Annotated in this window: 102 protein-coding genes, 1 tRNA gene and 1 pseudogene (1 of these 104 cut by a window edge); 63 read left to right on the top strand and 41 right to left on the bottom strand. The window is 64.9% G+C overall.

From position 1 onward, the window contains the following. The first annotated feature begins 87 nt into the window (after positions 1 to 87). From J1N60_RS19455 to rad50, 3 genes are all read left to right on the top strand, one after another. Positions 88 to 357: a MarR family transcriptional regulator gene (locus tag J1N60_RS19455; RefSeq protein WP_312909666.1), complete on the top strand. Its 270-nt coding sequence runs from the start codon at positions 88 to 90 to the stop codon at positions 355 to 357. 139 nt (positions 358 to 496) lie between these two features. After that, positions 497 to 1,921 carry a DNA double-strand break repair protein Mre11 gene (gene mre11 / locus J1N60_RS19450; RefSeq protein WP_312909664.1) on the top strand — a complete coding sequence of 475 codons (1,425 nt, stop codon included), beginning with the start codon at positions 497 to 499 and terminating at the stop codon, positions 1,919 to 1,921. Then, positions 1,918 to 4,662, top strand: a complete 2,745-nt coding sequence (gene rad50, locus J1N60_RS19445; protein ID WP_312909662.1) for a DNA double-strand break repair ATPase Rad50 — start codon at positions 1,918 to 1,920, stop codon at positions 4,660 to 4,662. Before mre11 ends, rad50 begins: the two co-directional genes overlap by 4 nt. Before the next feature lie 40 nt (positions 4,663 to 4,702). Here rad50 and J1N60_RS19440 read toward each other — a convergent pair whose 3' ends face one another. From J1N60_RS19440 to J1N60_RS19430, 3 genes are all read right to left on the bottom strand, one after another. Next, positions 4,703 to 5,137 (bottom strand): DUF7346 family protein, encoded by a 435-nt coding sequence (locus tag J1N60_RS19440; RefSeq protein ID WP_312909660.1) that lies wholly within the window; start codon positions 5,135 to 5,137, stop codon positions 4,703 to 4,705. Then, on the bottom strand, positions 5,134 to 5,592 hold the full coding sequence (locus J1N60_RS19435; protein WP_312909658.1) for a DUF7322 domain-containing protein: 459 nt from the start codon (positions 5,590 to 5,592) through the stop codon (positions 5,134 to 5,136). Before J1N60_RS19435 ends, J1N60_RS19440 begins: the two co-directional genes overlap by 4 nt. 105 nt (positions 5,593 to 5,697) lie before the next feature. Then, positions 5,698 to 5,862 (bottom strand): DUF7331 family protein, encoded by a 165-nt coding sequence (locus J1N60_RS19430; protein ID WP_312909656.1) that lies wholly within the window; start codon positions 5,860 to 5,862, stop codon positions 5,698 to 5,700. Positions 5,863 to 6,032: 170 nt separating this feature from the next. Between J1N60_RS19430 and J1N60_RS19425 the strand changes: the two genes are divergently transcribed. From J1N60_RS19425 to J1N60_RS19405, 5 genes are all read left to right on the top strand, one after another. Then, positions 6,033 to 10,007 carry a DNA polymerase domain-containing protein gene (locus J1N60_RS19425; RefSeq protein ID WP_312909655.1) on the top strand — a complete coding sequence of 1,325 codons (3,975 nt, stop codon included), beginning with the start codon at positions 6,033 to 6,035 and terminating at the stop codon, positions 10,005 to 10,007. Positions 10,008 to 10,299: 292 nt separating this feature from the next. Next, complete coding sequence (locus tag J1N60_RS19420; protein ID WP_312909654.1) at positions 10,300 to 11,211, top strand: ABC transporter ATP-binding protein; 912 nt, start codon at positions 10,300 to 10,302, stop codon at positions 11,209 to 11,211. A gap of 61 nt (positions 11,212 to 11,272) precedes the next feature. Then, complete coding sequence (gene sufB / locus J1N60_RS19415; protein WP_253430038.1) at positions 11,273 to 12,703, top strand: Fe-S cluster assembly protein SufB; 1,431 nt, start codon at positions 11,273 to 11,275, stop codon at positions 12,701 to 12,703. A gap of 1 nt (position 12,704) precedes the next feature. Further along, complete coding sequence (sufD, locus tag J1N60_RS19410) at positions 12,705 to 13,913, top strand: Fe-S cluster assembly protein SufD (protein WP_312909651.1); 1,209 nt, start codon at positions 12,705 to 12,707, stop codon at positions 13,911 to 13,913. A 358-nt stretch (positions 13,914 to 14,271) separates the two neighbouring features. Further along, positions 14,272 to 14,958: a hypothetical protein gene (locus tag J1N60_RS19405; RefSeq protein ID WP_312909649.1), complete on the top strand. Its 687-nt coding sequence runs from the start codon at positions 14,272 to 14,274 to the stop codon at positions 14,956 to 14,958. A gap of 80 nt (positions 14,959 to 15,038) precedes the next feature. Here the strand turns inward: J1N60_RS19405 and J1N60_RS19400 are convergent, their stop codons facing one another. Next, positions 15,039 to 15,674 (bottom strand): hypothetical protein, encoded by a 636-nt coding sequence (locus J1N60_RS19400; protein ID WP_312909647.1) that lies wholly within the window; start codon positions 15,672 to 15,674, stop codon positions 15,039 to 15,041. Positions 15,675 to 15,972: 298 nt separating this feature from the next. Here J1N60_RS19400 and J1N60_RS19395 point away from each other — a divergent pair, with 298 nt between their 5' ends. Beyond that, the gene (locus J1N60_RS19395) at positions 15,973 to 17,820 is read left to right on the top strand and encodes an ATP-binding protein (protein ID WP_312909645.1); all 1,848 of its coding nucleotides are present in this window, start codon (positions 15,973 to 15,975) and stop codon (positions 17,818 to 17,820) included. 160 nt (positions 17,821 to 17,980) lie between these two features. Beyond that, positions 17,981 to 19,378, top strand: coding sequence for an FAD-dependent oxidoreductase (locus tag J1N60_RS19390; RefSeq protein WP_312909643.1), 1,398 nt, complete (start codon positions 17,981 to 17,983; stop codon positions 19,376 to 19,378). A 75-nt stretch (positions 19,379 to 19,453) separates the two neighbouring features. On the opposite strand, the gene J1N60_RS19385 is transcribed toward J1N60_RS19390, so the two are convergent. The 3 genes from J1N60_RS19385 to hemB form a co-directional block, all read right to left on the bottom strand. After that, on the bottom strand, positions 19,454 to 20,917 hold the full coding sequence (locus tag J1N60_RS19385) for a hypothetical protein (RefSeq protein WP_312909641.1): 1,464 nt from the start codon (positions 20,915 to 20,917) through the stop codon (positions 19,454 to 19,456). 211 nt (positions 20,918 to 21,128) lie between these two features. Further along, positions 21,129 to 22,784, bottom strand: a complete 1,656-nt coding sequence (locus J1N60_RS19380) for an ammonium transporter (protein WP_425499310.1) — start codon at positions 22,782 to 22,784, stop codon at positions 21,129 to 21,131. Positions 22,785 to 23,296: 512 nt separating this feature from the next. Then, a complete protein-coding gene (gene hemB, locus J1N60_RS19375; protein WP_312909639.1) occupies positions 23,297 to 24,313 on the bottom strand; it encodes a porphobilinogen synthase in 1,017 nt (338 codons plus the stop codon). Between the two features lie 133 nt (positions 24,314 to 24,446). On the opposite strand from hemB, the gene J1N60_RS19370 reads away from it, so the two are divergent. Beyond that, positions 24,447 to 25,967: a hypothetical protein gene (locus tag J1N60_RS19370; RefSeq protein WP_312909637.1), complete on the top strand. Its 1,521-nt coding sequence runs from the start codon at positions 24,447 to 24,449 to the stop codon at positions 25,965 to 25,967. Between the two features lie 87 nt (positions 25,968 to 26,054). Here J1N60_RS19370 and J1N60_RS19365 read toward each other — a convergent pair whose 3' ends face one another. Then, a complete protein-coding gene (locus tag J1N60_RS19365) occupies positions 26,055 to 27,158 on the bottom strand; it encodes an SDR family oxidoreductase (RefSeq protein WP_312909635.1) in 1,104 nt (367 codons plus the stop codon). Next, positions 27,155 to 28,738 carry a succinic semialdehyde dehydrogenase gene (locus tag J1N60_RS19360; protein WP_312909633.1) on the bottom strand — a complete coding sequence of 528 codons (1,584 nt, stop codon included), beginning with the start codon at positions 28,736 to 28,738 and terminating at the stop codon, positions 27,155 to 27,157. The genes J1N60_RS19365 and J1N60_RS19360 overlap by 4 nt, the downstream gene beginning before the upstream one ends. A 121-nt stretch (positions 28,739 to 28,859) precedes the next feature. Here J1N60_RS19360 and J1N60_RS19355 point away from each other — a divergent pair, with 121 nt between their 5' ends. The 7 genes from J1N60_RS19355 to J1N60_RS19325 all read left to right on the top strand — a co-directional run bounded on the left by J1N60_RS19355 (position 28,860) and on the right by J1N60_RS19325 (position 37,707). Further along, complete coding sequence (locus J1N60_RS19355) at positions 28,860 to 30,035, top strand: acyl-CoA dehydrogenase family protein (RefSeq protein ID WP_312909631.1); 1,176 nt, start codon at positions 28,860 to 28,862, stop codon at positions 30,033 to 30,035. Between the two features lie 141 nt (positions 30,036 to 30,176). After that, on the top strand, positions 30,177 to 31,331 hold the full coding sequence (aroC, locus tag J1N60_RS19350; RefSeq protein ID WP_312909629.1) for a chorismate synthase: 1,155 nt from the start codon (positions 30,177 to 30,179) through the stop codon (positions 31,329 to 31,331). Positions 31,332 to 31,456: 125 nt separating this feature from the next. Next, positions 31,457 to 31,999, top strand: a complete 543-nt coding sequence (locus tag J1N60_RS19345) for an NUDIX domain-containing protein (protein WP_312909627.1) — start codon at positions 31,457 to 31,459, stop codon at positions 31,997 to 31,999. 221 nt (positions 32,000 to 32,220) lie between these two features. Further along, the gene (locus J1N60_RS19340; protein WP_312909625.1) at positions 32,221 to 34,122 is read left to right on the top strand and encodes a 2-oxoacid:acceptor oxidoreductase subunit alpha; all 1,902 of its coding nucleotides are present in this window, start codon (positions 32,221 to 32,223) and stop codon (positions 34,120 to 34,122) included. Positions 34,123 to 34,124: 2 nt separating this feature from the next. Continuing rightward, positions 34,125 to 35,057, top strand: coding sequence for a thiamine pyrophosphate-dependent enzyme (locus tag J1N60_RS19335; RefSeq protein WP_312909623.1), 933 nt, complete (start codon positions 34,125 to 34,127; stop codon positions 35,055 to 35,057). Between the two features lie 208 nt (positions 35,058 to 35,265). Next, a complete protein-coding gene (locus J1N60_RS19330) occupies positions 35,266 to 37,092 on the top strand; it encodes a Rieske (2Fe-2S) protein (protein ID WP_312909621.1) in 1,827 nt (608 codons plus the stop codon). 108 nt (positions 37,093 to 37,200) lie between these two features. Then, the gene (locus tag J1N60_RS19325; protein WP_312909619.1) at positions 37,201 to 37,707 is read left to right on the top strand and encodes a DUF367 family protein; all 507 of its coding nucleotides are present in this window, start codon (positions 37,201 to 37,203) and stop codon (positions 37,705 to 37,707) included. A 22-nt stretch (positions 37,708 to 37,729) separates the two neighbouring features. Here J1N60_RS19325 and J1N60_RS19320 read toward each other — a convergent pair whose 3' ends face one another. Continuing rightward, positions 37,730 to 37,951, bottom strand: a complete 222-nt coding sequence (locus J1N60_RS19320) for a hypothetical protein (protein ID WP_312909618.1) — start codon at positions 37,949 to 37,951, stop codon at positions 37,730 to 37,732. A gap of 138 nt (positions 37,952 to 38,089) precedes the next feature. On the opposite strand from J1N60_RS19320, the gene J1N60_RS19315 reads away from it, so the two are divergent. Next, on the top strand, positions 38,090 to 38,239 hold the full coding sequence (locus J1N60_RS19315; protein WP_253429994.1) for a 50S ribosomal protein L40e: 150 nt from the start codon (positions 38,090 to 38,092) through the stop codon (positions 38,237 to 38,239). Between the two features lie 245 nt (positions 38,240 to 38,484). Here J1N60_RS19315 and J1N60_RS19310 read toward each other — a convergent pair. Further along, a pseudogene (locus J1N60_RS19310) lies at positions 38,485 to 39,100 on the bottom strand (MBL fold metallo-hydrolase). A gap of 207 nt (positions 39,101 to 39,307) precedes the next feature. Between J1N60_RS19310 and J1N60_RS19305 the strand changes: the two are divergent. The 4 genes from J1N60_RS19305 to J1N60_RS19290 all read left to right on the top strand — a co-directional run bounded on the left by J1N60_RS19305 (position 39,308) and on the right by J1N60_RS19290 (position 41,722). Beyond that, complete coding sequence (locus tag J1N60_RS19305; protein WP_312909615.1) at positions 39,308 to 39,709, top strand: hypothetical protein; 402 nt, start codon at positions 39,308 to 39,310, stop codon at positions 39,707 to 39,709. A gap of 73 nt (positions 39,710 to 39,782) precedes the next feature. Then, the gene (locus J1N60_RS19300; RefSeq protein ID WP_312909614.1) at positions 39,783 to 39,956 is read left to right on the top strand and encodes a DUF5786 family protein; all 174 of its coding nucleotides are present in this window, start codon (positions 39,783 to 39,785) and stop codon (positions 39,954 to 39,956) included. Between the two features lie 33 nt (positions 39,957 to 39,989). Next, positions 39,990 to 40,616 (top strand): endonuclease dU, encoded by a 627-nt coding sequence (locus J1N60_RS19295; protein ID WP_312912622.1) that lies wholly within the window; start codon positions 39,990 to 39,992, stop codon positions 40,614 to 40,616. A 101-nt stretch (positions 40,617 to 40,717) separates the two neighbouring features. Beyond that, complete coding sequence (locus J1N60_RS19290) at positions 40,718 to 41,722, top strand: LLM class flavin-dependent oxidoreductase (RefSeq protein ID WP_312909611.1); 1,005 nt, start codon at positions 40,718 to 40,720, stop codon at positions 41,720 to 41,722. A 106-nt stretch (positions 41,723 to 41,828) separates the two neighbouring features. On the opposite strand, the gene J1N60_RS19285 is transcribed toward J1N60_RS19290, so the two are convergent. Next, positions 41,829 to 42,293 carry a DUF7992 family protein gene (locus tag J1N60_RS19285; protein ID WP_312909610.1) on the bottom strand — a complete coding sequence of 155 codons (465 nt, stop codon included), beginning with the start codon at positions 42,291 to 42,293 and terminating at the stop codon, positions 41,829 to 41,831. A 107-nt stretch (positions 42,294 to 42,400) separates the two neighbouring features. On the opposite strand from J1N60_RS19285, the gene J1N60_RS19280 reads away from it, so the two are divergent. Together J1N60_RS19280 and J1N60_RS19275 are read left to right on the top strand one after the other, a co-directional pair. After that, complete coding sequence (locus tag J1N60_RS19280; RefSeq protein WP_312909609.1) at positions 42,401 to 43,189, top strand: HAD-IIA family hydrolase; 789 nt, start codon at positions 42,401 to 42,403, stop codon at positions 43,187 to 43,189. 66 nt (positions 43,190 to 43,255) lie between these two features. Continuing rightward, positions 43,256 to 44,314, top strand: a complete 1,059-nt coding sequence (locus tag J1N60_RS19275; RefSeq protein ID WP_312909607.1) for a S66 family peptidase — start codon at positions 43,256 to 43,258, stop codon at positions 44,312 to 44,314. A gap of 68 nt (positions 44,315 to 44,382) precedes the next feature. On the opposite strand, the gene J1N60_RS19270 is transcribed toward J1N60_RS19275, so the two are convergent. Beyond that, positions 44,383 to 45,330 (bottom strand): NAD-dependent epimerase/dehydratase family protein, encoded by a 948-nt coding sequence (locus J1N60_RS19270; protein ID WP_312909605.1) that lies wholly within the window; start codon positions 45,328 to 45,330, stop codon positions 44,383 to 44,385. A 115-nt stretch (positions 45,331 to 45,445) separates the two neighbouring features. Beyond that, entirely contained in the window at positions 45,446 to 45,892 is a 447-nt protein-coding gene (locus J1N60_RS19265) for an acyl-CoA thioesterase (protein WP_312909603.1), read from the bottom strand. Positions 45,893 to 46,015: 123 nt separating this feature from the next. Between J1N60_RS19265 and J1N60_RS19260 the strand changes: the two genes are divergently transcribed. From J1N60_RS19260 to purM, 7 genes are all read left to right on the top strand, one after another. Further along, complete coding sequence (locus J1N60_RS19260) at positions 46,016 to 46,261, top strand: hypothetical protein (protein WP_312909601.1); 246 nt, start codon at positions 46,016 to 46,018, stop codon at positions 46,259 to 46,261. Positions 46,262 to 46,367: 106 nt separating this feature from the next. Continuing rightward, on the top strand, positions 46,368 to 48,143 hold the full coding sequence (locus J1N60_RS19255; protein ID WP_312909599.1) for a TraB/GumN family protein: 1,776 nt from the start codon (positions 46,368 to 46,370) through the stop codon (positions 48,141 to 48,143). Continuing rightward, positions 48,140 to 48,781, top strand: coding sequence for a zinc metalloprotease (locus J1N60_RS19250; protein WP_312909598.1), 642 nt, complete (start codon positions 48,140 to 48,142; stop codon positions 48,779 to 48,781). The genes J1N60_RS19255 and J1N60_RS19250 overlap by 4 nt, the downstream gene beginning before the upstream one ends. 76 nt (positions 48,782 to 48,857) lie before the next feature. Continuing rightward, positions 48,858 to 49,556, top strand: coding sequence for a hypothetical protein (locus J1N60_RS19245; protein ID WP_312909596.1), 699 nt, complete (start codon positions 48,858 to 48,860; stop codon positions 49,554 to 49,556). A 95-nt stretch (positions 49,557 to 49,651) separates the two neighbouring features. Next, the gene (locus tag J1N60_RS19240; RefSeq protein ID WP_312909595.1) at positions 49,652 to 50,569 is read left to right on the top strand and encodes an acetamidase/formamidase family protein; all 918 of its coding nucleotides are present in this window, start codon (positions 49,652 to 49,654) and stop codon (positions 50,567 to 50,569) included. Between the two features lie 155 nt (positions 50,570 to 50,724). After that, positions 50,725 to 51,069 carry a DUF7344 domain-containing protein gene (locus tag J1N60_RS19235; RefSeq protein ID WP_312909593.1) on the top strand — a complete coding sequence of 115 codons (345 nt, stop codon included), beginning with the start codon at positions 50,725 to 50,727 and terminating at the stop codon, positions 51,067 to 51,069. A gap of 166 nt (positions 51,070 to 51,235) precedes the next feature. Continuing rightward, positions 51,236 to 52,285 carry a phosphoribosylformylglycinamidine cyclo-ligase gene (gene purM / locus J1N60_RS19230; RefSeq protein ID WP_312909592.1) on the top strand — a complete coding sequence of 350 codons (1,050 nt, stop codon included), beginning with the start codon at positions 51,236 to 51,238 and terminating at the stop codon, positions 52,283 to 52,285. 51 nt (positions 52,286 to 52,336) lie between these two features. Here purM and J1N60_RS19225 read toward each other — a convergent pair whose 3' ends face one another. The 4 genes from J1N60_RS19225 to J1N60_RS19210 form a co-directional block, all read right to left on the bottom strand. Further along, positions 52,337 to 53,116, bottom strand: a complete 780-nt coding sequence (locus tag J1N60_RS19225) for a DUF5803 family protein (RefSeq protein ID WP_312909591.1) — start codon at positions 53,114 to 53,116, stop codon at positions 52,337 to 52,339. Position 53,117: 1 nt separating this feature from the next. Then, complete coding sequence (locus J1N60_RS19220) at positions 53,118 to 53,801, bottom strand: DUF2110 family protein (RefSeq protein WP_312909590.1); 684 nt, start codon at positions 53,799 to 53,801, stop codon at positions 53,118 to 53,120. Continuing rightward, entirely contained in the window at positions 53,801 to 54,325 is a 525-nt protein-coding gene (locus tag J1N60_RS19215) for a transcription factor (protein WP_254158196.1), read from the bottom strand. The genes J1N60_RS19220 and J1N60_RS19215 overlap by 1 nt, the downstream gene beginning before the upstream one ends. Positions 54,326 to 54,482: 157 nt before the next feature. Continuing rightward, entirely contained in the window at positions 54,483 to 55,037 is a 555-nt protein-coding gene (locus tag J1N60_RS19210) for a tRNA (cytidine(56)-2'-O)-methyltransferase (protein ID WP_312909589.1), read from the bottom strand. 171 nt (positions 55,038 to 55,208) lie between these two features. On the opposite strand from J1N60_RS19210, the gene J1N60_RS19205 reads away from it, so the two are divergent. Continuing rightward, complete coding sequence (locus tag J1N60_RS19205; protein ID WP_312909588.1) at positions 55,209 to 55,439, top strand: DUF8119 family protein; 231 nt, start codon at positions 55,209 to 55,211, stop codon at positions 55,437 to 55,439. A gap of 133 nt (positions 55,440 to 55,572) precedes the next feature. On the opposite strand, the gene J1N60_RS19200 is transcribed toward J1N60_RS19205, so the two are convergent. The 7 genes from J1N60_RS19200 to J1N60_RS19170 form a co-directional block, all read right to left on the bottom strand. Next, positions 55,573 to 56,040 (bottom strand): universal stress protein, encoded by a 468-nt coding sequence (locus tag J1N60_RS19200; RefSeq protein WP_312909587.1) that lies wholly within the window; start codon positions 56,038 to 56,040, stop codon positions 55,573 to 55,575. Positions 56,041 to 56,042: 2 nt separating this feature from the next. After that, entirely contained in the window at positions 56,043 to 57,761 is a 1,719-nt protein-coding gene (locus tag J1N60_RS19195) for a VC_2705 family sodium/solute symporter (protein ID WP_312909586.1), read from the bottom strand. Next, positions 57,758 to 58,210 carry a DUF4212 domain-containing protein gene (locus tag J1N60_RS19190; protein ID WP_312909584.1) on the bottom strand — a complete coding sequence of 151 codons (453 nt, stop codon included), beginning with the start codon at positions 58,208 to 58,210 and terminating at the stop codon, positions 57,758 to 57,760. Before J1N60_RS19190 ends, J1N60_RS19195 begins: the two co-directional genes overlap by 4 nt. A gap of 74 nt (positions 58,211 to 58,284) precedes the next feature. Then, positions 58,285 to 60,258: an acetate--CoA ligase gene (gene acs / locus J1N60_RS19185; RefSeq protein ID WP_312909583.1), complete on the bottom strand. Its 1,974-nt coding sequence runs from the start codon at positions 60,256 to 60,258 to the stop codon at positions 58,285 to 58,287. 228 nt (positions 60,259 to 60,486) lie between these two features. Then, entirely contained in the window at positions 60,487 to 62,640 is a 2,154-nt protein-coding gene (locus J1N60_RS19180; protein ID WP_312909582.1) for a bacterio-opsin activator domain-containing protein, read from the bottom strand. A 170-nt stretch (positions 62,641 to 62,810) separates the two neighbouring features. Beyond that, positions 62,811 to 64,775 carry an acetate--CoA ligase gene (gene acs, locus J1N60_RS19175; protein ID WP_312909581.1) on the bottom strand — a complete coding sequence of 655 codons (1,965 nt, stop codon included), beginning with the start codon at positions 64,773 to 64,775 and terminating at the stop codon, positions 62,811 to 62,813. Positions 64,776 to 64,911: 136 nt separating this feature from the next. Then, entirely contained in the window at positions 64,912 to 65,988 is a 1,077-nt protein-coding gene (locus tag J1N60_RS19170; RefSeq protein WP_312909580.1) for a KaiC domain-containing protein, read from the bottom strand. Between the two features lie 213 nt (positions 65,989 to 66,201). On the opposite strand from J1N60_RS19170, the gene J1N60_RS19165 reads away from it, so the two are divergent. Then, positions 66,202 to 67,032, top strand: a complete 831-nt coding sequence (locus J1N60_RS19165; protein WP_312909579.1) for an NAD(+)/NADH kinase — start codon at positions 66,202 to 66,204, stop codon at positions 67,030 to 67,032. Between the two features lie 7 nt (positions 67,033 to 67,039). Here the strand turns inward: J1N60_RS19165 and J1N60_RS19160 are convergent, their stop codons facing one another. The 3 genes from J1N60_RS19160 to aroA form a co-directional block, all read right to left on the bottom strand. Next, positions 67,040 to 67,777: a DsbA family oxidoreductase gene (locus tag J1N60_RS19160; protein WP_312909578.1), complete on the bottom strand. Its 738-nt coding sequence runs from the start codon at positions 67,775 to 67,777 to the stop codon at positions 67,040 to 67,042. A gap of 59 nt (positions 67,778 to 67,836) precedes the next feature. After that, entirely contained in the window at positions 67,837 to 68,667 is an 831-nt protein-coding gene (locus tag J1N60_RS19155; protein WP_312909577.1) for a DNA-directed RNA polymerase subunit epsilon, read from the bottom strand. Between the two features lie 272 nt (positions 68,668 to 68,939). Continuing rightward, positions 68,940 to 70,232 (bottom strand): 3-phosphoshikimate 1-carboxyvinyltransferase, encoded by a 1,293-nt coding sequence (gene aroA, locus J1N60_RS19150; RefSeq protein ID WP_312909576.1) that lies wholly within the window; start codon positions 70,230 to 70,232, stop codon positions 68,940 to 68,942. A 102-nt stretch (positions 70,233 to 70,334) separates the two neighbouring features. Between aroA and trpC the strand changes: the two genes are divergently transcribed. The 7 genes from trpC to J1N60_RS19115 all read left to right on the top strand — a co-directional run bounded on the left by trpC (position 70,335) and on the right by J1N60_RS19115 (position 75,796). Beyond that, a complete protein-coding gene (gene trpC / locus J1N60_RS19145; RefSeq protein ID WP_312909575.1) occupies positions 70,335 to 71,120 on the top strand; it encodes an indole-3-glycerol phosphate synthase in 786 nt (261 codons plus the stop codon). Next, complete coding sequence (gene trpB, locus J1N60_RS19140) at positions 71,117 to 72,469, top strand: tryptophan synthase subunit beta (RefSeq protein WP_312909574.1); 1,353 nt, start codon at positions 71,117 to 71,119, stop codon at positions 72,467 to 72,469. Before trpC ends, trpB begins: the two co-directional genes overlap by 4 nt. Further along, positions 72,466 to 73,308 carry a tryptophan synthase subunit alpha gene (gene trpA / locus J1N60_RS19135; RefSeq protein ID WP_312909573.1) on the top strand — a complete coding sequence of 281 codons (843 nt, stop codon included), beginning with the start codon at positions 72,466 to 72,468 and terminating at the stop codon, positions 73,306 to 73,308. The genes trpB and trpA overlap by 4 nt, the downstream gene beginning before the upstream one ends. Before the next feature lie 26 nt (positions 73,309 to 73,334). Next, positions 73,335 to 74,135: a 2-amino-3,7-dideoxy-D-threo-hept-6-ulosonate synthase gene (locus J1N60_RS19130; RefSeq protein WP_312909572.1), complete on the top strand. Its 801-nt coding sequence runs from the start codon at positions 73,335 to 73,337 to the stop codon at positions 74,133 to 74,135. Between the two features lie 142 nt (positions 74,136 to 74,277). Further along, positions 74,278 to 74,655: a helix-turn-helix domain-containing protein gene (locus tag J1N60_RS19125; RefSeq protein WP_312909571.1), complete on the top strand. Its 378-nt coding sequence runs from the start codon at positions 74,278 to 74,280 to the stop codon at positions 74,653 to 74,655. Beyond that, the gene (locus J1N60_RS19120) at positions 74,652 to 74,948 is read left to right on the top strand and encodes a DUF7521 family protein (RefSeq protein ID WP_312909570.1); all 297 of its coding nucleotides are present in this window, start codon (positions 74,652 to 74,654) and stop codon (positions 74,946 to 74,948) included. The genes J1N60_RS19125 and J1N60_RS19120 overlap by 4 nt, the downstream gene beginning before the upstream one ends. A gap of 125 nt (positions 74,949 to 75,073) precedes the next feature. Continuing rightward, a complete protein-coding gene (locus J1N60_RS19115) occupies positions 75,074 to 75,796 on the top strand; it encodes a hypothetical protein (RefSeq protein WP_312909569.1) in 723 nt (240 codons plus the stop codon). Positions 75,797 to 75,926: 130 nt separating this feature from the next. On the opposite strand, the gene J1N60_RS19110 is transcribed toward J1N60_RS19115, so the two are convergent. Further along, complete coding sequence (locus tag J1N60_RS19110; protein ID WP_312909567.1) at positions 75,927 to 76,187, bottom strand: DUF8006 family protein; 261 nt, start codon at positions 76,185 to 76,187, stop codon at positions 75,927 to 75,929. A gap of 30 nt (positions 76,188 to 76,217) precedes the next feature. Then, on the bottom strand, positions 76,218 to 79,301 hold the full coding sequence (locus tag J1N60_RS19105) for an FAD-binding and (Fe-S)-binding domain-containing protein (protein WP_312909565.1): 3,084 nt from the start codon (positions 79,299 to 79,301) through the stop codon (positions 76,218 to 76,220). 172 nt (positions 79,302 to 79,473) lie between these two features. Here J1N60_RS19105 and J1N60_RS19100 point away from each other — a divergent pair, with 172 nt between their 5' ends. The 4 genes from J1N60_RS19100 (at position 79,474) to hpt (ending at position 82,871) form a co-directional block, all read left to right on the top strand. Next, a complete protein-coding gene (locus J1N60_RS19100) occupies positions 79,474 to 80,211 on the top strand; it encodes an NAD(P)/FAD-dependent oxidoreductase (RefSeq protein ID WP_312909563.1) in 738 nt (245 codons plus the stop codon). A 90-nt stretch (positions 80,212 to 80,301) separates the two neighbouring features. Further along, complete coding sequence (coaBC, locus tag J1N60_RS19095) at positions 80,302 to 81,459, top strand: bifunctional phosphopantothenoylcysteine decarboxylase/phosphopantothenate--cysteine ligase CoaBC (protein ID WP_312909561.1); 1,158 nt, start codon at positions 80,302 to 80,304, stop codon at positions 81,457 to 81,459. A 157-nt stretch (positions 81,460 to 81,616) separates the two neighbouring features. Continuing rightward, entirely contained in the window at positions 81,617 to 82,186 is a 570-nt protein-coding gene (locus J1N60_RS19090; RefSeq protein ID WP_312909559.1) for a DUF7344 domain-containing protein, read from the top strand. 115 nt (positions 82,187 to 82,301) lie between these two features. After that, positions 82,302 to 82,871, top strand: a complete 570-nt coding sequence (hpt, locus tag J1N60_RS19085; protein ID WP_312909557.1) for a hypoxanthine/guanine phosphoribosyltransferase — start codon at positions 82,302 to 82,304, stop codon at positions 82,869 to 82,871. 295 nt (positions 82,872 to 83,166) lie between these two features. Here the strand turns inward: hpt and J1N60_RS19080 are convergent, their stop codons facing one another. From J1N60_RS19080 to J1N60_RS19050, 7 genes are all read right to left on the bottom strand, one after another. Continuing rightward, positions 83,167 to 84,489: an ABC transporter ATP-binding protein gene (locus J1N60_RS19080; RefSeq protein ID WP_312909555.1), complete on the bottom strand. Its 1,323-nt coding sequence runs from the start codon at positions 84,487 to 84,489 to the stop codon at positions 83,167 to 83,169. Then, on the bottom strand, positions 84,486 to 85,553 hold the full coding sequence (locus J1N60_RS19075) for an ABC transporter ATP-binding protein (RefSeq protein WP_312909553.1): 1,068 nt from the start codon (positions 85,551 to 85,553) through the stop codon (positions 84,486 to 84,488). Before J1N60_RS19075 ends, J1N60_RS19080 begins: the two co-directional genes overlap by 4 nt. Then, the gene (locus tag J1N60_RS19070; RefSeq protein ID WP_312909551.1) at positions 85,550 to 86,695 is read right to left on the bottom strand and encodes an ABC transporter permease; all 1,146 of its coding nucleotides are present in this window, start codon (positions 86,693 to 86,695) and stop codon (positions 85,550 to 85,552) included. Before J1N60_RS19070 ends, J1N60_RS19075 begins: the two co-directional genes overlap by 4 nt. Beyond that, a complete protein-coding gene (locus J1N60_RS19065) occupies positions 86,695 to 87,672 on the bottom strand; it encodes an ABC transporter permease (RefSeq protein WP_312909549.1) in 978 nt (325 codons plus the stop codon). The genes J1N60_RS19070 and J1N60_RS19065 overlap by 1 nt, the downstream gene beginning before the upstream one ends. 225 nt (positions 87,673 to 87,897) lie before the next feature. Beyond that, positions 87,898 to 89,790: an ABC transporter substrate-binding protein gene (locus J1N60_RS19060; protein ID WP_312909547.1), complete on the bottom strand. Its 1,893-nt coding sequence runs from the start codon at positions 89,788 to 89,790 to the stop codon at positions 87,898 to 87,900. A 551-nt stretch (positions 89,791 to 90,341) separates the two neighbouring features. After that, positions 90,342 to 90,416: transfer RNA gene (locus J1N60_RS19055), tRNA-Met, on the bottom strand. A 321-nt stretch (positions 90,417 to 90,737) separates the two neighbouring features. Continuing rightward, complete coding sequence (locus J1N60_RS19050) at positions 90,738 to 91,004, bottom strand: HAH_0734 family protein (protein ID WP_312909545.1); 267 nt, start codon at positions 91,002 to 91,004, stop codon at positions 90,738 to 90,740. Positions 91,005 to 91,178: 174 nt separating this feature from the next. Between J1N60_RS19050 and J1N60_RS19045 the strand changes: the two genes are divergently transcribed. The 6 genes from J1N60_RS19045 (at position 91,179) to J1N60_RS19020 (ending at position 94,148) form a co-directional block, all read left to right on the top strand. Further along, on the top strand, positions 91,179 to 91,463 hold the full coding sequence (locus J1N60_RS19045) for a 50S ribosomal protein L44e (RefSeq protein ID WP_312909543.1): 285 nt from the start codon (positions 91,179 to 91,181) through the stop codon (positions 91,461 to 91,463). A gap of 5 nt (positions 91,464 to 91,468) precedes the next feature. Then, complete coding sequence (locus J1N60_RS19040; protein ID WP_312909541.1) at positions 91,469 to 91,642, top strand: 30S ribosomal protein S27e; 174 nt, start codon at positions 91,469 to 91,471, stop codon at positions 91,640 to 91,642. Further along, positions 91,639 to 92,439, top strand: a complete 801-nt coding sequence (locus J1N60_RS19035; protein WP_312909540.1) for a translation initiation factor IF-2 subunit alpha — start codon at positions 91,639 to 91,641, stop codon at positions 92,437 to 92,439. Before J1N60_RS19040 ends, J1N60_RS19035 begins: the two co-directional genes overlap by 4 nt. Before the next feature lie 23 nt (positions 92,440 to 92,462). After that, a complete protein-coding gene (locus J1N60_RS19030) occupies positions 92,463 to 92,642 on the top strand; it encodes an RNA-protein complex protein Nop10 (RefSeq protein WP_312909538.1) in 180 nt (59 codons plus the stop codon). Between the two features lie 6 nt (positions 92,643 to 92,648). Further along, a complete protein-coding gene (locus J1N60_RS19025; protein WP_312909536.1) occupies positions 92,649 to 93,419 on the top strand; it encodes a proteasome assembly chaperone family protein in 771 nt (256 codons plus the stop codon). 105 nt (positions 93,420 to 93,524) lie between these two features. Beyond that, positions 93,525 to 94,148, top strand: coding sequence for a J domain-containing protein (locus J1N60_RS19020; RefSeq protein WP_312909535.1), 624 nt, complete (start codon positions 93,525 to 93,527; stop codon positions 94,146 to 94,148). A 35-nt stretch (positions 94,149 to 94,183) separates the two neighbouring features. Here the strand turns inward: J1N60_RS19020 and J1N60_RS19015 are convergent, their stop codons facing one another. Next, entirely contained in the window at positions 94,184 to 94,963 is a 780-nt protein-coding gene (locus J1N60_RS19015; protein WP_312909533.1) for a DUF7839 domain-containing protein, read from the bottom strand. Between the two features lie 146 nt (positions 94,964 to 95,109). Here J1N60_RS19015 and artA point away from each other — a divergent pair, with 146 nt between their 5' ends. Both artA and J1N60_RS19005 read left to right on the top strand, forming a co-directional pair. Next, the gene (artA, locus tag J1N60_RS19010) at positions 95,110 to 96,081 is read left to right on the top strand and encodes an archaeosortase A (RefSeq protein ID WP_312909531.1); all 972 of its coding nucleotides are present in this window, start codon (positions 95,110 to 95,112) and stop codon (positions 96,079 to 96,081) included. Positions 96,082 to 96,085: 4 nt separating this feature from the next. After that, complete coding sequence (locus J1N60_RS19005; RefSeq protein ID WP_312909529.1) at positions 96,086 to 96,868, top strand: metallophosphoesterase; 783 nt, start codon at positions 96,086 to 96,088, stop codon at positions 96,866 to 96,868. A gap of 28 nt (positions 96,869 to 96,896) precedes the next feature. Here J1N60_RS19005 and J1N60_RS19000 read toward each other — a convergent pair whose 3' ends face one another. Continuing rightward, on the bottom strand, positions 96,897 to 98,201 hold the full coding sequence (locus J1N60_RS19000; RefSeq protein ID WP_312909527.1) for an NAD(P)/FAD-dependent oxidoreductase: 1,305 nt from the start codon (positions 98,199 to 98,201) through the stop codon (positions 96,897 to 96,899). Positions 98,202 to 98,334: 133 nt separating this feature from the next. Here J1N60_RS19000 and J1N60_RS18995 point away from each other — a divergent pair, with 133 nt between their 5' ends. Continuing rightward, a complete protein-coding gene (locus tag J1N60_RS18995) occupies positions 98,335 to 99,528 on the top strand; it encodes a threonine synthase (protein WP_312909526.1) in 1,194 nt (397 codons plus the stop codon). Between the two features lie 530 nt (positions 99,529 to 100,058). On the opposite strand, the gene ahbB is transcribed toward J1N60_RS18995, so the two are convergent. Both ahbB and J1N60_RS18985 read right to left on the bottom strand, forming a co-directional pair. After that, positions 100,059 to 101,129, bottom strand: a complete 1,071-nt coding sequence (ahbB, locus tag J1N60_RS18990) for a siroheme decarboxylase subunit beta (RefSeq protein ID WP_312909524.1) — start codon at positions 101,127 to 101,129, stop codon at positions 100,059 to 100,061. Between the two features lie 25 nt (positions 101,130 to 101,154). Continuing rightward, positions 101,155 to 102,006, bottom strand: a complete 852-nt coding sequence (locus tag J1N60_RS18985; protein WP_312909522.1) for a DUF5694 domain-containing protein — start codon at positions 102,004 to 102,006, stop codon at positions 101,155 to 101,157. A gap of 109 nt (positions 102,007 to 102,115) precedes the next feature. On the opposite strand from J1N60_RS18985, the gene J1N60_RS18980 reads away from it, so the two are divergent. The 9 genes from J1N60_RS18980 to J1N60_RS18940 all read left to right on the top strand — a co-directional run. Beyond that, positions 102,116 to 102,562, top strand: coding sequence for a pyridoxamine 5'-phosphate oxidase family protein (locus J1N60_RS18980; RefSeq protein WP_312909521.1), 447 nt, complete (start codon positions 102,116 to 102,118; stop codon positions 102,560 to 102,562). Between the two features lie 103 nt (positions 102,563 to 102,665). Continuing rightward, entirely contained in the window at positions 102,666 to 103,730 is a 1,065-nt protein-coding gene (locus J1N60_RS18975; protein WP_312909520.1) for an anthranilate phosphoribosyltransferase, read from the top strand. Between the two features lie 60 nt (positions 103,731 to 103,790). Further along, on the top strand, positions 103,791 to 104,306 hold the full coding sequence (locus tag J1N60_RS18970; protein ID WP_312909518.1) for a peptidylprolyl isomerase: 516 nt from the start codon (positions 103,791 to 103,793) through the stop codon (positions 104,304 to 104,306). Positions 104,307 to 104,380: 74 nt separating this feature from the next. Continuing rightward, complete coding sequence (locus tag J1N60_RS18965) at positions 104,381 to 104,761, top strand: ferredoxin (protein WP_312909517.1); 381 nt, start codon at positions 104,381 to 104,383, stop codon at positions 104,759 to 104,761. 63 nt (positions 104,762 to 104,824) lie between these two features. Beyond that, a complete protein-coding gene (locus J1N60_RS18960) occupies positions 104,825 to 105,961 on the top strand; it encodes a ComEC/Rec2 family competence protein (RefSeq protein WP_312909515.1) in 1,137 nt (378 codons plus the stop codon). Then, complete coding sequence (locus J1N60_RS18955; RefSeq protein WP_312909513.1) at positions 105,958 to 106,359, top strand: DUF3006 family protein; 402 nt, start codon at positions 105,958 to 105,960, stop codon at positions 106,357 to 106,359. Before J1N60_RS18960 ends, J1N60_RS18955 begins: the two co-directional genes overlap by 4 nt. Positions 106,360 to 106,561: 202 nt before the next feature. Then, positions 106,562 to 107,158, top strand: coding sequence for a rod-determining factor RdfA (rdfA, locus tag J1N60_RS18950; RefSeq protein WP_312909512.1), 597 nt, complete (start codon positions 106,562 to 106,564; stop codon positions 107,156 to 107,158). A gap of 142 nt (positions 107,159 to 107,300) precedes the next feature. Further along, positions 107,301 to 109,247 carry an archaea-specific SMC-related protein gene (locus tag J1N60_RS18945; protein ID WP_312909511.1) on the top strand — a complete coding sequence of 649 codons (1,947 nt, stop codon included), beginning with the start codon at positions 107,301 to 107,303 and terminating at the stop codon, positions 109,245 to 109,247. Positions 109,248 to 109,533: 286 nt separating this feature from the next. Continuing rightward, a protein-coding gene (locus J1N60_RS18940) for a DNA double-strand break repair nuclease NurA (protein ID WP_312909509.1) crosses the window boundary here: on the top strand, positions 109,534 to 110,115 show its beginning. The gene runs 693 nt beyond the window's last position; the window shows 582 of its 1,275 coding nt (coding positions 1-582); its start codon is at positions 109,534 to 109,536; its stop codon lies off the right edge, out of view.

Below are 110,115 nucleotides of genomic sequence, written 5' to 3'. Positions count from 1 at the left end.
GTAGATACACCCCCTCCGATGAATAACTACTGGGAATATTTCGAAACAGAAAATATTATCACCCTGTATGCGGAAGGTGGTCGTGTAATGAGTATCTCAGAATCGTTTCAGGGAGAGGAGCCGGAGCGAGGGTCGTGGGACGACGTCCGCGACCTGCCGCCCAGTGCGAAGCTCGTCGCGAAGGTTCTCGAGTACAACGACACGATGACTCAGCAACAGATCGCCCAGGAGAGCCTGTTGCCGCCGCGAACCGTCCGCTACGCCCTCAGCCGACTCGAGGAGCAGAACGTCATCGCGTCTCGATTTTCCTTCTCGGACGCCCGCAAGCGACTCTACTCGCTCGAACTCGAGCACTGACCACTCGTTCGGATCTGACCTCGAGCACTGATCGCTCACACGAACTCGAACACGAATTCGAACTCGAACGCAAACCGATCCTTCACTTTCGGTCCGGTCGCGGAACCCCTTTAGTCGCCGACGCACAATGTCGTCGTAGATGACGCGGGTGATACACACGGGCGACACCCACATCGGGTACCAGCAGTACAACGCGCCCGAGCGACGACGGGACTTTCTCGAGGCGTTCGACAGCGTCGCGACGGACGCCATCGAGGACGAGGTAGACGCCGTAATCCACGCCGGCGACCTCTTTCACGACCGGCGGCCCGGTCTGGTCGACCTTCAGGGAACCGTCGAGGTGCTCCGCCGCCTGGCCGACGCCGAGGTTCCGTTCCTGGCGGTCGTCGGCAACCACGAGGGCAAACGCGACGCCCAGTGGCTCGACCTCTTCGCCGACCTGGGACTGGCGACCCGACTCGGCCCTGACCCGGTCGTGATCGACGACGTAGCCTTCTACGGCCTCGACTTCGTCCCCCGCTCACGGCGCGAAGACCTCGCCTACGACTTCGACCCGATTCCCGGCGACGCCGACCACGCCGCCCTCGTGAGCCACGGCCTGTTCGAACCGTTCGCCCACGCCGACTGGGACACCGAAACCGTCCTCGAGGCGGCGTCGGTCGACTTCGACGCGATGTTCCTCGGGGACAACCACGCGGCCGACACCGCGGAAGTGGCCGACACCTGGGTCACCTACTGTGGATCCACTGAGCGCGCGAGCGCGAGCGAGCGCGAGGATCGGGGGTACAACCTCGTTACGTTCGACTCCGACGCCGACGTGGCGATCAGCCGACGCTCGATCCCCGGCACCCGCGAGTTCGTCTTCGTCGACGTCGACCTCGCGGAGGGGGAGGGCGTCGACCGGGTCCAGGAACGGGTGCGGGAGTACGACCTCGAGGACGCGGTCGTGATCGTCACCGTCGAGGGGGAGGGCCGACCGGTCGCTCCCGCAGCCGTCGAGGAACTCGCCCTCGAGCGCGGCGCGCTCGTCGCGCGGGTGAACGACCGCCGGGAACTCGCAGACGAGGACGCCGAGATTTCGGTGAGTTTCGCGGACCCCGATGCGGCCGTCCGCGAACGCGTGCGCGAACTCGGGCTCAGCGACGCGGCCCTCGAAATCGACCAGACGGTCCGAGACGACGACGTGGTCGACGCGAACGTTCGCGAATCGACGAGGCGGCGGGTCGAGGACCTCCTCGAGTCAGACGACTCGGCGTTTGCCCCAGCCCCGGAACGGGACCCGGAGGACGTCCAGACCGTCGCCGACGCGCTCTCGGGTGGGGACGATGCGACGGCGGAGGCACTCGAGGAGGACGGCGCGGTGGAGGTTCCCGAAGGCGGCGACGCAACAGCGGCGCTCGAGACCGACGAATCGGACGAAACGGTGGATGTCGCGGAGGCCGCGGAAACCGCGACCGAGGCCGTCGATGAGGGCGGCGAAACCGAAGCCGAGGGTACCGACGAGGGGAGCGCAACCGAGCCGGACGATCAGGCCGACACCACCTCCCTGGGTGATTTCGCGTGAGAGTCGATTCGCTCTCCCTGCGGAACTTCAAGTGCTACGCCGAGGCCGACCTCGGGCTCGAGCACGGCGTCACCGTCGTCCACGGCGTCAACGGCAGCGGCAAGTCGACCCTGCTCGAGGCCGTCTTCTTCGCGCTCTACGGCTCGAAAGCCCTCGACGACCGGACGCTCGACGACGTGATCACCATCGGCGAGGACGAGAGCGAGGTCGACCTCGCGTTCACCCACGACGGGACGAGCTACCGCATCCGCCGGGAACTCAAACTCCGCGGCGACCGGGCGACCACAACGAAATGCGTCCTCGAGACGCCCGACGACACGGTCGAGGGCGCCCGGGACGTCCGCCGTGAGGTGACGAAGCTCCTGCGGATGGACGCCGACGCGTTCGTCAACTGCGCGTACGTTCGCCAGGGCGAGGTGAACAAGCTCATCCACGCCTCCCCGCGCGAGCGCCAGGACATGATCGACGACCTCCTCCAGCTCGGCGCGCTCGAGGAGTACCGCGAACGAGCGAGCGAGGCCCGCCTGGGTGTCAAGGACGTCCTCGACCGCCAGGAGGGCGCCCTCGAGAAATTGCGCGAGCAGATCGAGACGAAAGAGGAGAAGGATCTCCCAGAGCGACTCAACGCCCTCGAGACCCGGCGGGACGACGTGGTCGCGGAAATCGACAACTTCGAGTCCCAGCGCGAGGCTGCCCGGGAGACCCTCGACGAGGCGACGGAGGTCCTCGAGCGCCACGAGGAGACCCGCGAGGAGATCACGGCGCTCGAGCACGACGTCGAGGAGCTTCGGGAGACGATTTCGGCGACCGAGTCCGAGCGCGAATCCCTCCTCGAGACGATTCAGGACCTCGAGTCCGAGCGCGAGAGTGTACTGGAGGAACGAGCGTCGCTGCTCGAGGACCTCGAGGAACCGATCTCGCTCTCGTCGGGAGCCGGCGCGGACGTCGACGACCCTGAGGACGTACCCGCCACAGACGAGGACGAGGACGCCCCGACCGTCGATTCCCGCATCGACACTCTCGAGTCCCGAGACGACGAGCTTCGTGACCAGCTCGAGGAGATTCGCGTCGAGATCACCGAGACGACCGGCGAGGTCGACCGCCTCCGAACGCGTGCGGACGAACTCGAGGCGGAGGCCGACGAGAAGCAGGCGACGATGGACGACCTCGCCGAGACGCTCGAGGCGGAGGCCGAGACGATCGAGCAACGCGAGGCGACGCTCTCGGAACTCAAGGACGAGATCGAGGCGCAGCGAAATCGCTTCGACGACGCGCCGATCGCATTCGGCGACGCGGACGACCACCGCGACGAACTGGCGACCCAGCGAGACGAGTACAAATCAGACCTCGCCACCGTGACGGCGCGAATCGAAGCCGTCGAGGCGTCGATCGAGGAGGGCGAGGCTCTGCTCGAGGAGGGGAAGTGTCCCGAGTGTGGCCAGCCCGTCGAGGACTCGCCCCACGTCGACGTGCTCGACGAACGGCGGGAAGAACTGGCCGACCTCGAGGCCGAGCGGGACGAGATCGAAGCCGACCTCGAGGACGCCGAATCCCGACTCGAGCGCGCCGAGGAGCTGGTCGAGGTCGAGAGCGAGGTCGCAGAGCTCGAGGGGAATCGCGAGAACGTCGCCCAGTTGCTCGACGAAAAGCGCGAGACGATCGCGGAGCGACGTGAGCGCCGCGAAGAACTCGACGGGCGCGTCGAGGATCTCCGAGAGTTGGCGACCGAGAAACGCGACGAGGCGGACGACCTCGAGGACGGTCTCGAGGAAACCCGGAAACGCCTGGGCGAGCTCAACGGTGAGCGCGCCGAGATCAAGGCCGAACTCGAGACCCTCGAATCGGTGGATTCTCTCACTGATCGGCTCGAGGAGCTCGCGGGCGACCTCGAGCGTTCCCGCACGGAACGGGCGAACAAGGCCGAGCTCAACGAGGAACGTCGGGCTCGTCTCTCGGATAAGCGGGAGCGAAAGCGGACCCTCGAGGACGAGTTCGACGAGGGCCGAATCGAGGACGCCCGCGAGAAGAAACGCAACGCAGAGAGCTACCTCGAGCAGGTCGAGCCAAAGCTCGAAGAGCTTGAGGAGAAGCGCGAGGGCGTCCAGAACGCGATCGGCGCCGTCGAACAGGAACTCGAGGACCTCGAGGCTCTCCGAACGGACCTCGAGCGCGTCGAGGATCGGGTGGCAGACCTCCAGTCGTTGTACGACGAGGCCGAGACGCTGCAGGCGACCTACGGCGACCTCCGGGCCGAACTGCGCCAGCGAAACGTCGAGACGCTCGAGCGTCTGCTCAATGAGACGTTCGACCTGGTCTACCAGAACGACTCCTACGCGGCGATCGACCTGGACGGCGACTATCGGCTGACGGTCTACCAGAAGGACGGGGAGGCGCTCGAGCCCGAACAGCTATCCGGGGGCGAGCGGGCCCTGTTCAACCTGAGCCTCCGCTGTGCGATCTACCGGCTGCTGGCGGAGGGCGTCGAGGGCTCGGCGCCGATGCCGCCGCTGATCCTCGACGAGCCGACCGTGTTCCTGGACTCGGGCCACGTCACCCAGCTCGTGTCGCTCATCGAGTCGATGCGCGACCTGGGCGTCGAACAGATCGTGGTCGTGAGCCACGACGAGGAACTCGTGGGCGCGGCCGACGACCTCGTGCGCGTCGAGAAGGACGCCACGTCGAATCGGTCGCGCCTCGAGCGCGGTGAACCCCCGGAGGCAGCGCTGCTGGCGTCCGACTAGCGACGGCGGTAGCTCGTCACCACGTCAAACGCCGTCGTTTTCACGACCCCGTCCCCCCGGTGAGCAACTCGAGCCCACGGCTCGCCGACTCGCTGATGGCGTACCCGCGCTCGCCGCCGACCTCGGTCTCCTCCAGGACGCCGCCTGCCGTGAGGACAGTTAGTCGGCCGTGGAGGTCGCTCTCGCAGAAGTCGCTGTACTCGAGAATCTCTCGAACGCCGAGGGGGCCGCGTCCGGCGATTTCGAGGACGAGTCCGAGCGTTCGTTCGTCGTGAATCGACAGGAGGAGAGGACGGACGTCGTCGTCGACCGCCTGGGCGGCCAGCTCGAGCGCGGATTCCTCGGGGAGGGCTTCGAGCCGATCGTTTGCGACGTAGCGCTCCTCGCCGGTGGTTGGATCGCGAACGAGACTCGAGTCCGACGAGCGTTTGACGAGCAGGTAGCGGGTGCCGTCGTCGCCGCGGACGGGTTTCACGGCTGATCCTCCGCGACAGACCCTGTCGAGTGTTCGACGGTCGGATCCTCGGTGGTTCCCTCGACGTCGGTGTCGCTAACCGGGTCTTCCGAGCTGTCGTCATCGCCATCACCGTCGCCATAGTCCTCGACATCGTCGTCGCTCGAGACGGCCGACGGATCGAACGTCCGATACCGGTAGACGGCGAATCCGGCGAGCACGAGTCCGGCGGCGAGTGCCGCGAGGCCGAACTGCGGCATGACGTCGAACGCGAGCAACAGGATCCCGAGAGCAGTCGCGAGGATGGACGCCTTGACGACGAGCACGAGCGCCCAGAACATCGTGACCAGTTTCGGGTCGGCGTCACTGGCGTCAGTTTCGACCCGCGGGATCGTCAGCGAGTCGGAGTCCGGATCGTAGAGGTCGCTCTCGGGGTCGAACTCCTCGGGTTCGTGGTCGCTCGGCTCGAGATCCACGACTGTTCTCAGGGGAGTACCGCAAAAAAGCGTTCGCGTTGGGGTTCGAAGGGGTGTGCACCGCGCACCCCGGAACCGTGCACCTGGGGGCTCGAGGCCGCCAGATCAGGCGACTTCCTCGAGCGAGAACGTCCGGGTCGTCTCCATCCAGGCGAGGGGGTTTTCGGCGTCGTAAAAGACGGTTCCGTCGTCGGTTTCGTAGCTCTCGATCGTCGCAGTGCCCGCTGGTTCGCCACGCGGTTCGCCACCATCCGTCGTATCGTCGTTCATATGGATAGACACGGCATGTACCTCGTTATGTGCTATGTGTTACCACGTTAAATGTCTTGTTGCCCCCTGTCAGAACACTACCACGTCCGGATTGTGAGCAGACAACGTGAGTTAGAGCCCGAAAGCCAATTCGCGTGGGTTTTTATCCGGTGACTGCCAAAGCCGACACCATGACTGACGCGGGCCAGGCAGGGCTGGATGCGTTCTCGGCGTCGGACGACGAGGCCGACGAACGCCCCGACGAGGAAGCCGTACACGTCGCCGGCAACGGCGGCGCGCTCGGCAGCGAGGTGATCGACGTGCAAACGGAGACGCTCCCGGAACCCGACGGGACGCTCGAACTCGCCGTGATGCAGGTCGACTACACCGTGTCGGGCTACGGCGACGACGAGTTCCCGATCGTGCACGTTTTCGGACGCACGCGCGAGAACGACCTCGAGCACGTGAAGGTACTCGGCTTTCGGCCGTACTTCTACGCGCCGACCGAGACGCTCGAGGAGGATGCCCTCGAGCGCCACGACCGGATCACCGGCTGGGAAGAGACGGGAGCAGATGGGGAACCATACGAGAGTATTCGCGGCGAGCGACTGACCAAGATCTTCGGCCAGACGCCCCGCGACGTCGGCCAGATGCGCGACGAGTTCGACCATTACGAGGCTGACATCCTGTTTCCCAACCGATTGTTGATCGATAAGGACATCCGCAGCGGGATTCGCCTGCCCAAGCGACGAGCGGACGACGGGAGTCTCGTCGTCCCCCACGACGAACTCGAGGCCTGCGAGGTCGACGCCGACCAGCGCGTCCAGACGTTCGACATCGAGGTCGACGACCGGAACGGCTTCCCCGAGGACGGCGAGGAGCCGATCATCTGTCTGGCCAGCCACGACTCCTATCGCGACGAGTACATCCTCTGGATCTTCGAGGCGGACGACGGCGACGGCGAGCCGCCGGCGGCCCTCGAGAACTACGAGCCAATCGAAGGCGACATCGACCACGAGGTCCGTGCGTTCGAGGACGAGGAGGCGATGCTCGAGGCGTTTCTCGATTACATCGATGAAACTGATCCAGACGTCCTGACTGGGTGGAACTTCGACGACTTCGACGCTCCCTACTTCCTCGACCGACTTGAGGTGCTGGAGGGACCGCATCACGACTACGACCTGGACCCGGACCGGCTCTCTCGCGTGAACGAGGTCTGGCGGAGCAACTGGGGTGGCCCGGACATCAAGGGCCGGGTCGTCTTCGACCTGCTCTACGGCTACCAGCGAATGGTCTTCTCGGAACTCGATTCTTACCGCCTCGACGCGGTGGGCGAGGCCGAGTTGGGTGTGGGTAAAGAGCGCTACGCCGGGTCGATCGGGGACCTCTGGGAGGACGATCCCACCCGCCTGCTCGAGTACAACCTCCGGGACGTGGAGCTCTGCGTCGAACTCGACCGCCAGCAGGAGATCGTCGCCTTCTGGGACGAGGTGCGTACCTTCGTCGGTTGTAAGCTCGAGGACGCGCCCACTCCCGGTGATACCGTGGACATGTACGTCCTCCACGAGGCTCACGGGCGATTCGCCCTTCCCTCGAAGGGGCAGCAAGAGGCGGGCGAGGAGTACGAGGGAGGGGCCGTCTTCGAGCCAATTACGGGCGTCAAGGAGAACGTAACCGTGCTCGACCTGAAGAGCCTGTACCCGATGTGCATGACGACGATCAACGCCTCCCCGGAGACGAGAGTCGACCCCGACGAGTACGACGGGGAGACGTTCGTGGCGCCCACGACTCCGGAGCCGACCCACTTCCGGCAGGAACCCGACGGCGTCATGCGCGAGATGATCACCGAGTTGCTGGCCGAGCGCGAGGAGAAGAAGTCGCTCCGGAACGAGCACGAACCGGGTAGCCTCGAGTACGAACAGTACGACCGCCAGCAGGGGGCGGTGAAGGTTATCATGAACTGTTTCACGCCGGATACGGAGGTGCTCACGCCAAACGGTGTTCGAAACATCAGGGAACTTGAGGTCGGTGACGACGTGTATTCGCTCGACCCAGAGACGATGCAGATGGAACGCAAGCCGGTCGTCGAGACACACGCGTATCCGGATTACGAGGACGAACTTGTCGACATCCAGACGAGCAAAATCGACTTCAGCGTCACGCCGAATCATCGAATGCTCGTTCGGAAGAACGAGTGTAATGGAATCACTGAAGATGCCTATCACTTCGTGGAAGCTGGCGATCTCGACCGTGCAACGAACTACGAACTCCCGCACGACTGGGAGGGTCCGGACGGCGAGGACCTCGAGGACGTCGACCTCACTCGCCTGATCGACGGCGAGTACGAAGTCTGGGTCCGACCATTGGTACACGGCCACACGTTCACCGCGGAACTCGGCTGGACGCCGCGGCGCGTACCCAAGGCCGACGTCGGTCAGACAGGCTACGTCTTTACTGCCGACGAATTCGAGGACCACCGCGAGTACATCGAGAGCGTGTGTGAGACGAGTTTCGTCCACCGAGAATCGGGTCGCAAGTGGATTCCTCGAACCTACGATGGGGACGATTTCCTCGACTTACTCGCGTGGTTCGTCACCGAAGGAAACGTCTACTCTTCCACCGAAAAACAGTTTAGCGAGAATTTCCGTGGCTCCTCGACGACGGTTAAACTCGCTCAGAACGAGCTTCCAGTGGCCGATGGTGGGGTCGACCACCATGCCACTATCGGTGAGCTACTCGACGCGATGGGGTTCGACCACTACGTCGATGACCAATCGTACACGTTTACCTCCAAACTCCTCGGTGACCTGTTCACCGACCTGTGTGGATCCGGGAGCTTCGAAAAACGAATCCCCGAGTTCGTCTTCGACCTGAGCCGCCGACAGAAACGACGATTCCTCGAGACCCTCGTCGACGGCGACGGGGATCGACAGATCGACTCGTGGCGGTACACGACCTCGAGCGACCGACTCCGTGACGACGTACTCCGGCTGTGTGCCCATCTCGGCATAACGGCGAGTTACAACCAGGACAGCGGCTCCTGGCGCGTCTACGCCACCGAGAGGTCGAAGAACACTCTTCGGATGCACCGGAGTTCCTCCCGGAGTACGGCTACCAACGGCGTCTACTGCGTCACCGTTGCGGACAATCACACGCTTCTCGCCGGTCGGAACGGCAAGTTTCAGTTCGTCGGCCAATCGCTGTACGGCGTCTCGGGCTGGGAACGGTTCCGGCTCTACGACAAGGAAGCAGCATCCGCAATCACGGCGACAGGGCGCGAGGTCATCGAGTTTACCGAGACCGCCGCTAACGAACTCGAGTACGAGGTCTCCTACGGCGATACTGACAGCGTCATGCTCGAGCTCGGCCCCGAAGTCACTAAGGAAGAGGCCATCGAGCAGTCGTTCGAAATCGAGGAGTACGTCAACGGTCGGTACGACGACTTCGCGCGCGAAGAACTCAACGCCGAGTTCCACCGCTTCCAGATTGAGTTCGAGAAACTGTACCGGCGATTCTTCCAGGCCGGAACCAAGAAGCGCTACGCCGGCCACATCGTCTGGAAGGAGGGCAAAGACGTCGACGACATCGACATCACTGGGTTCGAGTACAAGCGCTCGGACATCGCGCCGATCACCAAGGAAGTCCAGCACCGGGTGATCGAGATGATCGTCCGCGACGGCGACATCGAGGGCGTCGAAGAGTACGTCGCCGAGATCATCGAGGACTTCGAGGAAGGGGACGTCAGCCTCGAGGAGATCGCGATTCCGGGTGGGATCGGCAAGCGTCTGGACAACTACGACACCGACACGGCCCACGTTCGCGGGGCGAAGTACGCGAACCTCCTGCTGGGGACGAACTTCGACCGCGGGAGCAAGCCCAAGCGACTCTACCTCGAGCGCGTCGACCCCGCCTTCTTCCGGCGTGTCGAGGATGAGCAGGGGCTGGATCCCCACACCGATCCCGTCTACGGTGCGTTCAAGCGCGACCCCGACGTGATCTGCTTCGAGTACGACGACCAGGTGCCCGAGGCGTTCGCAGTCGACTACGACAAGATGCTCGAGAAGACGCTCAAGGGGCCGATCGAGCGGATCCTCGAGGCACTCGACATGTCCTGGGAGGAGGTCAAGTCGGGACAGACCCAGACGGGTCTCGATTCGTTCATGTAGGTTCCGGGGGCATCATCGTCTCGAGCGAGACCGAGCCAGGACACGCCGTGCGGGGACGACGAATATGCTAGCCCGTTCGGTTACCAGTTATGCGGACGACGGTGTACCTACCGTGCTCGGCTAATACAGCGTCGGGCCTCGCGTTCCAGAACGGATACGGGCGTTCTCGACCCCTCGCCAGTCCTTTCTCTTTCAGAAAATTATCTTCTCAAATCGGCACATCATCCACTCAGATACGAAACCATTATCAGGCTCACGCCCCACTCTCGAGACGACAGAGGTATCCGATCATATGGCACGCCTAGAACTCAAAAATCTGCACGCGAAAGTAGCTGAGGGCGACGAACAGATCCTGCGCGGCGTCGACCTCGAGGTCAACTCGGGCGAGATCCACGCCCTGATGGGACCGAACGGCTCCGGGAAGTCGACGACCTCGAAGATCGTCGCTGGCCACCCGGCCTACGAGGTCACCGAGGGTGAGGTCCTGCTCCACCTCGAGGAGGACGAGTTCGGCGACGAGATCGACATTCCCGAGGACAAGCGCACCTGGAACCTGCTCGAGCTCGAGCCCAACGAGCGCGCAGCGCTGGGCGTCTTCCTCGGCTTCCAGTACCCGGCCGAGATCGAGGGCGTTACGATGACGAACTTCCTGCGGACGGCGCTCAACGCGAAGATCGAGGAGCGCGAGGAGTTGTTCGAGAACGAAGACGAGGAAGCAGAGGAAGAAGAAGCAGACGACACGCCCACCACGTCGCCGATGGAAGGCCCCGCCGACGAGGGCGAGATCGGCGTCTCCGAGTTCCAGGAGCTCCTCCGGGAGAAGATGGAACAGCTCGACATGGACGAGAAGTTCGCCCACCGCTACCTCAACGCCGGCTTCTCCGGCGGGGAGAAAAAGCAGAACGAAGTGCTCCAGGCCGCGATTCTCGAGCCCTCGATCGCCGTCCTCGACGAGATCGACTCCGGGCTCGACATCGACCGCCTCCAGGACGTCTCTAATGGGATCAACTCCCTGCGCGACGACCAGGGCACGGGCATCCTCCAGATCACGCACTACCAGCGCATCCTCGACTACGTCGAACCCGACCGCGTCCACATTATGCTCGACGGTCAGGTCGTCAAGAGCGGCAATGCCAACCTCGCCGAGCAACTCGAGGACAAGGGGTACGACTGGGTGCGCGAGGAGGTCTACGAGACCGCGTAACCAAATCTGCCTAGGCGAACCGTCATAACGCCAGGGCCGCAACCAACTACATACACCAATCATGAGTTCAGAACAAGACCACCTCAAAGACACCGACACCGAAGCTAGGTTCGAGTTCAAGAAAGAAGAGCGCTCGGCCGTCAAATCGGGGAAGGGGTTGACCGAAGAAGTCGTCAACCTCATCAGCGACGACAAGGACGAGCCCGACTGGATGCGCGAGCGCCGCCTGCGCGCGCTTCGGCAGTACCACGCGATGCCGCTCCCGACGGACTGGCCCGGCCAGCCGGACCTGACCGAGCTCGACATCGAAGAAATCGTCCCCTACATCCGCCCGGACGTCGACAAGCGCGAAGGCGTCGACGACTGGGACGAACTCCCCGACGATATCAAGGACACGTTCGAACAGCTCGGCATTCCGGAAGCCGAGCGGAAGGCGCTCTCGGGCGTCGGCGCGCAGTACGAGTCCGAGGTCGTCTACCAGAACATGCAAGAACAGTGGGAGGAGAAGGGCGTCATCTTCATGAACATGGACCAGGCGGTCAAGGAGCACCCCGAGATCGTCAAGGAACACTTCATGACGACCTGCGTCCCCCCGAGCGACAACAAGTTCGCCGCGCTTCACGGCGCGGTCTGGTCGGGCGGCTCGTTCGTCTACGTCCCCGAGGACGTCACGGTCGAGATGCCCGTCCAGGCGTACTTCCGGATGAACAGCGAGGGGATGGGCCAGTTCGAGCACACGCTCATCGTCGCCGAACCCGGTTCGGAGGTCCACTACATCGAGGGCTGTTCGGCCCCGAAGTACGGCAAGCACAACCTCCACAGCGGGGGCGTCGAAGTCTTCGTCAAGGAGGGCGCACACGTCCAGTACTCCACCGTGCAGAACTGGTCGAAGAACACCTACAACCTCAACACCAAGCGCGCCATCGTCGAGGCCGACGGGACGATGGAGTGGGTTTCGGGCTCGATGGGCTCGAAGGCCACCATGCTCTACCCGTGTTCGATCCTCAAGGGTCGCGGCGCGACCGACACCCACATCACCATCGCGTTCGCGGGCGAGGGTCAGAACATCGACACCGGCGCGAAGGTCTACCACAACGCGCCGGACACGAAGTCGACGATCGAGTCGAAGTCCATCTCGAAGGACGGCGGCCGCACCAATTATCGTGGACTCGTCCACATCGCCGACGGCGCCGAGAACTCCTCCACCGCGGTGGAGTGCGACGCGTTGATGTTCGACAACGAGTCGACCTCGGACACCATGCCGTACATGGAGATCGAGGAGTCGAAGGTCGACGTCGCCCACGAGGCCACCGTCGGCAAGATCGGCGACGAGGACATCTTCTACCTCCAGTCCCGTGGGCTGGACGACGACGACGCCAAGAAGATGATCGTCGCTGGGTTCATCGAACCCATCACGGAGGAACTGCCGATCGAGTACGCGGTCGAACTCAACCGTCTCATCGAACTCGAGATGGAGGGAAGCCTCGGATAACATGAGCACGCAGGTACACGCCAATCTGACGCCGGAACAGGTACGCGAGATTTCGGGGGACCTCGAGGAACCCGAGTGGATGCTCGAGACCCGTCTCGAGGCCCTCGAAGCCCTCGAGGAACTGGACATGCCGGACGTGATCCGGACGCCGGGTCGCAACTGGACGAACCTCCACGGGCTCGACTTCGAGTCCCTGGTCGACCCGCTCAACGCTGCTGAAGAGAAGGACCAGGTCGGCCCCGACGACGTCGACGTGCTCCCGTGGGCGGAAGCGATCGACGAGCACGAGGACCTCGTGCGCGAGCACTTCGGTTCCATCGTCGATCCCCAGGAGAACTACCTGACGGCGCTGTCGACGGCGCTGTTCAGCACCGGGACCGTGATCTACGTCCCCGAGGGCGTCGACGCCGAGGACGTCACGATCCGGACCGAGATGCACTCCCGGTCGCTGTTCAACTACACGCTCGTCGTCACCGAGGACTCGAGTTCGGTGACGATCCTCGAGCGCCAGTCCACCGGGACGGAACTCGACGAGGAGCAGTACTACAGCGGCATCGTCGAGATCGCCGCCGGCGAGAACAGCTACGTCCAGTACGGGAGCCTCCAGAACCTCTCGGAGGACTCCTATTGCTTCAGCGCCAAGCGCGGCGAGACCGACACCTACGCCACGATCAACTGGATCGAGGGCAACATCGGGACGAAGCTCACGAAGACCGAGACCTCGACGCTGCTCTCCGGGGACTCCTCGGAGACCCAGATCGTCGGCGCCTTCTTCGGCCACGACGACCAGCACTTCGACATCGACGCGAAGGTCTGGCACCGCGCCGAGCACACGACCGCAGACCTCGTGACCCGCGGCGTCACCGACGACACCGCCCGCTCGGTCTACGAGGGCGTTCAGGACGTCGGCAAGGACGCCTGGGACACGAGTTCCTACCAGCGCGAGAACACCCTGATGTTGAGCGACGAGTCCGAAGCCGACGCCTCGCCGAAGCTCATCATCAACAACCACGACACCGAGGCCAGTCACTCCGCGACGGTCGGCCAGATCGACGCGGAGGACCTGCTGTACATGACCTCGCGCGGGGTCTCCCCGCGACTCGCGCGCAACATGCTCGTGGAGGGCTTCTTCGTGCCCGTGCTCGAGGAGGTCGCCGTCGACGAGCTGCGTGAGGATCTCGAGGACCTGATTCAGGCGCGTCTCGAGTAGGTCGATCCTCACTCACTTACCACACTGTTTCTCGGACACTGTTCGCTGGTCGCTTCTGTTCCCTCGAGTTTCGGGTAATCACGGCACTACTCTTACTATCGAATGGCAAGTAATGTGGCCTACACGCTGGAGTGGTGTCCACCGCGTTGCGGTGGCGCCCGAAGTCGCGTACAGCTCGAACGATCGTTCCATCGACCATCCCCCCGCTGGTATCACCGAGACGAATATCGTTCACCGAAGTCACTGCTGCTACAGGAACCAGCGTGTCCCCCTTCTCGTCGTTCCCGCGACTCCACTCGCCCGAAAGCGAGCGCTCGAGCCACCTGAAGACTTATGGCGTCATTTAGGGATTTTGAATATGGCGACGAATCCCTCCCGCCGCACGCTCCTCGGGAGCGTCGGTGCTGTCGTACTTTCGGGCTGTCTCGGTGAGCGAACCGAAATTACCAGTCCAGAACGAACCGCCGGGACGAACGATTCCGATAGTGACGACGGTGACAGTTCATTCGACGGCGAAGGGTTCCCCGAAGACGAAAATAAATCCGAAGGGGCAGACGCATCCGGAAACGACGACGCCACTCGAGACGAGTCGTCCTCCGATGACGATGAATCGTACGAAGACTCCAGATCCTGTCGTCAGTACAATCAGCGACGGTCCCTCGGCCAGGCGGAACCAATCGAAGAAACTGTTACCGTCGAGAAAACGGATCGCCTCCACCAAAAATGTGCCAGGGCTGCCGCCGAGATCGCCCTCGAGGCGGCAGACGAACGAGTCGACCTCGAACTCACCGACTCGGGTGTGTGGTGGATTTCCGCGGGTGCCTCGGGATACGGCGAGGAGTGGGACGCCGGTATCACCGTCCGAACCGAGACGGACAGCGACGGTGACTACATCGTGTGTCCACCCGCCGAGTACGACTTCGACGAAATCGTCGAAACGGTCCCCGAGGAGGCGACGATCACGCTCTCGCCCGAAACCGACGATGAGCCGTTCACCTGTACGCACCGGATTCCGGTAGAGGAGGTTCGCTCGAGTCTCGATTAGCCGTGAGCGAGTAGGGCGGAATAGTTCGCGTGGTGGCGGCGAGTTCGGAGTTTCGAGCCGCGACAGCAATGAGAGTGACGCTACGCCTCGTGGATCACTATATCACCGGTCATCGATTCGGTGTGAATTCCGCACTGGTACTCGACCATGTCCGCCGTGGCCTCGAACGAGAGGGCGTACGATTCGGACTGTTCGTCGTCGGCTTCCGTCCCCTCGAGCGGGCCCGTCTCGCCGACGATGACGAACTCGTGTTGCTGGCCGTCGTTGTTGACCCAGGTGAGTTCGTACTCCCGTCCGGCGTACAGCTCGAGGGTCGGATTCGTCTCGCCCTCGATGAGGCCGGGCGAGCGGCCGTTCCACCCGTTCTCGTTCGCGCCGAGGGTGATGCTGTCGACGTCTCCCCAGTCGTCGGCGCTCGTCTCGTTTCCATCGCCGCCCGTCTCGTTCTCGGCGCCATTGGTATCGTTCTCCGCCTCGCGCTCGGCGTCAGTCTCCTCCTCCGCTCCGATCGCGTCGCCCGTGCCGTTCGACTCGTTTTCCTCGGTCGCCTCGTGTTCGTCGTCCGCGTTCCGATCCTGTCCGTTTCCGGTTCCCTCCTCGGCTTCGGGTTCGGCGTCGCCCGACGGTCCGGCGCACCCGGCGAGCGCGACCGTCGCGCTCGCCGCGGCACCGAGTTGAAGAAACCGTCGACGGGTCCGTACGTCCGGTGAAGTCATACGGCTTCTCGGCGTCCGCCTCGGTTAAGTCAACGGCAGACACTCGCCTGTTGGAACCGAACGCGGCCGCGTCACGCGCTCGAGCGACCGTATCCGTCACTTCGTCGAGGGTGTCGGTGCCCGCTGTCGTTTTCGCCTCGGCCTCGAGCGACCGGACGATCGGTCGCTATCCGAACGCAACGCCGGATTTTCGATTCGTCAGGGTCCCAAACGCGGCTGTCGATTGAGAGGAACCTTTTTGACTCCTGAACGTTCGGAGGGAAACGCGTTTGTAGCTCCCATCAGTTGACCTGAGTGTATGACTGACCTGGGTGACTTCGAGGCGTTCGACGCCGACGCCTCGAGCGAGGTGGCCGACGACGAGTCGGAAACGGCGGAGTCGGCGTCTGCGAGCGCGAACGCGGACGCGGACACGAGTAGCGGGACGACCGAGAGCGACTTCGAGCGAACGGCCGTCGAACCACGCGGCCGGGAGAGCGGCATCGGGACCATCTGCGTCTCGCAGGGCTTGCGCGTCTCGACGGACGGCGACGAGACGACCCTCCGCGCGTACGTGACCGCCGACAACCGCTCCGATATTCGGCTGGGAACGTACGTCCTCGCGAGCTATCCCGACGGCGAGCGTCTGTTCTGCCAGATCGCGGGCCTCGAGTACGCCCAGCAGTACCACGCCGACGACGCGACCGAGATTCACGCCCGGCGGGCGATGAACGGGGGCGGCTTCGACCCCGACGACGAGGCGGACTTCAAGTTCGTCGCGGAACTCGAGCCGATTGCCGTTCTCTACGACGATGATGGCGAACTCAAGCGCCGGATGACCGACCGCGTGCCCAAACCCCAAACGGTGATCCAGGAAGCGAGCGACACCGACGAGATCAAGACGGGGCTGAAGATGCCCGAGGAGGGCGTCTTCCTGGGTCACCTCTCGGTCGGCGGGGAGAAGGTACGCACGAACGCCTCGCCACCGACCATCGACTACCGGTTGAAGGACGACTACGACTCGGGCGACCCGCTCGTCTTCCGGCACACGCTGATCGCCGGCGGGACGGGCTCCGGGAAGACCCACGGTGCGAAGAACATCCTCCGGCAGTACCTGTCTGAGGAGCGCCGGTATCCGATGGCCGACGGCCGGGAGGTCACGCCCGCGGTCGTCCAGTTCGATCCCCAGGACGAGTACGCCCAGATGCACGACGACAACCCCGATTTAGAGGACGACTTCGCCCGTCGTCTCGAGCGCGAGGGCATCGCCTACGGCGGGCACGACGACACGACGGCGTTCGTCCCGAAAGTGGGGGACTCGAGCTACGCCGCAGGTCATCACCGCGCCGAACAAGTCGAGTTCACCATCCCGTTCTCGATGTGTCGCTCCCGACCGTGGCTGGTCTCGGGCGGGTCGCTCAACGACAACCAGTACGGGGGACTCACGTACCTGCTCGACCGGTACTTCAGGGAAACGTCGAGCGCGAGCTACGCGGGCTTCAAATCCTTCCTCGACGACCCGGCCCTGCGGGAGGAACTCGACGAGTCCGGCCGGGTCCACGAGGCGACCTACGACGCCGTCCGGCGGCGGGTCTTCGGGTTCGACGACGTGTTCGACCAGGATGCACGGCCGATCACGGACCTGATTTCGGAGTTCGTCGCCCCCGGCCAGCTCAGCGTCGTTCCGACCTACCACATCAACGACTCGCGGGCGACGGAGGCCGTCGTCCTCGCGCTCTCGAGCCTCCTGATCGACCAGAAGCTGTCGAACGACCCGGACTTCGATCGGATCAAGGAGACGCCGCTGATCCTGGGAATGGACGAGGCGCACAACTTCCTCACCGACGCCGACAGCGTGCAGGCCCGGAAGGTCATCGCGAAGTTCACCGAGGCCGCCAAACAGGGCCGGAAGGAACGGCTGGGACTCTTTCTCATCACCCAGGACCCCCAGGACATCCACGATGCGGTCTTCAAACAGATCAACACCACCGTCGTCCTCAACCTGGGCGACGAGGACGCGATCAAGAGCGTCAACATTCCCAGCGACCTCGAGTCGAAAGTCCCCTACATGGAGAAGGGGCAGATGGTGGTCTACTCGCCCGACAACTCCGAACCCGTGGAGTTGATCGGGCTCTCGCGATGCGTGACGAGGCACGGACGGGACTGACCTGTTCGATCGTCGGAGCAGACTGATTCGTTCGATGTCAGTTGCCGTTTCTTCTACGATCGTCGAAACGCCTTCTGACGATCGTTGATGGCACACGTGCCGATAAAACATGACTTAAACCGTAGAAGGTCCGTAGTTCAGACAACCACCAGTACCACGCATGTCAGGCAAATACGACCTCGTTATCGTCGGCGGTGGAATCAGTGGCGCGTCGTTGCTCTACACGACCGCGAAGTTCACCGACATCGAGTCGATCGCCTTGCTCGAGAAGGAAGCCGAAATCTCGGCGATCAACTCCCACCACACGAACAACTCCCAGACCCTGCACTTCGGGGACATCGAGACCAACTACACCCTCGAGAAGGCCGAGAAGGTCAAGGAAGGCGCCGAGATCCTCGCCGGCTACCTCGAGCACCACGACCCGGACCGCGAGATTCACTCGAAGCGCTCGAAGATGGTACTCGGCGTCGGCGACGACGAGGTCGCCGAACTCGAGGCCCGCTACCACGACGAGGGCTTCGGCGACCTCTTTTCGAAGCTACGCCCGATCGGTCGCGAGGAAATCGGCGAACTCGAGCCGAAGGTCGTCGAGGGTCGCGATCCCGCCAAAGACTTGCTGGCCCTGCAGACGCCCGACGGCTACGTCGTCGACTACGGTGAGGTCGCCAAATCGCTCGTCGACAACGCCCGCGAGGAAGCCAGCGTCGACGTCTTCACGGGCACCCAGGTCACCGATCTGACCGAGACGTACGACGGCTACACCCTCGACACGGCCCGCGGCAAGTTCGACTGCGAGGTCGCAGTCGTCGCCGCCGGCTCACACAGTCTCCAGATCGCCAAGGAACTGGGCTACGGCGAGGACAAGGTTCTGCTCCCCATCGCGGGTAGCTTCTTCCTGGCCGAGAACTTCCTCAACGGCAAGGTCTACACGCTCCAGATGAAGAAGCTCCCCTTCGCCGCGGTCCACGGCGACGCGGACGTCCACGACCCCTCGATCACCCGCTTCGGGCCGACTGCGAAGCTCGTGCCGACGCTCGAGCGCGGTCGCCTCTCGACGGTCGAGGACTTCCTCGACGTGTTCGGGCTGAACGTCGCGGCGTTCGCCAGCTACGCCAACATCCTCTCCGATCGCATCCTCCTGCCGTACGTGCTCCGGAACCTCGTCTACGACCTCCCCGAGGTCGGCCCAAAGTCGTTCCTCCCGCACGTCCAGAAGGTCGTCCCGAGCGCGGAACTCGAGGACATCGAGCGCGCGAAGGGCTACGGCGGCGTGCGCCCCCAGATCGTCGACACGAAGAAGAAGTCCCTCGATATGGGCGAGGCCAAGATCGTCGGCGACGACATCATCTTCAACATCACGCCCTCGCCGGGCGCCTCGACCAGTCTGAAAAACGCGATGCAGGACGCCAAGACGGTCGTCGACTTCTTCGAGGAGGACTACACGTTCGACGAAGACGCGTTCCGCGAGGACACCATCGGTCACTTCCCGCGACTCGAGGACGACGCGTTCGAGGCGGGAGCGAGTGCCGATCCTGAACCGGCGCAAGCAGACGACTGAGTCGCGTTACGCTATTTCCAGCCTCGAAGCCTTCGCCCTTCGCTCGGCCTCGAGTGCTAGCTGACGGCGCTGCGTTCAGAAGTACCCGAACAGCGTGCCGACCAGCACGAGCCCCCACATCGCGACGCCGACCAGCAGCATGTCGTTGAGGACGCGGTCCCGAGTCGCTCGTCGGGCGGCCCCGCCGGCGATGAGCCCGATGGCGACGATCACGAGCATCCGCTGGAGCACGACGTCGATGGGGAGCGAACTGACACCGACCATTCCGTAGTCGATCCACATCGCTGCCGCGAGCGAGATCGAGGCCGCGACGGCCGCGTCGAGCCTGGACTCGAGGCCGCGGGCGATCAGGTAGGTGGCGATAGGGATGCCCAGCGCGATCACTGGATACAGAATTGCCGCGATGTTGTGCATCGTGAGGAACGTGGCCCACTGCTCGAGGGCGATGCCGGCGACGCGAACGCCGAGGAACAGCGCGATAATGGTCCCCGCCAGGATGGGGTGGCCAACCTCGATCCGGTCGTAGGCGGCGGCGAGTCGGCGCTTGTCGACCTCCGTGAGACGGTCTTCGAGGGGCTGGGGAGTGCGCTCGACGATTTCTCGTCCGGCGGCGAGTCCGAAGATTGGAAGGACGAAGAGACCCACCAGATCGACTTTGGTCGCCCAGCCATCGGCGTCGGATGGGCCGGCGTTGCCCACATTCCGGCGGACGACGTCCTCCTTCGGATCGACCTGTGGGAGGGCCATGAGTTCGCGTTCGACCTCGAGTTGGGCGTTCTCGACGCCGTCGACGCGGTGGCGGAGGGTGAACCAGTCGAAGTGCTCGCTGTGGGCTTGCATGGCGACCCACTGGTCGTCGGGGTTGGGGCTCGCGTAGACCCGGATGTGGGTCCGCTCACCGTAGTAGGTGCCGTCGTCGAGTTGCACTGTTTCGGTGGCCCAGTAGGCTGGCTCGTCGGGACCGGGATCGATCCAGGCGTATCGAGTCCCGCCCGCGGTTTCGCCCCAGTTCGTGGTGGTAGCGATCTGCCGGTTGATGGACTCGAGTCCAGTTTCGTTCGCGGTTTCGTTGGTTTCGTTTTCGTCGGTCTCGTTGGTACCGTTGACTTCGTCGGGTTCGTTCGTGGTTTCGTTGGTTTCCTCGATTTCGTCGGTTCCGTTAGTTCCGTTGGCTTCGTCGGTTTCGTTCGTTTCGTTCCCCCCGAACACCGCATAGGTGTCGGCGTCGGCGTCCTGTTCGTCTTCCTCGAGTTCCTCCCAGTCGCCGTCGGCTTCCTCCTGGAGCAGGCGGACGACCTCGTCGCTGTCGCCTCGAACGAAGACGTTGAGTGGGCTGTGTTTCTTGTGCGTCTTGCTCGGACTCATGTACGCCCAGATCGCGCTCTCGGAGTCTTCGAAGGTGACGAGTTCGATTTCGGGGTCCTCGCTCGTCTCGGGTGCGACGTCTTCCGTCGACGGCGAGAGCAACGCCGACGGACCGCCGATGAGGACGAAGCTCAGCGCGACGAGCAGGAGACCGATGGTGAGCGAACGGCGCATCGGGTCGACGTATTCCGCACGCCCTCTTGAAACGTAGTGTATACTGACAGTCGACGGTCACGACCGGTTCCGATGCCGAACTGTCGAGCGAAAACGCACGGTAGGCGTTCGAAGTCCATCTCGAGAAACGTTCGCACTCATCTCGAGGTGTGTTCAAAACCCGCCTCGGGGAGCGTTCCGACGTTGTCTCGAGGATGGCTACGATCCGCCGTCAGACCGCTTCGGGACCGGTCGCCCCCGTGCGGACCTGGCAGGCGTCCTCGACCGGGATGACGAAGATCTTGCCGTCTCCCGGTTCGCCCGTGTTCGCGGCCTCACGGATCGCGTCGACGACCTCGGTGGCCGGGACGTCAGCGACGACGCACTCGATCTTGACCTTCTGGTGGAGGTCGACGGCGTACTCCTCGCCGCGCCACTGGCCAGTCTTCGCGGGCTGGGAGCCGCGACCGGAGACGTTCGTGACCGTCAGCGAGGGGGCGCCAATTCCGGCGAGGTTCGTCTTCACGTCGCCCAGGCGGTCGGGGCGGACGATGGCGGTGACCATCCAGATGCCGCTGTCTGCAGTACCGCCGTCCGTCCGGATCGGACCGCCGTCGGCAACGACCTCGGGCGTGCCGAACTCGGGATAGGTGTCGACGCCGTGTTCGCTCACGTCGAGGCCGTCTCGTTCGTGTTCGGGCATGACTCGAGCTTGGCCAATCGCCTTGAACGCGCCCCAGACGAGGCCCGTGGCGAGGATCGTCCAGCCGGCGATGACGACCACGCCGACGACCTGCGCGGCGAACGCGTTCGCGACACTCTCGACGACGCCGGGTGCGGCGACGAACGGGTACAGGAGCGTCCCGAGGACTCCGGCCGAGCCGTGGACGGGGAACACCGCGCAGACGTCGTCGATCTTCAGGACGTTCTCGACGAAGCCGAAGACCAGCGGGAGCTGGGCGCCGGCGAGGCCGCCGACGATGAACGCGCCCCACCACGCGGTCGTGTGGGGAATCGCGGTGATGCCGACGAGCCCAGCGAGCAGGCCGTTGGCGACGTACAGGGTGTCGACCTTGCCGGTCTTGAGCCAGGCGACGAGCCCGGCACCCATAGCCCCACAGCCCATCGCGATGGTCGTCGTCATGGCGACGCGACCCACGGTGGCGAAGTCCCCGAGGACGAGTTCCCCGCCCTCGAGCGCGAAGACCGTCGCCGCGGTACCGACGTTGAAGCCGTACCAGCCAAAGGCGAGCACGAGCGTGCCGAGCACGGCGAAGGTCATCGAGTGGCCGGGGATCACGTTGACCGTCCCGTCCTGGTTGTAGCGGTCGAGCCGTGGGCCGAGGACCCACGCGGCGGTGAGGCCGGCGATACCGCCCATCCCGTGGACGATCATGCCGCCGGCGAAGTCCTCGAAGACGACGCCGCCGACGGCCAGGTGACTCCCGGCCCAGGTGAGGCCGGTGACGACCGGGTAGATGACCGCCGCCAGCAGGAAGGTGTAGCCGACGTACGCGCGGAGTTTCGCACGACCGGCCACGGCTCCGGAGACGATGGTCGCCGCCGTCATCGCGAAGACGGCGCCGAACAGCCAGTCGACCCACGCGTTGGGTTCGGCCACGTCGAAGGCTGGCACAAATTCATCACCAGCGATGAGACTCTCGACTCCCGCACCGATCAGGAAGAAGACCGTGACGCCGACGCTCCAGGTCAGCAAGTTCTTCGTCAGCTGGTTCGCGACGTTCTTCGAGCGCACCTGGCCGGCCTCGAGCATGGCGAAGCCCGCGTGCATGAAGAAGATCAGGAAGGTGACCGTCAGCACCCACACGAGGTTGACGCCCTCGACGAGCACCTCGGGATCGACCTGTAAGGGTACAGCATCGATCATGGTAGCACCTTCAACGAGTTGTAGCTATCGTGCAGACGTTCGTTCACTTTCGACCACTTTTTCCGCATGTTTGGACTGGATCTCACGTTCGATATGGATGTTGGTGTACCGTATAAGGGTTAGTGTTGACAAATATCCAAATATATTCCTATAAGAGTGAAATCATACAGCATATAATGTGCCTTTTACCGATCTAAGGTGTCCGTCCGTCCATCAGCGCGGTTCCCGAGCGACCGGAACTGGACGATTGTCAGCGTCCGTTCGCGGCAAGAATGGCCGAGTCGCCACCGTAGGTGTTTGGAACTGCTGATTTCGGGCTCACGCGCGACAAACGTTGCCAGTCGTCACGGTGCCTGAAACTGCGACTGGACGAACGTCCGAGCAACCCTGCTCGAGCGCGACGAACCGTCGATTCGAGTCGTCCGAACTCGAGCCACACGCACTCGAGGCGCCAGTTCGAGTGCGGCGAATCCTCCGAGTTGCGGTGAAATCCGAATAGCGGCGAACCCGACTCAGAGGCGGGGGGCGACGTCCTCGGCGAAGTACGTCAGAATCAGATCGGCACCCGCCCGTTTGATCGAGAGCAGCGACTCGAGGGCGGCCGCCTCGAGGTCGAGCCATCCCTTCTCACCGGCGGCCTGGAGCATGGCGTACTCGCCGGAGACGTTGTAGGCAGCGACGGGGTGGTCGAACTCCCGCCGGAGGTCGCTCACGACGTCGAGGTAGGGCAGGGCGGGTTTGACCATCAGCACGTCCGCCCCCTGCTCGACGTCGAGGCGGACCTCGCGGGTCGCCTCGCGGCGGTTGGCCGGGTCCATCTGGTAGTGGCGGCGGTCGCCGAAACTGGGTGCGCCGTCGGCGGCGTCCCGGAACGGGCCGTAGAAGGCGCTCTCGTACTTCGCGGCGTAGCTCATGACGGCCACGTCGGTGTGACCCGCGTCATCGAGGGCGCCCCTGATGGCGCCGACCATCCCGTCCATCATGCCGCTCGGGGCGACCATCTCCGCGCCCGCGTCGGCGTGGGAGACGGCGATTCGCTCCAGGGACTCGAGGGTGGCGTCGTTGTCGACGGTGAGGCCACCGCTCGCGCCCGAGGAATGCCGTTCGCCTTCGAGGTCGCGCGCCCCCGTCTCGAGTGGCCCACAGTGACCGTGTGCGGTGTACTCACAGAGACAGACGTCGGTGATCACGTAGGCGTCGGTCTCGGCGGTAATCCGGCGGGTGGCCTCCTGGACGACGCCGTCATCGGCCCACGCGCGAGTCCCCTCGGCGTCCTTCGACCGCGGGATACCGAAGAGCATCACCGCCTCGACGCCGGTCTCGAGCACCTCCTCGACGCGGGGGACGGCCGCCGTGATCGGAACGCGCTCGTGACCGGGCATCGACTCGATGGGAACGCGTTCCTCGGCCGTCGCGTCGACGAAGACGGGCGCGATGAAGTCCGACGGCTCGAGGCTCGTTTCGCTGACGAGTCCCCGAATTCGGTCCTTGCGGAGTCGGCGGGGGCGGTGCGTGAGGTTCGTGTTCATACCCGCCACTACCGACGGCACGGCCAAAAGCCGTGCGCTCGAGGCTGCGCCGTCTCCCAGTAGCGGCGACGTCGGTGAAATCGCGCTTTGAGCTAGCCCGAAGCTTATGACGTTCTGATCAGTGGATCGTCACATGAATCGACGCGCGTTTATCGGTGCTGCGGTCGGTGGAAGCGCCCTCCTGGCGGGGTGTACGCAACTGTTGTCTGGTGAGACGCCGTCCCGGTCGGTCGGTGAACCCGATGGAGACGGCGACGGGAACGGTGACATTGGTGAAAACGACGATGCGGACGGTGACGGTGGTGAAAACGGCGACGGAGACGGTCCTGGGTTCCCGAACGAGACCGTCACCGTCGTCGACTTCGAGACGGCTCGGCTGACTGCCGCGGTCGTCGGCGGCCGGCTCACCACGGACGACCGCCTCGCCGCGCGAATCGACTTCCTCGAACCTGCGACACCCGACTCCCCGGCGAGACTCCGCGCCGAGGTGACAAACAACCAGCCCTACGAACAGACGTTCGCGGCCCGGCGACTGGTCGTGCTCGACGATCCGCCAGTCGGTCAGTCCAGCGATCGGAACGCGATCTACCTGGCGCCCGTCGAGGGCCACCCGCTCGCCGAATCCATCCCCGGGTACGCCCGTGACGAGAACGGACGCTGGCGACTCGAGGACGTTCGCGACGACTGGTTTCCCGACACGCTCACCCTCGAGGCGGAGGAGACGGTCACCGGAGTGTACCACCTGCTGGGTCACCACCTGGCGGACGAACCGTCGATTCGGGCGGGGCGCTATCGCTTCGGCTGGCGCGAGGGCGGGTTCGAGGTCGCCGTCTGGTCGACCGACGAACCCGGGCCCGATAGGGCGTCGCAGTTCGCGGGCGAGAGCGTTGCCGACCTTCCCGATGCCGAGACAATCCGGTGGTACCACGAGGCGACCCCGACAACCGAAGCCTCCCTCGAACCCGACACGGAACGCATCGAAGCGCCCGGCAAACTCGAGTTCACGCTGGTCAACCACAGTCGCGAGGCGATGGGTGGCAATCCGTACCAGTGGCGACTGTACAAGTCGGTCGACGGCGAGTGGCTGCCGGTGTACCCGTGGGCCTGGAACGCACCGTACGCGACGCGGGGTCCCGGCGCAGTCGACGAGACGACCCTGCAGTGTTACCACGGCGATCCCGTGCCGTGCGAGGGAAGTCGGACCGTCGGTCACCTCGGCGGCGGTCGGTACGCGTACTCCGTCGGCTACAGCCTCGACGAGGAGACCCATGCCGCGATGTTCGACCTCGAGGCGCCGGACCTTGACGTGGGTCTCGAAGCAGACGCCGACGTCGAAGACGGCTGGGAGGAGGCCGTCGTCACGCTCCCGAACTACGCGGACGCCCGGAAACCGGCGACGTTCACCGTGACGCGCGTCGACGCGAAGGCCGAGGATCGACTGATTCCCGAACAGCTTCCACGGCGTCCCTTCCGGGCGTTCCGGAATGCCCTGCCGCTCTTTTTCGACGAGGACCGTGACGGAATCGAGCGCGTTCGCGTGCGAACCGATCGCGGGACTGCCCTGGGGCCCTTCGGCTACGAAGAAGGGGAAGTGCGAACGGTCGAATTCGACGGACGAACGTTCGAGGCGAGGGGGCAACTCGAGGACGCGTAGGGCTCGGATCCGGGACGAGAAACGCTCAGCAGGTCTTTCTACGGCGTACGACCGTGCCCGACCGTTTTCTCCGTCACCGCGAAACGGTCACACCATCGCTTCGTCGCCGATCTCGGGGTGCTCGAGCGCGAACTCGACCAGTCGCTCGACGTAGGATTCGAACGGCGGACACTCGAGTTCCGTCCCCGCGAGCGCCCGGCGCGTGTTCGGACACGCGTAACTCGTCGGGTGATCGAAGTAATCGATCGTCGCCGGTTCCGCGGGTAGGCCCAGCGACTCGAATCCCGCGAGCATCCCTCTGGCGACTGGCTTCGGAACCAGCGGCGAGATCACGCGGTGCCCCATCGCGTCCGCGAGCGCGTCCACGAATGCGGGCACCGTCAGCGGAGTCGGATCGCAGAGCTGGTACACCTCGCCGACGGCGTCGTCGTGGGCGCTGAGGTGGGCGATGGCGTCGACGACGAAATCCCGCGGGACGACGTTGAATTCCGTTCGACTCGAGGCCGGGAGCGTCAGGCCGACCGAGCACGCCGTCGGCTGTGCGGCCAAAATGCGGAGCAGATAATACGGGCCGTCGTACTTCCCCGTCTCGCCGGTTTCGCTGTCGCCGACGACGATCGACGGCCGGTAGACCGTCGTCGGAAGCCCCTCGGCCATCCGCTCCTGAACTAGCACCTCCGCGCGGTACTTGGTCTCCTCGTAGTGGTTGTTGAACGACTGACCCTCTTCGAGGTGAGCTTCGGTGAAGACGCCGTCGTAGCGGCCGCTGACGTAGCAGGTGCTGACGTACTGGAAGCGATCGACGTCCAGCGTTTCGGCCGCGTCGAGGACGTGTTCGGTCCCGCGAACGTTGACGGCCTCGGCCAGGTCTTGTCGGACGCCGAGGTCGTAGACGGCTGCGAGGTGGTAGCACTCGCGAACGGACTCGAGTGCGTCGAACGCCCCGGTCTCGAGGCCGAGGTCGGGTTCGGTGATGTCGCCCTCGTACAGTCGAATCGGCCCCGACGATGCGTCGATGCCGTCCACCGCTTCGACCAGTTCCGCGGCCCGTCGTTCGGCGAGCGATCTGTAGTGGGGCTGGATCAGGCAGGCGACCGGCCCGTCGCCGCGAGCGAGCAACCGCTCGAGCAACGCGGAGCCGAGAAAACCGGGAAAACCGGTCAGGAGGACTCGCGGGTCGGCGTCGGTCATCGGAACCACCTCGAGAGTCGCTTTCGGACGCCCAGGGCGCCGACCATCCCGCGAACGAACCAGCGATCGGGCACGCCGGGTGGGTTCCACGCCGGGCCGACGCGCGAGGAGGCGATGGTCTTCGCTTCGAGATACCGCTTGAGGCCCTCGGGGCCGTGGCGACGGCCCAGCCCGGAGTCCCCGACGCCGCCCATCGGCGCGTCGGTGGCCGCCCAGCCAGAGACGTAGGCGTCGTTGACGCACACGGTTCCGGCGTCGATCTCGCGGGCGAGTTCGATCCCGCGCCGTCGGTCGCCGGTCCAGATGCTCGCGTTCAGGCCGTACTCAGTCTCGTTGGCGGCCTCGATTGCCCGGCCGACGGACGGAACCGGCTCGACGGAGACGACGGGGCCGAACGTCTCCTCGCAGGCCGCCAGCGAGTCGGGCGCCACGTCGGTCAGAATCGTCGGTTCGTAGCAGAAGGGGCCCACGTCGGGTCGGGCACGGCCGCCCGTCAGGACGGACGCCCCGCGTTCGAGGGCGTCCGCGACGTGTCCCTCGACGCGCTCGAGCTGGTAGCCGTCGATCAGCGAGCCCACGTCGGGGCCGTACTCGAGAGCCGTTCCGAGCGAGAGCGCGTGCGTCTCGCGGACGAAGGCGTCGAGGAAGTTCTCGTAGACGGGCGCCTCGACGTAGATTCGCTCCATCGCGAGACAGAGTTGCCCGGCGTTCGTGAAACAGCCCTGGACGGCCCCTCGAGCGGCCGTCTCGGGGTCGGCGTCGGCGAGGACGACCATCGGATTCTTCCCGCCGAGTTCGAGCGAGCAGTCGATCAGGTTCCGGCCTGCACGCTCGGCGACGCTACGCCCGGTGGCGGTGCTCCCGGTAAACGACAGGTAGTCCACGCGGTCGATCAGCGCGGGGCCGACGGTCGATCCCTCGCCGGTGACGACCTCGAAGACGCCCGGTGGGAGGCCGGCTTCCTCGAGCAAAGCGGCCAGCTCGAGGGCGACGAACGGCGTCTTCTGATCGGGCTTGAGGACGACGCCGTTACCCGCGAGCAGCGCCGGGATGGCGTCGGTAATCGCGAGCGTCAGCGGGTAGTTCCACGGCGAGATGACGCCGACGACGCCGACCGGATCGTGGGTCACGCGCGCGTCGGTCAGCAGCGGGAATACACCGTCGCGCGACTCGTCGGCGAGCATGTCTGGCCCTCGAGTCGCATAGTAGGTGGCTGTCGCGGGGACGTCGAGCACCTCCTCGGCGGCGTCCACGCGGGACTTGCCGGTTTCGAGCTGGACCCGGTCGAGCAGTCGCTCGCGTCGCTCGAGGACGAGGTCGGCGAAGCGGTCGAGGACGGCGGCCCTGGCTTTTGGCTCGCGATCAGCCCACTCGGACTGAGCCGTACGGGCACGGTCGACAGCAGATTCGACGTCGGCCTCGGAACAGGCTGGAACGCGGCCCACGACTTCGTCGGTCGCGGGTGCGCGAACTGGAATGGACGTCTCGCCGCTCGCCTCGATTCCGTCGGCGAGGGCCTCGAGGTCTCGCGGCTCGACGGCGGCGGACGAGCGTATCGAGTCCGCCAGCTGGGATGTCATGGCAGCCGATCCGTGCTGGACCGACGTGTAAGTACTGCATGTCATGAGAGGTAGCGGGAGGTGAGGCAATACTTGCGACGAGATAGGAGTTCTTTTCACGCCCTCTCGCGGACGTACACCCATGCTCGATTACCTCTCCCTCGAGGCCGATCTCGAGGCGGAAGAACGCCTGATCCGCGATACTGCCCGCGAGTTCCTCGAAACAGAAGTTGCGCCCGATATCGGCGACCACTTCGAGAACGGGACCTTCCCCACCGATCTTATCCCGGAGATGGGCGAGATGGGCTTTTACGCTCCGAACCTCGAGGGGTACGGCTCCCCGAACGTCTCCGAGACCGCCTACGGACTGTTGATGCAGGAACTCGAGGCGTGCGACTCCGGGCTTCGGTCGATGGCCTCCGTCCAAGGCGCCCTGGTCATGTACCCGATCCACGCCTATGGGAGCGAAGCACAGAAAGAGGAGTGGCTCCCCAAACTCGGGGCCGGGGAAGCTGTCGGCTGTTTCGGCCTCACGGAGCCCGAACACGGCTCGAACCCCTCGGGCATGGAGACCCGCGCCGAGAAGGACGCCGACGGCTACGTGCTCAACGGCTCGAAGACCTGGATCACCAACTCCCCCATCGCGGACGTGGCGGTCGTCTGGGCGAAGGATCGCTCGAGCGACGAGACGGGCGGCGACGCGGTCCGCGGGTTCCTGGTCGAGACCGACCGAGACGGCGTCTCGACGAACAAGATCACCGAGAAGCTCTCCCTGCGGGCGTCGATCACGGGTGAGATCGGCCTGAACGACGTTCGCGTACCCGAGGAGAACGTCCTGCCGGGCGTCGAGGGCATGAAGGGACCGCTGTCGTGTCTGACCCAGGCCCGCTACGGCATCGCCTGGGGTGCCGTCGGCGCGGCGCGGGATTGCTTCGAGACCGCGCGCCGGTACGCGACCGACCGCGAGCAGTTCGGCGGGCCGATCGGTCGCTTCCAGCTTCAGCAAGACAAGTTAGCGGAGATGGCGACCCAGATTACGCTCGCACAGTTGCTCGCCTACCGGCTGGCCAAACTCAAGGAGCGGGGGGACCTGCGTCCGCAACACGTCTCGATGGCCAAGCGCAACAACGTCCGGATGGCCCGCGAGCAGTCGCGGGTGGCCCGCGAGATGCTCGGCGGGAACGGTATCACGACGGACTACTCGCCGATGCGCCACCTCGCGAACATGGAGACGGTCTACACCTACGAGGGGACTCACGACATCCACACGCTCGTGCTGGGCCACGACCTGACGGGGATTCCGGCGTACGACGGGTAACTCAAAACCCGAGGCTCGAGGCTCGAGCGCTCCGTATCACCGCTCTCGACCAACCGATCAGCTAGGCTGCAGCAACCATCGATATCGCCCCTTCTTGCACAATCCTGCACCGATAAGTACGCCCGTCACGGAGAGCCAGCCATGAACGGCAACCGCTTCGGTCGCCTCTTCCAGGTGACGACCTTCGGGGAGAGCCACGGCGAGGCGATGGGGTGTACGATCTCCGGCTGTCCCGCGGGCCTCGAGCTGACCGAGGACGACATTCAGGCGGACCTCGACCGGCGAAAACCCGGTCAGTCGATGATCACGACCAGCCGCGGCGAACCCGACTCGGTCTCGATTAAGTCCGGGATCCAGGACGGCTACACCACCGGAACGCCCATCGGCCTCGTCATCGAGAACAAGGACGCCCGCTCGGGGAAGTACGAACCCTTCATCACCGCACCACGCCCCTCCCACGGCGACTTCACCTACTCCGCGAAGTTCGGCACGCGCAACTGGGGCGGCGGCGGGCGCTCGTCCGCGCGCGAGACCGTGAACTGGGTCGCCGCCGGCGCGGTCGCGAAGAAACTGCTCGCACGCGAGGGGATCGAACTCAAGGCCCACGTCAACCAGATCGGGGACGTCGAGGCGCCCGAGGTCAGTTTCGAAGATCTGCTCGAGCACAGCGAGGAGAACGACGTGCGGTGTGCCCACCCCGAAACCGCCGCGGCGATGCAGGACCTGATCGAGGAGTACCAGGAGGCGGGCGACTCCATCGGCGGGAGCATCTACTTCGAGGCTCGAGGCGTCCCCGTCGGGCTTGGCGCCCCGCGGTTCGACTCCCTCTCCGCTCGGCTGGGCCAGGCGATGATGGCGATTCCGGCGACGACGGCCTTCGAGTTCGGGCTGGGTCGGGAGGCCCGCGAATATTCGGGGACGGAGCGAAACGACGACTGGGAGTTCGGCGACGACGGAAACCCGACGCCCGTCGAAAACGACCACGGCGGCATCCAGGGCGGTATCTCGAGCGGCGAACCAATCTACGGCGAGGTCACCCTCCACGCACCCACCTCGATTCCGTCGCCCCAGCAGACCGTCGACTGGGAGACCGGCGAGGTCGTCGAGGACGCCCAGGTCATCGGGCGTCACGACCCCGTGTTGCCGCCGCGTGGGGTACCGGTCGTCGAGGCGATGCTCGCGCTCACGCTCGTGGACTTCACGTTGCTCTCGGGCCGGATCAACCCCGACCGGGTAGATGGAACGCCCGGCGAGTATGACACCGACTACCACCCGAGCAATCCGCGCAACGAGTGACGCGTCCTGCGTCCGCCTTCGCTCACGTTTGCACTTGTACTTGCACTTGTACTCGTACTCGTCCTCGTTCATCGCCTATCACTCGAGCGAAATCGCTAACTGGCCGCCACCATCAGTATCGCGAGATGGTCGCTCCCGTCACCGAACGAACCAGGAGCCGAGTCGAGTCGTCGATTGCCGACCTGCGGGGCGAGTACGGCGAGTTCGACACGGTCGACAAGACGTGGGAGCATGCACTCGACCAGTATCGACGCCTGCGCGGGCGGGCCGAGGAGGGTGCACTCGGTGGCGCGGGCGTCTGGTTGACGAACGTCGACGGGGCGGTGCTGCTGGTACGGAACGAGGGAGACGAGGGCTGGGGAGACCCCGGCGGCAAGCGTGAAGCCGAGGAAACCTACCGAGAGGCCGGCCGTCGGGAACTTCGGGAAGAGACGGGCGTCGAGTGTGAGCTCACGGGGGTGCTTGAGGTGCACGTGATCGAACATCGTCCGATAGATGCCGATTATCCACCGATTTACGACCTGATCGTAATATTCGCCGGCGAATACGCCGGCGGCGAACTACGTGCTCGAGACGGCGAGATTGCTGACGTCGGCTGGTTCTCGGAGCCCCCGTCGACGGTTCTCTACGACGAAGTGGCGACCAGGGCGTTCGGGAGCGGGGCGTGATCAGCCGTTTCGCCTCGTAGTGGTCACCCTCGACCCTCGATATGACTGGTACCTGTCTACAATTTTAAACGCGTTTTCCGTACGTACAGCCGGAAATGGGCACGAAATCCTGCCCGGACCCTCATTCTTCACGAAAGTTTCTTGGTAATCTATAGCAAAGGCTTTAGGTTCGGTGGAGCAAAATTCCGCATACTGCTGGCCACCGAGGCCGCTTATCCACCATGAGCGACCATGAACTTATCTGGCGAATCGCAGGCGGTTCCGGAGACGGGATCGACTCGACGAGTCAGAACTTCGCGAAGGCCCTCATGCGGTCGGGCCTCGACGTATTTACCCACCGCCACTATCCGTCTCGGATTCGCGGTGGCCACACCTATGTCGAGATCCGCGCGGCGGGGCACAAGGTACAGTCTCGGGGGGACGGGTACAACTTCCTCCTCGCACTCGGTGACTCCTTCGCCCGGAACCCGAAGGAAGGCGCCTACTACGGCAACGAGGAGATCAAGCCCCTCTCGGAGAACCTGGACGAACTCAACGAGGGCGGGATCATCGTCTACGACTCGGGGCTGCTCTCTGAGGACGATGTTTCCGAACTCGACCTCGAGGAGCGTGCCGAGGAGAACGACTGGCACGTCTTCCCGATCGACCTTCGAGCGATGGCCAAAGAGCACGGCCGCGAGGTCATGCGCAACACGGCAGGCGTCGGCGTCACGGCGGCGCTGCTGGAGATGGACCTCGAGCACATCGAGGACCTGATGCGCGACGCCATGCCCGAGAAGATCCTCGAGCCGAACCTCGAGATCCTCCACGACGCCCACGACATGGTCACGGAGGAGTACGACTTCGAGCACGACCTCCGCATCCCGGAGGGCGACCACGAGGACGAGCAGGCGTTGCTCTCGGGCTCGAACGCCATCGCCTACGGTGCCATCGACTCCGGCTGCCGGTTCATTGCCGGCTACCCGATGACGCCGTGGACGGACGTCTTCACCATCATGTCCCAGAACCTGCCCGACATGGGCGGGATCTCCGAGCAGGTCGAAGACGAGATCGCGGCTGCGGCCCTCGCCGTGGGCGCGAGCCACGCCGGCGTGAAGGCCATGTCCGGCTCGTCCGGCGGCGGATTCGCTCTCATGAGCGAACCCCTCGGCCTCGCGGAGATGACCGAGACGCCGATCGTGTTGCTCGAGTCGATGCGGGCCGGCCCCTCGACGGGGATGCCCACCAAACCCGAGCAGGGCGACCTCGAGTTTACCCTCTACACGAGCCAGGGTGACTCCGCGCGCGTCGTCTTCGCACCTGGTAACATCGAGGAGGCCTACGAGCAGACGCGCCTGGCGTTCCACGTCGCCTACGAGTACCAGATCCCGACGATCATCATCTACGACCAGAAGCTGAGCGGGGAGAACGAGAACGTCGCCGTCAGCTTCCTCGACCGCGAGCCCGACCCGTCGCTGGGTTCGACGCTCACCGAGGACGAACTCGAGGATCTCCCGCACGACGAGTCCGGGAAGTTCCACCGGTTCCAGCATGACGTCGAAAACGGCGTCAGTCCGCGCTCGCTGCCCGGCCAGAAAGGCGGGCGCTTCCTGGCGACCGGGAACGAGCACACGCCAGCCGGCCACATCTCGGAGGACCCCGACAACCGCGTCTTCCAGATGGACCGCCGGCTCGAGAAGCTCGAGGCCATCCGCGCCGAACTCGACGAGGAACACGACTCGAACCAGACGTACGCGGGCGACGAGTCGGCCGACTTCGGTATCATCACCTGGGGATCGGCCCAGGGCGCCGTCCTCGAGGCGACCGAGCGCCTGAACGAGCAGGGTCACTCGGTCAAGGCCGTCGGCGTCTCCGACATGATGCCGTTCCCCGAGGCCGAACTCACCGAGTTCATCGAGAGCGTCGACCAGGCGATGGTCGTCGAGATGAACGCCACGGCCCAGTTCCGCGGCCTGATCCAGAAGGAACTCGGGCGCTACGGCGAGAAGCTGACCAGCCTGCTCAAGTACAACGGCAATCCGTTCGAACCCGCCGACATCGTCGAGGGCTACGAGCTCAACGTCGACGGCTCGGACGCAGAGCCGGACGCGCAGGTTCGAATCGAACCCGCTGCAGGTGACTGACTATGAGTGCATTCAACGCAATCGGCGACGAACGCGAGATCGACCGTGACGAGTTCACGCCCGGTCTCGAGCCCCAGCCGACCTGGTGTCCGGGATGTGGCGACTTCGGCGTCCTCAAGGCGCTGAAGCAGGCCCTCCCGGAGGTCGGACTCACCCCGGAGGAAGTCCTGACCGTCACCGGCATCGGCTGCTCGGGCAAGCTGAACAGCTACCTCGATACCTACGGGTTCCACACGATCCACGGCCGCTCGCTGCCGGTCGCCCGCGCGGCGAAACTGGCCAACGACGGCCTGACCGTGGTCGCCGCGGGCGGCGACGGCGACGGCTACGGGATCGGTGGCAACCACTTCATGCACACGGCTCGAGAGAACCACGACATGACCTACATCGTGTTCAACAACGAGGTCTTCGGCCTGACGAAGGGCCAGACCTCGCCGACGAGCCCGAAGGGCCACACGTCGAAGACGACGCCCCACGGCAACGCGAAGTCTCCGATCCGGCCTCTCTCATTGGCGCTGACCTCGGGTGCGACCTACATCGCCCGCACGGCAGCAGTCAACCCGAACCAGGCCAAAGAGATCATCAAGGAGGCCATCGAGCACGACGGCTTCGCGCACATCGACTTCCTGACCCAGTGTCCGACCTGGAACAAGGACGCCCGACAGTACGTCCCGTACGTCGACGTCCAGGAGTCCGACGACTACGACTTCGACATTCACGACCGCAAGGAGGCCCAGGAGATGATGTTCGAGACCGAAAACGCGCTCTACGATGGCACCGTCCTCACCGGGCGGTACTTCGTCGACGAGCGTCCGTCCTACCAGCAACAGAAGAAGGAACTGGGCGAGATGCCCGAGGAGCCGCTCGCGGAGCGGTACTTCGACGACGACGCCGAGTGGGAGCGCAGCTACGACCTGCTCGAGCGACACAAGTAACCCCGTTCGAATCCGATCCCAATTCGGTTTTTCGCGCCTTCGAATCCGTTTTCGTCGGTGGCCGATCGAGATTCGACCCTCGACCCTCGACCCTTGACCCTCGAGTCTCGCCGCGTTCTCTTTTCACCACGAGACCCGTTTCTGCCGCTCGACGTGCTTAAATTGATTTCAGGGAACGCCTTTAGGACTCCTCATCCATCGTTCTCGTATGTCATCCGACAGTGAATCGGGGTTCGTCGAGGCGGTCTCCCTCGAGAACCTGCGAGAGAACGGTCGCGAACTGCTCTCGAAGAACGGCACGGCCATCGCCCTCTTCTACCACGAGGGCGAGGTCCGGGCGGTCGACAATCGCTGTCCGCACATGGGCTTTCCCCTCGCGGAGGGAACCGTCGACGACGGCATCCTGACCTGCCACTGGCACCACGCCCGGTTCGAACTCTCCTGTGGGGACACGTTCGATCCGTGGGCCGACGACGTCCGCACGTACCCGACGGAGGTCCGCGACGGCACCGTCTACGTCGACCCGAACCCCCCGCTCGAGACCTCGCCGGCCGAACACTGGGCAAAGAGGTTGGAAACGGGGCTCGAGGAGAACCTGCGGCTGGTGACCGCCAAGTCGACCATCGGCCTGCTGGACGCCAACGTGGAGTACACGGAACCGATGGCGACGACGCTCGAGTTCGCCACGCGGTACCGGGACTTGGGCTGGTCCTCCGGAGCCACCATTCTTGGTTGCATGGCGAACGTGATGGACGACCTCGAACCCGAGGACCGAAAGCGCGCGCTCTACACCGGCGTTCGCCACGTCGCGAGCGACTGCGCGGGCGAACCACCCAAGTTCGACCAGCCCTCGTTCTCGACGAGCGAGGTGTCCCTTGAACGCCTCAAAGACTGGTTCCGCGAGTGCGTCGAGGTGCGTGATGCCGACGGCGCCGAGCGCTGTCTGCGGACGGCCGTCGCGGCCGGCCACGCTGAATCCGAGGTCGCCGAAATCGTCTTCGCCGCCGCCACGGACCACCCCTACCTCACGACCGGCCACGTGCTGGACTTCGCCAACACGGCCTTCGAGTCCCTCGAGCACGTCGGCTGGGACCTCGCGGGGGACGTCCTCGCGTCGCTGGTCGAGCCGCTGGTGACTGCCACCCGGAGCGACGAGTCCTCGGCGTGGCGACAGCCGGTCGACCTCGTGGCCCTGCTCGAGGAGGTCTACGGCGGCGACGTGGGCGAGACGAGCGGCCTCGAGGCGCTGGCCGCGGAGGGTGCGGACGCTCGCGAGGCAGGCGAGTGGGAAGCGCCGGCCGATCTCGAGGCCACGTTGCTGGGTGACGACCCCGAAGCCATCGTCGACGCACTGGCCGACGCCGTCGCCGACGGCGCGACGACCGAGGACCTCGCGGCAGTCGTCACGCGAGCGGCCACGACGCGGGTCGCCCAGTTCGGCGTCGCCAACGAGTTCACCGACTGGAACACGGTCCACCACACCTTCACCTACGCCAACGCCGTCCACCAGACGACCCGCCGGACCGACGCCGTCGAACTGTACCGCGGCGTGTTCGACGCTGCGATGAGCGTCTACCTCGATCGATTCCTCAACACGCCGCCCGCGCCGGTACCGGAGCCGGGCGACAACGAGACCGGACGAGAGCCGGACGTGATCCTCGAGGCCCTCCTCGAGACGTTCGACCGCGAGGGCGAGGTCGACGAGGCGGGTCGACTCGTCGCCGAGTTCTTCGATTGTGGCGGCGACCCCGACGACCTGAAGGAGACGCTCGGCCGCGGGCTCCTCCGCGAGGACGCCGGCTTCCACACGCTCCAGAACGTCGAGGCGGCGTTCCGACAGTTCGACCTGCTCGCGAGGGAGGGAGCGGCCGATGCGGGGACTGGTGAATCGCCGGTTGACGAGCGTACGCGACGGATGCCGCTGCTCGCAACGGCGCGGTACATGGCCGCCCACTTCCCGACGAACCGCGAGGCCGAGCAGACGTTCCGGATTGCCTCGCGGCTGAATCGTGGGGAGGCGATCCACGAAGCCTGAGCTCGGTCGTCGGCTCGAGGCAGGTTCCGTCTCTGGTACCATCCTCCGAACGAGATCGGGAACGCAGAGATCGACCTCCTTTTGGTCCCCTCGCTCCTCTCTCGAGGCGTGGAGTGTCACGTCTACTACGAGGGCGACGACGACCCGAAGAAGTGCACGGCCCGGCGCCTCGAGCGCTTCGACCGGGCGATCCTCCATCGCTCGATGCGGGCCGTCCCCTACGGGGTCGTGCTCAACCCCCACGCCGAGCGGGCGCTCTCGCCGGCGGACGCCGACGACGCCCTCGACACGCTCGTGGCGCTCGACTGCTCGTGGGAGTCCGCCGAGCAGGCCGCGTTCTCGATGTCGGGCGTCCACCGGGCGCTCCCCTTCCTGGTCGCCGCTAACCCCGTCAACTACGGCCGCCCGTTCCGGCTGACGACCGTGGAGGCGCTCGCCGCGGCGCTCCGCATCTTCGGCCACGAGGAAGCCGCTGCCGACCTGCTCGAGCCGTTTCGCTGGGGTGAAACGTTCCTGACGCTCAACGAGGAACCGCTGCGGCGGTACGCCGGGTGTGCGGACTCGAGCGAAGTCGTCGCCGTGCAGGCGGACTATCTGGCAGACGAGGACACGTGAGTCGGTTTCTCTCCCGGATCCATCAGCTCTCGGTCGAGCCCCGATACCCGACGAGCACCAGCAACAGGACGCCGACCCCGCAGAGAACCAGCGGCGGGATGGCGACGACGCCGAGTGCCACGCCGTCCTGTCTGGCGAGCAGCACACCGACGCCGAGTCCCGAGAGGACGAAGCCCACGCCCATTGCCTGGATGCCCCGGTGGACCAGCATCGCTCGCATCGAAGTCACCCTGTCGTCGCTCACGCTCGGCGAAAGGGTCGAACCGGTTGTAAGCGTACCGTTCGACGGTTCGAGTTCCGTGCGGCTCGAGGTTCGCGTCCCGTGGTCGTATCTCGAAGGAGGGATCACAGCCGTTATATGGCCCTCTGGCTAACGACCGGTATGGCCAGTTTCGACGCCGCGGAAAAACGGACGCTCGAGAAGATGATCTGCATGCGCTGTAACGCCCGCAACTCCCAGCGAGCGACGCGCTGTCGCAAGTGCGGCTACAAGAACCTCCGCCCGAAGGCGAAGGAAGCCCGCGCGGCCTGATCGATCCGGCGTCTCTTCTCTCCACTCGAGGTCGGTCGCGTAGCGATAGCGCCGTCAGGCGTTAGTAACTGTAGCGATCGTTTCGTCCGTCCGAGGTCACGGCCCCTCTGCTGGTTACAGAGGAAGGTGGTTCGCAACGACGTGGAATTGCCGCGGTATCGCTATCCGAACAGTGCGTCTAATATCGTATTTGTAGTTACTATATAGACCATAGCAACTACAATAACTATACTAATGATGCCGGATTACTGCTCGTCGGGATACTTCGGCTCTCGCTTCTCCGCCCGCTCGAGCGCCGTCTCGATAACGTCCCTGATGTCCCCGTGGAACACCTCGCCGTGACCGGCGTACAGGTTGCTCGACGCCCTCGGGAAGCCGATCGAGCAGGTGCTGAAGGCTCTCGATGAGCGTCTCCCGTGACTGTCCTGGCATATCGGTCCGTCCGAAACTGCCGTAGTCGAACGCGCCATCGTCGTGGACGACGACGTCGCCGCTGAACAGGGTCGTCGCCGAGACCAGCGAGACGTGATCGTCGGCGTGGCCCGGCGTGTACACCACCTCGAAGTCCTCGTCGCCGATCCGAACTGTCTCGCCGGCCTCGAGCGCCTCGGTCCGGAGCGGGTGATCCGCGTACGCGTACACCGCGGGGTCGAACGCGTCGACGACGGCCTCGAGTTCGGCCACGTGGTCGCCGTGCTGGTGGGTCAGGACGACGGCCTCGAGGGCGTCGGTGTGTTCGCGGATAGCGTCGACGACGCCGTCCATCGCGCCGGCGTCGACGAGCGTGGTTCGTCCGTCGGTGACCAGGAACGCGTTGCAGGTGAACGTATCGGCCTCCTCGGTGACGTGGTGGACGTCCATATACGAACGAATCCGCGCCGACGACCAAAACGCTGGCCCTCGAGCGAGCACCCGATCCAGTGGGCGTCGACCGATTCTGAGGGCCGTCGAGTGCTGTTCAGGACGCTCGAGGACGAGTCTGCTCCCGTCACTTTTCGCTCTCGTGACCGGTCAGCGTTGGTTCGATTAGGTCGTCCGCTTAAGTAGGATCAGATCGAACGTGTTGGCATGACAATGGTTCGATTCGAGAACGGCACGGACACGATACGGAAGTGGGACGACGTCTTCGAAACCCTCTCGGCCGAACCGCGACGTCAGCTCATCGTTTCGCTCATGGATGTCTCGCCAGACGAGACGGTTCCGCTCCCGGAACGGGCGATCAATCCGGACGTCCCCGAAGACCCCGAGATGCTCCGGATGGAACTCTACCACCGCCATCTTCCCTTCCTGGCCGACCGGGGGTTCGTCGAGTGGGAGTCGGACCCATTGGTCGCCTCCCGCGGTCCGCGGTTCGAAGAGGTGGCTGTGGTGTTCGAGGCGCTCTACGCCCACGCCGACGAACTCCCCGAGTCGCTGGTCCTGGGCTGTCAGCGACTGGAAGAGGAACGACAGGCGCTGGTCAGTAACTGACGGCCTCGAGTCGGCGAACGTATCGACGTGGTGCCAGTATTCTTATTTGGCTTCGGCCTGTAGTTTACCGCGTATGGGGTTCGGAAGCTACGACGAGTCCGAACAACGAGACGTCGATACGGATTTTGACGAGGACGACGCGGTGAAGTCGGACGAAACCAACCACCAGGGGAGTATCGAATTCGAAAACGGCGCCTCGAGCGAGGAACTGCTCGATCGGCTCAAAGACATCAAAGATCGCAACTAGCGCGTCGGTTCACAGAGCGGGACCGCGATGAACCTGAAACCCGGGACGCGAGCGCTCGGTGTCGCCGAGTCGTACCGGCCCGGGGCTGACCAGAGCACGCTCGCCGGCGCCGTCGTCCGCGCCGACCGCGTGCTCGACGGCGCGATTTTCGACCGGTGTACCGTCGGCGGCCTCGATGCGACCGAGGCGATCGTCTCGCTCGTCACCAGTCTCGATCGCCCCGACGTTCGCGTCTGTTTCGTCGGCGCGGTCGCTCCCGCCTGGTACAACCTGCTCGACCTCGAGACGATCCACGATCGGACGAGCGTTCCCGTCGTCGCGGTCACCTTCGAGGAGAGCGACGGTCTCGAGTCGGGCATCCGCGAGGCGTTTTCCGGCGAGGCGCTCGAGACGCGCCTCGAGCGGTATCGGTCGCTCCCGCCGAGGCGATCGGTTCGTCTCGAGGGTGAGACGGGTTCGGACTCGGCAGGTTCAGAGGAGATGAGTTCAGACGGAGCGGAGACCGTCTACGTTCGCGCAGTCGGCCTCGACATGGACCGGGCTGCGTCGTTCGTCCGGGCGTTCACGCCAGAAGGTGGTCGCCCGGAGCCGATTCGCGTCGCGCGTACGCTGGCTCGAGCGGGCGACGCGTATCGCCACGAGCGAGGCGGTCACGAGTAGCCGTCGATCGCCATTTGTCCGTCGTGTGTCGGTCGTCGTGCATCGTGTATAGACGCCGTCGTGTAGAAACGACTTTACCTCCCTCGGGCAATTTTCACACCATGCAACTCGGCACCGGGCTGTTCACGTGCCAGCAGCGGCCGGACGACGACCGCTCGATGAGCGAACTCTACGACGAGGTCCTCGAGCTTGGCCGGGCCATCGACGACGTCGGCCTCGATAGCGCGTGGGTCTCGGAACACCACTTCGCCGAGGACGGCTACCTCTCGGCGACGATGCCCACCCTGGGCGCGCTCGCCGCCGCAACCGAGAACGTCGAGATCGGGACCTGCATCGCGCTCGCGCCGCTGTACGACGGCGTGCGCCTCGCAGAGGACGCCGCGACCGTCGACCTGCTCTCGGGCGGGCGGATGACCCTCGGACTCGCCATCGGCTCCAATCCCCGGGAGTTCGACGCCTTCGGTGTTCCCCGCGAGGAACGGGTCGAGCGCCTGGCCGACCAGGTCGACCTCTGCCGGGCCGCCTGGTCCGAAGGCCCGCTCGAATACGACGCGCAGTTTCACGACGTCTCCCACGACGTGACCGTCACGCCAAAACCCGATGGTGACGTCCCGATCATGCTGGGCGGAAAGGCCAAGCCGGCCGTCAGGCGGGCCGCACGGACCGCCGACGCCTGGTGTGCGCCCTCGTCGCTCTCGCTTCGGGGCCTCGAGAAGCGCGTCGAGGACATTCGAAACGTACGCGAGGAGGAAGGACTGGACGACGACTTCGGCATCTACGTCATCAAGCACGGCTTCGTCGGCGATTCCCGCGAGGCGGCCTGGGAGGCCATGCGAGACGGCTACCTCTACATCCAGCGACGCTACGCCGAGATTTTCTCCGGCGAGCCCGTCGAGGAACTCCCCGCAGAGCGCAAGCAAGAACTGAAGGAGCAGGCGATTTTCGGCACGCCCGAACAGGTCACCGACGAGCTCGAGACCTATCGGGAAGTGCTGGGTGACGACATCCACGTCATCTTCCGAACGTACCACCCGGGCACCGACACCGAGGCCATGCGCGAGTGCATCTATCGGCTGGGCGAGGAAGTCGCGCCCGAACTCCGCTGACGCCTTCTGGACGCTTCTAGCGCGGTTTATGTAGCTCGCGGTTACTGTTCCTTGCGGTCACTGTTTCTCGGTGTTCCTCAGAGCTGTGAGTGGCTGACTCGTGCGTCTAGAAGTCCGGCAAGTCCTCCGGTGGCTCGTACTCGGCTTCCCAGTCGATGTACTCGTCCTTGAGGAGCTCACAGACCAGTTGCCCGAACTCCGTGAGCTCGGCATTGATCGAGGAGACGGTCCCCCAGGAGTCGAGTTTCGGGTGATACTCCTTTTCCTGCCAGTCCTCGGGAATGCCCGGTGCGTGGTAGCCGACGCGGTCGGCGAAGTCGTCCCAGAAGAAGTCGAATTGCGAGAACAGGCCGAGGTCGGTCGCGATCTCGAACGCTCGCGGCTCGAGGTCGGCGTCCTCGCGCCAGGCGTCGAAGGCCTCCTCCCAGGCGCCCTCCTCGAGGAACGCCTGGAGTTCCTCGCGGCGGTAGTCGATGTCGTCGGGTTCGCCGACGACGGTCGCGTCCTCGTACTCGTTGGGGTCGACGTAGGAGAGTTCGGGCGGATCCGGGGGCTCGACCTCGAGTGTCATGGCAGGTGGTACGGCCGGGGTGTGAATAAGGATTGGTACAGCCATCTCGTGCCGGCGCGAACGCTGCGACCCGAAGGCTCAACACGCTCGCGCGCCAGATGCCGGCCATGACGCGCTACGAGGCGGTGATCCTCGACGTCGACGGAACCCTCGTCCGCGGCGACCGACTGCTGCCGGGCGCGGCCGCGGGCATCCGGGCGATCGACGACGCCGGCTGCGACCGCCTGCTGTTCTCGAACAACCCGACCCGCGGGGCGGCCCACTACGAGGAGCGACTGTCGGCGCACGACCTCGCCGTCGATCCGCGTCGCGTGCTCACGTCCGGAACCGTCGCCGCCGAGTTCCTCGCGGACGCCCACCCGGAGACGTCCGTCTTCGTCGTCGGGGAGTCACGACTCGAGGCCCTGCTCGAGGCGGCCTCGCTCGCCGTGACCGACGACCCACGGGAGGCGGCCGTCGTCCTTGGGTCGATCGACCGCGACCTGACCTACGACGACCTCGGCGACGCGCTGACGGCGCTCGAGTCCGCCGACGCGTTCTACGGGACGGACCCGGACGTGACGATCCCGACCGACGGGGGAATGGTTCCCGGGTCGGGGACGATCATCGCTGCGATGGAGGCCGTTGCGGAGCGCGAGGTCGACGGCATCCTCGGCAAGCCCTCGGAAATCGCGGCCGACGCCGCGTTCGAGCGCCTGGGCCTCGAGGGTGGCCCGGAGCGAACCCTCGTCGTCGGCGACCGGTTGAATACGGACATCGAACTCGGCGTGCGGGCCGGGACGGATACCGCGCTGGTGACGACTGGCGTGGCGAGTCGCGCCGACGTCGCGGCCGCCGACCTGGAGCCGACGTACGTTCTCGATTCGCTGGCGGAACTCGAGGACCTGCTCGGCTGACCCGGACCGTGCTATCGCCTCGCAAACCTGGCATAGTTTCTTGAGCCGACCGGCACAGTCACACCTATGGACGATCAGGAGTTCGTCACGCCACCGCCACTCGAGCGCGGAAGCCGGATCGCCGTCGTCGCTCCGGCGTCGAATCCCGCGCTCGAGGCACCTCACGTCTACGAACTGGGACTCGAGCGCCTGCGAACCGTCTTCGACCTCGAGCCGGTCGAGTATCCGACCACGGAGATGGGCCGGGAGGAACTCTACGAGAACCCCGAAGCCCGGGCTCGAGACGTAATGGATGCCTTCGCGGACCCCGACGTCGACGGGGTGATCGCCGTCATCGGCGGCAACGACCAGATCCGGATGCTCTCACACCTCGAGCCGGACGTCCTCCGTGAGAACCCAACGCGATTCTACGGCTACAGCGACAACACCAATCTCGCGACGTACCTGTGGAACCTCGGAATCGTCTCGTTCTACGGTCCCGCGGTGATGGTCGAACTGGCGATGGACGGCGAGCTGTTCGATCACACCATCGAGTACGCCGAGCGGGCGTTCTTCGAGGACTCGATCGGGACGGTCGAACCGGCCAAGCGATTCACCGACCAGCCCGGAAACTGGGCCGATCCCGAGGCTCTCGAGGAGCCACGTGAGACGGAAGCGAGCGACGGCTGGCACTGGTCTGGCGGGACCGACGCCGTCGCCGGACGGGTCTGGGGCGGCTGTCTCGAGATCATCGACCAGCAGTTCCTCGCGGACCGGTACCTGCCCGGGGACGCCGCGCTCGAGGGGACGGTGCTCGCCCTCGAAACGTCCGAGGAGGTCCCCGTCCCCGAGTGGGTCGCCGGCGTGTTGCGCGCATTGGGTGAACGCGGTCTGCTCGAGCGCTTCGCGGGCGTGCTCGTCGGTCGACCGGCGTCCCGGTCACACCAGCAGGATCGGCCGCCCGAGTGGCGCGAAACCTACCGGGAGCAACAGCGCGAGGTGGTCGCGGACGTCCTCGCGGAGTACAACCCCGACGCGCCGGTGGTGCAGGGCCTCGAGTTCGGCCATGCATGGCCGACAGTGCCGATCCCGATCGGTGGACGGGTCGAGATCGATCCCACCGAAGCAACGATTCGGTTTCCGTAGGTCCGAGACAGGGGCGGGGAGGGACGGGGAGGGAGGCGAACTCGAGTCCGGCGGATCGCCCTCGATCGTCAGGGCCACCGAAGGTCCCCGACGCCGAACGGCTTCAGACGGGGAAGGCCTGCCGCGATTCGTTCAGGCGTAACTGGCCGGGTCGGCCGCAGTGCGTCAGGCAGGGGATCGCACACGCCCTCCGGCGCCGGCTCAGTCGCCTCTTCGGCGAGCATTCGGACGCCGGCGGTCGTCACGATGGGCGTTTCGAGCGCTCGTTCCTGGACCCAGGACAGGGCAATCTGCGCGTGAACCGGCGCGGGAACGATCAGGGGCGAGCGCCCGATCACGTCGCCGACGCGGTTCACGAGGTCGGTTACCGTCAGCTCCTCCGGGCCCGTGACGGCGACCGTCGTCTCCGAGAGCCGGTCCTCGAGGATCGACGCCGCCAGTACGTCGACGAGGTCCTCGATCGCGACCGGCCGAATCCGACGCGCTCTGAGCCCGACCCGCGGGAACACCGGAACGGTCGCGAGCGAGCGGGCGATTCCCCATAGCATCCGATCCCCCGGTCCGTAGACCACGCCGGGTTTGACGACCGTGTACTCGAGTCCCGACCGGCGGACAATCCGTTCAGCTTCCCACTTCGACTCGTGGTACGCGCACCCGCAGTCCGGACGTGCGCGCAGGTAGCTCGTGAGGACGAGCGTCGAGACGCCCGCGTCGGTCGCCGCCTCGACGACGTTCCTCGTCCCGTCGACGTGGACGGCCTCGTACGTCTGTGCCCTGCGCTCGTGATTGATTCCGGCGAGGTGGACCACGGCCTCGCAGTCGACGAACGCCTCACGTAGCGTCCGCTCGTCGGTCACGGCGGCTGGGACGAATTCGACGTTCTCACGCTCGAGCAGGTCGACGTTGGGCTCGTCGACCCCTCGAGCGATCAGCACGAGGTCGTGCCCGTCGTCGCCGAGGCGTCGAGCCAAGTGCGATCCCACGAATCCGGTGCCACCCGTGATCGCGATTCTCATCGTCGGGTCCGACGACGCTCGTCGGGTTAGTAGCGTCGGTCGCGTTCCATCGGTCGGACGGCGGACAGTCCGGTACTGACGTCCCACTGTAGACGCGGCCCGTGTCACCGAGCGCTCAGCGATCGCCGGTATCGTACTCCAGCGCCTCCCGACGTAACTCGTCGCCGCGCTCGGATTCGACCGTCAGGTCCGGAACCGGCGTTGGCTTGCCGTCATCGTCGACGGCGACGAACGTGAAGACCGACTCGGTCGTCTTCTCTCGCTCGCCCGTTCGGAGGTCCTCGCGGTAGGTCCGAAGTCGCGTCTTGATGCTCGTCCGACCGGCCTCGAAGACGTACGCCGAGATGAACGCCACGTCGCCGACCTGGATCGGCCGCTCGAAGTTCATTCGGTCGACCCGGGCCGTGACGCAGGTCTCGCCCGAAAACCGCATCGCCGACATCGCGCCGATCTCGTCCATCCAGAGCATGACGTTCCCCCCGTGGGCCGTCTCGAGGTTGTTCGAGTGATTCGGCTGGACCATCTCGCGGTTTTCGATCAGCGTCTCGAGGAGCGCGGTCATCGCTGCTGGCTTCTCCGTCCGGGAATCAGTGTCTTTCGGTCGGTTTCGATCACCTGCGACGCGCCTCGAGTATCAACACCAGCACTTATCACGGTGGCCTGCGGACTCGGGACGAACGAACCGATGGGTGCCCGAGACAGCGGTAGAGATAGAGACAGCTACAGAACCCTACGCCGATGGCTGGGGGTTCCCGGTCAGGTACTCGTCGGCGGCCTCGTTCTCGCCACCATGCTCGGCCTCGCGTGGCTCGCCGCGCGGTCGATCGACGGCCTGACGTTCCGCCTGGCGGGAATCGTCGTGCTCGGCCTCGTCCTCTCCGCGCTGCTCCTCGAGGTGGCCGCGCTAACCGGTGGTCGTCGACGACGGTGATCGGGCGCTCGTATCCGGAGCCGGTATCGGATCGTCCGCCTACCGCTCGAGGAACATTTCGTTACCCTTCGATACTGGTAAAAGCCGTGAGCGAGTTACCCCGACAATGAGCGATGCAGGTGATGCGACCGTTCCGGACCCACCCGAACCGCCGGAACGGGGTCGTGGCTCGATCCACGTTCTCGGGACGGCCCACGTCTCCCAGCGGAGCGTCGACGACGTCCACGAGACGATCGACCGCGAGGACCCCGACGTCGTCGCCGTCGAACTCGACGAGGGGCGGTACCGCCAGATGCAGGGCGGCACGCCCGACGACATCGAAGCGAAGGACCTCCTGAGCGGCAACACCGTCTTCCAGTTTCTGGCCTACTGGATGCTCTCGTACGTCCAGTCTCGCCTCGGCGAACAGTTCGACGTCGAACCCGGCGCCGACATGCAGGCGGCCATCGAGGCGGCCGAGCGCAACGGCCACGGCGTCGCCCTCGTCGACCGGGACATTCAGGTGACGATTCAGCGGTTCTGGGCACGGCTCACCGCCACCGAGAAGCTCAAGATGGTCGGCGGGCTCGCCCTCGGGGTCACCGATCCCCGGACGCTTTCGGTCGCCTTCGGCGGGGTGTTCGGCCTCGCCCTTGGGCTCCTCTTCGGAACCCTGTTCGCCACCACGGCCGGCCTCGAGAGCGCACTCGGCCTCGGAATTACGAATCCGACGATGCTTCAGTACGTGGGCGCGCTCGGCATCGGGCTGATCGGCGGGCTCTTCGTCGGGTTGCTCTTTCTCCCGTCGCTCGAGCACGCAGACGAGTACACCGGTCGCTTGCTCAGCGGCTCTTCGCTCCGGGTGGTTACGGGTGCCGTGCTCGGCGTCGTCGGAATGGGGGTACTGGTCGCGACCGAGACGTTCGTCGGCCCGTTCGACGCCGGTGCGCTCGAGGCGGCCGGGGACTTCGCTATCCGTGGCCTCGTCAGCGGACTCGCCGGACTCGGGATCGGCGTCGCCATCGGCGCGGCCATCGGTCTCTTGCTCGAAGCGCTCACGTCGGACGTCGAGAACATCGAGGAGATCGACATCGAGGAGATGACCGACGGGGACGTCGTCGCCGCCATGATGGAGGAGTTCCGCCGGTTCAGTCCGAGGGGGGCCAACGCGCTGATCGACGAGCGAGACGCCTTCATCGCTCACAAACTCCACACGCTCAGAGGGCAGGGTTACGACGTCGTCGCCGTCGTCGGCGCCGGCCACAAAGCCGGCATCGAACGCTACCTCGCGGCGCCCGAGACCCTGCCGGCTATGGAGTCGATCACGGGAACGGCATCCAGTCGCCGGTTCTCGATCTTCAAGGTCATCGGCTACCTCGTGATGATCGCCTTCGTCAGCTTCTTCTTCCTCCTGTTGATGGCCGGCGTCCGGGACGTCTTCTTGCTCAAGGTGTTCCTCGCGTGGTTCCTGTTCAACGGCGTCTTCGCGTTCACGCTGGCTCGCCTGGCCGGTGCGCGCTGGACCAGCGCCGGCGTCGGTGGCGCCATCGCCTGGCTCACGAGCATCAACCCGCTCCTGGCTCCCGGCTGGTTCGCCGGCTACGTCGAGCTCCGGTACCGGCCGGTGAACGTCACGGACATCAGGACGCTCAACACCATCATCGGCGACACGTCGAAACCCATCACGGAGTCCATCGAGGAGATGTTCGACGTGCCGCTGTTCCGACTCATCATGATCGTCGCACTGACGAACGTCGGGAGCATGATCGCGACGTTCCTCTTCCCCCTGGTCGTCTTACCGTGGCTGGCCGGCGGTGAACTCGGCGGGGTCGACGCGTTGATGAACGAACTCATCAGGGGCGCCCAGAACAGTCTCGAGTTGATCTACGAGGTCCTCTCGTGAGCTACGAGCGACCCTCCCCGCTCACCTTCAGTGATCGGGAACTGTTCGACCTGGCGCTCGCGTGGATCGTCCTGAGCGTCGCGTTCGCCCTCCTGCTCGCCCCCATTCACCTCGGACGGGCTTCGCCCGGCCACTTTGCGACGATGATCGCGCTGAGCTTCGTCACCGTCGGCGTCGCGTTCCTCTTGCACGAACTCGCTCACAAGGTCGTCGCGGTTCGCTTCGGCCAGGTTGCGGCGTTTCGGGCCGACTACCAGATGCTCTTTCTCGCGATCATGAGCGCGCTGATCGGCTTCCTCTTCGCCGCGCCGGGCGCCGTCTACCACCGGGGACAGATTACCTATCGCGAGAACGGGCTGATCTCCGTCGCCGGCCCGGTGACGAACCTGATTCTCGCCGGCCTCTTCTTGCCGGTGCTCGTCGGGACGCGGGTGCTCGAGGGACCGGCGCTCCTCCAGCAGATCGGACACATGGGCGTCGTGATCAACCTGTTCCTGGCCGCGTTCAACATGATCCCCTTTGGGCCGCTCGACGGCAAGTCCGTCCTCGAGTGGAGCAAGCCCGTCTTCGCGGTGACGTTCGCGACGTGTGCCGGCCTGCTCGCGCTGTTTTACCTCGAGTTCGGCCTCCCGTTCTGACGATCCGTTCTTCCAAGCTAAAACGACGATTTTAGCCTTCATCGGCTTTTTCACCGCTGTTTTCGTACGAACGGGTATGAACAGGCGAGCAATACTGGCTGCACTCGGTGCCACGACGGCGGCCGCGGCGGGCTGTCTGGCCGACGAAGCTAGACCCTCGAGTGTGAACGACAGAAACGGCGCTGAAAACGGTGAGAACGGTGACGACGGTGGAACTGACGGCGGTGGTGGGGACGAGAGCCGCGTCCTCGAGGCGTTCGACGGCGAACCGACCCGGCCCGAGTGCGACGTCGAGTCGGAGACGGTCGAGGTAGAGTACGGGGACGACCGCGAGGAGCACGAGACGGCCGAAACGATCCCCTACCCCGTCATGCCGGAGGGATTCGACGAAGAGGCGGTGATCGACTATCTCATCGCGTTCGATGAAGCGTACCTCACTCACGACCTGCTGTGTGACCGATCCGGTTCGGGTCGAATCCTCCGCATCGGTCACAGCGTTCGGGAACGTGAGACCTTCGACTGGCACGAGGGAGTCACGACCGTCTTCTTGCTGCGTGCGGCCGGCGCGACAGCGGGCGTCTCCGATGACGGAGCGGTCTGGGAGGCCGACATCGGATTCAGCGCGGTCGTCTACGCCATCGACAGGGGTGGCGTCGCGAGGGCGGAGTTTCATGACGCCGCGGCCCTCGAACGGGACGAGCGTGAGGCCACGGCGCCGGATCCTCTCGAGGACGGGACGCTGGTGGCGACGTTCGAGGGTGGGGTGATGTTCTGAGCACTCGAGGGCCACCTCATCGAACTGGAATGGTCGACGGCCGCGAACGACCACGCGGTTTGATGGCCGGGGCATCCCTTCTTTGTACTCGAGCCATGACCGATATCGATACCGACCACACGATCAGCTACGAGGACGGCAAACTCTACGAATTCACTCCCGACCTCGAGCCGGCGATCACCGTCGAGTCGGGCGATCGCCTGACCGTCGAGACGGCCGACAGCCTCGAGGGCGCGATCCAGGATGATTCGGACGTCCTCAAGGCGGTCCCCGAGGAGGTGAACGCGGCGACGGGTCCCATCGCGGTCGACGGAGCCTCGCCAGGGGACGTACTCCGGGTCGAGATCGAGGAAATTCGCATCGCGGAGGACGCGGGCCGGGTCGTCACCATCGACGGCTTCGGGTTGCTCGACAGTCACGAGAACGTCGAGTCGCCGCGGTCGAAGATGACGCCGGTCGACGGCGATACTCTCGCCTTTGGGAACCTCGAGGTGCCGCTCGCGCCGGTGATCGGAACCATCGGCGTCGCCACCGCCGAGGACGGCTACAGCACGCTCGTGCCCCACGACCACGGCGGCAACCTCGATACGACCGATATTACGGCCGGCAACGCGGTCTACTTCCCCGTCTTCCAGGAGGGCGCCATGCTCGCGATGGGCGACTGCAAGGCTGCGATGGCCGACGGCGAAATGTGCGGGACGGGTTCGGAGATCGCCACCGAAATCGACGTCACCCTCGAGGTGCTCTCCGACCCTGCAACGAGCCTCGAGCGCCCGCTGGTCGAGACGAGCGACGCCTGGAAGCCCATCGCGAGCGCCGAGACGCTCGAGGCGGCCTGCGAACTCGCGAACCAGGACGCCATCGCGTTGCTCGCCGCCGAGCACGACTTCGACGACACCGAGGCGTACATGTTCTCGAGCCTGGTCGGCGGCCTCGAGATCAGCCAGGTGGTCGACCCGCTGGTCACGGTTCGGAACGCGATTCCGAAGGCCTACCTCTCGAGTCCGTTTTGAGCGGGTAGCGACTCGAGCGGGCGGGAGTGGAGGCGGTTCGCTGTCGTTGCCGTCGCGTGTTTCGTCGTCGACAGTGTCTGACTGCGGCCTTTTGTCGACGTATCTGCATGGTTAGGCGCAGTTTTCACCTCGATACTCGAGAAGGGGCTGGTACGATGTCGAAGACACGACCGACGGTTCGCAATCAGGAGGTCGCACACCGGATACTCGCGAATCCACGACGACGACGGCTCCTCACGACACTCACGGAACGAGGGCAGGATACAGTCGAGGGCCTCGCCGAGGCGGTTGCGAGACGGGAGTGCCTGCCGGACGACGCCGAGGACCGTCGACGCGCTCGACGGGACGTTCACGTTTCGCTCGTCCACGTGCATCTGCCAATGCTAGCGGATCACGGGCTCGTCGAGTACGACAGGGGCGAGGGCGACGTAGTTTTACTCGAGGGAGCGGAGTCCCTCGCGTTCGAGGGGGTCATCGAACTGGCTGTCGGTGAGGCCTGACCTCTCGAGCGGCTAGATCGAACTGCCGCACTCGACACTACCGCACTCGACGCCACCAAACGCGAGTCGCCGAACGCGACACTGTCGGTCGGTGTGGCATCTGTCGGCTCGCCCACTCCGACGCTGGACCGGTGACCTTTTGGCCTCGCCCCGTGCTCTCTCGAGCATGACCAACGAGGCGAACGAGGTGGGGGGTGGTTCCGGCGGTGGCGACGGGGACGGCGACGACAGCGGCGACGGTAACGGTGAGCCGGAGGAACTCACCTACGCCGAGACGGGCGTCGACATCGACGCCAGCGAGGACGCCACGGCCGCGCTCCTCGAGGCGTTCGGGAGCGGTATAACGACCGAGTACGCCGGCCTGCTCGACATCGGTGACCGCTACCTCGCGCTGGCGACCGACGGGGTCGGCACCAAGCTCCTCGTCGCCGAGGCCATCGAAGACTTCTCGACCATCGGTATCGACTGCATCGCGATGAACGTCAACGACCTCGTCGCCGCGGGCGTCGAACCGGTCGCGTTCGTCGACTACCTCGCGGTCGACGAACCCGACGACGACCTCACCGCCGAAATCGGCGAGGGGCTGGCGACCGGTCTCGAGGAGGCGAACCTCACCCTCCTCGGCGGCGAAACCGCGGTCATGCCCGAGGTCGTCACCGGCTTCGACCTCGCCGGAACCTGCGCCGGTCTCGCGCTCAAAGATGAAATTCTCGATGAAGACGCCGAAGCAGGCGACGTCCTCGTCGGCTTCCCCTCGAACGGCATCCACTCGAACGGCCTCACGCTCGCCCGCGAGGCCGTGACCCGGAACCACGATTACGGTGACACCTTTCCGCTGAACCCCGAGGTCACTATCGGCGAGGAACTGCTTCGACCGACCCGTCTGTACACGCACTTGCTCGAGCCGATGCGACGCCACAACGTTCGAGCCGCCGCACACGTCACGGGCGGCGGGTGGACGAACCTGCTCCGAATGGGCGAGAACCGGTACGTGATCGAGGAGCCTCTGCCGGCCCAGCCGATCTTCGAGTTCGTCGCCGAGGAGGGGAACGTCGCCGACGAGGAGATGCACCGCACGTTCAACATGGGGACCGGCTTCGTGGTGGCTCTGGACGAGTCAGACGCCGAGGCGCTCGTCGACGAGACCGACGGGGCGGTCATCGGGCGCGTCGAGGACGGCGACACGGTCGAGATCCGCGGTCTGTCGTTATCCTGAGCGTCACGCCTCGAGAGCTGTCTGTATTCACTGTATTCAGCCTCGAGCCGCCTACATCCCCGGTGGCGGCCCCTTTCCCGAGTCGTCTTCGAGCTCGACGTCGAGGCCCATCGACTTCCGTTTCTCTTCGAGGGCCTTGATCTTCCGGTAGTAGTAGGCGACGCCAGCACCACCGACGGTGACGACCACGAGGACGACGCCGGCGAAGATGAAGACGTCCCGTCCCAGGTAGTACCGGATCGAGATCGAGCTATCGACGTGCTCCCACCGGAGATGCTCCCGGTCGTCGACGACCTCCCGTTCGTGCCCGCCCGGGTTCACCGACCCGAAGAGGTAGTTCGTCGATCGATATCCGGCAGGGAGGATGACCTCGTAAGACCCGTCGACGTACGCCGGCAGGTAGAACTGACGCTGGCTCGCGGGACCGGTGAACGCCAGCGTCCCGTTGCCGTCCGGAACCCGGATGTCGGTGCTCGAGCGGTCCTGATCGACCTCGAGTTCGGAGCCGGTGAGTTCGGTGCCGTTCGGGTACCAGTAGCGGACGGCCCGAACCTCGAGTGGCTCCTCGCGGTAGAGCGTCGACCGGTATAGCGACACGTGTTCGGTGTCGTTCAGGTCGTAGACGGCGCGGAACTCCCCGTCACTGATGAACGATCCGCTCTCGACGTCGATGGCGACGTCCGCCTCGCGGTCCCGGAGGTCGTCGTACGACTGGGACTCGTCGAGGGTCTCGTCGGAGATGCCGCCGAAGAGCATCGTACACCCGGCGATCGTCGTGAGCAGAGCCACGGCGAGCGTTGCGAGGACGAGGCGGCGGGTGACAGCTGCCATATCAGGGAACGACGCAGCGCAACTCCGCCGGCAGGTACGAGCCGATGCTCGAGAGTAGCCCCGGCGGGTCCGTGTCGTCCGTACAGATGACGCTCTGCTCGAGTAAGCCCAGCCGTTCGACCGTGACGTAGTCCTGGGCGTGGCCGGCGCGATTGAGCGTCGCCCGGACCTCCGCGCGGGTCGCGCTGTTGACGTTCAGGCGGCCGGCCCCGCGCGTCCACTCGAAGAGGCGGTCGCGTTCGGCGTCGGCCAGCCGCGATCCGTCCGCCTCGTCCGGCCGGTAGACGAACTGCAGTGGCAGGTGCTGGACCAGGCCGAAGCGCTCTCTGACCTGTGCGGGTGATCCCGGTCCCAGGCCCAGCTGGTCGGCCGGGATTCGAACCCCGGTCTCGGTTCCGACGTCGAGGACGAACCCGTCGTCGTCCCACGATTCGAGCGTGCCGACGTAGGTTTCCCCGGCCTCGAGGTCGGGGACTATTTCGCCCCACTCCTCGCGGAGGACGTTGCGGGCGACGACGGCGTCCTCGCCCTCGATCGTGACGGAGGGGAAGTCGTCGTGTCGGACGCCGAGCTCGAACTCGACGTCGAGTTCGCCGATCTCGTTGTCGACCAGCGATCGCAGGGAATCCAGCGCCCGCTGGCGGGCATCGCCGTCGACGTACAGTTTGGTTGCGAGGACGACCATCAGGCGGTGGATTCGACGTTGAGTTCGTCCTCGAGGGCGTCGAGGCGGTCGTCCATCGCCCGGACGAGCCGGCTGTTGTCCATCGATTCGACGGGCGAGCCACACTCGGGGCACTCGAAGCCGAAGTCCATCGCTTCGCCGAACTCGAAGCGAATCGAACAGATCTCACAGAGGTAGAACTCGTGGTTCTGCTCGTACTCCCGACGGTCGAGGAGGGCGTCGTAGAGCCGGTAGAGCTCCTCCTCGAGGTTCTCCGGGATGTTCTCGTACTCGAACGTCCAGAGGTAGGTGAGCCAGCCGGAATCCTCGTCGCGGAGGCGACGGTAGGTGGCGAGGTCGTTCTCGTACAGGATGAACAGCGCCCGCCGCACGTCGTTCAGTTCGAGGTCCAGCGTCTCGGCGAGTTCCTCGTCGGTCACCTCTCCGTCCGGCGGTGCCGCCGCGACGGGCATCCCCTTGGGACCGACGAGCTCGTGTAAGTACTTCTGGATAACCGGGTCCTCGAGCAGGTCCTCAAAAGCCATTACCCCGTACTAATCGCATGCGGCCATTAAGTCTTGTTACTCAATGCTCGTTATTCGGTACGCTGTCCACGACGCTGTCTACCGTGTCGGCGTCGAACCGCGAGTTTGTGTCTCTCGAGTGTGGGTGTCCTGGTTTGGGGCTACCTGTCTCTGACCCTCACTCCTCGTCGGCCGAAACGACCCGCTTACCTGTCTCCATCGGAACCACGCGTCGATCCGCGTCTTCCCACTCGCACTCGAGCTCGCACCCCTCGAACAGGCGGTCGAGGAAGACGGCCAGCCCCGCGACCTCGGAGTGAGGCTGATTCGTCACGCCGACGTTCCAGTCGGCCTCCTCGTAGACGTCGAAGGGCACCTTCTCGGCGCCGACGACGACCAGGAGGGGGTCGCCGTCCTCGTGGTGGGCCGTTCGAACGGCGTCCTCAACGTCCTGGACGCGCTCGCCGTACATCGTGAGGTGGACCACCTTGCCGTCCCACCCGCGGATGACGCCCTGGGGGGAATCGGTTAACTCGACCGCGAACGGCCCGCCGAAGCGCTCGGTGATGTCCGCGACCGTCTCGAGGGACTGGCCGGCGTTGTCCGGGAGGAGGACGCGGTCGGCACCCAGCGCCCGGGCCGTCAGGCCGACGTGGGTCGTCATTCGCTCGTCTCGCCCGGGGCGGTGGCCGAGTCGGAGGACGGCGACCTCGGGGTTGCGACGCTCGTTCATACGAACGCGTAGCTTGCTGGGACATATGTGCGTTCGGATCCGTACTCGCTCCGGCTCGAGACCGCTCGTGGACGCTGGCCGAGAGCCGCTTCGGCGGTAGCTTTTTGCTCACACCGGGACACACACCGGCATGCACTCGACGGGATCGTTGGCGGCGCAGGGTGACTCACGATGAAACCGGGCACGTGGCTCGAGACCGCCCGCGAGGAGCGGTGGGGAATACTGGTGGATCTGCTGTTCGCGATCATTTGGGTGACGATCGTCGAGCTCATCTTCAGCGCCCTCGAGGGGCCAACCTGGGCGTACTACGCGCTCATGCTCGCGGGAATCGTCGCCTACTTCGCGTTCGTCTGGAATCTCGAACTGGCCCGGGAGTGGTACGGCTCCGGCGAGAAGCGGTGAGGGTGGGGGCGGGGTTCTCGAGGTCGTCACCGAACGTGAGCCGAAGATCATTTCGAACGCGAACCGTAGTCTCGAGATCACTGCTACTGAGCGATGAAAACACGAAAAACGGAACGGGTTACCGGGGCTACCGTTATTCGTCGACCGACTTCCGGGCGTCGACGACGAGCACCGGAACGGTCGTCGACCGCAGGGTCCGTTCGGTGACGCTACCCAGCAGGGCGCGTCTGACCCCGGAGCGACCGTGGCTGCCCATGACGACGAGGTCGATATCGTTGTCCTCGACGTAGTCGGCGATCAGGGCGTGCGGTCGACCGCCCGAGTAGTGTTCGACCACCGAGATGCTCCTCGCCTCGGCGAGGTCGCGAACGTACCCGGTCGCGGCTTCCGCCTTCTCGCGAAGCTCGGTCATGCCCTGGAAGTTGCCCTGCCGAAGTCGATCCACCTGCTCGGTGCCCAGTCCGTAGGCCACCGCGTCGGTGTCGACGACGTACAGCGCGTGTACCTCCGCGCCGTACTTCTCCGCTAAGTCGAGCCCGTGCTCGACCGCTACCTCCGCCACGCTGCTACCGTCCGTCGGGATGAGTATGCGTTCGTACATCGTTAGTCGTCCGCCGGCGTTGGTCCGCCGCCGTTCTTCTCAGCGACCACGTCGGCCGCCGTCTTGTCTTTGGGCATCGGTTCCGGACTGTGACACTGCCTGACCATCTGCTTGGTCTCGAGGGGCGGTTCTGCAGTGACCAGCGAAACGGCGATGGTGACAGCGAAGACGACCGGAACGCCGATCAGTCCGGAGCCGATGGCAGGCATCCACGTCTCGAGGAACCCGATTCCCCAGGGCGTGGTCTGGAAGTGTCCCTCGTTGAACATCGGAATGAGCCAGACGATCAGTCCGGTCGACATTCCGGCGAGCGCTCCCGGACGATTGGTGTTCTCCCACCAGAGTCCGAGGAAGAACATCGGGAACAGCACGATGGCCGCGAGCGAGAACGCGAAGCCGACCAGCGCCGCGATGGGCTGGGCCGGGTTGAGCGAGAACAGGATCGTCAGCACGCCGAGCGCGACGATGCTCAGTCTGCCGACGAGGACCTGTTGACGCTGGGTCGCGTCGGGGTTGATGATGTTCGCGTAGATGTCGTGCGAGATGGCCGACGAGCCGGCAATGAACAGTCCGGCGACCGTCGCGACCGCCGCGGCGATACCGCCCGCAGCGACGAAACCGACGAGCCAGGTCGGCAGACCTGCCAGTTGTGTCGCCAGCACGACGATGACGTCTCCAGCCTCGCCGCTCATACCGGGATCACCGTACGCCGGGCGGACTTCGTTACTGTAGAGATCGGTCCCAAACGCCGCGTACGCGGGTGCCGACAGGTACAGCAGACAGATGAAGAACAGCCCCCAGGTGCACGACCAGCGTGCGGTTCGTTCGTTCTCGACCGTGTAGAATCGAACCAGCACGTGGGGGAGTCCGCAGGTCCCGAAGATTAGACTGAACGCCGTCGCGACCCACAGGTAGTAGCTTCCGCCCGCGAACGGATCGTAGAACTCGCTGCTGAGTTCGGTAATCAACGCGCCGTACTCGAGCTGTGGCAGGAACGTCGAGTAGCCCGCCGTCCACCCGGTAACCAGCACGCCGATCAGGAACGCGCCGATGAGGATGACGTACTGGAGAACCATGGTCTTGGTCGCCCCGAGCATCCCCGACAGCGACAGGTAGGCAATGGTGATGACCATGAAGATGATCATCATCGCCTGGTAGCCGCTTAGCCCCGGAATCCCGGGATCGCCGAGGATGTACAGGCCGACGAGTCCCATCCCTCGGGCCTGCCCGAGCGCGTAGACGAACCCGATCAGGAACGTGGTGACCGCCGCGATGGCCCGGGCGGCGTCGGAGTTGAATCGATCGCCGACGAAGTCCGGTGCGGTGTACTTTCCGAAGCGACGCATCTGGGCTGCCAGGAAGATGAGCAGAACGAAGTAGCCGGTTGTCCAGCCGACGACGAACGCCAGGCCGTAGACGCCCGACAGCGCGATGAGAGCGGCCATACCGAGGTACGACGCCGCCGACATCCAGTTCGAACCGATGGCCATGCCGTTCTCGATGTTCCCGATCGAGCGCCCAGCGACCCACATGTCCGACGTATCTGCCACCTTGTAGAAGACGCCGGCCGCCAGAAACAGCCCCATCATCGCGATGACGATGATCGCCGGGATCGGTTTAAATCCGATGTTCAGCCCTTCGGGAAGCAATTCTTCGTCTCCCTGCAGGAGGATAGATGTGTCCCCGATCAGCGAGAGCACGGTGAACGCGAGACCGTTCATCGATCGACACCTCCGTCGGTCGCCGCCGGCTCCGAACTGGTGTCGGTCTGGGTCGTTTCTGGCGCCTGTATCTGCTCGATTCCGTACTTCTCGTCGATCTTGTCGCGCTTACGCACGTACCAGACCGATAACAACAGCGCACCGCCTGGTCCGACGATCGCGATCAGGAAGTAGTGAAGCGGAAACCCCAGTCCCGGAATCGTCTGGGTCATCACGCCTGGGGCCAGCCGCGTCGCGGTGATCGGTCCGAAGACGATCACCGCCCAGAGGGCGAATCCCGACAGAATGACCCTGTTGTGATCCCGCATGAACGGGGTTCCCGGCTTCAGCAGGTTAATCTCGACGTCCAGGTAGTCGATCTCCTTCTCTCGTTCGACGTCCGAACGGCCGCCATCGGTCGCGACGGTCCGTTCTTCGTTCTCCGGTTCGTGAGTGGTATTATCTGGCATTGTATCGTTCGTGTATCGTGTGCTGTGATTGTGGTCTCGATAATCGATAAGCGGTGATCTACCCAGGCCCCTCCTCAGTCGTCCCCAACCTGGGCAGCGATGTCCTCGACGACGTCCGGATTCCGGAGCGTCGAGGTGTTACCGAGTTCGTTGCCCGAGGCGATGTCCTCGAGCAGGCGGCGCATGATCTTGCCCGACCGGGTCTTGGGGAGTTCGGGCGTGACGATGACTTCTTCGGGCCGGGCGATAGGTCCGATAGCGTCCTCTACCCCCTCTACGATGCGCGACTCGAGGCTGTCGTCGTCCGCGTATCCGTCTTCGGGGATGACGTAAGCGTAGACGGCTTCGCCTTTGATGTCGTGGTCGCCGCCGACGACGGCGGCTTCGGCGACGCCCTTGACGCCGACGATGGCGCTCTCGATTTCCATGGTGCCCAGGCGGTGCCCGGAGACGTTGATGACGTCGTCGACGCGTCCGAGGATGGTGATGTAGCCGTCGTCGTCGATTTTCGCGCCGTCTTCGGGGAAGTACACCCACTCGTCGCTCTCTTCGTCGGAGTACTCCTGCCAGTATTCCGAGAGGAAGCGCTCGTCGTTGTTGTACAGCGTGCGCAGCATCCCCGGCCAGGGGTTATTCACGGTGAGGTAGCCGGCGTTGCCAGCCTCGACCTGATCGCCGCTGGCGTCGACGATTCGGGCGTCGATGCCGGGCAAGGGAGGCCCCGCGGAACCGGGTTTCATCTCGCCGATGCCGGGGAGCGTAGTGATCATCATCCCGCCGGTCTCGGTCTGCCACCAGGTGTCGACGATGGGGCACTCGCCGTCGCCGATGTGGTCGTAGTACCACTGCCAGGCGCGGGGGTTGATCGGTTCGCCCACGGTCCCGAGGAGGCGCAGACTCGAGAGGTCGTGTTCTTCTGGGTACTGCTTGCCCCACTTCATGAACGCCCGGATGGCGGTGGGCGCCGTGTAGAAGATGTCGACATCGTTTTTCTCGACCAGTTCCCAGAGCCGGTCTTTCTCGGGGTAATCCGGGGTGCCCTCGTACATCACGGTGGTCGTCCCCAGCGCGAGCGGGCCGTAGACGATGTAGGAGTGGCCGGTGATCCAGCCGATGTCGGCCGCACACCAGTAGGTGTCTTCGGGTTTGACGTCCAGCACCGCGTGGGAGGTCCAGGCGGCGTACGAGAGGTAACCCCCCGTGGTGTGTTTCACCCCTTTGGGCTGGCCGGTCGTACCCGAGGTGTACATCAGGAACAGCATGTCCTCGGCGTCCCTCGAGACCGGCTCGACCGGCTCGCCTTCGTGAGCCTCGACGAGTTCGTCGTAGTCGCGCTGGTTCTCACCCAGCGAGTGCGAGTGATCGTCGCCGAGGCGGTCGACGACGACCGTCTCGACGTCGTGATCGACGCCCTCGAGTCCCTCGTTGGCCTTCGAGAGGTGGTCGAGGCCGTCCCCGCGGCGGTAGTAGCCGTCGCAGGTGACGAGGTACTCGCTGTCGGCGGCGTTCATCCGCGTCGCGAGCGCGTCGGCGGAGAAGCCCGCGAACACCACCGAGTGAGGTGCGCCGATGCGGGCACACGCGAGCATCGCGATGGGGAGTTCGGGGATCATCGGCAGGTAGAGGGTGACGACGTCGTCCTCCTCGACGCCTAACTCCCGCAACGAAGCAGCGAACGCCTCGACCTCGTGCAGCAGGTCGCTGTAGGTGTAAGTGCGCGTCTCGCCTAACTCGCCCTCCCACTTGATCGCCGCCCGATTCTTCGCGCCGTCCTCGACGTGGCGGTCCAGACAGTTGTACGACGCGTTGAGTTCGCCGCCGGTGAACCACCGATAGAACGGCGCGTCGTCGTCCTCGAGGACGGTATCGTACTCCTGGTTCCAGGAGAGCAGGTCCGCAGCGCGCTCCCAGCACCCCGGCCAGTTCTCCTCGAACTCCTCGTAAATCCCCGGATCGCTCACGTTCGCTTGCTCGACGAACGACGACGGTGGTTCGTATGTCTCCCCCTCGGCTAACCGTGCCTCGAGTTCAGGTTCTTCCTGTGCCATGTTACACTACAGCAATACGAGATAAGGGGGGTAAATACCGACTCTAGGTGAGCAAAATCACGCCAGATGGGAAGCTCGAGTAATCAGTCGAATGAGGTTAATTTGGCGATTATTTTGGGTATTTGGGGGCGGAATATATTCTGGGCACAACCCGAACGTGTTCGAGACGAGTATCTCCAACTGTCAGGACAGCGCGTGGGCGACGAGCGACTTGCGGTATCTAGACAGTTAGGGCCGGTCGTCGAAGAACGTCCGCAACAGTTCGTGCTGGCCTTTCCTGAGGTGGTTGTGCAGGGTCGGTGAGGAGACGTCCATCGCGTCGGCGATCTCCTCGGCCGTGCTTTCACGAGGCCAGTCGTAGTAGCCGCCGAAGTACGCCGCTCGAAGCGCGGCCTCCTGGCGGTCGGTGAGTCGCTCCTCCAGGCCCGTTCGAAACGCGCGGGCCGTCTGGACGGAGCGCTCGACCTGGCGCTTTCCGACGAGCTCCGACGCGGGAAACGCTGCGCACAGGCCATCGACGACGGTTCTGACGTCTGTATCGCTCGCGCACTCGGCCGTGATCGTCGTCGTCCCGTCCCTGGTCACCGACTCGAGTACGGTCACGCCGTACTCCATCAGCGTGAGCGCCGGCGAGGAGCCCTCGACGACGAACTCGAGGCGGCTGCCGTCCGCGTAGGTGTCGATCACCCGGCACTCTCGAATGCCGGCGTCCGATTCGGCGTGCTCGAAGACCGCTGCCGGGGTGGCGTCGGTGACGTGGACGTAGTACAGCTGGGTGTGGTCGTCGATGGGGACGAGCGAGTCGAGTTCGAACCGACAGTCGAGTCGGGCGCTGGCGTCGACGAAGAACGACGCCGCGTCCCGGCAGGCGAACTCGAGTTCGATCACCGCGTCGGAGAGCAGGAGGTTGCGTCGCCGGACGGCCGCGATAGTGTGACCGACCTGGGAACCGAGGGTCTCGAGCCAGGCCCGTTCCCGTTCGTCGACCGTCTCGCGCGCTGTTCCAAGGATCAGCGTCCCGTAGACGGTGTCGCCGTAGCGGACGGGAACCGCGAGGAGCGCCCCGTCGAAATCGTCGATCGAGACGTTCGTCTGGACGCTTCCGTCGTCCAGGTCGCCGTGGTTCACTTCGTCGGCTTCCTCGAGGACCGTCTGCAAGTGCTCGATCGTCGCGTCCTCGAGGCCGCTCGCGGCGTACCACTCCCGGCGGGTTCGCGAGGCGGTCGTTCGGTCGATCCAGGCGAATTCGTACGGCCCCTCGTCGACGAGTGCGCGACAGACCGCTGTTTCGACGGTCTCGTGCGTCGAGGCCTCGAGCAGCGCGTCCGTGACCGCTCGAGCGGGTTCGAACCGCTGCCGATGGTCAGGGGTCGAGTCCTGGCACGAGAGAACGACGAACCCCCGGTTCCCGTCGGCGACGAGAGGGACGATCGTCTCCATCACGTGCACCTGCGACCCGTCCGCTCGGCAGCGCCACCCGTCGACGTCGACCCCGTCTTCGTCGTGCACGGTCTCGAGCAGTCGGTCGGGAACGCCCTCGTCGACGGCCGCGTCCGGAAAGAGGATTCGGACGTGTGAGCCGATCACGTCCGCCGCCGCGTAGCCGAAGCAGTCGGCTGCCCCCTCGCTCCAGCGGTCGATACGTCCGTCTGCGTCGAGGCGGAACCAGGCATATCGGTCGGAGTGCTCGAGCGCGTCTCGCAGCGTGTCTGCCGTCGAATTCCCCGCCGATTCATTCGCTCGTTCCTCTACCGGTCGACCACCGTTCGAGAGGGCCGAGGGGATCGACGGTCGATCCGGCGGGCCCCCCGTTTCGAGCGGCTCGAACGCTCGAACCAGCTCGTCGGGCGTCGGGCTGGGGAGGTAGGGCTCGAGTGCCTCGAAACTCTGCCAGCCACCGGCAGCCTTGACGGCTTGTGGGTTATGAGTTTCGCGAAGTGAGCGTTTCGCGAAAAAGCGTCGCAGATCGCTCGAGGAGACGGTCTCGAGCGTCGGATCGTCGAATCGCTCGCTCGCCCGGGTGCTCACCTCGGCGACGAGCATCTGGACGCGACGCGGCGTGACGGGAACGAGGCGGTCGTCGTCGCCAATGCCGTTGCCGTGGGCGTACTGGCGAAGCGCTCGTTCGACGCGAGTCGGGAGGTAGGCGACTCGAGCGACATCGTCGCTCGACTCCGTCGAGGCGGGAACGGCGAGCCCGTATCGTGGTGGATCGGCGCGAAGCTGTCGGACGCAACCCGGCGTCAATCGGACGACCTCCGCCGGGCGAAGGCCGACGTCGCCGCACAACCGAACGACGAGGGCCTCGCGGTGGGTTTCGGCGGTGTTCAACAGCGCCTCGTACCGAGTCGTCGTCAGCACCGCCGATCCATCGACGGACATGCTTCGTGATATCTTCTAACACGAATATAAGTGTGGCCTTTTCACGCGACGTAATCGCTTGGACCGGCGCCATCACTGCTCGAGGTGGCCTCGTTATCGTTCGAGTCGGCCGATAGACGACCAGGATCCGTCTCTGCCATCGATTTCGCTTCTCCGGAAACGACGAAACACTATAGATCGCGAACCGCCGACTGGATCTCCCCGACGATCTCCGGATTTCGCAACGCGCTCGTGTCGCCCAGCGGTTCGTCGTTCGTCACGTCCTCGAGCAGGCGGCGCATGATCTTGCCCGAGCGAGTCTTTGGCAACTCGGGCGTGAACACGACGGTTTCGGGTCGGGCGATGGGCCCGATCTCGGTCTCGACGGCCTCGAGAATCCGTTGTTCGAGAGCGTCGCCGTCGTCGGTGGCCCCTTCGGTACTCACGTAGGCGTAGACGTCGCCTCCGTTGGACCCGCCGACGACGGCCGCCTCGGCGACACCCTCAACGCCGGCGATGGCGGACTCGAGTTCCATCGTGCTGACTCGCTGGCCGGCGATGTTGAGCACGTCGTCGACGCGCCCGAGGATCGTGAGGTAGCCGTCCTCGTCCATCCGGGCGGCGTCGCCACTGGCGTAGCGCCACTCGCCGGCGTCGGGGTCGGAAAATTGCCGCCAGTACTCCGCGACGTACCGCTCGTCGTCGTCGTAGAGCGTCTCGGCCATCCCCGGCCACGGTCGCCCGAGCGTCAGGTACCCTCTCTCACCGGGGTCGACCACGGTGCCGTCGCCGTCGAGCAGGTCGACCTCGATGCCGGGCAACGGCGGCCCCGCGGATCCCGGCTTCATCTCGTCGACGCCTGGTACCGTCGAAATCGCGATGCCGCCGGTCTCGGTCTGCCACCAGGTGTCGACGATGGGGCACTCCCCGCCGCCGACGTGCTCGCGATACCAGTGCCAGGCTCGCGGGTTGATCGGTTCGCCGACGCTCCCGAGTAACCGGAGGCTCGAGAGGTCGTGGCGTTCGGGGTACTGTTTCCCCCACTTCATGAACGCGCGGACGGCCGTCGGCGCCGTGTAGAAGACGTCGACAGCCATTCGCTCGACGATCTCCCAGAGCCGGTCGCGGTCGGGGTAGTCAGGCGTCCCCTCGTACATCACGGTGGTCGTCCCCAGCGCGAGCGGGCCGTACACGATGTAGGAGTGGCCGGTGATCCAGCCGATGTCGGCCGCACACCAGTAGGTGTCCTCGGGTTTGATGTCGAGGACGGAACGGGCGGTCCAGGCCGCGTAGGCCAGATAGCCGCCGGTGGAGTGGACGACGCCCTTCGGTTCGCCGGTCGTTCCCGAGGTGTACATGAGAAAGAGCATGTCCTCCGCATCGCGCGAGACCGGCTCGACCGTCTCCCGGGAGTGGGCCTCGAGCAACGCGTCGTAATCGTACTCGTCCGAGCCGAGGACGTGTGGGAGTTCCTCCTCGAGACGGTCGACGACAACGGTCGTGATGTCCGCGTCGACCGAGAGAACGGCGTTGTCGGCCTTGCTCTTCTGGTTGAACGCGTCGCCGCGGCGGTAGTAGCCGTCACAGGTGAGCAGGTACTCGCTGTCGGCGGCGTCCATCCGGGTCGCCAGCGCGGCCGCCGACAGCCCGGCGAAGACGACTGAGTGGGGGGCGCCGATTCGGGCACAGGCGAGCATCGCGATCGGGAGTTCGGGGATCATCGGGAGGTAGATCGTCACGACGTCGTTCTCTTCGACGCCCAGCTCGCGCAGGGCCGCCGCGCACTCGTTCACCTCGACGTAGAGCTCCCGGTAGGTGAACGTCCGGCGCTCGCCGTCTTTTCCCTCCCAGCGAATCGCCGCGTGGTTCTTCCGGCCTGACTCGAGGTGGCGATCGAGGCAGTTGTACGAGGCGTTGAGCGTTCCGCCGGGGAACCAGCGATAGAAGGGCGGGTTCTCGTCGTCGAGGACGGCCACGTAGGGGTCGTCCCACTCGAGCAACTCACCGGCTCGATCCCAGCAGTCGGGCCACGTCCGCTCGAAGGCGTCCGTGAGGTCCTCGTCGACGTTCGCCTGCTCGACGAAGGACGTCGGTGACGATTGGCTCGGCTCGTCGCTCGAGGTCCCGTCGTTCGGAACCTCGTCTCTGTCTCCCATTCTAGGTGAATCTGATGGAAGTGAAACGAATAAGCGTTCTGTCGGCGGCGAACGAGCGCGTCGATCGATACCAGCTTGTCGGGCGCTCACGTGGAAAGGGGAGGGAAGAGGGCAGGAGCGGGAGACGAGGAGAGGATCAGAACAGGTTGGCCTGCTGGTATACCGACAGCCCCTCACTCGTGATCTCGTACGGTTTCTTCTCCCGGGAGTGGTTCGCGTCCCGGATCTTCTGGATCTCGATCGCCAGCCGCGTCTCCCGGAAGTCGTCCGGGCGCACGTACTGCAGGACGAACACGGCGTCGGTGAGGTACTCGACGATCCCGTACCGGGAGGCGTACGGCGAGGTTTCCGATACCTCGCTCGTCAGCATCGCCGTGACGCCCGCTTCCTTGAGGCTGCGCGTGAAGTCGTAGATCTCGTTGCGGCGCTTCGCCCGGTCCTCGTACATCATCTCGAGCAGCGAGACGGAGTCGAGGACGAGTCGCGACGCGCCGAAGTCCTCGATGAGTCGAGGCAGGTCGTTCCGGATAGAAGTGAGGCTGTTCGCCATCTCGATCGGGTCAACGCCGACGACCGCGAGCTGGCCCGTCTCGACGTACTCGTCGAAGGGGTAGCCCTTCTCGGTGGCGCTGTTGATCACCCGTTCGCGACTCTCCTCGAGCGTGATGAACACGGCGTTCTCGCCGCACTCGAGGCCGTAGTGGAGGAACTGGAGGCCGAACGTGGTCTTGCCGGTGCCGGCGGGCCCCATCGCGACCATGAGCGTGCGTTCGGGGACGCCACCCTGGATCATTCGGTCGAGGCCGTCGATTCCCAGGTCGATCCGCGGTAACTCGCTGTCGACGTCCGCGTCGAAATCGGTTTCTTCCGGTCCACCGAGGTCGAAGTCGAGGTCGTCGAAGCCGTTCGGCCCTGTCTGGGCGTCTCCCGAAAATCCCGTATCGGCGCCGACGTCCGGCACCTCGACGTTGTCGAGGGCGCTGCCGAAGTCCTCGTCGAACAGCGAGGTCGAGGAGTCGTCCGAGTCGTCGGAACCTTCGATTTCCGAGTCGTCGGAGCCTTCGATTTCCGAGTCGTCGGAACCCTCGATTCCCGAGTCGTCGACACCGTCTTCTGCTCGCTCGTCGCCCACCGTTTCCTCGCCGTCGTCGGTCTCGGTTTCGCGTTCCTCGAGGGCGCGCTCGAACCAGTCGTCCTCGAGGTCCTCACCCATCGTAACCACTCCGCAGGGGGGTTCGCGTCCGGGGTTGGGGGTCGGCAGGGTGGTCCATGGTGTCGTCGCGTTCGGGCGGTGACGTTCGTTTCCGGGGAAACGCCCCAGAACGATGAATGTTGTTGCCGCCTTGGCCAACCTGGAACTCGTTGCCGTCCCAGCCCGAAACTGGATAGGATGGGTTTTTGCCCGCGGAGACGCTACCCGGCAGGTATGGGAGTCGACGTCGGCATTGTCGCTCAGCGAGGGAACGACCGGGCACAGCGACTCGCGGCCTCGCTCATCCGGACCGTCCACGACCACGGTGACCACGCCGTCGTCGACGAGGCGACCGGACGGGCAATCGACGCGGATTCTGCCCCGCTCGAGGCGATGAACGACTGCGCGTTCGTCGTCAGCATCGGTGGCGACGGGACGTTCCTCTTTACGGCCCGCGAGGCCGGCGGCGCCCCCCTGGTCGGCGTCAACCTCGGCGAGGTCGGCTTTCTGAACGCCATCTCTCCCGCCGACGCCGTCGAGACGGTCGAGACGTTGCTCGAGGAAGCCCACGAAACGGGATCGATCACCGGTCGTTCCGTCGCCCGCCTGACAGCAACCGGCAACGGTTGGACGCTCGCACCGGCGCTCAACGAGGTCGTCGTCCACGGCCCGAAGCGGGGGCCGGCGGGTGGGGTCGACGTCGAAGTCGCAGTCGACGGCGAGACCTACACCACGAGCCGGGCCGACGGCGTCCTCGTCTCGACGGCGACCGGCTCGACGGCCTACAACCTGAGTGAGGGAGGCCCGCTGGTTCGGCCGACCGTCGACGCGTTCGTCGTCACGCAGATGTGTGCGACCGAGGCGATGCCCCCGCTGGTCGTCGGGGCCGAGAGCGAAATCACGCTCACAGCCTCGGGCGCCGAGACGGCCTGGGCGATCAGCGACGGGCGCAATCGACAGCCACTGGACCTGCCCGAGACGATAACGGTCCGGGCTGCCGACGATCCGATCACGCTGGCGGGGCCGTCGGTGAACTTCTTCGACGCGCTCGAGAAACTCGAGTGAGCGCGGACTACTGGCTGCTGACTTCCGCTCCGTCCTCGCCTTCGACCAGCCGCTCGAGGTGTTCGGGCGGAACCGCACCCTGGGCGGCGTAGCCGTCGTAGACGAACGTCGGGACGCCACGAACGCCGGCTCGGCCCGCCTCCGAAAACAGCTCCTCGAGGCGTGATCGAAGGCGCTCGTCTTCATCTTCGTCTTCGTCATCGAGTGCCTCCCGAACGACGTCGCTGGAGACGCCGACCTCGTCGGCGATTTCGAGCAGGACGTCGTGGTCGCCGATGTCGCGGCCGTCCTGCCACAGGGTGTCGTAGATCGCGACGTCGAACGCCTCCCAGCGCTCGGGCACGGCGGAGGCGACGGCCAATGAGGCGAGCTGGGCGTCGTAGGAGTCGACCTCGATGGCGAGGTCCTGAACCATCTCGACGTCGTAGCGCTCCTGGAGTCTGCGGACGTTCTCTCTGGCCTGCTCAAAGTACTCGTCGTCCTTGCCGTCGTCGGCGTCGTGATCGATCGAGCCGTCGGGGTTTCGCTTCCCGCGTCGGAGGTCGAACGGGTGCCAGTCGATGGCGAGCGGTTCCGCCCGGGACTCCCGGTAGCGCTCGAGGGACTGGCGCCCGAGGTAACAGAACGGGCAGACGTAGTCCGCGTAGAGAGTGATTGTGTCCGGCCCGTCGCCGGTACTCGCTCCGGAGTCGTTCGACTCGAGGCCGCGCTCGTCGTCGATCGGGCTCGACTGGTCGGTGGTCATCGTGCGTGGTAGGGTCGCCGTCCACAAAAGGGCCGCCCCGCTCGAAGCCGTTGCCGGTATCACTCGTCGTGGAATTCACCGTGGAACTCGTCGCCCGCGTCGTCGATGTCGGCGTCGGTACCGGCATCACTCGTCGCATTCTCGTTACCCGAGTCATCCTCGCTTGTCGCGTCGTCTGCCTCGACGGATTCCGTCACGCCCGTCGGCAGGTTCGGATCGCGGTAGGGCGTCCGTCCGTAGGCCGGGAGCTCGCCCTCGAGTTGTCCCTTGAGTACGCGGCGAAGTCGGTTGAGACTCGTCGTATCGAGCCCGTGGCGGGCCGCGAGTCGTTCGAACGTCGGGTCGTCGGTGATGTCGTGGGCGCGGTACTGGCCGAACAGTTCTTCCATCCGCTCGGGCGAGAGTTCGCTCACGTCCACGTCGTCGAGGCCGAAGTACGCGCGCCGGTCGACGTCGACGACGTGACGGATCACCACCAGTGCGACCGTCGCGATGGCGCGCTGGCTCCCGAACGCGGTGAGGTCGATTTCGTCCATCACGCCGAGTGCCAGATCCCGCTGCCACGGCGTCAACTCGAGGGCGTTACAGAACGCCTGGGTCGTCCGCAACCGGTCGAGACGGTGGGCACGCTCGGCGTAGCCGGGTGTCGCGGGGTGCTGCTCGTCGTGGAGTCGACGGACGCTCGACGAGAGGTCCGTCCCGGGCGAGTCGGGTCGACCGATGACGGTCGCACTCGGGGTGATGACGCCCCACTGGCGAACGGTGGCGTCGCGCTGGTGAGCGGCCCGCGAGAGCGACCCCGAGCCGGGACGGGTTTCGATTTCCCGCTCGCCGTCGTCGCCACTCGGTCGCTCGAGCCTGGCTCCCTGCGGCACGCCGTTCGGACTCATCCTCGTGCGTGGATGGAACGTTGACGGTGAAAAACCCTCGCTCGCGTTCTCCTCGAGTGATAGGTTCGTACTCTGGCCGCGAAGCTACCACTATGGAGAGGGAAACGTCGGCGCCGCCAAAATGCCCTTCATAGCTATACCTTGTGACGAGAGGTACTTAATGGAATTCGCGTATTGGCGACCCCTCGTTTGGCCCGCTCTGTCGAGTCGATCAGCCGTTCGAGACCGTCTCACGCTCGAGATTCGACGTAGCTATTTTCTCGAGGCTCGACCTACGCTGACCGCTCGAGTCTCACTCCCAGATCGTAGAGCACGTCGAAGAACGACGGGAACGAGACGTCGACGTGTTCGGCGCCCTCGATCCGCGTCTCGCCCGCTGCCTGGAGAGCGGCGACAGCCAGCGACATGACGATCCGGTGGTCGCCCCGACCGTCGACCGCCGCGCCCTCGAGCGAGGAGTCGCTGCCGTGGACGGTCAGGGACTCGCGCTCCTCCGTCGTCCGCACGCCCATCTTTCCCAGTTCTTCGGCCATCGCGCTCACGCGGTCGGTCTCCTTGTAGCGGACGTGCTCGGCGTCCGTGATGTGGGTGTCGCCCTCGGCGACGGCGCCCAGGACCGCGATTGTCGGTAGCAGGTCGGGCGTGTCCGCGACCGACACCTCGACGCCCTCGAGGTCACTCCGGGAGACCTCGAGGATCCCTTCCCCGTGGTCCCAGACCACGTCGGCGCCCATGCGCTCGAGGATCTCGAGGATGGCGCTGTCGCCCTGTGCGCTCGGGTAGACGCCGCGGACGCGGACGCTTTCGTCGCCGGCGACGGCCCCGGCGGCGGCCAGGTACGAGATCGAAGAGAAGTCGCCCGGAACGTGGTAGGCGCCGTCCGCAGCCTCGTAGGACTGGTCGCCGTCGACGGCGAAGCCGTCGTCCGTCCGTCGGGCGGTGACACCGAAGTCGTCGAGCACCTCGAGAGTCACGTCGACGTAGGGTGCGGACTTGAGTTCCGTCTCGAGGGCGACCTCGAGGCCGTCCTCGAGCAGGCTGCCGGCCATCAGCAGGGCCGACACGTACTGCGAGGAGACGTCGCCGGGGATCGAGACGCGGTTTCCAGAAACGGGACCGGTCACGACCAGCGGCGCCTGGCCGTTCCCGCGCGTGCTGAACGCCTCGCCGCCGAGGTCGTCGATCGCCTCGAGCAGCGGTCCCTGCGGGCGCGAGCGAAGCGATTCGTCGCCCGTGAGGACGGTCGTCCCGTCGGCCAGCGCTGCTGTCGCGGTTACCAGGCGCATCGTCGTGCCGCTGTTGGCGCAGTCGATCACGTTGTCCGGGACGCTTGGCCGACCGTCGAACCCAGAGACCTCGAGTCGCTCGTCGCCCGCCCGCAGGACGTCCCCGCCGAAGGCCTCGACGGCGCGTGCAGTCGCTTTCGTGTCGGCCGACCAGAGCGGATCGTGGACGGTCGCCTCGTCGGCGTAGCCCGCAGCCAGGATGGCCCGGTGGGTGTAACTCTTCGATGGCGGCGCGCGGGCGGTCCCGCGAACGCTCGAGGGCGAGAGGGTGACGTGCATGCTCGTCGTGTGGTGGACGGGGCATAATACGGTACCGGTGGGCTGGATATTTGCATGCGTCCCGCAAGCCTTATGTATAGAATAGTACATTGATGTACGATAATGGAAACCACTGGTGACCTCGCGCCGCCCGTCCGGTCGATCCTCGAGTCGGCCGGGGAACGCGGCGGGGCCGACGCGGTTCTCGACGTCGACCCGCGCTCGTTCTCACGCGCGCTCGAACGGGCCGAAGCCGATGGACGGGTGCCGATCATTGCGGAAGTAAAGCCGACGAGCCCCACGAGCGACAGGGTTCGGGACGACGATCCGGCTACCCTCGCCCGGGAGATGGTCGCGGGCGGGGCGACGACTATCTCCGTCCTCACCGAACCGACTCACTTCGGCGGTTCCGCTGACGCGCTTCGAGACGTTCGAACGGCCGTCGACGTTCCCGTGTTGCGCAAGGACTTCGTCCTCGAGGAAGCCCACCTCGATCTCGTGGAAGCCGATCTCGTGCTCTTGATCGCCCGCTTCGTCGACGACCTCGCAGGGCTGCTCGCGGCCGCGCGGGACCGAGGGTTTCAGGTCCTCGTGGAGGTCCACGACCGGACGGAACTCGAGACGGCTCTCGAGGCGGGCGCCGACATCGTGGGCGTGAACAACCGTGATCTGGCTCGCCTCGAGGTCGACCTCGAAACCTTCGAGTCGGTCGCGCCCCACGTCCCCGACAACGTGACGCTGATCGCCGAGAGCGGGATTTCGACGCCCGACGACGTCCGTCGAATGCGCGACGCGGGAGCCGACGCGCTGCTCGCCGGGAGCGCGATCATGGACCACGCGGGCGAAACCGACGGTGACGTACGAGCGAACACCCGACGACTGACGACGGCAGAGGCAGATACGACATGACCGAATTAGAGACGAGCGACGACGGCACCGAACGCACTCCATCCGCGCACGAGACCGAAACCGAACACGAGGGGGACGATCGATCTCTCGAGGACGGAAGCTTCGGCCGCTTCGGCGGTCAGTACGTCCCCGAGGCGCTGATGCCCGCCCTCGAGGAACTCGAGGACGCCTACCGGCGCTACGTCCTCGAAAACGAGGACGGCTTCATGGACGAGTTCCGGCAACGACTTCGGGACTTCGGCGGACGCCCGACGCCACTCCAGCGGGCCGATCGACTCAGCGAGCGCTACGACCGTGACGTGTACCTCAAGCGCGAGGACCTGGTCCACGGGGGCGCGCACAAACTGAACAACGCCCTCGGACAGGTCCTGCTCGCGAAGTACATGGGTAAGGAGCGAATCATCGCCGAGACGGGCGCCGGCCAGCACGGTACGGCGACCGCGATGGCCGCCGCCCATCTGGACATGCCCTGCGAGATCTACATGGGTCGAACGGACGTGAACCGCCAGCGACCCAACGTCTTCCGAATGCGGATCAACGGCGCCGAGGTGAACCCGGTCGATGCGGGTCGCGGAACGCTCAAGGAAGCCATCTCGGAGACGATGCGCGACTGGTCCCAGACGGTCGAGGATACCCACTACGTCATCGGCTCGGTCGTCGGCCCCCACCCGTTCCCGGCGATGGTCCGGGACTTCCAATCGGTGATCTCCGAAGAGGCGCGCGAGCAGTGTCTCGAGCAGATCGGCTCGCTCCCAGACTCTGTTCTTGCGTGTGCGGGCGGCGGGTCGAACACGATGGGGGCGTTTCACCACTTTACCGCCGACGAGTCCGTGTCGCTGTACGCCGTCGAAGCCGGCGGCTCCTCGCTCGAGGTCGACGAAGATGCAGGAGTCGCCCCCAACTCCGCGACGCTCTCGACGGGCACAGAGGGCGTCCTCCACGGCGCACGAACGCACCTCCTGCAGGACTCCCACGGCCAGATCATGGAGTCACACAGCGTCTCCGCCGGACTCGACTACGCTGGCGTCGGCCCCGAACTCGCGCACCTCGTCAAAACGGGGCGGGTGACGCCCGTGACCGTCGACGACACCGCCGCGCTCGAGGCCTTCCACTGCCTCTCGACCGAGGAGGGGATCATCCCGGCGCTCGAGACGGCCCACGCATTCGGGTTCCTGCACGAAGCGGCTGGGCGCGACGACGCGGACGAAGTGCTGGGAGACTCGGTCGTCGTCACCGTCTCCGGCCGCGGCGACAAGGACCTGGAAACGGTGATCGAGGAGACGGAAAAACGAGGGCTCGAGGCCGCGCCCGACCTGTCGGTCTTCGCGAGCGAGGGGGGACTGCGATGAGTGACCGCATCGATGCGGCGTTCGCCGACGGCCCCGCGTTCGTCCCGTACCTCGCGGCGGGCGATCCGACCTACGAGGCCTCCCTCGAGTACGTCGAGGCCCTGGACCGGGGTGGCGCGGACGTGATCGAACTCGGCCTCCCCTTCTCGGAGCCGATCGCGGAGGGACCGACGATCCAGGAGGCCGTGATCCGGGCGCTCGAGGGCGGGATGACGCCCGAGCGCTTCTTCGAGTTTGTCGAGGATCTCGAGGTCGAGGCGCCGCTGGTGTGTATGACCTATTACAATCTGATCTACCAATTTGGCGAAGAACGAGGGCCCAGATCGTTCGTCGAACGCGCCGCCGAGGTCGGCCTCGAGGGATTCGTCGTCCCTGACCTGCCCGCCGAGGAGGCCGACCCGCTGCGTGAGGCCTGCGACGAGTTCGGTCTCGATCTGATCTTCATCGTCGCGCCGACCACCCACGGCGAGCGCCTCGAGCGGATGCGCGAGCGCGTCTCGGGGTACGTCTACGTTCAGGCGAGACTCGGGACGACCGGCGCGCGCGAGGACGTCTCCGATCAGACAGGGACGAGCCTCGAGCGACTGGCCAACTGGGACGTCCCGAAGGCGGTCGGCTTCGGCATCAAGACGGGCGAGCACGCCGAGCGCATCGTCGCCGCGGGGGCCGACGGAATCATCGTCGGGAGCGCCCTGGTCGACATCGTTGCCGAGGGCCACGAAACCGGGAAATCGACCGCCGAGACCGCGGCCCGCCTCGAGGTGAGGGCTCGCGAACTCGCCGAGGGCGCCACCCGCGGGGCGAACCCGGAAAACGTACCGCAACCAGAACAGCCATAACCACCAGTTTGCTACACATTCGCAATATGACTTCGACAGCCGGACTCGACGCACGACTCGACCGCATCGGGACAGACGGGCGGTACGTCATCGTTCCGATGGACCACGGAATCACCCTCGGCCCCGTCACGGGCCTGAAAGACATCGAATCGACCATCGATGCGGTCACGCGCGGCGGCGCCGACGCCGTCTTGACCCAGCGCGGCATCGCCCCGCGCGTCCACTCGAGCAAGAACGACGCGGGCTACATCGTTCACCTCAACGCCTCGACGACAATCGGCCCGGACGAAAACGACAAGCGCCTCACGGGGACCGTCGAGGACGCGATCCGGGCCGGCGCCGACGCCGTCTCCTTTCACATCAACGTCGGTTCGACCCACGAACCCGGCCAGCTCGAGGACCTCTCGAAACTGACCAGTGCGGCCGATCGCTTCGGTATCCCGGTCCTCGCGATGGCCTACGCGCGCGGCCCCGACGTCGCGGGCGACGACCCCGAGGCGCTCGGCCACGCCGTCCGTCTCGCCGAGGAGGTCGGTGCCGACGTCGTGAAGACCGGCTACAGCGGCGACGCCGACAGTTTCGAACACGTTGTCGAGGCTACCCGGCTCCCGGTCGTCATCGCCGGCGGTTCCCGCGGCACCGACCGCCAGACCCTCGAGATGGTTCGCGGCGCCGTGGACGCCGGCGGTGCGGGTGTCTCGATGGGTCGGTCGATCTTCCAGCACGAAGACTCCGAGGGGATCGCCCGTGCCGTCGCCGCGGTCGTCCACGACGACCGGGACGTCGACGAGGCGCTCGAGGTCGGCGGACTGGCGCTCGAGGTCTAAATAGACGACGAGACGCTCGAGGTCGGCGGACTGGCGCTCGAGGTCTGCGTGATCCGCGACGCGAATCGCCGCGAACGTATTCGGGTTGTGTCGCCTCCTCGACCGATGGGATTAAAGGCTCCTTCTTCGAATTTCCACGCGAATGGTTCGGGATCCGCTCACCTCGGACGCTGCCCCCTCGGCCGAGGACGTCTGTGCCGCCCTGGACGATCCCGATAGCCGTGAAATCATCCGCCACCTCGACGAACCCATGACAGCCGCAGAACTCAACGCCCGCTGTGACATCCCACAGTCGACGCTGTACCGAAAACTCGAGTCGCTGACCGAGGCGACCCTGCTCGAAGAGTCGACCGAGATTCGACGCGACGGCCACCACGCGAGCAAGTACGGGGTCGCCTTCTCCGAAATCACGCTCGCACTCGAGGACGACAACACCCTGAGCGCCAGAATCGAGCGCCCGCCGCGGACGGCCGACGAACGTCTGGCCGACCTCTGGTCGGAAGTCCGCGAGGAATTATGAGTCCAAACGCACCCAGCGACGTGACCGTGATGATCGCGCTGGCGATCGTCAAGACGTTGATCCTGGTCGTCGGCGGGACGATCACGTTCCTGACGCTCAAGGCCTACCGGCGAACCAGACGGCGGGAACTCGGTCTGCTCGCGGTCGGGTTCGGCGTCGTGACGCTTGGGTTCGTCCTCGCCGGCGTGCTCTTCGAGGTGCTCGAGGTGGCGTTGGCCGTGGGCGTTTTGATCGAGAGTCTGCTCGTGCTCGGGGGCTTTCTGGTGATCGCGTACTCGCTGTACGTCGATTGAGCAGGTGGCGCTACGTGGAGAGAGACAGCGACGTCGTCGGAGGTGCGTCACACGCGGCGTCGGTGGGTGAAACGCAGGTTTTAGCTTGGCACAATTATATGGGCTTTCTAACAAATTTTTCGCTCATGCACCGACGAACGCTGGTCGCTGCTGTCGGCACGACAGTCGCGGCCGCCGGTTGCCTCGACCAGTCGCTTGGATCCGATTCCACTGGTGACCCAGGAGACGGAACCGATAGCGATGGATCGGACGAGAACGGGACCAATGATGAGAACGGAAACGACAGCGACTCGAACTCCACTACCGATCCCGACGGGGGCCCACGAACGCTCGACGCGAAGTCCGTCGTCGCCGCCTTCGACGGCCAGGTGGAACGGCCGGAGTGTACGAGGGAATCGGAGACCGTCGAACTCGAGCGCGGCGACGAGACGCGCGAGTACGAAACCGCGGCCACGATTCCGTACCCCGACCCGCCGAATTGGTTCGACGACGACGCCATCTTCGAGTACGTCGCGGACTTCGAAGAAGCCTACATCACCCACAGCGTCCTGTGCGAATCGAGTGGAGAATACGTTTTCGACGTCGCCAACAGCGTGCGAGAACAGCACCTCCTCGGGTGGGACGACGAGATTACGGTGATGTTTTGCCGTCGTCTCGCGGGCGCTACCTACGGTGCCGACGAGGACGGCAACGAGTGGCAGGCGGACATCGGGGACGACGGGGTCGCCTACGCGATCGACGAAACGGGCGCAGCCAGGGTTCGCGTCGGTACTCACGACGTCGAGGCGTACGAGGCCGACGGACCAAGTCCGATCGAGGAAGGGGAACTAGTTGCGACCTTCGAGTAGCACCTTCGACCACCTTCTCCCGATAATACTATAAAACCGATAGTATACCGGTATCGAACCGGTAGCGGCGGCTCGAGTCGTCGGCAATCTCGAGAACAGAAGCGAGACAGAATCTACCGGGGACTCGAGTCTACCTGCCGCCGGCGTAGAGAATCGGGCCGACCAGCACCAGCACGATCCCGATCAGGCGGAAGACGACCATGTTGTCGGTCAGGCTCGTCGGTACCAGCAGGAACAGCGCACCCAGCGCGGCGAGGTTGATGCCCATGATCTTCATCGACTTCAGCGGGAGCGTCCCGAGAATCGCGAGCACGAGCAACCCGATGAGGGCGTGGCCCATGTGGAAGGGGCGCAGCAGGTTGTCGATCGTCTGGAGAGGTACCTCGATCATTCGTACACGTATCTCCCCACGATTCGGCCTTTAATACTTCGATTGTGTCCCCAGGGCCTCTTCGAGGCACTCGATGGGCGTCTGTGGTCGGGCGTGGTTCCGTCCACGGCCCGCCAGTTGGGTGCGACAGGAGGCACCGGGGGCGACGACCCGCTCACCCGGGCTCTCCTCGACCTGGTCGTACAGAATCTGCCCGATGGCCGCACTCATCGAGGCGTGTTCGGCCTCGTAGCCGAAACTGCCGGCCATCCCACAACAGCCCGAGTCGAGCGGATCGACGCGGTAGCCCGCCCGCCGGAGGACTCCGACGGCGTGGTGGTCCTTCCGGGTCGCCTTCTGGTGGCAGTGGCCGTGGTAGGTGAGCGTCTCGTTCCTCGGTGCGAACGAGAGCTCTTCGTCGAGGCCGAACGCGTCGAGGTACTCACAGACCCCGTAGGTCGCCTGCGAGAGGGGACGGGCGTCCTCGCCGAGGAGGTCGAGGTAATCCGACTGGAACATGACGGCGTCGGAGGGCTCGAGGACAACCACCTCCCAGCCGTCCTCGATCGCTGGCTCGAGCGTCTCCACGTTCTCCCGGGCGGTCGCTCTCGCCTGCTCGAGAAATCCCTTCGAGAACGCAGGGCGGCCCGTATCGCCCACGTCGTCCGGCACCGCGACGTGGACACCGGCGGCCTCGAGGACGCGCACGGCAGCTTTCCCCGCCCGGGGATTGTTGTAGTTCGTGAACGTGTCCGGGTAGACGACCGCCTTCCGCGTCGCTCCCGAGAGTGGCCGCAGGGTGCCGCCACGGTCCTGGAACCAGTTGGTGAACGTCCGGCGGTGGAATCGGGGCAGGGGTTTGTCGGCGCTGATGCCGGCGACGGCCTCCATCACCCGCCGTGCACCCGGTATCTTCGGTCCGAGGTTCGACAGCGGAGCCAGCCGGGAGCCCCACCGCGAGAGGTCGTGCACGTTCGCGAACAGGCGGTCGCGCAGGCTCGCGCCGTGTCGCTGGTGATGTTCGTGGGTCACCTCGGCTTTGAGCTTCGCCATGTCGACCTCGCTGGGACAATCGATCGCACAGCCCTTGCAGCCGATACAGAGGTCCAGCACCTCGTCGAGGAACTCGTCGGTGAAGGCCTCGCCGGGCTCGAGGTCGCCGCTCATTGCCTGACGCAAGGTGTTCGCCCGCCCGCGCGTGCTGGTAATCTCCTCGCGACTGGCTCGGTAGGTCGGACACATCACCCCGCCGGTCGTCGACTGGTCGCCCCGACAGCCGCCACAGCCGTGACAGAGTTCGACCATGCCCTGGAAGCCGTTGTCGACGTCCCACTCGAGTGCGGGGTCGAAGTCGGCGTCGAAGGCGTAGTCGGGGCCGAAGCGGTGGTGCTCGGTCATCGCCGTGGGGTCGTCCTCGCGGTAGACGACCTGGCCGGGGTTCAGGAGCCAGTCGGAGTCGAACGCCGTCTTCAGCCGCTCGAAGGTCTCCCAGAGCTCGTCGCCGTACAGTTTGTGGTTCCACTGCGTGCGGGCGCGCCCGTCGCCGTGCTCGCCCGAGACCGACCCCTCGTACTCGACGACCAGGTCCGTCGCGGCGTCGGCGATCGATTCCATATTCTCGAGCCCCGATTCCGTCTTGGTGTTCACGAGCGGCCGAATGTGGAGAACGCCGGGGCCCGCGTGGGCGTAGAAACTCGCGTAGGTGTCGTGGGCTTCCAGCACTTCCTGGAAGTCGGCGACGAACGCGGCGAGGTGTTCGGGCGGGATGGCGGTGTCCTCGATGAACGCGACGTGTTTCTCGTCGGTCGTCCGCGAGAGCAAGATCGGGAGGCCGGACTTGCGGAGGTTCCAGACCTTTGCCCTGGTGGTCTCGTCGTAGGCCTCGAGGGCGTCGAACGCGCGGACGTCGGCCTCGAGGACGGGGCGTTCGTCGGCGGGGTCGGCGTCGACGGCCGTCGCGACGGTCGGACATCGGTCGGCGAGCAGGTTCGCCACCTTCCGTTTTCCGTCGGCATCGTCCTCGGCGTAGAACTCGACGAGGAGGACGGCTCCGGTCCCCTCCGGAAGCATCTCGGTCACCTCGACGAACTCCGCGGTCCCGCGGGCGAGGTCGATCAACACGTCGTCGACCAGTTCGACCGCCGCGGGGTCGTGTGCGACGATGGATTCGACATCGGCGACCGCCTCGAGCACGCTGTCGTAGGCCAGCAGGGCCATGCTCTTGGTCTCGGGAATCGGCTCGAGGGCGACAGTGGCCTCGGTGACGATAGCAAGGGTGCCCTCGCTGCCACAGAGGAGTTTCGCGAGGTTGATCGTGCCGCCGTCGGCGTCGGGTTCGCCAGCTTCCCGAACCGATCCGCGGGCGTCCTCGAGCAGCCAGTCCAGGTTGTACCCCGAGACGTTGCGCTTGAGGTCGGGGTACCGATCCGCGATCAGCTCACCCTCGTCCTCGAGAATTCGCGCCACTTCGGTGTAAATTTGCGACTCGAGGTCGTCGCCGTCGGCGAGGTCGGGGAGGTCCGCGAGGGCGACCTCGCCGAAGCGGGTGACTGTGCCGTCGGCGAGAACGACTTCCACCTCCTCGACGTAGGCGTCGGTCTTGCCGTACTGCAGAGAGTGGGCCCCCGTCGAGTTGTTGCCGATGGCGCCCCCGAGGGCGCTCTTGTCGCCCCAGGCAGGGTCAGGTGCGAACTTCAGGTCGTGCGGGGCGATGGCCTCGTTGAGTCGCCCGAGTGTGATCCCGGGCTGGGCCGTCGCGCGCCGACCCTCGAAGTCGACCTCGAGGAGGGCGTCCATGTCGGTCGTGAAGTCGAGGACGACGGCCTCGTTGACGCTCTGGCCGGCAAGGCTGGTGCCGCCGCCGCGGGGGAGGACGGGAATCTCGCGGCGAGCGCAGTAGTCCATCACGGCGGCGACGTCGGCCGTCGAGGTCGGGAAGACGACGGCGATTGGCGTCATCTCGTAGATGCTCGCGTCGGTCGCGTAGAGGGAACGGGAGTACGAGTCGGCACGAACCTCGCCCTCGACGACGCGTGATATATCCTCGACGAGCGCGGGGCGGTCGACGTCGTCGCTCCGGTAGTCGTAGGTCGCTCGAGAGTCGGCGGCGGGGTCGGCGCCGCGCTCGGTTGCCATACCCCTCTGTTGGCCGTCGATCGTATAAAGCGTCGGGCATGCGGCGAGTTGTTGTGTCGTTGTCGCCGCAGCGGCTGCTCCACCTCCGCCGAACCACCGTCAATTCGCATCGTTCAGAGCGCGCTCGTCCCGAGTCGGAGCGTTTCTATACCGCTCTCGTCCACACTCGAGTATGCAAGACGTCTGCATCGTCGGCGGTGGTGTCGCCGGCCTCTCGGCGGCCATCTACACCGCCCGCAACGGACTGGACACCCTCGTCGTGGACGGGGGCGAATCGATCCTGGCACGCAACGCCAGCCTCGAGAACTACCCCGGGTTCCCTGACGGCGTCGACGCCCGCCGGTACCTCGCGCTCGTTCGCGAACACGCCGGGAACGCCGGCGCCGAGTTCGAACTCGGGTACGTCACGAGCGTCGAACAACGCGATTCCCAGACACCCGAAGCGGGATTCGTCCTCGAGACCGAGGGTGGCGAACCGCTCGAGGCGCATCGGGTGATCGCCGCCTCCTGGCCCGACAGCGAGTACCTCACGCCCCTCGACGTCGGTCGCGAACAGCGCGGCAGCAAGCACGTGGTCAGCGTCGACGAGGCAGGTCGGACGGCCGTCGACGCCGTCTACGCGGCTGGACGGCTTGCGGGCGAGCCCCACCAGGCGATCGTCGCCGCCGGCCACGGCGCGAAGGTCGGTCTCGCGGTGATCCACGACTCTGGCGTTCCGTTCTACCACGACTGGATCGCCCCCGAGGGCTACTTCACGGGCCGCGACCGGGACGTGCCGCCGGCCTGCGAGGAGATCGACGAGGCGGAGCGACGCGAGCGGGACGAACGGGCGAGAGAACGGATGCTCGAGGCGTTCTCCGAGCCGCTCGAGGCCGAGCCGACGATGCACCCGAGCGTCGCTCGCGACTGAGCCGCTCGCGCACCACGAAGGCAGTCGGCCATTCGATGACCGACGGCGATCCATACGCATTTTACACCTCCCTCCGAAGTCCAACCGAGAATGCTCGAGGGAGTCAACGTCGCGCTCGGGGTTTCGGGGTCGATCGCGGCCGTCAAGACGGTCGAACTCGCTCACGAGTTGTGCCGGCAGGGGGCGAGCGTCCGCGCAGTGATGACCGACAGTGCCCGCGGGATCATCCACCCGTGGGCGCTCGAGTTCGCGACCGACAGCGAGGTCGTCACCGAAATCACGGGCGGGGTCGAACACGTCGAACTCTGTGGGAACGACGGCTGGGCCGACGTCCTCTTGCTCGCGCCGGCGACGGCCAACACCGTGGGAAAAATTGCGGGGGCAGTCGACGACACCCCGGTCACGACCTGCGCGACGACGGCCCTCGGCGCCGGCATCCCCGTCGTCGTCGCCCCGGCCATGCACGAACCGATGTACGGTCACCCAGGCGTGCTCGAGGCCATCGAGAGCGTCGAGTCCTGGGGCGTCGACTTCGTCGATCCGCGCGTAGAGGAGGGGAAGGCCAAGATCGCCACCGAAGAAGCCATCGTCTGTGCGGTGGCCCGCGCGACCGGCGACGATCCGCTCGAGGGCCGCCGGGTCGTCGTCACCAGCGGCGCGACCAGCGAACCGATCGACCCCGTTCGCGTGCTGACGAACCGCTCCTCGGGGAAGATGGGCCGGGCGGTCGCCCGCACGTGTTACGCCCTCGGGGCCGACGTGACGCTGATCCACGACGGCGACGACGTCCCCTACGCTGACGTCCAGGCCGTCGAGAGCGCCGCGGAGATGCTCGAGGCAACGCTCGAGGCCTGCGACGAGGCGGACGTGCTCGTCTCGGCCGCCGCCGTCGGCGACTACACCGTCGAGGCCAGCGACTCGAAGCTTCGCTCCGGGCAGGACGTGACCCTCGACCTCGAGCCGACGCCGAAACTCATCGATCGGGTGCGCGACGCTCGTCCCGACCTGCCCATCGTCGCGTTCAAGGCCGAGACGAGCGGCGAAGACGAGGCGATGATCGACGCCGCACGAGCGGTGCTGGAGCGGGTCGACGCGGCCTTCGTCGTCGCGAACGACGCCAGCGTCATGGGTGAGGATCGAACGCGGGCACTCCTCGTTCACGCCGAGAACGCCGCCGAGTTTTCGGGCGGGAAGGACGGTCTGGCGGAGGAAATCGCCCGTTCGCTCGGCGTCGTCCTCGAAGGTTAACTGGACGAGGTAAACGACGTGACGACTGTGGAGCGCTCGATCGTTTCATTCTCGAGATATATCGGGAAATGAGACCGTCACGAGAATTATATACGTGGCGTTCTTGCCGTCAATCGATGACGACTCGTCCCCCCACGGTTGGTGACGCGAGGTGACGATGCGCATGGATCGACCCGGCCGGCCGAGCCCGCTCTCGAAGGGTGAAATCTTCGAAGTCCTTCGCAATCAGCGACGCCGCTACGTCCTCCAGTTTCTGAAACAGGACGATCGACCCGTCGAACTCGGCGACCTCGCCCAGCAGGTCGCCGCCTGGGAGTACGAGACCACCCTCGAGGGCGTCACCCCGGAGCAACGAAAGCGCGTCTACACGACCCTCCAGCAGACGCACCTCCCGAAGATGGACACCGCCGGCATCCTTCGATTCGACTCCGACGATGGGGTCATCGAGCCGACCGATCGAACGAGCGACCTCAACGTCTACCTCGAAATCGTTCCCGGCAGCGAGTTCGCCTGGCGCGAACTGTACCTCTCGCTGGGTGCGATCGGCTGTGCGCTCGTGGCCGCGCTCTGGCTCGGAATCTACCCGCTCACCCTGTTCTCGGAACTCGCCTGGGCGGGGCTCCTCTCGGTGACGATCACCGCGACGGCGGCCGCTCACATCTACTACGAACGGAACATGCGCGTCGGCCACGGCGACGAGCCCCCGGAGCTGAGTTACGGACGGTAGCGGGAGAATCGGCGGCCCGTGGCTGTCCCGGGTACAAGACCCGTTTCGAGAGATGGGTGACTCGAGGCGCGGCGCGTATCGTCACCTTTTACTCGATATCTCCCGCATCCACGACATGGATCAGTTGAAACGGTCGCTCCTCGAGGCCCCCATCATCGAGAAGAACGGCTACCACTACTTCGTCCACCCCATCAGCGACGGCGTCCCCAAACTCGAGCCCTCCCTCCTCCGCGAAATCGTCATCCGCATCACGCGCAAGGCCGACCTCGAGGACGTCGACCGGATCGTCACCCCGGCGGCGATGGGCATCCACATCTCGACGGCCGTCTCGCTCATGACCGACATCCCGCTGACGGTCATCCGCAAGCGCGAGTACGGCCTCGAGGGTGAGGTCTCGATCTCCCAGAAGACTGGCTACTCGGAGAACGAGATGTTTATCAACGACGTGTACGAGGGCGAGCGCGTACTCGTTCTCGACGACGTCCTCTCGACCGGTGGCACCCTCGCCGCGGTTTTGGGCGCGCTCGACGAGATCGGGGCCGAGGTCGTCGACACCGTCGCCGTCATCAAGAAAGAAGGCGGCGAGAACAAGGTCGCGGACGCGGGCTACGACGTGAAGACGCTGATCAACGTCGACGTCGTCGACGGAGAGGTCGTCATCGTCGACGAAGATGGCGACGATTGAGGCCGAACTCGAGTGACGAGTGACGAGTAACGAATACCTGAACCGACCACCAGCCGTCGCGGCCGCTCACATCGTCTGCCGCGACCCAATCACTTCTCGAATCAACGTCGAACGTACGCCCGTCCCGACCTCGAGCAAGAGCCGATTTCACGTTTCTCACGACCCACATTACCGACATCTCGATTCGCATCGCTCGAGAAACCGGTTGAAAGACTGTTGGATGACCGGTGGAAAACTATTGGAAACACGCTGGTAACCGCCGGGAAATCGCTAGAAAATCAGTTCAGAACCGGCGTTAGTCGCTCGAGCGGGCCGGCGCTTCGACGGCGGTTTCCGCTTCCGCGAGGTGGCAGGCCGCCCGGTGATCGGACGTGACGTGAACCTCTGCTGGCGTCTCCTGGCGACAGACGGTCTCGAACTCTTCGCGAAGGAGTGACGCTGCATCCTCGAGGTTCCCATCGTAGACTGACTGTACCGATCGATCGAAGACCTCTTCGGCTCGCTCGTCGGGGAGCAGGGCCGGAATCGAGAACTCCGAACGAAGTCTCGATTCGAACGGCTCGAACGGGACTTCGTTCGGCTCGTCGTAGGTTTCGTCTTCCGTGACGACGCTCTCGCGGATCGATTCGGCGTCGAGCGACCCGTCCTGGACGCGATACTTGTAGTCCATGACGTGTCGCCAGGTCTCCTGGTCGAAGTCGTAGCCGTCGGGCTGGATCACTTCGGGACAGCGGGTGTGGAATCGGCATCCCTTCGGTGGGTTCGACGGGCTGGGGACGTCTCCCGACAGCGAGACCTCGTCGCGGCTCAGGTGTGGGTCGGGGACCGGAATCGAAGAGATCAGCGCCCGCGTGTAGGGGTGCTGTGGATCGTTGAAGATCTCCTCTGTCGGCCCCTCCTCGACGATCTGGCCGAGGTACATCACGCCGACGCGATCACAGATCTCCCGGATGACGCCGAGATTGTGACTGATGATCAGAATTCCCAGGCCGAACTCCCTCTGGAGTTCTTCCATGATCGAGAGGATCTCCGCTTGGATCGAGACGTCCAGTGCCGACACTGGCTCGTCGGCGACGAGGAGGTCGGGATTGACCGAAAGCGCCCGGGCGAGCGCGATTCGCTGCTTCTGGCCACCGCTGAACTCGTGGGGGTAGCGATCCGCGTCCGACGCCTGCAGGCCGACCCTGACGAGGAGCTGTTCGACGATCCGTCGTCGCCGCTGTCGGTCGTCCATCCCATTGACGAGCAACGGCTCGGCCACCGATTCGCCGATCGACATCCGTGGATCGAAACTCGAGTCCGGATCCTGGAAGATCATCTGGGCACGCCGACGGAAGCGCTTCATGCCGCTCTTTCCGAACTCGGTGACGTCTTCTCCGTCGAAGAGGACCTGCCCGGCCGTCGCCTCCTCGAGCTGGAGGATGGTGGTCGCGGCCGTCGACTTGCCACACCCGGACTCGCCGACCAGGCCGACCGTCTGTCCGCGCTCGACGGTGATGTCGATTCCGTCGACGGCGCGGACGCGCCCGATCTCGCGCTTGAGTATCCCCTTCGTGATCGGGTAGTGTTTCTCGAGGTCGCGCACCTCGAGGAGCGGGTTCGGACCCGGAGCGCTCATCGACGATCACCTCCGGTGCCCGAAACCGGTCGTGAACGCGTCGCGTTCGCACCGTTCTGGGGCCGCTCTTCGAGGACGACAGACTCGTCGTAGCCGTCGTGATAGTAGAGACAGGAGACGGTGTGGTCGCCGGTCGTCGCGGGAACGAGGTCCGGCTGATTCCCGACGGTACAGTCGTCGATCGCGTAGGGGCATCGATCGGCGAACCGACAGCCGTCAGGCGGGCTCAGGACGCTCGGAAGCGTCCCGCCGATCGGTTCGATCGTCCCGCTGCTGCCCGGGAGGCACTTGAGCAGGGCCCGCGTGTAGGGATGGGCCGGGTTGTCGAAGAGATCGTAGACGTCGGCCCGTTCCATGACTTTCCCGGCGTACATGACGATGACGCGGTCGGCGACCTCGGCGACGACGCCGAGGTCGTGCGTGACGAAGATGATCGACATGTCGAACTCCTCCTGGAGGTCCATCAGCAAGTCGAGAATCTGCGATTCGATGGTGACGTCGAGCGCCGTCGTCGGTTCGTCGGCGATCAGGAGGTCGGGTTCGCACGCGAGCGCCATCGCGATGATCGCACGTTGTTTCATCCCCCCACTGAATTCGTGGGGATAGTCGTCGATGCGGGAGGCTGCTTCCGGAATGCCGACCTCGTCGAGCAGTTCGATCGCCCGCTCGCGGGCGGCCGCCTTCGCGAGGTCCTGGTGAGTGTTGATCGCTTCGCGGATCTGGGCGCCGACGGTGTACACTGGATTGAGTGCACTCTGTGGGTTCTGGAAGATGTGGCTGATCCGCCCTCCTCGAATCTGGCGAATCTCTTTGTCCGACATCGCCGTTACGTCCTGGCCGTCGAAGACGATCTCCCCACTGGCGATCTCTCCTGGCGGCATCTTGAGGATCCGAGTGATCGATTCGGTGGTCACGGACTTGCCGCTCCCGCTTTCACCGACGATACAGACTGTTTCACCGCGTTCGACGTCGAAGCTGACGCCGTCGACGGCGTGAACTGTGCCTTCGTCCGTGTGAAACACCGTGTGCAGGTCGCGAACGGAGAGTAGTGGGTCGTCAGTCATTGTTCTGTCTCGTGTCGTGGGTCGAGTGCGTCTCGAAGCGCGTCACCGAGGAAGTTGAACGACAGCACGGTGAAGAACAGGAAAATCCCTGGGATCGTCGCGATCCACCACGCGTCGCCGAGGTTCCCTCGGCCCGCGGCGATGATCCGACCCCACGACCAGACGTCGGGATCGCCGAACCCGAGGAACGCGATGACCGCCTCGGTCAGGATCATGCCGGGAATCAGCAGTGTCGCGGCCGTGATGATCGTGTTCGAGACGTTCGGGAGGATGTGACGCCGGATGATGTACGCCCGGCTCGCGCCAGCCGCCTCCGCCGCGCTTATGTACTCCTCCTCGCTTCGCTGGAGCGCCTCGCTCCTGATTAGCCGGGCCGTCCCGCCCCATCCGGTGAACGCGAGGATGACGATGAGCAAGAACAGGCTCCCGCCGTAGATGTAGATCAGCAGGATGATCAGGAAGAACGTCGGGAACGTCATCAGCAGGTCGACGAATCGCATCAGCAAGGCGTCGGCCCAGCCGCCCATAAAGGCCGCCGTGGCACCGACGATGGCTGCCAGCACGACGCTGAAAAGCGTCGCGATGAGTCCGACCTGGAAGCTCACTTCGGCCCCGGCGACGACGATCTCGAGGATGTCCTCGCCGGTCCGGTGGGTGCCGAAGGGGTGGGTCCAGGTGCCCCCGAAGAACACCGGCGGCGCGAGCAGGTTCCCCCAGTCGGGCTCGGGTTGACCGATGATACGCGGACCGAGAGCGCCGACGAGGAAGATACCCGTGAGGAAGTACAGACTCAAGACGGCGGCGGTATTCTGCCTGAATTTCTTCCAGTAGTACATCGTCATCCGCTTGTTCTCCCACAGCGGTGCCCCGACGAACCAGAACACGGCGACGAGCGTCATCAGAAACAGCCAGTCGACGTTGTTCGGGTTGAGCGAGAGATCGAACAGCCCCAGGTCTGCGTCGACGATCGGGAGCCGTTCCGAGATATAGAAGTAATCGTACAGCCAGAGCAATCCGACCAGCAGGAGCGATCCGTACGTTCCGATCGTTCGACGGTCTAGCCTGAACCGCCCCTGATCGTACTCCTCCCAGTCGATGGACGTGACCTCGAGTGCGTCGGATGTGGTCGTGTCAGTTGCCATCAGTTTCTCGCCTCGTAGCTAATTCGTGGATCGAGCACGGTGTACAGGATGTCCTGGAGCAGGTTCGCGAGAATCGCCAGGATGACTGGGACCAGCGTCGTCGCCAGGACCAGCGGCGTATCCATTCGAATCAAGGCGTTGTAGCTGACCAGCCCCAATCCAGGGATGCCGAAGATCACCTCGACGATGTACGCCGTCGAGAAGATGATCCCGACGAAGTCGGCCACCAGGATGGTGATCAACACCGGTGTGGCCGGACGGAAGATGTGGTGGTACATGATCCGCCACTCGCTGACCCCCTTCGCCCGCGCGCTCTTGACCCACTCCGCGTTGACGTATTCGAGCGTCTCCGCCCGCGCGTATCGCATCTCGGAGGCGACCGCCGCCGTCGTAAGCACGAAGATGGGCATAATGAGGTACTTCACGTGCTCGAGCGACCAGAACGTCACGCTGCTGTCGTAGCTGGTTGGCAACCACTGTAACATCACCCCGACAACGAGGATGAGCATGATCGAAAGCCAGAAGTTTGGGACACTGATGCCGAAGAACGCGAAGAACGTCGCGGCGTAGTCCGACTTGGTGTACTGGTGCGTCGAGGAGTAAATCCCGACGGCGAAACCGACCACGACGGCGATGATCGTCGAGGGGACAACGACGAGCGCCGAGTAAACCCAGGAGTTGCCGATGACCTCCATGACGTCCGTGTCGTATGTGTACGAATCACCCCAGTCGAGCGTGTACATCGAGACCATGAAGTCTACGTACTGCTCGCTCAGCGGTCGATCCTCTCCCCGCGTTTGTTCGTAGGTCTCGATCGCGTCCTCCGGATTGTCCCCCTCCTGGGCGGCTTCCCAGGCGACCGTACTCGTCGCCGGATTCGGCGAAGCCGTGAGAAAGCCGAACGTGACGCTCATGATGATGAACGACGCCAGGAGCGCCCAGGCCAGTCGGCGACCGATGTACCACGTCATACTCATCTTGACCACCCTCCCGAGCGGTATCCGAGCGTGCCGTGACGATTGTTTGCTCTAACGTACATGATCGATATTTGCATTACTTGAATGATGTGATTTATGTCCTTCGGTGTGTATGTTTACGATCAAAAAAGGATAGCCGATGCGCAGAAATCCCACCCGTACGAACCGGGTGAACGGCGTCGGTACCGTCGATGGCGAGCGGCTATCCGATAGTGGCCCCGCAGTTCAGTTGTGCGGGTCGTCGGTCATCCACCAGGAGTTACTCTTGTACCCCCAGGACGGGGACGGGTCCTCGGTGAAGACGACCTCGTCCTGGTAACCGTAGATGTCGTCCTGGAAGTGCATGAAGTTGACCGGGAGGTCGCGGCTCAGGATGCCGAACACTTCGGCGAAGATTTCCTGTTGCTCGGCTTCGTCGGTCGCCGTCGCGCCTTCCTGAATCATCGCCCCGAGGTCCTCCTCGGGGACGTAGCCGTAGAAGTTGGTTCCGGACGAAGCCGTCCAGAAGGCGGCGATCGATCCCGGAGACCGCGGGTACGTGTTGAAGCCGATTCCCCACATCATATCCCACTCTCGGGCGCTCGACAGTGCCTGTGGATCCTCCGCCTCGGGGTCGTTGAAGATTCCCTGTGGCTCGCCGTCCTCGGCGACCATCGCGTACTGCTCGAGCATCGTGTTAAACGGCACGCCGTTCGAGTCGACGTCGATGCCGAGGCCTCCGAGCGCGTCCGCGATGTATCGCGCGGAGTCCTCGGTGAGCGGCGACCCGTTCGTGTAGACGAACGACAGGACGACCTGATTGCCGTCGGGATCGAGGAGCGCGTCGCCGTCGTAGCTGTATCCGTCGCTCAGGTTCTCCTCGAGCATCGATCGGGCCTCGTCCACGTCGTAGCTATCGCCGACGCCGACGGGGTCCACCTGGCTGTCGTCGTAGAAGTCGGAGTACTCCGGTTGGAACGTCTGTGCAGGAATCGCGAATCCGCGGTAGATGTCGTTGGCGACCGTCTCTTTGTCGATGGCCATCGAGAGGGCGCGTCGAACTTCGCGCTTTCGCAGTTCCTCCCAGCCGTTTGCGCGCTGGTTGAACGCGAGGATACTACAGTACGGCGTCGCGGATTCCACGAGGGTGTAGTCGTCCTGGCCCTGGTAGTTCTCGACCTGATCGGCCGGGATGCCGACCGTCGAGAGGCCGCCCGTCTCGAACTCCGCGAGTCGCGTGCTCTCTTCCTCGAGGATGTTGATCGTGTATTGCTCGAAGTACGGCGCGTCCTCCCAGTCCTCGTCGTCGCCGCGTTTGTAGTAGTCCTCGTTACGGACGGCAACGAAGCGGTCCTCGACGGCTCGTTCTTCGAACGTGTACGGACCGAGGTTCCCCGTGTACGTCAGCTGCTGGACGGCGTCGGAACTGTTGAGTTCATCGCCGGCTTCCTCGTTTCCGTCCTGGTAGTCCTGGAAGTACGGTTCGACGAGTCCTTTCGGCAGGATGTACGTTCCCCAGAACGTCGGCTGCCGAACAAACAGCGGATCCGCCGCCGCAATCTCGACTTCGAGGGTCGTGTCGTCGACCGCCGTGACGCTCTCGACGTCGTCCCAGTTCGACTGGTTGACGTGGGCGGCCCAGTTGTCCTCGTGCTGGGCCACGTTCTCGATGTGGAATACCCAGTCCTCGGTCGTCATCTGGCCGTAGTCGTCGCCCCACTCGAGGTTGTCGCGGAGGTGGAATGTCCACGTCTTGTTGTCCTCGGTTTCGTAGTCTTCGAACCAGTAGCCGTAGAACTCGTCGTTTTCGTCGAGGCCGTAGGGGCCGTCGAGCAGCGGCGCGAGCCGAGCCGACGACGTCGTGTCGTTGATTCGAAGCGGGTTCAGGTCCTGGGCTTCGGAGGCGGAGGCCGTGATCCAGTCGGGCTGAATCTCCCGTTCGCTCACGTCGGCTTGGTCGCTGATGTCGTCGCTGACGTCGTCATCGTCACCGTTGCCGTTCCCGCTAGTGTTCCCGTTGCCGTTGCCATTATCGTCACCGCTCATACAGCCTGCAAGTCCAGCAGCACCAGCAGCACCTGCGAGCAGTAGCACCTCCCGACGATGGGCGCCGGGTGCCTTCAAGTCTTTATGAGGCATAGTAAGAGTACAGATACTAATTACATAAATAGCTTCCGACTGTTTTCTTCATTGACTATTTCCCAATCACGAGTGTGAGTATCGACCAAATAATTGGATGAACGTCCATTCCTCACGAATATTGCTTTTGATACATGTTGGAAACTGACGTGGTATTGGGTTTCAATCAAATGGCGAACGTTGCCGGTTTACAAGATATCGATCGAAACCGCCGGCTTCCACCTCTCCAGAACCTCGATCGGTGTCCACCGAATTTCGTCGCCAAGTCCTCTATATTCGCAAGGCTACCGGCTCATATCGTGACGGTATTTCCTCAGAGTCGGGCGCCTCGAGGTCGTGTTCTGAACGAAGCGGGACGTAATCGACGCGAAGACTGCACGCACCGCTCTCGTGGCTGTCACTCGTCTGCTTACTCGTTACTGTCGTTCACGAATAGTATCGCGTCGAAGTTAGGGGAGGTAGATTTGAACCACGGTCACGGTAAAGCCGCTCCCTGCTTCAAATCTACTCACGTTATCTCCGTCGCTCGCGAATTTGCTCGCGACAAAACATAGCGGGAGGTAGATTTGAACTACCGATCTGCGGGTTATGAGCCCGCCGGAATCTCCTGGCTATCCCATCCCGCTGGCTCATGATAACCCGGTACGGTAGTTAAGGGTTGTGATTCGGGTGCCGTGTGTGGGTTTCTATCGCTCGACTCGAGTCCTGGGGGCGCTGCCGAATCTCTTCGAGAGTTATATAGATTCTTCGCGAGCGCGAATGGACGCAGGTTCGACGGTAACAGGCTGATGATTAGAACAACCTTGCACCATTACGCCGGGCGAAAGAGTACTTATCAGATCGATAGCGAAACTGGTGACGCATATCTACGGCCACGGCGATCGAAGCGGTGACGCAGGGGGGGGGGGGGTGCATCTCTGTCGCTGTCGCTGTCACTCGAGTCGAGATCAGACGAACAGGTCGCCCTTCGGCTCGAGAACCGTAATCTCGCTCGCGTCCGCGCGAACGACCTCGAGCCAGTGGGGCGTGAAGTTGCGGCGCTGGAAGTCCTCGTACTCGCTTTCCTCGCCGACTGTACACCAGAGCTGGACCCGGTCGGGCCCGTGCCACTCGCCGTTGCGACTGATGCCGAAGCACACCAGTTCCTCCCCGTCGTGCTCGACGACGGCGCCCTTTCGAATGCCGGGGTCCCCGTGGATGATGAGCCGCTTCATGCTCGGCGGTTCGCACGATGGGGAATTAAGCGCTTCGAAGCACCCCCTGTCTCTTATCTCGCCGACCGGCGACGTCTCGGCCGGCGTCGGTTCGCCACGAGACGAGTGCGAAGTCGACGGCGAACCAAACGGGTTTTAAACGGGGCTCTCTTAGCCCACTCCAAGTGAGTTAACATGCAGATGCCACGCCGTTTCAATACGTACTGCCCGCACTGCCAGGCCCACCATCAGCACGAGGTCGAGAAGGTTCGAACCGGTCGCCAGACCGGCATGAAGCAGATTGCCGACCGACAGCGTGCCCGGAAAATCTCGACGATCGGGAACTCCGGGAAGTTCTCGAAGGTGCCAAGTGGGAACAAGCCGACGAAGAAAACCGACCTCAAGTACCGATGCAGCGAGTGCGGCAAGGCCCACCTCCGCGAGGGATGGCGCGCCGGCCGACTCGAGTTCCAGGAGTGATTTCGATGGCAGGAAGCTACTACCGCGTCCGTTGCAGTGACTGTGAGAACGAACAGATCGTCTTCGGCAAGGCGTCCTCGGAGGTCGCCTGCGCCGTCTGTGGGACCACGCTCGCCACTCCCACTGGCGGGAAGGCCGAGATCGATCACGAAGTCCTCGAGACCGTCGAGTCACGATGAAGTACAGCGGCTGGCCCGAACCGGGCGAACTCGTCGTCGGCAAGATCGACGAGATCGAGGACTTCGGCGTCTTCGTCGACCTCGAGGAGTACCAGGACAAGCGCGGCCTGATCCACATCTCGGAGGTCGCTAGCGGCTGGATCAAGAACGTCCGCGATCACGTTCGCGAGGGCCAGATCGCCGTCTGCAAGGTCCTCGACGTCGACGAGTCCCACGAGCAGATCGACCTCTCGCTCAAGGACGTCAACGACCACCAGCGCTCCGATAAGATCCAGGAGTGGAAGAACGAGCAGAAGGCCGACAACTGGATGGAGATCGCCTTCGGCGAGGACATCGCCGACGAGGAGTATATCGCCATCGCCAACGAACTCCTGGGCGCCTACGGCACGCTCTACGATGGGTTCAAACAGGCGGCTATCCACGGCGACGAGGCCCTCGAGGACACCGACCTCGACGACGACGAGCGCGATGCCATCGTGGAGACGGCCCGCGAGAACGTCTCGGTACCGTACGTCAACGTCACCGGCTACGTCGACCTCGAGAACCCCTCCCCGAGCGGCGTCGACGGGATTCGGTCCGCGCTCGAGGCCGCCGAGGGGAACGGCGAGATTCCCGAGGGCGTCGAACTCGACGTGACCTACGTCGGAGCGCCCGAGTACCGGATCAAGGTTCGCGCGCCGAACTACAAGACCGCCGAGAGCGTCCTCGAGGCCAGTGCCGAGCGGGCAATCGGCGCGATCGAAGCCGAGGGCGGAGACGGCGAGTACCACCGCCAGCGGCGGACTGACGACGAGTAGCCTAGCTGTTCCCGTTTTCGACGATGAAATCCGACATCCACATCTGCTCGGCGTGGGAGGAGGTTCACGACCGGCCAGTTTACACCCTCTCCGACGAGTGCCCCGAGTGCGGTGCCGACGCGGTCAACAGCGCGCCCGCGCCATTCGATCCCGAGGACCGACACGGCGAGTACCGACGTGCTCTTAAACGTCGCGTCCGCTGATACGGTATGGACGAACTCGATATCGAGGCGGTCGCCGAGGCATCACTCGACGAACCGGTGTTGATCGAGGGACTTCCCGGCGTCGGCCACGTCGGGAAACTCGTCGCCGACCACCTGCTCGAGGAACTCGAGGCCGAGAGCACCCTGGTTCGACGGATCTACTCCCACGAGTTCCCGCCGCAGGTGACGGTCGAAGACGGCGTCACCAGTCTGACCTGCGCGGAGGTCCACGCGGTGACGCCCGAGGAGGGCCGAGACGTGCTCGTCCTGACGGGCGATCACCAAGCCCAGACCAACGCGGGCCACTACGTTCTCACGGACGCGTTTCTCGACGTCGCCGAGGAGTTCGACGCGACGGAGCTGTACGCCCTCGGTGGCGTGCCGACGGGCGAACTCATCGACGAGTACGCCGTCCTCGGCGCCGTCACCGACGAGTCGCTGATCGAACCGCTCGAGAACGTCGGCGTCGAGTTCCGTGAGGACGAACCGGCTGGCGGCATCGTCGGCGTCTCCGGGCTGTTACTCGGTCTCGGGGAACGCCGCGGATTCGAGGCGATCTGTCTCATGGGCGAGACCAGCGGCTACCTCGTCGATCCCAAGAGCGCCCGTGCCGTCCTCGAGGTGCTCGAGACGCGACTCGGATTTGACGTCGACTACGACCCCCTGGACGAGCGCGCCGACGAGATGGAGGAGGTCATCGGCAAGATTCAGGAGATGGAACAGCAACAGCAGGCGATGGACGTCCCGAACGACGACGACTTGCGGTACTTCGGCTGACGTCGGCCCGTTTCGTCTCCCTCTTCTCCCCTGTAACGTCGTCCGTGTCCGTCCACGACGTTCGCGAGCGAACCGTTCTTTACGCTCCGGCGACTACGATGGTCCGTGCCAACGAGCGTCCTCGAGGCGATCCCACCGGCGATTCTGTGGGGGCTCGTCCTCGGCGGGATTTTCACCGGGATCGCCGCGACGCTCTTCGTTGTCGGCGAGCGGCTGTTCCCGAGTCGGGTCGTCACCGGCGAGAACACGTACTCGAGCGAGCGACGACGCCGCGGCGAGATTCGGACGTATCTGCAGGCGATCGACGAACGCTACCTCGAGGAGTGGGAACTCGAGGACGCAGGGGAGACAGTGGCGTTCTATTTGCCCGAGCGAGACGTCGCCGTCACCTTCGACGCGGAGGCGTTCGTTCGACTCCAGGCACGCACCGCCACGTACCTCATCCTGGCCGAACACGAGATGCCGGGCGTCCACCTGTCCGATCGACTTCCGTTCGAGGTGCCGCCGCTCGAGCGAGAGCACGAGCGCGAGTACGGGACGATGACCGTCGAGGACCGCCTGAAGCGGGCCTACGAGGCCCTCGGCGTCTCGACGACGGCGGACGCGGAGGCGATCCGCGAGGCCTACCGCGAGCGAGTCAAGGCGGTCCACCCCGACCACGGCGGTGACGAGGAGTCGTTCCAGCGGGTACAGGAGGCGTACGCGACGGTGCGAGAACACGCCGATTAGCGTCTGGTTCCGGTACCGACGAACCTCATTACTCGCTACCCCTCGAGCACTTCGTAGGCCACGTCGCCGTCTCTGAGCACGTCGGTGACTCGCCCGACGGCGTCGGTAGTGGCGACGACGGCGACCTCGAGGCCGCGTTCGGCGGCGTCGGCGGCGACGGCCCCGACGGCGAACGTGGTCGCCGGTTCGACGTCGGCCTCGCGGAGGGCCACGATGGCTTCGACGCCCGTCGCCAGTACCAGCTCAGCGTCGGCACAACCGTCCGCGATGGCCTCGAAGTTGGCCGACTGGCTGCCGCCCGCGCGGACCGGCGGGACTTGCCAGACCGTCACGGAACCGGGCTCGAGGTCGATGACGCCCTCGAAACTCGTGACGCCGACGTCCGATCCGGCAGCGGCGTCAGTAGTGGCGACGCCGGTTGCGGGGCCGGCCTCGCCGGGGGCTGCGTGGAGGAGGCCGTCCTCGACGGTGAGCGAGACGGGGTCGCCAGCCTCGAGGTCGGCACTCGCGATGGCGGCGTCCTCGCCCATGGCGCCGAGGACGTCCTCGGTGACGTGGTCGGCGAATCGGCGGACGTCGCCGGCGGCCTGGAAGACCCAGTCGACGCCCTCGTTCGTGACGCGGTAGCGAGAGCGTCCCTCCTTCTCGACGAAGCCGTCCTCGACGAGGTCGCGGATGTACTCGCTGACGGCCTGGCTGGTGACGCCGACCTCCGCGGCGATCTCGCCCTGGCTGACGGCCGGTTGCCGTTCGGCGATCTCGACGAGGATTCGAAACCGCGTCGCGGCGCGTTTGTTGTCGAGGACGTCGACCATGTGTCCGCATTCTCACGACATGGCAAAAAATGGCGCGGTCTCTCGAGCCGTTTCGACTGACTGACCTGCAAGTCAGTACCTCGGTTGTGTCCGAGCGGCACACAGCGTCAGGTTGATAGCGCTCGAGTCCGTCAATTCGCGTGACAATGTCCTCCCCGCCCGTAACGGCCCTGCCAGCGGCCGTAGGGTCGTTCGGCGCCACCGACGCGCTGGCGTGGGTCGCGATCGGCGCCTTCGTTCTCGCACTTGCCCTCCAGTGGCAGGCCCACGAGGACGCCGCCCGCTACCTGGCTGCCGGTGCCTGGGTCGTCTTCGGCGTCTTCTGGCTGACGATGGTTCCCTACTACTACGGCGAGGCCCAGAGCCCGATTCAGACCATGTTGAGCCTCGCTGCCCTCCCGCTGTGTGCGTACACGGGGTATCTCCTGTACCGGGGCCGAACGTCCCTGTTCGTGCTCACGAAGGCGGTCGCCTTCATGGGAATCATCTACCTCCCGGTCGAGACGATTCCGTTCGCCCGGACCTGGCTCATCGAGACGACGGCCGCTCAGACCCACTACGGGATGGAACTGCTCGGCCACAGCCCGGGCCTCAACGAGGGTGCGAACGGCTACGAGAGTCGCTTCGACTTCGACCCCGACGAGACGGTGACGGGGCGAACGACCTACATCGTGCTCGCGTGTACCGGCATCGGGAGTATGGCGATCTTCGGCGGATTGATCGCCGCCGTGAAGGCGCCGCTCCGGCGAAAGGCCACCGCGTTCGCGCTCGCCATCGGCGTCATCTGGTTCCTGAACCTGATCCGAAACGTCTTCATCGGTCTCGCCTCGCCGTTCGGCTGGTTCCAGTACGACCCGCTGATCTACATTACGACGACGTACATGGGGTCGCCTGCCGACCGGACGTCGTTCCTCGTCGCCCACAACTTCGTCGCCCAGTCGCTGTCGATCGTCGCCCTCGTCGGGATCACCTACCTCGTGATCCGCATCCTCCCGGAGGTCGTGGAACCGCTCGAGGAGGCGCTGTTCGTCCTCACCGGGACCGAGTACGACCTCGCCGACGCCCTCGGCAAGCCCGACCCCGCGGGCGAGCAACTCACGCCCCCGAGCGACGATTGAGGCGATGGCCGGCACTTTTCCCGACTCCGCTCGAGTGGACGCCCCCGTCGAGTTCCTCGAGCGTGCCGTCTTCGTCCCGGGAGCCAACGCGCTCGTCCTCTCGGACCTCCACGTCGGGAAGGCGGCGGCTTCTCGGGTCGAGGCACCGATCGACGACGGCGGCGACGTGATCGACCGCCTCGAGCGCCTGCTCGGTCGCGTCGACGCCGAAACGGTCGTCGTCGCTGGCGACCTCCTGCACTCGTTTTCGACCGTACCCCGTGGGGCCGACTGGACCGTCACCCGCCTCGAGCGGGTCGTTGCCGAGGCCGGTAGCGAACTGGTGGTCACCCCCGGAAATCACGACAAGATGCTCGAGGCGGTCTACGACGGACACGCTCCCGACGCGTACGTGCTGGCCGACGGCGAGACGCTGGTCTGCCACGGGCACGAGCGGCCGGACCTCGAGACGTTCGACGCGAATCCCGAGAGCGACGATCATCAGGCACTCGAATCTTCGAGCCTCGAGCGAGTCGTCATTGGCCACGACCACCCGGCGCTCTCGGTCGGCGGACGGAAGCTTCCTTGCTTTCTCTATGCGCGCGACGTCTGGCGCGGACTCGACGTCTTGATGCTCCCGGCGTTCACCCGGAGCGCGTCGGGCGTGACGATCAACCGGGCCCGAGGAACCGACCTGCAGTCGCCCGTGATTTGCCCGCTCGACCCGTTCCATCCCGTGATTCGCGACGAGGCCGCCGACGAAACGCGCTGGTTTCCGCCGCTCGAGGCGTGTCGGCATCTGTTGTAGTTGCCGCTTTCGTCCCGCCCGGCGACTTTCACCCCTCGAGATCGACGCGAACCGCGAGCGCCGCTCGCCGCCCGCTCTCGAGCGCCCCCTGAATCGACGACCACCGGGTGTACTCGCCCGCCAGATAGCAGCGCCCGTTGGGAGCGCGCGGGCCCGGCAACTCGTCGTGGATGCCAGGTGGCTGGGCGAACTGGGCGAAGGGGATGCGTTCGGTGTGGACCGTCTCGAGGTCGTCGAATCGCCGATCGGGGTACCACGACTCGAGCGCCCGCCGGGTTCGACCGGCGAGCGCCTCGTCGTCGACGTCGTCTTCGAGCTGACCGAGGTAGGTCGCGCCTAGGAGCGTCGAGCCGTTGGGCGCGTAGGCGGGTGCGACCGCGCTGTGGGGAACGATCTGATTCGGCCCCGAACCGTCGTCGGCGTTGAGGAGCAATCGTTTGCCGGTCTCGAGGTCGGTCCATCCAGGAAGCGTGTAGTACTGGGTGACACAGCCCTTGCTGGTCGTGGGGATCGACTCGACGCCGGTCAGTTCTCGGGCCGTCGGCGGGTCGGTAGCGACGACCACAGCGTCGACGTCGACGGTTTCCTCGCGTCTGCGACCCGCTGGCTCGAGCGTACAGGTGGCACCGCCATCGGTCGCGTCGACGGCCGTCACGGTGGTGTCCGTTTCGATCGCCACCCCCTCGGATTCAGCGCTCGCGGCCAGTTGCTCTGGGATCCGTCCCATCCCCTTCGCGGGAACGGCGATCGATCCCGCCGCGAGGGCCCGGAAGGTGTACTCGAAGATTCGCTTCGAGGTCGAGAGGCTTCGATCGAGGGTAATCCCGCCGTAGAACGGGGCGGCGAAGTTGTCGATGAACCGATCCGAAAATCCTTGATCCCGCAGGTACTGGTCGATGGTCGCGTCGGGACCCTCGAAGATCTGGTCGGGATCTCGCCCGGCGAACTGGTGGCGGAGTCGGAGGATCCCCAGTTTGTCCGTGAGCGTGACGTCGGAGTTACACAGCGTCTCGGGTACCCCTTCAGGGTCGCGAAACGGATCCGAGAGCGTCGACCGACGACCGTCTCGAGCGATGACCGCGCCGGGGGCGAACTCGCGAAGGTCCAGGGCGGGAAGGTCGAGTTCCGCGCGGACGGCGGGGTAGGCGGTAAAGAGCACCTGGAAGCCGCGGTCGAGTCGGTAGCCGTCGCGTTCGGTCGTTCGAACGCGACCGCCGACGGCGCCGCGTCGCTCGTACAGCGTCACGTCGAAGCCGTCCCTCGCGAGCGTGCGTGCGGTGACGAGTCCTGCGAGGCCGCCGCCGACGACGACCACCGACGCCGTTCGTGTCATACGGGTTCGTTCGGTAGCGAGCTACTAAGCCGTCGTGCCTACGATCGACGACGGCGACCCCGGAATTCGACCGTTTCGTCCGGCGGTCCCGGGCGATGGACAGGGATTTGGTCTCGCCGTCACAAGGCTCGGTATGGACACCACGGACGCGTTCGTCGGCCTCGAGTGCATCGACTGCGGAGCGTCGTTCGACGCCGAAACCGGCACCCATCGCTGTCCCGACTGTGACGGCATCCTCGACCCGACCTACGACTACGACGCGGTCGACCTCGACCGGGAGACCCTCGAGGCTCGCCCGTTCGACTCGATGTGGCGCTACGAGGAACTGCTTCCCTTCACCCGCGAGTCGGCGGTGACGATGGACGAGGGCGCGACGCCGCTGGTCGACTGTGCGAAACTCGCCGACGAACTCGGCGTCGGGCGCGTCCTGATCAAAGACGAGGGTCGGAACCCGACGGGGACGTTCAAGGACCGCGGTCAGACGCTCGCGATGACGGCCGCGAACCAGCACGGCGCGACCGACGTCGCGTTGGCGTCTGCGGGAAACGCCGGTCAGTCTGCTGCGGCCTACGCCGGCCGCGCCGACATCGACTCGCACGTGTTCCTCCCGTCTCGAGCCGGGTTCACGACCAAGGCGATGGTGAACGTCCACGGCGGCGACATGACCGTCGTCGGCGGGCGAATCGGCGACGCAGGCGCGGCCTACGCGGACGCGATGGCCGAACACGACGACTGGTACTCGGTGAAGACGTTCGTGACGCCCTACCGCCACGAGGGCAAGAAGACGATGCTGTACGAGATCGCCGAGCAACTCGAGTGGGCGGTCCCCGACGCCATCGTCTACCCGACCGGCGGCGGCGTCGGCCTCGTGGGAATGTACAAGGCGGCCGAAGAGTTCCGCGACCTGGGGCTGATCGACGACGTGCCGGCGCTGTACGCCGCGCAGGCGACGGGCTGTCAGCCTATCGTCGAGGCCTTCGAGCAGGGTCGCGAGCGCCACGACCCCGTCGAGTATCCCGACACCATCTGCGGTGGCATCGAGATCCCCGACCCCGGCGCCAGCCCGTGGATCCTCGAGGCTCTGCGCGAAAGCGGTGGCGGCGCGGTCGCAACCGACGACGACGCGATCCTCGAGGCGGCCGTCGCCGTCGCCAAGGGCGAGGGCCTCGAGATGGCGCCGACCTGCGCGGCGGCGGCCAGCGGAGCCTGGGAGCTGGGCGAGCGTGGAGCGTTCGACGACGACGCGACGGTCGTGATCCTCAACACCGGAACTGGAAACAAGGACGCCGACGTGCTGCGCAGTCACCTGATGGGGCAGGGCGTTTGAACGTCACTCGAGGGTTCGATGAAAACGAAATCGTGATTCCCGACTTTGTTGAAATACTTTACAGGTAATATGAATTATCTGCTCAGAGGATGTATTCAGCAATCCGCCGCGCATTGTTCTACACTGGATATGCTGAACTGGCCGATAGGAAGAGCATGCGCATTTTTCGAAGGTAGCCTGTTTAATCTGGTCCAGTATTGCTCTCTACCTCGGTCCCGTAACCTTCCCTCATCCATTTTAGAAGGTATTTCGCTGCAAGACCAAGGAACGCAAGCAGGAATAGTGCAGGCACGAGAAAAACTTCTAACCCACCGGGGATTGCCATAGTTCTTCGAAGAGATGACGGCTAATTAATCTATGGTGTGGAACATGTGTTCCGTCTCTACCACTCCAGCACCCCTCCAGTTGACGGACAGCAAGTGGCCGATTCGCGCTCTCTATTTAGCACGACTGCCTAAATATGTCATCGACTGAGGATTTTGACAACGCCTACTCCCCTAAATTACGATTTCTGGAACCGAGTAACTCCCTCAGGACGTCTCGACTAACGCCTCGTACTGCGCTCCCGTCTGTTTCAACGTCTCCGTCGAGTACAGACGCTCGTGGGTGACCGGCAGGTACTCCCCGGCGAGTTCGTCGATCTTGGCATCCACCGCCGACTGATCCCGCCCGTGGATCATCGTGAACAGGTTGTAAGGCCACTCGAGGTCGGGTCGCCGCGGTCGGTGGTAACACAGGGTCACGTAGGGCAGCGAACCGGCGCGCTCGCCCCACTCGTCTAGCCGGTCGTCGGGGACGTCCCAGACGACCATGCAGTTGGCGTCGAAGCCGGTGACGACGTGGTTGACGATGCAGCCGATGCGCTTGATGCAGCCCTCGTCCTGCAGCCGTTCGACCGCTTCGAGCACCTCCTTGACGGGGACCTCGCGGTCGAGGTCGACCGCGAGTTCGTCTGCGATATCACCGTAGGGCGTCCTCGAGAGCGGGAACCCGTCCTGGATCGCGAGCAAGAGCGAGGCGTCGAACGCCGAGAGGTCGCCCGCGGCGTCCTCGCTGATACGAGTAGCGGAGGCGTCGGTGCCGTCCTCGAGGCTCTCCCGCGCAAAACTGTCCGCGTTCACCACGGGGAACTCGAGGTCGATGTAGTAGTCCGTTAGCATCGGGAGCACTAACACAGTGCAGCCGGTCCGCTCCTCGATTTCCTCGAGGATGCGGTCCCGTGTCTCCCGGGAGCCGGCGGTGACGACGAACCACATGTTCCACTCGTGGTCGCGGGCGTAGTTGTGATTGACCTGTTGGTAGCCGTTGATCACCTCGGCAATTTCGTCGAATCGATTCTCGGGCGCCTTGACGGCCGCGAGCGTCGACGACCCGATCACGGGCGGGTTGAGGACGGCGCCGAAGCGACGGAAGATGCCGGCCTCACGTAGTCGTCGGACGCGCTCGAGGGCCTCGTCCTCGTCGATCTCGAGGGCGTCGCCGACGACGCGGAAGGGGCGCTCGGCGATCGGAAACCCGCTCTGGTAGCCGTCGATAATGGCGGCGTCCGTCTCGTCGATCGTCTCGCGCCAGTCGTCCGCGGCCGATCGAGTGGAACTCATTGGTCGGAGTAAGGACGACCCGCACCTATCGCTTTCGGGTTTCTCGAGTGTGGGTTGGGAGGTACTCGAGTGGCGACACTGGACAGAACATCGGTGCTTCCTCGAACAGATGACGGAGGACGCGGACGTGGCCGTTCCCGACGATGAAGAGGAGTCGCTCGTCGCCTGCGTTCAGCGTCCGCCAACAGTGATGCACCATTCGCAGATTCCGATCGTACCAGTTTACCAGCGCGAGCGGCGAGCCGAACCCATCACCCGTCGAGCGGATGCCGCTGTCGAACATGTGATCGTGGTTGAACCGAAGCTGTGACTCGTGATTGAGCCACGCAAGATAGGCGGGAATCGTGTTCTCGGCGAGCTGTCGTCCCCACTGATCGACGACTGCGTCGGGTGACGGTAGTTCGGTCGCCGTTTTCCGGTCGCTCTCGACCGCCCGTTCCCAGAAGGGGTCGTCCGCGTATCGCGATCGATCAGGGTGTTCATCGACCGCGCGAACCCGATCGTGACCGAGCGCGTCCGCGAGGCGAAACCCGATCTGGACGACCTCACTTCGACACTCGGTCGTCGTGCCATCACGCATCGAATGCGGTGAGGAAAATCGTTCTTCACGATCGTACTGGCGCTCCCCGATTCGGTACTCGTCGTACCGTTCGTTCACGGCCTCAATGCTGTCGAAGGGACGCTCGAGCGCAATCCCGTCGGGTTGCCAGTCGGAGAGTCGCTCGACCAGCGCTCGCAACTCGGCCTGCCGAGTGGGTGTGAGGACGTCGTCGGCATCGATATTCACCGAATCGAGCCCAGGGTTGTCCATGTGGTAGCTCCCGAGTATCATCACCTCGACCTGGTGTGACTCGGGCGTCGGCCACGGTGTTATCATACCCCTACTAGATAGACGACATTCATATGTCTGCTGACTTTTCCGATTCGAGACAATCCGATTCTGGAGCCACGCGGGAATTATCCCTGCTGAGCGCAAATAGGAGATCATGTCTCGCATCGAAGTTGCCGAACTCGAGGAGGCCGAACGGACGTCGGTACTCGGCACCGGCGGTACGGGCGTGCTGTCGTTTTCGATCGAGGGTGACGAACCGCCACGTACCGTCCTAGTCTCGTACGGCTACGATCCCGTCGAGTCGACCTTTTACTTCCGGCTGGCGACCTCACCAGAGCACCCACCCGAGACGCTCGACGGCCACGCCGTCTCGTTCGTCACCTACGACGCCGACGACGAGTGGTGGAGCGTCGTCGCGAAGGGCCGCCTCGAGGACATCGAACGCGAGGACGTCGGGACCGACGCCCTCGAGGGCCTCGACCGCGTCGAGATACCGCTGATCGACATCTTCGGGACTCATCCCCGAGAGATTGATTTCGCGTTCTGCCGCCTCGAGCCGACGGCGTTCACGGGTCGCCGGGTGTTGAGCACGGCGCCGTGAGCGGTTCCGGGCCGTTCTGCTGTCAGCATTTTCGGTCGGCCACCACGCTACCTCGACCGGACCAAACGGGAGGTTTTTCCCCGCCCCATCCCAACCTCGAGCCATGGCCCAGGCTACCCAGGACTTCGGCGAGTGGCCGCTGAAACGCCTGATGACCGAAATCGTCGGCTCAGGTCCCAAATCCGCCGACGACATGACCCGCGAGCAGGCTCGAGAGGCGTTCCGCCGGATTCTCGCCGACGAACCCGACTCGACCACGCTGGGGGCGTTCTGGCTGGCGAATCGCTGGAAGAAGAACACACCCGAGGAACTGGCAGCCTTCACCGACGTCATGCGCGAGGAGAGCGTCGTGACGGCCGAACCCGACTGCGACCCCGTCGACTGCGGGGCGAACTACGACGGCAAGCACACTACGGCCGTCCTCGGCGTGGCCGCCGGTATCGTCGCCGCCGCCGCCGGCACCCCGGTCGTGACTCACTCCGGCGACCGCGTCCCCACCCAGAAGGCGACGGCGTACAAACACGTCCTCGACGAACTGGGCGTCCGGACGAAGCTCGAGCCCGACGAGTCGGCCGAGATGGTCGACGAAACCGGCTTCGGCTTCTACTACCAGCCGACCTTCAACCCCGGCATCCACGCGCTGTACGACCGACGCGACCAGATGGGCGTTCGCACGTTCGTCAACACCATCGAGACCGTCGCCAACCCGGCCAACGCCGACGTCCACCTCGGCTCGTTCTACCACCTGGCGTTCGCGAAGAAGACGTGCGACCTGGTCGCCGAGAGCGAGGCGCTCGAATTCTCCCACGTCGTCATGTTCCAGGGAATGGAGGGCTACGACGACATCCGCCCCGGGTACACGAAAGTCGCCGACTGGCGAGCCGGCGAGTTCGACGACTTCGAAATCGAAACCGCCGAGTACGGCATGGAGATGGAGAACGACGACCTCGCCGTCGACGACGTCGACGCCGACTCCGCGGCGATCACCGAAGAGGTTCTCGCCGGCGAGCGCGACGACCACTTCGCCGACGCCGTCGCGCTCAACGCCGCGTTCCGGATGTTCGCCCGCGACGACGTCGAGGACCTCGAGGACGGCCTCGAGCGCGCCCGCGCAGTCGTCGAGGACGGGAGCGCGGCGGCGGTGCTCGAGGACCTGCGCGCGTTCTGACCCTCGACATCTCGAGTCGAGACCACCACTGTTTTCACCACGCCCCTCGTCGGCCGTGGTATGGCAAATCCAACAGCGACGCTTCACACGAGCGAGGGCGACATCACCGTCGAACTGTTCGAAGAGCGAGCGCCTCGAACGGTCGGGAACTTCATCGGCCTCGCGACGGGCGAGCGCGAGTGGACCGACCCGGAGACCGACGAGCGCGTCACCGACGAACCGCTGTACGACGACGTCCCCTTCCACCGCGTTATCGAGGGGTTCATGATCCAGGGTGGCGACCCGACCGGCACCGGCCGCGGCGGCCCCGGCTACACCTTCGACGACGAGTTCCACGACGATCTCACCCACGACAGCCCCGGCACCCTCTCGATGTCCAACGCCGGCCCGAACACGAACGGCTCGCAGTTCTTCATCACCCTCGACGCAACGCCACACCTCGACGGCCGTCACTCCGTTTTCGGCGAAGTGACCGACGGGATGGACGTCGTCCGTGAGATCGGTTCCGTGGAAACCGATGGGAACGACAAACCAAAACGCGACATCGTTCTCGAGTCGGTGTCCGTCGATCGGTAGGATCGATCGCGGGAGGTCTATCGCACCCCCACGAAACCGTAACGCGAAAGACCGTCGCCTCCCGAGGTGACGATATGAGCGACGGACGCGAAGAGACCGCTGAAACCGACGGGGCCAATGGAAGCGACGATCGCCCACGCCCCAGCGACGTCGGCTCGAGCGACGGGCCGCCAATCGAGGACAAGCCCTACAAGATCATCTTTGAGGCGAACAGGTGCTTCGGCGCGGGCAAGTGCGCCGAGGTGAGCGACAACTGGGAGATGGACCTCCAGACGGGCCTCGCGAGGGCGAACTCGTACTTCATCGGCGAGAACGACCTCGAGGACAACGTCCGTGCGGCCGAGGTCTGCCCGGCGAAGAAAGACCAGGGCTGTATCCACGTGATCGATCGGCGGACGGACGAGGAGATCGCGCCGAATCCACACGGCGACGGCACGCTGAGCGTCGACTGGTAGTCACCACGGAACCGTCGTACGGTGACGACAAGGTCCATATGCGTTCGAATCGAAGGGTGACGCGTGCGACCCGCTCGTCTCCTGCTTTTGATGCTCGTCGCCGTCGTGCTCGTTACCGGCGGCTGTCTCGACTTCGGGACGTCGACGGGTCCTCGAGACGTCGATGGTGGAGACGGTGACGACGGCGACGAACTCGGCGATGGTGGCGATACTGACGACAGTGATGACACTGACGACGGCGACGACCACTCCAACGACGGCGAAACGGAGCGGAATGCGGGCACACTCGAGATCCACCACATCGACGTGGGACAGGCCGACGCGACCCTGCTGATCGAGCCCTCGGGGGAGACGATGCTCGTCGACAGCGGCGACTGGCGAGACGACGGCGAGTCGGTCATCGCCTACCTCGAGGAGCAGGGAATCGACCGCGTCGACCACCTCGTCGCGACCCACGCCCACGCCGATCACATCGGCGGCCACGCCGCGGTGATCGAGCACGTCGAGACGAACGGCGACGGCGTCGGCGCCGTCTACGACTCCGGCGTCGTCTCGACGAGCCAGACCTACGAGCGCTACCTGGACGCCGTGGAGGAACACGATGTGAAACTCCTAGCGGTTCGAGAAGGAGACGCCGTCGACTTCGGCGAGGCGAAAATCGAGTTCTACAACCCGCCTGCCGAGGGCCCGGACGACGAGGACGGGCTCAACGACAACAGCATCGTCTTGACGGTGACCTACGGCGACGTCTCTTACCTGACGACCGGCGACGCCGAACGCGCGGTCGAGTCGCGCCTGGTCGAGCGCCACGGCAACGACCTCGAGGCGGAGATTTATCAGGCGGGTCACCACGGGTCGTCGACCAGCTCGTCGTCAGCGCTTCTCGACGTGGTCGATCCCGACGTGACGGTCGTCTCGGCTCCCCTCGAGAGCCAGTACGGCCACCCGCACGACGAGGTGCTCGCGGCCTTCGGCGAACGTGGAGTCGAGACGTACTGGACGGGCGTCCACGGACACGTGGTCGTCACCACGGACGGTGAGTCGGTCGCGGTCCAGGCGGAGCGGTCGGGACCGACAAACGGGTACGTACTCCTCGAGGAGTTCTCGAGCGAGGAGGAAGCGACCGAGGAAACGAGGGAAACCGAGCGATTGCCGCGACGCGTAACCGGATTCCCGACGGAGGCGATATCACTCCCATGACCACCTCGACTGTCACCGCCGTGCTCGACCGTATCGTCGACGATTCGGCCGCCGTAGTGCTGCTCGAGACCGCTATCGACGGCGAAGACGACGAGGCCGGGAATGACGAAGCCAACGAAAACAGTAGTGGAAAAGAAGACGAAATCGACAGTGGCGAAACCGGCGATGGCGAAGCCGATGAAGCCGACACCGAAGACCCGGTGGAACGCCAACAGCTCGAGCTCGACCTCGAGTCACTCCCCGAGGACGGTCGCCACGAAGGGGCTGTCTTCGAAGTCGTTCTCGAGGACGGAGCCGTTCGCGAGATGCGGTATCGACCCGACGAGGAGGCCGACCGCCGCGATCGACTGCAGGATCGTTTCAATCGACTCTCCGACCGTCTTCCGGATCGGGACTAACTGTCAGCAATCGCCTCGTTCGACGCTCGTCTCTCCTTTTTCACACGTCTCCGCCTGGAAAGCTCCTGATTTCGGCCCACGATCTCGTTGACCACATCTAAGCCACGCGACTTCGCCGACCACGCCCCAGCCGATACTTTCACGTACCGGACACACCCATACCCGGTAATGATCGACCGACTCGTCCGGAGGCAGAGAACGTATGCCGACTAAAGTCGCACGTCTGCTCGAGACCTACGACCTCGAGAGCCTCGGACTCGAACTCGAGCAGCGCTGGCTCGGAAAGGGATACGAACGAGAGAGCCTTCGCAAGTTGGCGAGACGGTTCAACGAACGGCTCCTCGGCGAGCGGATGACTCGCGCCGGTCTATCGCCGCTCGACGGCGAGGTCGAGAACACGTATCGTCTCCTCACCGACGACGACGTGAGCGCCGGGATGCGAACCCAGGCCGAACGCGAACTCGAGCGGGCCGGCATCGACGTCGACGCGCTCCGGCGCGAGTTCGTCTCTCATCAGGCGATCCACACCTACCTGACGAGCGACCGGGAACTCGAGGGGCCCTCCAGCCAGACGACTCCAGAGGACCGCCTCGAGCGGGATGCGGCGTCCATCCAGCGACTCTCGAGTCGGTTGACCGCGGTCACGGAGGACACGGTCAAGCGATATCGGGAGACGGACCTCCTCGAGAGCGGCTCCGTATCGGTGCTCGTCGACGTAAACGTCCTCTGTGAGGAGTGCGGAGAGCAGTACGACGTTGCGACGTTCCTCGAGCGCGGCGGCTGTCGCTGTCGCGAGTGATCGGCCGGTTCCTCACGTATAACCAGTCTGCTCGGGTGACCAGCCCGCTCGAGTGACCAGGGTCCAGAGCCAACGGCCGCTGACCGTCCGAAGCGAGCGAGAGACGATGGCATATAAATACGTGGTGCCCCAAGTGACGCCAATGAGCGCAGGCGAAACGACTGGACAGCCACGAGTGTCCGTCGAAAACATCGGCGGAATCGACTCGACGACGGTAGAACTGACGACAGGCGTGAACGTCCTCACGGGCCGAAACGCGACGAACCGAACCTCCTTCCTTCGATCGATCATGGGCGCACTCGGGAGCGACCGCGTCTCCCTCAAGGCGGACGCCGACCACGGCTCGGTGACGCTCGAGCTCGAGGGCGAAACCTACGAACGCCACTTCGAACGGCGAGAAGGGGGAATCGTCAGTTCGGGCGACCCCTATCTCGAGGATCCGACGCTGGCGAACCTCTTCGCGTTCTTGCTCGAATCGAACACCGCACGGCAGGCCGTCAGCCAAAAGGACGACCTCCGCGAGGTCATCATGCGGCCGGTCGACGTCGAGGAGATCGAGGCCGAAATCTCCCAGGCCGAAGCGGACAAACGACGCCTCGACGACGAAATCGACCGCCTCACGTCGCTCAAATCGTCGCTTCCCTCGCTCGAGGAACGTCGCCAGTCGCTCCGAAAGGAGATCGAGGAGACAGAGGCCGAACTCGAGGAACGACGCGCGGACCTCGAAGCCTCGCGCGCGGACGAATCCGAAACCGACGACGACGAACTCGAGGCCAAACTCGACGAACTCCAGTCGGCGCGAAACGACTTAGAGGACGTCCAGTTCCAGCGCGAGACCGAACAACAGAGCATCGAAACCCTCGAGTCCGAACTCGAGGAGATGCGCGAGGAACTCGAGGAACTTCCCGACGGCTTCGAAACGGATCCCGACGCACTCGAGCAGGAACTCGAGACGCTTCGCGACCAGCGGTCGACGCTCGACTCGAGCACGAACCAGTTGCAGAGCATCATCCAGTTCAACGAGGAGATGCTCGAGGGGACGAACCAGCGAATCACGCAGGCGCTGCAGGGTGAACAGTCCGAGACCGACGGTGGGGCAGTGACCGAACAGTTGCTCGCAGACGACACGGCTATCTGCTGGACGTGCGGGTCCACGGTCGAAACCGACCAGATCGAGTCGACGATCGAGCGCCTTCGCTCCCTTCGGCAGGAGCACGTCCAGGAACGCAACGAACTCCGGCGTCAGATCGACGACCGGAAATCGACGCTGCGAGAGGCACAGGAGACGAACCAGCGCCGACAGACGTTGACGCAGCGAATCGAGAGCACGGAGAACGAACTCGAGCAACGGCGCGACCGGCTCGAGACGCTCGACGAGCGCGAGGGCGAACTCCAGGAGCGCATCGACGACCTGGAGACGACGGTCGACGAACTCGAGGAGGAGAGCGAGAGCGAAACACTCGATCACCAGAAGGAGGTGACCGAACTCGAGTTCCGTCTGAATCGGCTCGAGGACGACCTCGCGGACGTCGAAGACGAGATCGAGGAAGCCGAGACCGAGATCGGCCGTATCGACGACCTGCGAGCACAGCGAGAGCGGGCGTCCGAACGACTCACCGACCTCCGGACTCGAATCGATCGCATCGAGCGGGAGTCGGTCGAGGCGTTCAACGACCACATGGCCTCGGTGCTCGACGTCCTCGAGTACGAGAACCTCGAGCGTATCTGGATCGAGCGAACCGAGCGCACGGTCAAGGAGGGACGACGGCGCGTCGACCGCCCGGTCTTCGAGTTACACATCGTCCGTCAGGCGGACGACGGACGGACGTACGAGGACACCATCGATCACCTGAGCGAGAGCGAGCGTGAGGTGACGGGGCTCGTGTTCGCGCTGGCTGGCTACCTCGTCCACGAGGTGTACGACGAGGTGCCGTTCATGCTGCTGGACTCGCTCGAGGCCATCGACTCGAACCGGATCGCCCGACTCGTCGATTACTTCAGCGAGTACGCGGAGACGCTCGTGACGGCGTTGCTTCCGGAGGATGCGGCCGCCTTAGACGAGGAGTACACGCGGATCACGTCGATCTAGCTCGGTCGAGATTCGGCGTCACGCTTCGACGGACGTCGCGTCCGATGGTATTCAGACCGGTGTCGTCGACAGTGATCGGTCGTGGCTCGAGCGTTACACGGATAGGTGTGTAACATACGGACTGGCGAGCACTGCCGTTCCCTCCAAAACACGGTGACCGACCTCTCTAGTACCGTTCATAGCTGTTTCGTTGACACGCTCTGGACCGCTGAAATCCCCACTGTCGATGCGGCTACTCGCGCGAGCGACCACTGGCTTTTTGCTGATTGCCTCGGTGGACTCGAGCATGACACTCGATCCGGTCCACTTCGACGGCATCGCGCGACTCGCGCGACGGATCGATCACGGGGCCGACGAGCGCGACCATCGAGCGCTCGCCGAGACGGTCTGGGCGGACTTTCTCGACCCGCTGATCGACGGCGACGGCCGATTCGTCCTCGAGCCACTCGATTCTGTCTCGAAACACCTCGTCGACCGGGAGGCCATCGCCCTCTGTGATCGGCCGTTCGCGACCGAACACGGCCTGGACGCCGGAACGATCAACCCGACGGTGTTCAAGAACGGCCTCGTGATCGACATCGCCCAGGCGGCGATGAGTGCGACGCCCTCCTCGCTCGACCTCCACCGCTCGCGGACGATGGTCGCGACGGTCCACTCGAGCGATCAGACGGCTCACGTCGACGAGACGTGGGACGAGTTCGACGACGGCTACAGTCGCTCGCGGGCAATCAAGGTCCAGCAGCGACTGCCGCGGTTCGCCGAGGGCATCGTCCACGCGCTGGCGCTCTACCTCGCCGAGAGCGAGCACGCCCTCGCTCACGCCGCGGACGTCTCGGACCTGCTGATCCTCGACGGGCCGCTCTACCCG

The sequence above is a fragment of the Natronosalvus caseinilyticus genome, from assembly GCF_017357105.1.
GTDB lineage: Archaea > Halobacteriota > Halobacteria > Halobacteriales > Natrialbaceae > Natronosalvus > Natronosalvus caseinilyticus.
Note: the sequence above shows the minus strand (reverse complement) of the source record. Positions and strands in the feature narration are given on the sequence as shown.

Excerpts from the sequence above, each read along its gene's own strand:
- J1N60_RS19035 (WP_312909540.1), top strand. The coding sequence starts at position 91,639 with ATGAAGTACAGCGGCTGGCCCGAACCGGGCGAACTCGTCGTCGGCAAG.
- hemB (WP_312909639.1), bottom strand. The coding sequence starts at position 24,313 with ATGAACACGAACCTCACGCACCGCCCCCGCCGACTCCGCAAGGACCGA.
- J1N60_RS19360 (WP_312909633.1), bottom strand. The coding sequence starts at position 28,738 with ATGACATCCCAGCTGGCGGACTCGATACGCTCGTCCGCCGCCGTCGAG.
- rdfA (WP_312909512.1), top strand. The coding sequence starts at position 106,562 with ATGCCGACTAAAGTCGCACGTCTGCTCGAGACCTACGACCTCGAGAGC.
- acs (WP_312909581.1), bottom strand. The coding sequence starts at position 64,775 with ATGGGAGACAGAGACGAGGTTCCGAACGACGGGACCTCGAGCGACGAG.
- J1N60_RS19395 (WP_312909645.1), top strand. The coding sequence starts at position 15,973 with ATGACTGACCTGGGTGACTTCGAGGCGTTCGACGCCGACGCCTCGAGC.
- J1N60_RS19195 (WP_312909586.1), bottom strand. The coding sequence starts at position 57,761 with ATGAACGGTCTCGCGTTCACCGTGCTCTCGCTGATCGGGGACACATCT.
- J1N60_RS19340 (WP_312909625.1), top strand. The coding sequence starts at position 32,221 with ATGAGCGACCATGAACTTATCTGGCGAATCGCAGGCGGTTCCGGAGAC.
- J1N60_RS19045 (WP_312909543.1), top strand. The coding sequence starts at position 91,179 with ATGCAGATGCCACGCCGTTTCAATACGTACTGCCCGCACTGCCAGGCC.
- mre11 (WP_312909664.1), top strand. The coding sequence starts at position 497 with ATGACGCGGGTGATACACACGGGCGACACCCACATCGGGTACCAGCAG.
- J1N60_RS19120 (WP_312909570.1), top strand. The coding sequence starts at position 74,652 with ATGAGTCCAAACGCACCCAGCGACGTGACCGTGATGATCGCGCTGGCG.
- J1N60_RS19245 (WP_312909596.1), top strand. The coding sequence starts at position 48,858 with ATGAACAGGCGAGCAATACTGGCTGCACTCGGTGCCACGACGGCGGCC.
- J1N60_RS19420 (WP_312909654.1), top strand. The coding sequence starts at position 10,300 with ATGGCACGCCTAGAACTCAAAAATCTGCACGCGAAAGTAGCTGAGGGC.
- J1N60_RS19345 (WP_312909627.1), top strand. The coding sequence starts at position 31,457 with ATGGTCGCTCCCGTCACCGAACGAACCAGGAGCCGAGTCGAGTCGTCG.
- J1N60_RS19405 (WP_312909649.1), top strand. The coding sequence starts at position 14,272 with ATGGCGACGAATCCCTCCCGCCGCACGCTCCTCGGGAGCGTCGGTGCT.
- J1N60_RS18965 (WP_312909517.1), top strand. The coding sequence starts at position 104,381 with ATGAGCGACGGACGCGAAGAGACCGCTGAAACCGACGGGGCCAATGGA.
- J1N60_RS19005 (WP_312909529.1), top strand. The coding sequence starts at position 96,086 with ATGGCCGGCACTTTTCCCGACTCCGCTCGAGTGGACGCCCCCGTCGAG.
- J1N60_RS19380 (WP_425499310.1), bottom strand. The coding sequence starts at position 22,784 with ATGATCGATGCTGTACCCTTACAGGTCGATCCCGAGGTGCTCGTCGAG.
- J1N60_RS19170 (WP_312909580.1), bottom strand. The coding sequence starts at position 65,988 with ATGGGTGAGGACCTCGAGGACGACTGGTTCGAGCGCGCCCTCGAGGAA.
- J1N60_RS19315 (WP_253429994.1), top strand. The coding sequence starts at position 38,090 with ATGGCCAGTTTCGACGCCGCGGAAAAACGGACGCTCGAGAAGATGATC.
- J1N60_RS19155 (WP_312909577.1), bottom strand. The coding sequence starts at position 68,667 with ATGAGTCCGAACGGCGTGCCGCAGGGAGCCAGGCTCGAGCGACCGAGT.
- J1N60_RS19205 (WP_312909588.1), top strand. The coding sequence starts at position 55,209 with ATGAAACCGGGCACGTGGCTCGAGACCGCCCGCGAGGAGCGGTGGGGA.
- trpB (WP_312909574.1), top strand. The coding sequence starts at position 71,117 with ATGACCGAATTAGAGACGAGCGACGACGGCACCGAACGCACTCCATCC.
- J1N60_RS19180 (WP_312909582.1), bottom strand. The coding sequence starts at position 62,640 with ATGTCCGTCGATGGATCGGCGGTGCTGACGACGACTCGGTACGAGGCG.
- J1N60_RS19335 (WP_312909623.1), top strand. The coding sequence starts at position 34,125 with ATGAGTGCATTCAACGCAATCGGCGACGAACGCGAGATCGACCGTGAC.
- J1N60_RS19275 (WP_312909607.1), top strand. The coding sequence starts at position 43,256 with ATGGACGATCAGGAGTTCGTCACGCCACCGCCACTCGAGCGCGGAAGC.
- aroA (WP_312909576.1), bottom strand. The coding sequence starts at position 70,232 with ATGCACGTCACCCTCTCGCCCTCGAGCGTTCGCGGGACCGCCCGCGCG.
- J1N60_RS19270 (WP_312909605.1), bottom strand. The coding sequence starts at position 45,330 with ATGAGAATCGCGATCACGGGTGGCACCGGATTCGTGGGATCGCACTTG.
- J1N60_RS19080 (WP_312909555.1), bottom strand. The coding sequence starts at position 84,489 with ATGAGCGCTCCGGGTCCGAACCCGCTCCTCGAGGTGCGCGACCTCGAG.
- J1N60_RS19050 (WP_312909545.1), bottom strand. The coding sequence starts at position 91,004 with ATGAAGCGGCTCATCATCCACGGGGACCCCGGCATTCGAAAGGGCGCC.
- J1N60_RS19330 (WP_312909621.1), top strand. The coding sequence starts at position 35,266 with ATGTCATCCGACAGTGAATCGGGGTTCGTCGAGGCGGTCTCCCTCGAG.
- J1N60_RS19385 (WP_312909641.1), bottom strand. The coding sequence starts at position 20,917 with ATGCGCCGTTCGCTCACCATCGGTCTCCTGCTCGTCGCGCTGAGCTTC.
- hpt (WP_312909557.1), top strand. The coding sequence starts at position 82,302 with ATGGATCAGTTGAAACGGTCGCTCCTCGAGGCCCCCATCATCGAGAAG.
- J1N60_RS19110 (WP_312909567.1), bottom strand. The coding sequence starts at position 76,187 with ATGATCGAGGTACCTCTCCAGACGATCGACAACCTGCTGCGCCCCTTC.
- coaBC (WP_312909561.1), top strand. The coding sequence starts at position 80,302 with ATGCTCGAGGGAGTCAACGTCGCGCTCGGGGTTTCGGGGTCGATCGCG.
- J1N60_RS18955 (WP_312909513.1), top strand. The coding sequence starts at position 105,958 with ATGACCACCTCGACTGTCACCGCCGTGCTCGACCGTATCGTCGACGAT.
- J1N60_RS19265 (WP_312909603.1), bottom strand. The coding sequence starts at position 45,892 with ATGACCGCGCTCCTCGAGACGCTGATCGAAAACCGCGAGATGGTCCAG.
- J1N60_RS18985 (WP_312909522.1), bottom strand. The coding sequence starts at position 102,006 with ATGATAACACCGTGGCCGACGCCCGAGTCACACCAGGTCGAGGTGATG.
- J1N60_RS19225 (WP_312909591.1), bottom strand. The coding sequence starts at position 53,116 with ATGGCAGCTGTCACCCGCCGCCTCGTCCTCGCAACGCTCGCCGTGGCT.
- J1N60_RS19090 (WP_312909559.1), top strand. The coding sequence starts at position 81,617 with ATGCGCATGGATCGACCCGGCCGGCCGAGCCCGCTCTCGAAGGGTGAA.
- J1N60_RS19000 (WP_312909527.1), bottom strand. The coding sequence starts at position 98,201 with ATGACACGAACGGCGTCGGTGGTCGTCGTCGGCGGCGGCCTCGCAGGA.
- J1N60_RS19255 (WP_312909599.1), top strand. The coding sequence starts at position 46,368 with ATGAGCGATGCAGGTGATGCGACCGTTCCGGACCCACCCGAACCGCCG.
- J1N60_RS19305 (WP_312909615.1), top strand. The coding sequence starts at position 39,308 with ATGACAATGGTTCGATTCGAGAACGGCACGGACACGATACGGAAGTGG.
- trpA (WP_312909573.1), top strand. The coding sequence starts at position 72,466 with ATGAGTGACCGCATCGATGCGGCGTTCGCCGACGGCCCCGCGTTCGTC.
- J1N60_RS19125 (WP_312909571.1), top strand. The coding sequence starts at position 74,278 with ATGGTTCGGGATCCGCTCACCTCGGACGCTGCCCCCTCGGCCGAGGAC.
- J1N60_RS19105 (WP_312909565.1), bottom strand. The coding sequence starts at position 79,301 with ATGGCAACCGAGCGCGGCGCCGACCCCGCCGCCGACTCTCGAGCGACC.
- J1N60_RS18945 (WP_312909511.1), top strand. The coding sequence starts at position 107,301 with ATGAGCGCAGGCGAAACGACTGGACAGCCACGAGTGTCCGTCGAAAAC.
- J1N60_RS19025 (WP_312909536.1), top strand. The coding sequence starts at position 92,649 with ATGGACGAACTCGATATCGAGGCGGTCGCCGAGGCATCACTCGACGAA.
- aroC (WP_312909629.1), top strand. The coding sequence starts at position 30,177 with ATGAACGGCAACCGCTTCGGTCGCCTCTTCCAGGTGACGACCTTCGGG.
- J1N60_RS19455 (WP_312909666.1), top strand. The coding sequence starts at position 88 with ATGAGTATCTCAGAATCGTTTCAGGGAGAGGAGCCGGAGCGAGGGTCG.
- J1N60_RS19280 (WP_312909609.1), top strand. The coding sequence starts at position 42,401 with ATGACGCGCTACGAGGCGGTGATCCTCGACGTCGACGGAACCCTCGTC.
- sufB (WP_253430038.1), top strand. The coding sequence starts at position 11,273 with ATGAGTTCAGAACAAGACCACCTCAAAGACACCGACACCGAAGCTAGG.
- J1N60_RS19210 (WP_312909589.1), bottom strand. The coding sequence starts at position 55,037 with ATGAACGAGCGTCGCAACCCCGAGGTCGCCGTCCTCCGACTCGGCCAC.
- J1N60_RS19070 (WP_312909551.1), bottom strand. The coding sequence starts at position 86,695 with ATGGCAACTGACACGACCACATCCGACGCACTCGAGGTCACGTCCATC.
- J1N60_RS19400 (WP_312909647.1), bottom strand. The coding sequence starts at position 15,674 with ATGACTTCACCGGACGTACGGACCCGTCGACGGTTTCTTCAACTCGGT.
- J1N60_RS19015 (WP_312909533.1), bottom strand. The coding sequence starts at position 94,963 with ATGGTCGACGTCCTCGACAACAAACGCGCCGCGACGCGGTTTCGAATC.
- J1N60_RS19100 (WP_312909563.1), top strand. The coding sequence starts at position 79,474 with ATGCAAGACGTCTGCATCGTCGGCGGTGGTGTCGCCGGCCTCTCGGCG.
- artA (WP_312909531.1), top strand. The coding sequence starts at position 95,110 with ATGTCCTCCCCGCCCGTAACGGCCCTGCCAGCGGCCGTAGGGTCGTTC.
- J1N60_RS19190 (WP_312909584.1), bottom strand. The coding sequence starts at position 58,210 with ATGCCAGATAATACCACTCACGAACCGGAGAACGAAGAACGGACCGTC.
- J1N60_RS19370 (WP_312909637.1), top strand. The coding sequence starts at position 24,447 with ATGAATCGACGCGCGTTTATCGGTGCTGCGGTCGGTGGAAGCGCCCTC.
- J1N60_RS19285 (WP_312909610.1), bottom strand. The coding sequence starts at position 42,293 with ATGACACTCGAGGTCGAGCCCCCGGATCCGCCCGAACTCTCCTACGTC.
- J1N60_RS19115 (WP_312909569.1), top strand. The coding sequence starts at position 75,074 with ATGCACCGACGAACGCTGGTCGCTGCTGTCGGCACGACAGTCGCGGCC.
- J1N60_RS19165 (WP_312909579.1), top strand. The coding sequence starts at position 66,202 with ATGGGAGTCGACGTCGGCATTGTCGCTCAGCGAGGGAACGACCGGGCA.
- acs (WP_312909583.1), bottom strand. The coding sequence starts at position 60,258 with ATGGCACAGGAAGAACCTGAACTCGAGGCACGGTTAGCCGAGGGGGAG.
- J1N60_RS19430 (WP_312909656.1), bottom strand. The coding sequence starts at position 5,862 with ATGAACGACGATACGACGGATGGTGGCGAACCGCGTGGCGAACCAGCG.
- J1N60_RS19075 (WP_312909553.1), bottom strand. The coding sequence starts at position 85,553 with ATGACTGACGACCCACTACTCTCCGTTCGCGACCTGCACACGGTGTTT.
- purM (WP_312909592.1), top strand. The coding sequence starts at position 51,236 with ATGACCAACGAGGCGAACGAGGTGGGGGGTGGTTCCGGCGGTGGCGAC.
- J1N60_RS19355 (WP_312909631.1), top strand. The coding sequence starts at position 28,860 with ATGCTCGATTACCTCTCCCTCGAGGCCGATCTCGAGGCGGAAGAACGC.
- J1N60_RS19365 (WP_312909635.1), bottom strand. The coding sequence starts at position 27,158 with ATGACCGACGCCGACCCGCGAGTCCTCCTGACCGGTTTTCCCGGTTTT.
- J1N60_RS19235 (WP_312909593.1), top strand. The coding sequence starts at position 50,725 with ATGTCGAAGACACGACCGACGGTTCGCAATCAGGAGGTCGCACACCGG.
- ahbB (WP_312909524.1), bottom strand. The coding sequence starts at position 101,129 with ATGAGTTCCACTCGATCGGCCGCGGACGACTGGCGCGAGACGATCGAC.
- J1N60_RS19065 (WP_312909549.1), bottom strand. The coding sequence starts at position 87,672 with ATGAGTATGACGTGGTACATCGGTCGCCGACTGGCCTGGGCGCTCCTG.
- J1N60_RS18970 (WP_312909518.1), top strand. The coding sequence starts at position 103,791 with ATGGCAAATCCAACAGCGACGCTTCACACGAGCGAGGGCGACATCACC.
- J1N60_RS19425 (WP_312909655.1), top strand. The coding sequence starts at position 6,033 with ATGACTGACGCGGGCCAGGCAGGGCTGGATGCGTTCTCGGCGTCGGAC.
- J1N60_RS18975 (WP_312909520.1), top strand. The coding sequence starts at position 102,666 with ATGGCCCAGGCTACCCAGGACTTCGGCGAGTGGCCGCTGAAACGCCTG.
- J1N60_RS18995 (WP_312909526.1), top strand. The coding sequence starts at position 98,335 with ATGGACACCACGGACGCGTTCGTCGGCCTCGAGTGCATCGACTGCGGA.
- J1N60_RS19160 (WP_312909578.1), bottom strand. The coding sequence starts at position 67,777 with ATGACCACCGACCAGTCGAGCCCGATCGACGACGAGCGCGGCCTCGAG.
- J1N60_RS19390 (WP_312909643.1), top strand. The coding sequence starts at position 17,981 with ATGTCAGGCAAATACGACCTCGTTATCGTCGGCGGTGGAATCAGTGGC.
- J1N60_RS19260 (WP_312909601.1), top strand. The coding sequence starts at position 46,016 with ATGGGTGCCCGAGACAGCGGTAGAGATAGAGACAGCTACAGAACCCTA.
- J1N60_RS19200 (WP_312909587.1), bottom strand. The coding sequence starts at position 56,040 with ATGTACGAACGCATACTCATCCCGACGGACGGTAGCAGCGTGGCGGAG.
- J1N60_RS19220 (WP_312909590.1), bottom strand. The coding sequence starts at position 53,801 with ATGGTCGTCCTCGCAACCAAACTGTACGTCGACGGCGATGCCCGCCAG.
- J1N60_RS19240 (WP_312909595.1), top strand. The coding sequence starts at position 49,652 with ATGACCGATATCGATACCGACCACACGATCAGCTACGAGGACGGCAAA.
- sufD (WP_312909651.1), top strand. The coding sequence starts at position 12,705 with ATGAGCACGCAGGTACACGCCAATCTGACGCCGGAACAGGTACGCGAG.
- J1N60_RS19040 (WP_312909541.1), top strand. The coding sequence starts at position 91,469 with ATGGCAGGAAGCTACTACCGCGTCCGTTGCAGTGACTGTGAGAACGAA.
- J1N60_RS19030 (WP_312909538.1), top strand. The coding sequence starts at position 92,463 with ATGAAATCCGACATCCACATCTGCTCGGCGTGGGAGGAGGTTCACGAC.
- trpC (WP_312909575.1), top strand. The coding sequence starts at position 70,335 with ATGGAAACCACTGGTGACCTCGCGCCGCCCGTCCGGTCGATCCTCGAG.
- J1N60_RS19060 (WP_312909547.1), bottom strand. The coding sequence starts at position 89,790 with ATGCCTCATAAAGACTTGAAGGCACCCGGCGCCCATCGTCGGGAGGTG.
- J1N60_RS18980 (WP_312909521.1), top strand. The coding sequence starts at position 102,116 with ATGTCTCGCATCGAAGTTGCCGAACTCGAGGAGGCCGAACGGACGTCG.
- J1N60_RS19290 (WP_312909611.1), top strand. The coding sequence starts at position 40,718 with ATGCAACTCGGCACCGGGCTGTTCACGTGCCAGCAGCGGCCGGACGAC.
- J1N60_RS19215 (WP_254158196.1), bottom strand. The coding sequence starts at position 54,325 with ATGGCTTTTGAGGACCTGCTCGAGGACCCGGTTATCCAGAAGTACTTA.
- J1N60_RS19300 (WP_312909614.1), top strand. The coding sequence starts at position 39,783 with ATGGGGTTCGGAAGCTACGACGAGTCCGAACAACGAGACGTCGATACG.
- J1N60_RS19130 (WP_312909572.1), top strand. The coding sequence starts at position 73,335 with ATGACTTCGACAGCCGGACTCGACGCACGACTCGACCGCATCGGGACA.